112 protein-coding genes, 1 tRNA gene, 1 other RNA gene and 1 riboswitch (2 of these 115 only partly in view) are annotated in these 114913 nt (G+C 48.4%); of the genes, 78 read left to right on the top strand and 36 right to left on the bottom strand.

What is annotated here, in order from left to right:
• On the bottom strand, positions 1-621 hold the 5' portion of the coding sequence (locus BQ7367_RS05260; protein ID WP_072524507.1) for a DUF1015 domain-containing protein. It extends 615 nt beyond the left edge of the window; only the first 621 of its 1236 coding nucleotides appear in the window; its start codon is at positions 619-621; the stop codon falls past the left edge of the window.
• Positions 622-783: 162 nt separating this feature from the next.
• On the opposite strand from BQ7367_RS05260, the gene BQ7367_RS05265 reads away from it, so the two are divergent.
• The 4 genes from BQ7367_RS05265 to BQ7367_RS05280 all read left to right on the top strand — a co-directional run bounded on the left by BQ7367_RS05265 (position 784) and on the right by BQ7367_RS05280 (position 4058).
• The gene (locus BQ7367_RS05265) at positions 784-1347 is read left to right on the top strand and encodes an FHA domain-containing protein (RefSeq protein WP_072524508.1); all 564 of its coding nucleotides are present in this window, start codon (positions 784-786) and stop codon (positions 1345-1347) included.
• A gap of 142 nt (positions 1348-1489) precedes the next feature.
• Positions 1490-1921 carry a hypothetical protein gene (locus tag BQ7367_RS05270; RefSeq protein WP_072524509.1) on the top strand — a complete coding sequence of 144 codons (432 nt, stop codon included), beginning with the start codon at positions 1490-1492 and terminating at the stop codon, positions 1919-1921.
• A 104-nt stretch (positions 1922-2025) separates the two neighbouring features.
• On the top strand, positions 2026-2559 hold the full coding sequence (locus tag BQ7367_RS05275; protein ID WP_072524510.1) for a shikimate kinase: 534 nt from the start codon (positions 2026-2028) through the stop codon (positions 2557-2559).
• Between the two features lie 206 nt (positions 2560-2765).
• Positions 2766-4058 (top strand): UDP-N-acetylglucosamine 1-carboxyvinyltransferase, encoded by a 1293-nt coding sequence (locus tag BQ7367_RS05280; RefSeq protein ID WP_072524511.1) that lies wholly within the window; start codon positions 2766-2768, stop codon positions 4056-4058.
• 96 nt (positions 4059-4154) lie between these two features.
• On the opposite strand, the gene BQ7367_RS05285 is transcribed toward BQ7367_RS05280, so the two are convergent.
• Both BQ7367_RS05285 and uraA read right to left on the bottom strand, forming a co-directional pair.
• Positions 4155-4958, bottom strand: a complete 804-nt coding sequence (locus BQ7367_RS05285; RefSeq protein WP_083588881.1) for a C39 family peptidase — start codon at positions 4956-4958, stop codon at positions 4155-4157.
• Between the two features lie 120 nt (positions 4959-5078).
• Positions 5079-6338 (bottom strand): uracil permease, encoded by a 1260-nt coding sequence (gene uraA / locus BQ7367_RS05290; protein WP_072526086.1) that lies wholly within the window; start codon positions 6336-6338, stop codon positions 5079-5081.
• Between the two features lie 294 nt (positions 6339-6632).
• Here uraA and BQ7367_RS05295 point away from each other — a divergent pair, with 294 nt between their 5' ends.
• The 9 genes from BQ7367_RS05295 to BQ7367_RS05335 all read left to right on the top strand — a co-directional run bounded on the left by BQ7367_RS05295 (position 6633) and on the right by BQ7367_RS05335 (position 16761).
• Entirely contained in the window at positions 6633-7895 is a 1263-nt protein-coding gene (locus BQ7367_RS05295) for an IS110 family RNA-guided transposase (protein ID WP_072524512.1), read from the top strand.
• Between the two features lie 341 nt (positions 7896-8236).
• Positions 8237-8334: riboswitch (SAM riboswitch) on the top strand.
• Between the two features lie 214 nt (positions 8335-8548).
• Positions 8549-9742: a methionine adenosyltransferase gene (gene metK / locus BQ7367_RS05300; protein ID WP_072524513.1), complete on the top strand. Its 1194-nt coding sequence runs from the start codon at positions 8549-8551 to the stop codon at positions 9740-9742.
• A 102-nt stretch (positions 9743-9844) separates the two neighbouring features.
• Entirely contained in the window at positions 9845-10900 is a 1056-nt protein-coding gene (locus tag BQ7367_RS05305; RefSeq protein WP_072524514.1) for a sensor histidine kinase, read from the top strand.
• A complete protein-coding gene (locus BQ7367_RS05310) occupies positions 10893-11585 on the top strand; it encodes a response regulator transcription factor (protein WP_072524515.1) in 693 nt (230 codons plus the stop codon). The genes BQ7367_RS05305 and BQ7367_RS05310 overlap by 8 nt, the downstream gene beginning before the upstream one ends.
• A gap of 265 nt (positions 11586-11850) precedes the next feature.
• Positions 11851-13239 (top strand): TrkH family potassium uptake protein, encoded by a 1389-nt coding sequence (locus BQ7367_RS05315; protein ID WP_072526087.1) that lies wholly within the window; start codon positions 11851-11853, stop codon positions 13237-13239.
• Positions 13240-13272: 33 nt separating this feature from the next.
• The gene (locus BQ7367_RS05320; protein ID WP_442855355.1) at positions 13273-13932 is read left to right on the top strand and encodes a potassium channel family protein; all 660 of its coding nucleotides are present in this window, start codon (positions 13273-13275) and stop codon (positions 13930-13932) included.
• Positions 13933-14116: 184 nt separating this feature from the next.
• Positions 14117-14959, top strand: a complete 843-nt coding sequence (rlmB, locus tag BQ7367_RS05325; protein WP_072524516.1) for a 23S rRNA (guanosine(2251)-2'-O)-methyltransferase RlmB — start codon at positions 14117-14119, stop codon at positions 14957-14959.
• A 195-nt stretch (positions 14960-15154) separates the two neighbouring features.
• A complete protein-coding gene (argF, locus tag BQ7367_RS05330) occupies positions 15155-16147 on the top strand; it encodes an ornithine carbamoyltransferase (RefSeq protein WP_072524517.1) in 993 nt (330 codons plus the stop codon).
• Positions 16148-16206: 59 nt separating this feature from the next.
• Positions 16207-16761: a TetR/AcrR family transcriptional regulator C-terminal domain-containing protein gene (locus tag BQ7367_RS05335; RefSeq protein ID WP_072524518.1), complete on the top strand. Its 555-nt coding sequence runs from the start codon at positions 16207-16209 to the stop codon at positions 16759-16761.
• 54 nt (positions 16762-16815) lie between these two features.
• On the opposite strand, the gene BQ7367_RS05340 is transcribed toward BQ7367_RS05335, so the two are convergent.
• Complete coding sequence (locus BQ7367_RS05340; RefSeq protein WP_072524519.1) at positions 16816-17673, bottom strand: glycosyltransferase family 8 protein; 858 nt, start codon at positions 17671-17673, stop codon at positions 16816-16818.
• A 39-nt stretch (positions 17674-17712) separates the two neighbouring features.
• Complete coding sequence (locus tag BQ7367_RS05345) at positions 17713-18303, bottom strand: HdeD family acid-resistance protein (protein WP_072524520.1); 591 nt, start codon at positions 18301-18303, stop codon at positions 17713-17715.
• Between the two features lie 222 nt (positions 18304-18525).
• Here BQ7367_RS05345 and BQ7367_RS05350 point away from each other — a divergent pair, with 222 nt between their 5' ends.
• The 3 genes from BQ7367_RS05350 (at position 18526) to BQ7367_RS05360 (ending at position 22215) form a co-directional block, all read left to right on the top strand.
• Positions 18526-18987, top strand: coding sequence for a hypothetical protein (locus tag BQ7367_RS05350; RefSeq protein WP_072524521.1), 462 nt, complete (start codon positions 18526-18528; stop codon positions 18985-18987).
• Positions 18987-20807, top strand: coding sequence for an ATP-dependent zinc metalloprotease FtsH (ftsH, locus tag BQ7367_RS05355; protein ID WP_072524522.1), 1821 nt, complete (start codon positions 18987-18989; stop codon positions 20805-20807). The genes BQ7367_RS05350 and ftsH overlap by 1 nt, the downstream gene beginning before the upstream one ends.
• Before the next feature lie 64 nt (positions 20808-20871).
• Positions 20872-22215, top strand: a complete 1344-nt coding sequence (locus tag BQ7367_RS05360; RefSeq protein ID WP_072524523.1) for a radical SAM/SPASM domain-containing protein — start codon at positions 20872-20874, stop codon at positions 22213-22215.
• Positions 22216-22264: 49 nt separating this feature from the next.
• Here BQ7367_RS05360 and BQ7367_RS05365 read toward each other — a convergent pair whose 3' ends face one another.
• Positions 22265-23131 (bottom strand): LysR family transcriptional regulator, encoded by an 867-nt coding sequence (locus tag BQ7367_RS05365; RefSeq protein ID WP_072524524.1) that lies wholly within the window; start codon positions 23129-23131, stop codon positions 22265-22267.
• Positions 23132-23397: 266 nt separating this feature from the next.
• On the opposite strand from BQ7367_RS05365, the gene BQ7367_RS05370 reads away from it, so the two are divergent.
• From BQ7367_RS05370 to BQ7367_RS05390, 5 genes are all read left to right on the top strand, one after another.
• Positions 23398-23844, top strand: a complete 447-nt coding sequence (locus tag BQ7367_RS05370) for a MarR family winged helix-turn-helix transcriptional regulator (RefSeq protein ID WP_072524525.1) — start codon at positions 23398-23400, stop codon at positions 23842-23844.
• On the top strand, positions 23841-25580 hold the full coding sequence (locus BQ7367_RS05375; RefSeq protein ID WP_072524526.1) for an ABC transporter ATP-binding protein: 1740 nt from the start codon (positions 23841-23843) through the stop codon (positions 25578-25580). Before BQ7367_RS05370 ends, BQ7367_RS05375 begins: the two co-directional genes overlap by 4 nt.
• A gap of 23 nt (positions 25581-25603) precedes the next feature.
• Positions 25604-27478, top strand: a complete 1875-nt coding sequence (locus tag BQ7367_RS05380) for an ABC transporter ATP-binding protein (protein ID WP_083588962.1) — start codon at positions 25604-25606, stop codon at positions 27476-27478.
• Between the two features lie 170 nt (positions 27479-27648).
• Entirely contained in the window at positions 27649-28647 is a 999-nt protein-coding gene (locus tag BQ7367_RS05385; RefSeq protein WP_442855356.1) for a biotin--[acetyl-CoA-carboxylase] ligase, read from the top strand.
• A gap of 107 nt (positions 28648-28754) precedes the next feature.
• Positions 28755-29084: a DUF6145 family protein gene (locus BQ7367_RS05390; RefSeq protein ID WP_072524528.1), complete on the top strand. Its 330-nt coding sequence runs from the start codon at positions 28755-28757 to the stop codon at positions 29082-29084.
• A gap of 10 nt (positions 29085-29094) precedes the next feature.
• Here the strand turns inward: BQ7367_RS05390 and BQ7367_RS05395 are convergent, their stop codons facing one another.
• From BQ7367_RS05395 to BQ7367_RS05460, 14 genes are all read right to left on the bottom strand, one after another.
• Positions 29095-30213: a toxic anion resistance protein gene (locus tag BQ7367_RS05395; RefSeq protein WP_072524529.1), complete on the bottom strand. Its 1119-nt coding sequence runs from the start codon at positions 30211-30213 to the stop codon at positions 29095-29097.
• 35 nt (positions 30214-30248) lie between these two features.
• Positions 30249-31310, bottom strand: a complete 1062-nt coding sequence (locus BQ7367_RS05400) for a substrate-binding domain-containing protein (protein ID WP_072524530.1) — start codon at positions 31308-31310, stop codon at positions 30249-30251.
• Positions 31307-31978: a 5-bromo-4-chloroindolyl phosphate hydrolysis family protein gene (locus tag BQ7367_RS05405; RefSeq protein ID WP_072524531.1), complete on the bottom strand. Its 672-nt coding sequence runs from the start codon at positions 31976-31978 to the stop codon at positions 31307-31309. Before BQ7367_RS05405 ends, BQ7367_RS05400 begins: the two co-directional genes overlap by 4 nt.
• A gap of 35 nt (positions 31979-32013) precedes the next feature.
• On the bottom strand, positions 32014-33627 hold the full coding sequence (locus tag BQ7367_RS05410; RefSeq protein WP_072524532.1) for a substrate-binding and VWA domain-containing protein: 1614 nt from the start codon (positions 33625-33627) through the stop codon (positions 32014-32016).
• 211 nt (positions 33628-33838) lie between these two features.
• Positions 33839-34462 carry a V-type ATP synthase subunit D gene (locus tag BQ7367_RS05415; protein ID WP_072524533.1) on the bottom strand — a complete coding sequence of 208 codons (624 nt, stop codon included), beginning with the start codon at positions 34460-34462 and terminating at the stop codon, positions 33839-33841.
• Between the two features lie 11 nt (positions 34463-34473).
• Complete coding sequence (locus BQ7367_RS05420; RefSeq protein WP_072524534.1) at positions 34474-34857, bottom strand: VOC family protein; 384 nt, start codon at positions 34855-34857, stop codon at positions 34474-34476.
• Complete coding sequence (locus tag BQ7367_RS05425; RefSeq protein ID WP_072524535.1) at positions 34854-36239, bottom strand: V-type ATP synthase subunit B; 1386 nt, start codon at positions 36237-36239, stop codon at positions 34854-34856. The genes BQ7367_RS05420 and BQ7367_RS05425 overlap by 4 nt, the downstream gene beginning before the upstream one ends.
• Positions 36240-36254: 15 nt before the next feature.
• Positions 36255-38021: a V-type ATP synthase subunit A gene (locus BQ7367_RS05430; RefSeq protein ID WP_072524536.1), complete on the bottom strand. Its 1767-nt coding sequence runs from the start codon at positions 38019-38021 to the stop codon at positions 36255-36257.
• Positions 38014-38601, bottom strand: a complete 588-nt coding sequence (locus BQ7367_RS05435) for a V-type ATP synthase subunit E (RefSeq protein WP_072524537.1) — start codon at positions 38599-38601, stop codon at positions 38014-38016. The genes BQ7367_RS05430 and BQ7367_RS05435 overlap by 8 nt, the downstream gene beginning before the upstream one ends.
• A 28-nt stretch (positions 38602-38629) precedes the next feature.
• A complete protein-coding gene (locus BQ7367_RS05440; protein WP_072524538.1) occupies positions 38630-38938 on the bottom strand; it encodes a V-type ATP synthase subunit F in 309 nt (102 codons plus the stop codon).
• A 272-nt stretch (positions 38939-39210) separates the two neighbouring features.
• Entirely contained in the window at positions 39211-39645 is a 435-nt protein-coding gene (locus tag BQ7367_RS05445) for an ATP synthase subunit C (protein ID WP_072524539.1), read from the bottom strand.
• Positions 39646-39691: 46 nt separating this feature from the next.
• On the bottom strand, positions 39692-41638 hold the full coding sequence (locus BQ7367_RS05450) for a V-type ATP synthase subunit I (RefSeq protein ID WP_072524540.1): 1947 nt from the start codon (positions 41636-41638) through the stop codon (positions 39692-39694).
• Positions 41635-42681, bottom strand: a complete 1047-nt coding sequence (locus BQ7367_RS05455; RefSeq protein ID WP_072524541.1) for a V0D/AC39 family V-type ATPase subunit — start codon at positions 42679-42681, stop codon at positions 41635-41637. The genes BQ7367_RS05450 and BQ7367_RS05455 overlap by 4 nt, the downstream gene beginning before the upstream one ends.
• Positions 42682-42684: 3 nt before the next feature.
• Positions 42685-42996 carry a hypothetical protein gene (locus BQ7367_RS05460; RefSeq protein ID WP_072524542.1) on the bottom strand — a complete coding sequence of 104 codons (312 nt, stop codon included), beginning with the start codon at positions 42994-42996 and terminating at the stop codon, positions 42685-42687.
• A gap of 232 nt (positions 42997-43228) precedes the next feature.
• On the opposite strand from BQ7367_RS05460, the gene trmB reads away from it, so the two are divergent.
• From trmB to BQ7367_RS05475, 4 genes are all read left to right on the top strand, one after another.
• On the top strand, positions 43229-43879 hold the full coding sequence (gene trmB, locus BQ7367_RS05465; protein ID WP_072524543.1) for a tRNA (guanosine(46)-N7)-methyltransferase TrmB: 651 nt from the start codon (positions 43229-43231) through the stop codon (positions 43877-43879).
• A 107-nt stretch (positions 43880-43986) separates the two neighbouring features.
• Entirely contained in the window at positions 43987-44160 is a 174-nt protein-coding gene (locus BQ7367_RS14435) for a hypothetical protein (RefSeq protein WP_159431627.1), read from the top strand.
• Positions 44157-44462 (top strand): thioredoxin family protein, encoded by a 306-nt coding sequence (locus BQ7367_RS05470; protein WP_072524544.1) that lies wholly within the window; start codon positions 44157-44159, stop codon positions 44460-44462. The genes BQ7367_RS14435 and BQ7367_RS05470 overlap by 4 nt, the downstream gene beginning before the upstream one ends.
• A 146-nt stretch (positions 44463-44608) precedes the next feature.
• Positions 44609-44681, top strand: a tRNA-Lys gene (locus BQ7367_RS05475).
• Between the two features lie 149 nt (positions 44682-44830).
• Here BQ7367_RS05475 and BQ7367_RS05480 read toward each other — a convergent pair.
• On the bottom strand, positions 44831-45424 hold the full coding sequence (locus tag BQ7367_RS05480) for a TetR/AcrR family transcriptional regulator (protein ID WP_072524545.1): 594 nt from the start codon (positions 45422-45424) through the stop codon (positions 44831-44833).
• A gap of 184 nt (positions 45425-45608) precedes the next feature.
• Between BQ7367_RS05480 and BQ7367_RS05485 the strand changes: the two genes are divergently transcribed.
• The 3 genes from BQ7367_RS05485 to BQ7367_RS05495 all read left to right on the top strand — a co-directional run bounded on the left by BQ7367_RS05485 (position 45609) and on the right by BQ7367_RS05495 (position 50271).
• A complete protein-coding gene (locus tag BQ7367_RS05485) occupies positions 45609-48005 on the top strand; it encodes a YhgE/Pip domain-containing protein (protein WP_072524546.1) in 2397 nt (798 codons plus the stop codon).
• 246 nt (positions 48006-48251) lie between these two features.
• Positions 48252-48986 (top strand): response regulator transcription factor, encoded by a 735-nt coding sequence (locus BQ7367_RS05490; RefSeq protein WP_072526090.1) that lies wholly within the window; start codon positions 48252-48254, stop codon positions 48984-48986.
• Positions 48958-50271, top strand: a complete 1314-nt coding sequence (locus BQ7367_RS05495; protein WP_072524547.1) for a sensor histidine kinase — start codon at positions 48958-48960, stop codon at positions 50269-50271. Before BQ7367_RS05490 ends, BQ7367_RS05495 begins: the two co-directional genes overlap by 29 nt.
• On the opposite strand, the gene BQ7367_RS05500 is transcribed toward BQ7367_RS05495, so the two are convergent.
• Entirely contained in the window at positions 50210-51610 is a 1401-nt protein-coding gene (locus BQ7367_RS05500; protein ID WP_442855396.1) for an MATE family efflux transporter, read from the bottom strand. The two genes, BQ7367_RS05495 and BQ7367_RS05500, sit on opposite strands and share 62 nt — an antisense overlap.
• 135 nt (positions 51611-51745) lie before the next feature.
• Here BQ7367_RS05500 and BQ7367_RS05505 point away from each other — a divergent pair, with 135 nt between their 5' ends.
• Positions 51746-53368, top strand: a complete 1623-nt coding sequence (locus BQ7367_RS05505) for a MutS-related protein (protein WP_159431628.1) — start codon at positions 51746-51748, stop codon at positions 53366-53368.
• A gap of 62 nt (positions 53369-53430) precedes the next feature.
• Positions 53431-54708 carry an amidohydrolase gene (locus tag BQ7367_RS05510; protein WP_083588965.1) on the top strand — a complete coding sequence of 426 codons (1278 nt, stop codon included), beginning with the start codon at positions 53431-53433 and terminating at the stop codon, positions 54706-54708.
• Here BQ7367_RS05510 and yaaA read toward each other — a convergent pair.
• Positions 54674-55474, bottom strand: a complete 801-nt coding sequence (yaaA, locus tag BQ7367_RS05515) for a peroxide stress protein YaaA (RefSeq protein ID WP_072524551.1) — start codon at positions 55472-55474, stop codon at positions 54674-54676. The genes BQ7367_RS05510 and yaaA overlap by 35 nt on opposite strands.
• 170 nt (positions 55475-55644) lie before the next feature.
• Here yaaA and BQ7367_RS05520 point away from each other — a divergent pair, with 170 nt between their 5' ends.
• Positions 55645-56256, top strand: coding sequence for a Maf family protein (locus BQ7367_RS05520; protein WP_072524552.1), 612 nt, complete (start codon positions 55645-55647; stop codon positions 56254-56256).
• A gap of 12 nt (positions 56257-56268) precedes the next feature.
• Here the strand turns inward: BQ7367_RS05520 and BQ7367_RS05525 are convergent, their stop codons facing one another.
• Positions 56269-56832, bottom strand: coding sequence for a M48 family metallopeptidase (locus BQ7367_RS05525; RefSeq protein WP_072524553.1), 564 nt, complete (start codon positions 56830-56832; stop codon positions 56269-56271).
• Positions 56833-56961: 129 nt separating this feature from the next.
• On the opposite strand from BQ7367_RS05525, the gene BQ7367_RS05530 reads away from it, so the two are divergent.
• From BQ7367_RS05530 to BQ7367_RS05540, 3 genes are all read left to right on the top strand, one after another.
• Positions 56962-57231 carry a type II toxin-antitoxin system Phd/YefM family antitoxin gene (locus tag BQ7367_RS05530; RefSeq protein WP_072524554.1) on the top strand — a complete coding sequence of 90 codons (270 nt, stop codon included), beginning with the start codon at positions 56962-56964 and terminating at the stop codon, positions 57229-57231.
• A complete protein-coding gene (locus BQ7367_RS05535) occupies positions 57218-57520 on the top strand; it encodes a type II toxin-antitoxin system RelE/ParE family toxin (protein ID WP_072524555.1) in 303 nt (100 codons plus the stop codon). Before BQ7367_RS05530 ends, BQ7367_RS05535 begins: the two co-directional genes overlap by 14 nt.
• Before the next feature lie 125 nt (positions 57521-57645).
• Positions 57646-58542 (top strand): DUF2238 domain-containing protein, encoded by an 897-nt coding sequence (locus BQ7367_RS05540; RefSeq protein ID WP_235837616.1) that lies wholly within the window; start codon positions 57646-57648, stop codon positions 58540-58542.
• On the opposite strand, the gene BQ7367_RS05545 is transcribed toward BQ7367_RS05540, so the two are convergent.
• Complete coding sequence (locus tag BQ7367_RS05545; RefSeq protein WP_235837558.1) at positions 58495-59226, bottom strand: YwaF family protein; 732 nt, start codon at positions 59224-59226, stop codon at positions 58495-58497. The genes BQ7367_RS05540 and BQ7367_RS05545 overlap by 48 nt on opposite strands.
• Positions 59227-59555: 329 nt before the next feature.
• On the opposite strand from BQ7367_RS05545, the gene BQ7367_RS05550 reads away from it, so the two are divergent.
• The 5 genes from BQ7367_RS05550 to BQ7367_RS05570 all read left to right on the top strand — a co-directional run bounded on the left by BQ7367_RS05550 (position 59556) and on the right by BQ7367_RS05570 (position 64907).
• A complete protein-coding gene (locus BQ7367_RS05550; RefSeq protein WP_072524557.1) occupies positions 59556-61175 on the top strand; it encodes a bifunctional diguanylate cyclase/phosphodiesterase in 1620 nt (539 codons plus the stop codon).
• Positions 61176-61178: 3 nt separating this feature from the next.
• Positions 61179-61805: a 4'-phosphopantetheinyl transferase family protein gene (locus BQ7367_RS05555; RefSeq protein ID WP_072524558.1), complete on the top strand. Its 627-nt coding sequence runs from the start codon at positions 61179-61181 to the stop codon at positions 61803-61805.
• A gap of 299 nt (positions 61806-62104) precedes the next feature.
• A complete protein-coding gene (locus BQ7367_RS15005) occupies positions 62105-62599 on the top strand; it encodes a M15 family metallopeptidase (protein ID WP_442855397.1) in 495 nt (164 codons plus the stop codon).
• Positions 62600-62648: 49 nt separating this feature from the next.
• Entirely contained in the window at positions 62649-63416 is a 768-nt protein-coding gene (locus BQ7367_RS05565) for a hypothetical protein (protein ID WP_072524560.1), read from the top strand.
• Between the two features lie 60 nt (positions 63417-63476).
• Positions 63477-64907 (top strand): deoxyguanosinetriphosphate triphosphohydrolase, encoded by a 1431-nt coding sequence (locus BQ7367_RS05570; RefSeq protein ID WP_072524561.1) that lies wholly within the window; start codon positions 63477-63479, stop codon positions 64905-64907.
• Between the two features lie 3 nt (positions 64908-64910).
• Here the strand turns inward: BQ7367_RS05570 and BQ7367_RS05575 are convergent, their stop codons facing one another.
• Entirely contained in the window at positions 64911-65765 is an 855-nt protein-coding gene (locus tag BQ7367_RS05575; RefSeq protein ID WP_072524562.1) for a DUF6128 domain-containing protein, read from the bottom strand.
• An 87-nt stretch (positions 65766-65852) separates the two neighbouring features.
• Here BQ7367_RS05575 and tadA point away from each other — a divergent pair, with 87 nt between their 5' ends.
• Positions 65853-66326 (top strand): tRNA adenosine(34) deaminase TadA, encoded by a 474-nt coding sequence (gene tadA / locus BQ7367_RS05580; protein ID WP_083588885.1) that lies wholly within the window; start codon positions 65853-65855, stop codon positions 66324-66326.
• A gap of 69 nt (positions 66327-66395) precedes the next feature.
• On the opposite strand, the gene ffs is transcribed toward tadA, so the two are convergent.
• Positions 66396-66657: signal recognition particle sRNA large type (gene ffs / locus BQ7367_RS05585), an RNA gene on the bottom strand.
• A gap of 132 nt (positions 66658-66789) precedes the next feature.
• On the opposite strand from ffs, the gene BQ7367_RS05590 reads away from it, so the two are divergent.
• The 6 genes from BQ7367_RS05590 (at position 66790) to BQ7367_RS05615 (ending at position 73567) form a co-directional block, all read left to right on the top strand.
• Complete coding sequence (locus BQ7367_RS05590; protein ID WP_072526092.1) at positions 66790-68634, top strand: B12-binding domain-containing radical SAM protein; 1845 nt, start codon at positions 66790-66792, stop codon at positions 68632-68634.
• A 131-nt stretch (positions 68635-68765) separates the two neighbouring features.
• Positions 68766-70286, top strand: coding sequence for a VanW family protein (locus tag BQ7367_RS05595; RefSeq protein ID WP_072524564.1), 1521 nt, complete (start codon positions 68766-68768; stop codon positions 70284-70286).
• Positions 70287-70298: 12 nt separating this feature from the next.
• Positions 70299-71354 carry an AIR synthase-related protein gene (locus BQ7367_RS05600; protein WP_083588886.1) on the top strand — a complete coding sequence of 352 codons (1056 nt, stop codon included), beginning with the start codon at positions 70299-70301 and terminating at the stop codon, positions 71352-71354.
• Between the two features lie 38 nt (positions 71355-71392).
• Positions 71393-71896, top strand: a complete 504-nt coding sequence (locus BQ7367_RS05605) for an Lrp/AsnC family transcriptional regulator (protein WP_072524565.1) — start codon at positions 71393-71395, stop codon at positions 71894-71896.
• Positions 71896-73071 carry an aminotransferase class I/II-fold pyridoxal phosphate-dependent enzyme gene (locus tag BQ7367_RS05610; RefSeq protein WP_072524566.1) on the top strand — a complete coding sequence of 392 codons (1176 nt, stop codon included), beginning with the start codon at positions 71896-71898 and terminating at the stop codon, positions 73069-73071. Before BQ7367_RS05605 ends, BQ7367_RS05610 begins: the two co-directional genes overlap by 1 nt.
• Complete coding sequence (locus BQ7367_RS05615) at positions 73064-73567, top strand: tRNA (cytidine(34)-2'-O)-methyltransferase (protein WP_072524567.1); 504 nt, start codon at positions 73064-73066, stop codon at positions 73565-73567. The genes BQ7367_RS05610 and BQ7367_RS05615 overlap by 8 nt, the downstream gene beginning before the upstream one ends.
• Positions 73568-73639: 72 nt before the next feature.
• Here the strand turns inward: BQ7367_RS05615 and BQ7367_RS05620 are convergent, their stop codons facing one another.
• Positions 73640-74536, bottom strand: a complete 897-nt coding sequence (locus tag BQ7367_RS05620) for a LysR family transcriptional regulator (protein WP_072524568.1) — start codon at positions 74534-74536, stop codon at positions 73640-73642.
• Between the two features lie 212 nt (positions 74537-74748).
• Between BQ7367_RS05620 and BQ7367_RS05625 the strand changes: the two genes are divergently transcribed.
• The 15 genes from BQ7367_RS05625 (at position 74749) to BQ7367_RS05695 (ending at position 89558) form a co-directional block, all read left to right on the top strand.
• Complete coding sequence (locus tag BQ7367_RS05625; protein WP_072524569.1) at positions 74749-75819, top strand: C45 family autoproteolytic acyltransferase/hydrolase; 1071 nt, start codon at positions 74749-74751, stop codon at positions 75817-75819.
• A 29-nt stretch (positions 75820-75848) separates the two neighbouring features.
• On the top strand, positions 75849-77027 hold the full coding sequence (locus BQ7367_RS05630) for a GntP family permease (RefSeq protein ID WP_072524570.1): 1179 nt from the start codon (positions 75849-75851) through the stop codon (positions 77025-77027).
• Between the two features lie 65 nt (positions 77028-77092).
• Positions 77093-77992 (top strand): L(+)-tartrate dehydratase subunit alpha, encoded by a 900-nt coding sequence (gene ttdA / locus BQ7367_RS05635; protein WP_072524571.1) that lies wholly within the window; start codon positions 77093-77095, stop codon positions 77990-77992.
• On the top strand, positions 77992-78618 hold the full coding sequence (gene ttdB, locus BQ7367_RS05640) for a L(+)-tartrate dehydratase subunit beta (RefSeq protein ID WP_072524572.1): 627 nt from the start codon (positions 77992-77994) through the stop codon (positions 78616-78618). The genes ttdA and ttdB overlap by 1 nt, the downstream gene beginning before the upstream one ends.
• A 324-nt stretch (positions 78619-78942) precedes the next feature.
• On the top strand, positions 78943-79251 hold the full coding sequence (locus BQ7367_RS05645; RefSeq protein ID WP_072526094.1) for a hypothetical protein: 309 nt from the start codon (positions 78943-78945) through the stop codon (positions 79249-79251).
• Positions 79252-79300: 49 nt separating this feature from the next.
• A complete protein-coding gene (locus BQ7367_RS05650; RefSeq protein WP_072524573.1) occupies positions 79301-81322 on the top strand; it encodes a V-type ATP synthase subunit I in 2022 nt (673 codons plus the stop codon).
• Entirely contained in the window at positions 81319-81804 is a 486-nt protein-coding gene (locus tag BQ7367_RS05655) for a V-type ATP synthase subunit K (RefSeq protein WP_072524574.1), read from the top strand. Before BQ7367_RS05650 ends, BQ7367_RS05655 begins: the two co-directional genes overlap by 4 nt.
• A gap of 55 nt (positions 81805-81859) precedes the next feature.
• A complete protein-coding gene (locus BQ7367_RS05660) occupies positions 81860-82453 on the top strand; it encodes a V-type ATP synthase subunit E (protein ID WP_072524575.1) in 594 nt (197 codons plus the stop codon).
• A 24-nt stretch (positions 82454-82477) separates the two neighbouring features.
• The gene (locus BQ7367_RS05665) at positions 82478-83449 is read left to right on the top strand and encodes a V0D/AC39 family V-type ATPase subunit (RefSeq protein ID WP_072524576.1); all 972 of its coding nucleotides are present in this window, start codon (positions 82478-82480) and stop codon (positions 83447-83449) included.
• Positions 83442-83768, top strand: a complete 327-nt coding sequence (locus BQ7367_RS05670) for a V-type ATP synthase subunit F (protein WP_072524577.1) — start codon at positions 83442-83444, stop codon at positions 83766-83768. Before BQ7367_RS05665 ends, BQ7367_RS05670 begins: the two co-directional genes overlap by 8 nt.
• Positions 83765-85531, top strand: a complete 1767-nt coding sequence (locus BQ7367_RS05675; protein ID WP_072524578.1) for a V-type ATP synthase subunit A — start codon at positions 83765-83767, stop codon at positions 85529-85531. Before BQ7367_RS05670 ends, BQ7367_RS05675 begins: the two co-directional genes overlap by 4 nt.
• Complete coding sequence (locus BQ7367_RS05680) at positions 85532-86914, top strand: V-type ATP synthase subunit B (RefSeq protein ID WP_072524579.1); 1383 nt, start codon at positions 85532-85534, stop codon at positions 86912-86914. It begins immediately after the preceding gene.
• Positions 86915-87030: 116 nt separating this feature from the next.
• Positions 87031-87693 (top strand): V-type ATP synthase subunit D, encoded by a 663-nt coding sequence (locus BQ7367_RS05685; RefSeq protein ID WP_072524580.1) that lies wholly within the window; start codon positions 87031-87033, stop codon positions 87691-87693.
• Positions 87694-87723: 30 nt separating this feature from the next.
• Entirely contained in the window at positions 87724-88374 is a 651-nt protein-coding gene (gene deoC, locus BQ7367_RS05690) for a deoxyribose-phosphate aldolase (RefSeq protein ID WP_072524581.1), read from the top strand.
• On the top strand, positions 88371-89558 hold the full coding sequence (locus tag BQ7367_RS05695; protein ID WP_072524582.1) for a phosphopentomutase: 1188 nt from the start codon (positions 88371-88373) through the stop codon (positions 89556-89558). The genes deoC and BQ7367_RS05695 overlap by 4 nt, the downstream gene beginning before the upstream one ends.
• Positions 89559-89648: 90 nt before the next feature.
• Here the strand turns inward: BQ7367_RS05695 and hxlB are convergent, their stop codons facing one another.
• The 6 genes from hxlB to BQ7367_RS05725 form a co-directional block, all read right to left on the bottom strand.
• Positions 89649-90212, bottom strand: a complete 564-nt coding sequence (gene hxlB, locus BQ7367_RS05700; RefSeq protein WP_072524583.1) for a 6-phospho-3-hexuloisomerase — start codon at positions 90210-90212, stop codon at positions 89649-89651.
• An 89-nt stretch (positions 90213-90301) separates the two neighbouring features.
• Entirely contained in the window at positions 90302-90943 is a 642-nt protein-coding gene (gene hxlA, locus BQ7367_RS05705) for a 3-hexulose-6-phosphate synthase (RefSeq protein ID WP_072524584.1), read from the bottom strand.
• Entirely contained in the window at positions 90940-91758 is an 819-nt protein-coding gene (locus tag BQ7367_RS05710; protein WP_072524585.1) for a glucose-6-phosphate isomerase family protein, read from the bottom strand. The genes hxlA and BQ7367_RS05710 overlap by 4 nt, the downstream gene beginning before the upstream one ends.
• Positions 91759-91762: 4 nt before the next feature.
• Positions 91763-92743, bottom strand: coding sequence for an ROK family protein (locus BQ7367_RS05715; RefSeq protein WP_072524586.1), 981 nt, complete (start codon positions 92741-92743; stop codon positions 91763-91765).
• Positions 92744-92757: 14 nt separating this feature from the next.
• On the bottom strand, positions 92758-93894 hold the full coding sequence (locus BQ7367_RS05720; protein ID WP_072524587.1) for a Gfo/Idh/MocA family protein: 1137 nt from the start codon (positions 93892-93894) through the stop codon (positions 92758-92760).
• 36 nt (positions 93895-93930) lie between these two features.
• A complete protein-coding gene (locus tag BQ7367_RS05725) occupies positions 93931-94806 on the bottom strand; it encodes a TIM barrel protein (RefSeq protein WP_072524588.1) in 876 nt (291 codons plus the stop codon).
• 241 nt (positions 94807-95047) lie between these two features.
• Between BQ7367_RS05725 and BQ7367_RS05730 the strand changes: the two genes are divergently transcribed.
• From BQ7367_RS05730 to BQ7367_RS05745, 4 genes are all read left to right on the top strand, one after another.
• Positions 95048-95833, top strand: coding sequence for a DeoR/GlpR family DNA-binding transcription regulator (locus BQ7367_RS05730; protein ID WP_072524589.1), 786 nt, complete (start codon positions 95048-95050; stop codon positions 95831-95833).
• Between the two features lie 211 nt (positions 95834-96044).
• A complete protein-coding gene (locus BQ7367_RS05735) occupies positions 96045-97208 on the top strand; it encodes a sugar ABC transporter substrate-binding protein (RefSeq protein WP_072524590.1) in 1164 nt (387 codons plus the stop codon).
• An 80-nt stretch (positions 97209-97288) separates the two neighbouring features.
• Entirely contained in the window at positions 97289-98776 is a 1488-nt protein-coding gene (locus BQ7367_RS05740) for a sugar ABC transporter ATP-binding protein (RefSeq protein WP_072524591.1), read from the top strand.
• Between the two features lie 15 nt (positions 98777-98791).
• Positions 98792-99898 (top strand): ABC transporter permease, encoded by a 1107-nt coding sequence (locus BQ7367_RS05745; RefSeq protein ID WP_072524592.1) that lies wholly within the window; start codon positions 98792-98794, stop codon positions 99896-99898.
• A gap of 431 nt (positions 99899-100329) precedes the next feature.
• Here the strand turns inward: BQ7367_RS05745 and BQ7367_RS05750 are convergent, their stop codons facing one another.
• A complete protein-coding gene (locus BQ7367_RS05750) occupies positions 100330-102057 on the bottom strand; it encodes an IS1634 family transposase (RefSeq protein WP_072524485.1) in 1728 nt (575 codons plus the stop codon).
• A 281-nt stretch (positions 102058-102338) separates the two neighbouring features.
• Here BQ7367_RS05750 and BQ7367_RS05755 point away from each other — a divergent pair, with 281 nt between their 5' ends.
• The 12 genes from BQ7367_RS05755 to rpsR all read left to right on the top strand — a co-directional run bounded on the left by BQ7367_RS05755 (position 102339) and on the right by rpsR (position 111710).
• Complete coding sequence (locus tag BQ7367_RS05755) at positions 102339-102929, top strand: PD-(D/E)XK nuclease family transposase (protein WP_072524593.1); 591 nt, start codon at positions 102339-102341, stop codon at positions 102927-102929.
• Positions 102926-104071, top strand: coding sequence for an AI-2E family transporter (locus tag BQ7367_RS05760; RefSeq protein WP_072524594.1), 1146 nt, complete (start codon positions 102926-102928; stop codon positions 104069-104071). Before BQ7367_RS05755 ends, BQ7367_RS05760 begins: the two co-directional genes overlap by 4 nt.
• Positions 104072-104258: 187 nt before the next feature.
• The gene (locus tag BQ7367_RS05765) at positions 104259-105596 is read left to right on the top strand and encodes a sedoheptulokinase (RefSeq protein ID WP_072524595.1); all 1338 of its coding nucleotides are present in this window, start codon (positions 104259-104261) and stop codon (positions 105594-105596) included.
• Positions 105593-106462, top strand: coding sequence for a Cof-type HAD-IIB family hydrolase (locus BQ7367_RS05770; protein ID WP_072524596.1), 870 nt, complete (start codon positions 105593-105595; stop codon positions 106460-106462). The genes BQ7367_RS05765 and BQ7367_RS05770 overlap by 4 nt, the downstream gene beginning before the upstream one ends.
• 130 nt (positions 106463-106592) lie before the next feature.
• The gene (locus tag BQ7367_RS05775) at positions 106593-108008 is read left to right on the top strand and encodes a MurT ligase domain-containing protein (protein WP_072526095.1); all 1416 of its coding nucleotides are present in this window, start codon (positions 106593-106595) and stop codon (positions 108006-108008) included.
• The gene (locus BQ7367_RS05780; RefSeq protein ID WP_072526096.1) at positions 108008-108766 is read left to right on the top strand and encodes a type 1 glutamine amidotransferase; all 759 of its coding nucleotides are present in this window, start codon (positions 108008-108010) and stop codon (positions 108764-108766) included. Before BQ7367_RS05775 ends, BQ7367_RS05780 begins: the two co-directional genes overlap by 1 nt.
• A gap of 75 nt (positions 108767-108841) precedes the next feature.
• On the top strand, positions 108842-109477 hold the full coding sequence (locus BQ7367_RS05785) for a lactate utilization protein (protein WP_072524597.1): 636 nt from the start codon (positions 108842-108844) through the stop codon (positions 109475-109477).
• A gap of 48 nt (positions 109478-109525) precedes the next feature.
• A complete protein-coding gene (gene srtB, locus BQ7367_RS05790) occupies positions 109526-110317 on the top strand; it encodes a class B sortase (protein WP_072524598.1) in 792 nt (263 codons plus the stop codon).
• A 35-nt stretch (positions 110318-110352) separates the two neighbouring features.
• Entirely contained in the window at positions 110353-110541 is a 189-nt protein-coding gene (locus BQ7367_RS05795; protein WP_072524599.1) for a DUF951 domain-containing protein, read from the top strand.
• A gap of 126 nt (positions 110542-110667) precedes the next feature.
• Positions 110668-110955 (top strand): 30S ribosomal protein S6, encoded by a 288-nt coding sequence (rpsF, locus tag BQ7367_RS05800; RefSeq protein ID WP_072524600.1) that lies wholly within the window; start codon positions 110668-110670, stop codon positions 110953-110955.
• Positions 110956-110971: 16 nt separating this feature from the next.
• Positions 110972-111412, top strand: coding sequence for a single-stranded DNA-binding protein (locus BQ7367_RS05805; protein ID WP_072524601.1), 441 nt, complete (start codon positions 110972-110974; stop codon positions 111410-111412).
• 31 nt (positions 111413-111443) lie between these two features.
• Positions 111444-111710, top strand: a complete 267-nt coding sequence (gene rpsR, locus BQ7367_RS05810; RefSeq protein WP_015527519.1) for a 30S ribosomal protein S18 — start codon at positions 111444-111446, stop codon at positions 111708-111710.
• A 141-nt stretch (positions 111711-111851) separates the two neighbouring features.
• Here rpsR and BQ7367_RS05815 read toward each other — a convergent pair whose 3' ends face one another.
• On the bottom strand, positions 111852-114074 hold the full coding sequence (locus BQ7367_RS05815) for a CAP domain-containing protein (protein ID WP_072524602.1): 2223 nt from the start codon (positions 114072-114074) through the stop codon (positions 111852-111854).
• 261 nt (positions 114075-114335) lie between these two features.
• On the opposite strand from BQ7367_RS05815, the gene BQ7367_RS05820 reads away from it, so the two are divergent.
• Positions 114336-114913: the beginning of an FAD-dependent oxidoreductase gene (locus BQ7367_RS05820; protein WP_072526097.1), read on the top strand. The gene runs 2005 nt beyond the window's last position; the window shows 578 of its 2583 coding nt (coding positions 1-578); its start codon is at positions 114336-114338; its stop codon lies off the right edge, out of view.

Consider the following 114913-nt stretch of genomic DNA (forward strand, 5'->3'; position numbering starts at 1 on the left):
GATGTAGAGATGAGGGATATTCTTGAAAAGTTGAGAAATATTATCAATTGTTTCGGCAACATCGATACGCCACACCTGATGACGGATCTGGTCCTCACTTACAAAATCATAGAGGGGCGCGCTGTTTTTTGCCGCATCTGTGATATGCCGGACAGTTTCGTCAGGACGGTAAGAAAGGAAGATAGGGCCGGTCTGGGCGCTGCAGGCATCTACATGGCGGATCCGGTCCTCTTCTTTTGCGGCAAGAGTATTTTCATGTTTGAGGATGATCCCGTTCAGATAGTCATCAACAGAAGCGCAGCATACGAGACCGGTCTGTGTCCTTCCTTCCATAGTAAGCGCATATACATAGAAGCAGGGAGTCTCATCCTGGACGAAAGATCCTTCCTTTATCATCTGGTCCAGTGTCCTTCGGGCCGTCTGGTAGACTTCAGGGGCATACATGTCTGTTCCTTCGGGAAGCTGTGTCTCGGCTCTGTCAATTTTCAGAAATGACAGTGGATTTTTCTGTACTACGGATCTTGCTTCAACGCTGTCATATACGTCATAAGGGAGAGCGGCTATAGATGAAGCCAGGCCGCAGGCCGGGCGGATCGCTCGGAAAGGATGGATAGTACTCATGGAAACCTCCTTTTTATCATGGTTGCTGTATGGTAGTACTTAGGACATTCTAACACAGATAACTGTGATTTTCTACCGCGCGGTTCGACAAAAACCTGCATTTCTACTTGCCCGAAGCAAAAAAGTATAGTAGTATTAAAATTCAGAGGAGTGATGATCATTATGTGGTACTGGATTCTGATATTCGTGCTCGCTATTGGCTGTATTGCCATGTTGGGAGTATCGTTTGCCAGTATAAAAAGAGATAAAGAGGCCGCGGCAAGGTACCAGACCCGGAGGAACGAAAGCCACAGGTATGATGACGATGATGATGACGAGTATGAAAGATCGGGCAGAAGGCGCAGGGAAGCTTTGTCCGGGAGAAAGTCATCGGAGGAACGGCCTGACGGCAGTGACAGAAGGCGATGGAAGATTATTCTTGAAGACATTGACAGCTGGGACAAATACAGCTTTACTTTTTATGATACAGTGGGCATTGGCAGGGGAAAAGACGGGAGTATGTATGAAAAGTTCCTCTCACTTCCCAAGGATGGAAGAATTTCCAAGATGCATTGTGTGATTATCCACAGAGGGGATAAACTGTATCTGAAAGATGAGGGATCCAGAAACGGAACTTATCTGAACGGTCAGCGCATCGACAGACCGGAGATGTTGCAGAGGGACGATATAATCGGGGTCGGCGAGACCCGGCTGGAGGTACAGCGGGTACTGAGGGAGACTCTGTAACAGTAGATAAACAGTTAAATAAGGAATTTTGAAAGAGGGCCGTCTCCCCGCAGAATATTTCTGACCGGGGGACGGCCCTTTCGCACTCATCCGCAGAAACAGCATATATTATAGATATAATGTGTGTCTTGGAGTGGTGAGCATGAACGAAAAAATGCCTTACTATATGGCCTATCCGATGCCGTTTTCCTATGAGGATGAAAGGACGGAGCGGATGGATCTTGAATATCTGAGGAGTATGTATCCGGATCTTCCTAAACGGATCCTTCCATATGTAGAGGAAGAATGTGATCGGATGGAGTATGAGAACAGTATGATTTATGATCAGTATCCGGATAAACTTCAGCTGAAGCTGATGTGCGGCCGGGTGTGTGATAATGTAAGGAAACACGAGAGGATGCTGGCAGATGAGCTGGAAGAGGTAAACGCAAGTGAGCGAGATCGGAATACTTCCGTGGGGAAAAGAGGGATGGAAAGATCAGGGACATTGAGGGATCTTATCGAGGTGATGCTCTTCCAGGAGCTCTACAGGCGCAGATGTAACCATCGGAGGAGATGCAGGAGATTTTATTAAAGAGAATTTTACTAAATGAGAAATTCGTGGTATACTTACGTCCGGAAAGGAGCTGTTTTTAGCGTGGACCCTTTCCGGAATATATAAAACACAGAGAGAAAAATATGAAGAAAAATCTTATTTTTATCGGGATGCCGGCAGTGGGGAAGAGTACGGTTGGCATTGTAGTGGCAAAACGCCTGAGAATGGGGTTTATAGATACGGATCTGCTGATACAGGATCAGGAAAAAAAACTTCTCAGAGAGATCATAGAGGATGTCGGGCAGGACGGATTTCTCAAAATCGAGAATCAGGTAAATGCCTCTGTCGAGGCGGAAAATTCTGTCATCTCACCGGGCGGGAGCGTGGTTTACTGCAGAGAGGCAATGGAACATTATAAAAAAATCGGAACCATTGTATATTTAAAGGTATCTTATCAGACAATAAAAAGGCGGATACGTAATCCGAAAAAGAGAGGTGTTGTACTCAGAGAGGGGCAGACTCTGCGGGACCTTTATTATGAGCGTGTTCCGTATTTCGAAAAATATGCGGATATTACGGTCTGCGGGGATGGATGCCGTATAGAGGAAACGATAAAAAATGTAATTAAAGCGGTGAGAAAATATGTAAAAAGTGACAGAAAGGGGAAAAAACCTTGACAATATGCATGGGTTCCACCTAAAATGTTGCTTTGGCCGGGTCCGTTTCCACAGAGGTGGAACAGGACAAAAAAGAATTCAAAAAATACAGACATTGTGATATAATGGACACGGCATACTGGGAATAGAATACTGGAAGATATGTGATTAGGCAGCAGATAGTATAGAGTACAAATACGATAATAGAATTTAAGTCGAGGTGCGAAATGGAGCAATATATCATTAAAGGCGGGAATCCGCTCGTTGGAGAGGTAGAGATTGGAGGCGCCAAAAATGCAGCTCTTGCAATCCTGGCGGCAGCGATCATGACGGATGAGACTGTCCTGATTGAGAATATGCCCGATGTCAATGATGTCAATGTTATGCTGGAAGCCATTGCCGGGATCGGAGCCACAGTGCAGCGTGTGGACCGGCATACAGTGAAGATCAATGGAAGCGCGATCAGTGCTTTGAATATAGAATATGACTATATAAAAAAAATAAGAGCGTCTTATTATCTTTTGGGTGCCCTCCTGGGGAAATACAAACGTGCGGAAGTGGCACTGCCCGGGGGATGCAATATTGGCAGCAGGCCGATCGATCAGCACCTGAAAGGATTCCGCGCCCTGGGAGCGGATGTAGACATTGAGCACGGAAAGATTGTCGCGGAGGCTGAAAGGCTGAAAGGGACCCATCTGTATTTCGATGTGGTCACGGTAGGAGCCACCATTAATGTCATGATGGCGGCGGCTATGTCAGAAGGCCTTACCATTATGGAGAATGTGGCGAAAGAGCCCCATGTAGTGGACGTGGCCAACTTTCTGAACAGTATGGGAGCAAATATCAGAGGCGCGGGAACAGACGTGATCAAGATCAGAGGGGTGCGTTCTCTTCATAAGACGGAGTATTCCATTATTCCGGATCAGATCGAAGCAGGAACGTTTATGTTCGCGGCGGCAGTGACAAAGGGAGATGTCACAGTGTTGAATGTGATCCCGAAGCATCTTGACGCCACGATTTCCAAACTGGTAGATATCGGGTGCGAGGTGGAGGAATTTGACGACGCCGTCCGGGTTGTGGCAAAAGGGCGCCTTAAGAGCACCCAGGTTAAAACGCTGCCTTATCCGGGTTATCCGACGGATATGCAGCCACAGATCGGCGTGGCGCTCGCGCTTGCGAATGGTACCAGCACGATTACGGAAAGCATATTTGAAAATCGTTTTAAATATCTGGGTGAACTGGCCCGGATGGGAGCTCAGGTCAAGGTAGAAGGCAATTCCGCCACGATAGAAGGGGTTGAGAAATTTTCGGCCGCCAGAGTGAGCGCGCCGGACCTCAGGGCGGGAGCTGCCCTGTGTATCGCGGGGCTTGCCGCGGAAGGGATCACGATCGTAGATGATATTGTTTATATTCAGAGGGGATATGAACGGTTTGAGGAAAAACTCAGAAGTCTCGGCGGTATGATCGAGAAGGTGTCAAGTGAGAAAGATATTCAGAAATTCAGGCTTAAAGTTGGATAAAGAGCGGATTCAGGCCAGAACCGGAAAGCGGTTCCGGCCTTTTTTAGACCCTGTCGGGAGGAAAGATGTAAGACTCTTTTCCTGACAATGAGCGGACTACATTGCAGTAAAGATCCACAGATTATCAATCTGGTATTCCAGGGTATTGTAATCCCACAGTCTATTGCTTCGTACGCGGCTGTTGGGATCATTTACTCGGATCTTGCCGTTTTCTACCTGAGTCAGTACGATAAAATGGCCTGTGGTCGTAAAATCTCCCGGCCGCATACTGCATATGATCGGATGGCCATTTTCCAGAGCGGAGAAGATGTCATTTTCATTCAAGGATGCTTCTTCCCCATAAATGCCGAAGTGCGTTGCGCCTTCTGTCATCAGAGACCAGCTGGTTCCGGAATCACCGGCATAATATCCGGCTCCTGCCGCAAACTGAGCTACTTTATACGGAGTGATGGAAGGATCTCCGGTCAGCCCTGCCGCGACCATTGCGAGCGCGGTGGGACCACAGCCGTTCACGGCGATCATATTATCTCCGTATATTGCATATCCCCAGCGTTCATCCCACTGGAGAAGAAGGGGAATTTCTCCCTGGATGACATCTCCCACTGTTTCGGCAGGCGGGATATCTTTCTTTTCCGGATAATCCAGGATGAAATCCACTGTTTCACTGTTGTTCTCCAACAGCTCCAGAAGTTCCTTCGGATACTGGTTCTTATTTGTCATCACCTCCCGGACCTTTCCGTTTGTCAGAGCCGCCATGGCGAGACTCTCTTTACCGCTGATCTTATCTTTTGCCCACAGGACCGCCAGGATCATGGGAATGATCAGAGCGATACAGAGCATTCCTTTTACAATGGCCCGGCGTTTTTTTCGTCTTTTATAATATATTGTTTTTTTCACCATGAGGAGATTATAGCCAATATTTCCGATAAATATTTGGAAAGGATTCTTAATTTTTATTGGCAGAATTTTTAAGAAATATTAAGCGCCGGCATCTGACGGCGCTTAATTTGTGATATGATTTTATTCTTCTCTGTCATTGGTCAGACGGAGTTTGTCAAAGATATAGAACATCAATCCCATCAGCATGCCGACCACACAGGCCAGCACCATTCCCGAGAGCTGGATGCTTCCGAACTGTACGGTGATCCCGGACAGCCCGACGACGAAGATGACGGAAGTCATTGCCATGTTTCTGGACTTATTATAGTCTACCTGGGATTCTACCAGAATACGAATACCGGATGTCCCGATCATTCCATACAGCAAAAAGGAGATACCGCCAATGACCGGTCCGGGGATTGTATTGATGAGTGTCGTCATCTTTCCGATAAAGGAACAGATGATAGACAGGACCGCTGCGCCTCCGATGACATACACGCTGTAGACTTTCGTCATTGCCATGACGCCGATATTTTCTCCGTAGGTGGTTGTCGGAACGGAGCCGATCAGTCCGGAGAGCATGCTGGAGAAGTTATCAGCGAAGAGAGAGCGGTGAAGCCCCGGATCTTTCAGAAGATCTCTTCCCACGATCTTGCTGGTGACGATCTGATGTCCGATATGCTCCGATGTAATAACGAGAAGCACGGGGATGATGATCACGATCGCCTCCCATTTGAATTTCGGTATGGAAAAGTTCGGGATTGAAAAGAAAGATGCCGCGGCCACTTCTGAGAAATCCACGATTCCACATGCCAGGGCCGCTATGTATCCGGCAATAATGGCGATCAGGATCGGAATAACTGACAGAAATCCGCGGAATACGACGGAACCGATTACTGCCGTCAGAAGCGTGACAAGGAATACGATCACATTTTTTACATCGATCACTTCATCCAGCAGTCCTGCGTTGGATGCTGCTGTTCCTGCAAGCTCCAGACCGATCAGGGCAACTACAGGCCCCATCGCGGCGGGCGGAAGAACTACGTCGATCCAGTCGGACCCGAATTTGTATATGATAAGTGCCAGTATGCAGCCGAGGAAACCGACTACAACGAAGCCGCCCAGCGCATATTCATATCCCCATTCTGAAATTACGATTCCTGCCGGTGCCAGAAACGCGAAGCTGGATCCAAGATATGCGGGCGCGCGTCCTTTTGTGATCAGGATGAAGAGCAGAGTGCCGACCCCGTTCATGAACAGTACGACCGCCGGATTAATGCCGAATACAAACGGCACAAGCACCGAGGCGCCGAACATTGCGAACATATGCTGGATGCTCAAGGGTACCAGCAGTTTAAATGGTACTTTCTCTTCTACCTGGATGATTCTTTTGTTTTCCATGTAAATCTCCATTCCGCCGCCTTTCAGTTGGCGGCACAAATAGTAATGAAAGTTTCGACTTCCTCTGTCTTTTGCTTTATATTGAAAGCGAGAAGCTATACTACAAAGCACGGGAGGAGGAGTCGTAAAAACTCCCTCGTTTTAGACAGCATGTAAATCAGTGTAAGTTCCACCTTGCAAGCACAAATAAGTGGCTCTGTTAGACCGTACACTAAGAATTGTTTTAACTCTTGTTAAATGTGTGGTGGTTCAGTCAATGGCTTCTCTCTATTTTTCAGAAAGGAGCTTTTGTCTATGAAAGTTGTTTATCAAACCTGCTGTGGCGTCGATGTCCACAAATCTTTTCTCGTTGCCACCATCATCAAAACTACTTCCGGAGTTCAGCCTTCTTATCAGAAGAAACGCTTCTCCACCTTCAACAACTCCATTCTTGAGTTTAAAAAGTGGCTGTTGGATAATTCCTGCCGTGATGTCTGTATGGAATCTACCGGTAAATATTGGATTCCTGTGTTTAACCTTCTGGAAGACGAATTAAACGTCACTATCGCCAACCCCAAATGGGTCAAAGCTGTCAAAGGGAACAAGGATGATACCAAGGATTCCAAATGGATTGGGGATCTGTTCAGACTGGGGCTTGTGCCGGGAAGTTACATACCGTGTAAACCCATCCGTATTCTCAGAGAGTTTACGAGATACCGGTATAAACTGACTTCCTGCAGGAGCAGTGAGAAAAATCGGTTTCAGAATGCGCTTACCGTCTGTAATGTCGCATTAGATTCGGTTGTTTCCGATATTTTCGGGAAATCAGCCACCTCTGTGATTGATTACCTTCTCGAACAGTCCGACAATTCCATCAACCACGAAGAAATATCCTCCAGACTGCTTCGTTCGCTTAAGAAGAAGTCCGAGAGTGTCATTGAGTCCATCGAAGGTTATCAGATGACTGACGCCCAAAAATATCGCATGCGCCTCGTCCACGCACACATGGATTATATCACATCCACGATTTCAGATATAGACTCTATGATTGATTCGTTGGTTGAACCTTATGAAAATGCTGTCCAGTTACTGTGTACCCTCCCCGGAGTAGACCGCAGCAGCGCGATCACGATTATCTCTGAGATTGGTACGGATATGACACAGTTTTCAAACTCCAAACGTTTATGCTGCTGGGCTGGCCTGACTCCCGGTAATCATGAGTCAGCCGGTAAGAAGAAATCTGTCCGGATTACACGTGCCGGCGTCTACCTTAAACCTGCATTGGTACAAGTTGCCCATGCAGCCGTGAAATCCAACAAATCTCCTTATTACAAAGCCAAATATGAACACATCATGAAACGTCGGGGTAAGAAGCGTGCCATTATTGCGGTCGCCCGGATGATCCTCACGGCTATCTACCATATGCTGTCTACAGGAGAAGCCTGGAATCCAACCGACCTTTACCAGATTGATATGCCTGAGCCTCTGAAAAACAAACAGAAGGAAAAGGCTGTCAAACAGGCTATGAAACTTTTAATTGCTGAGGGACTTATAAAAGAGTCGCAGCTTGTTTCTTAGCGTATTTCAACAAAATCAACCCTGTTTCAAATGGCTATTTTTCAATAGCTTGTTTCAGTGCGCCATTTTTCGGCTGTTCTCTACTTTCTTTCACACTAGTCCTCCTGTTCTCTCATTCTCTACAGTTTGTCATCAGTAGCTGCACCTTTTACATTCTATCACACTATCCGGATAAAAGGAACGGGAAACTGTCTTTTCAGACCGTGATATTTTTGCGGGAATGAGCCGAACTTTTAAAAAAATTACGCGCATTCCTGAAAAAAGTCTAAAGTGTATTGACATTTGCCGGAACAGAGGGTAAAGTCATTTACTGGAACAATACAATAAAACAGACAGACTTTCTCTTATTCAGAGCAGTGGAGATACAAAGGATCTGTGAAGCTGCGGCAACCCCTTGTAAGGAAGGTGCCAACCTGAGCGAGTGATCGAACAATAAGAGGATTGTTACGACAGATTAACAGTCCGCTTGTGCGGGCTGTTTTTTGTACTGGCGACGAGACAAAGTCCGGGCCTGCCCGAGGCCTTGGCGACCGCTTACAATCCCGGAATGTGTCTTTTGGCACTTCCGGTGATTATCAATAAGGCTGACAGAGCGATCCGGGAGAGAAAGTTATTCCGGGAGAAAATGTCCCGGGTGAAAGAAAGGAGATACTATGGCAGAAGAAAAGATTTTATTTACATCGGAATCAGTTACAGAGGGACATCCGGACAAGATGTGCGACCAGATATCTGACGCAATACTGGACGCTTTAATGGAGCAGGATCCCATGAGCAGAGTGGCCTGCGAGACATGCTGTACGACCGGGATGGTAATGGTTATGGGAGAGATCACGACAAACGCATATGTGGATATTCCGAAGATCGTGCGGGATACGGTGCGGGAGATCGGGTATACAAGGGGGAAATACGGATTTGACGCAGATACCTGCGGCGTGATTACTACCATCGATGAACAGTCCGCGGACATTGCGCTGGGAGTTGATCAGTCGCTGGAGGCAAAAGAACACAGGTCGGAAGAAGATGCTATTGAGTCCATCGGCGCCGGAGACCAGGGGATGATGTTTGGGTATGCTTCTGACGAGACGGAGGAGTACATGCCTTATCCCATCGCTATGGCTCATAAGCTGGCCCGCCGGCTGGCTGAGGTAAGAAAAGACGGGACACTGCCTTATCTTAGGCCGGACGGGAAGACGCAGGTAACAGTGGAGTATGACGAAGACGGGACACCGAAACGGCTGGACGCAGTGGTGCTTTCTACCCAGCATGATCCGGATGTAACTCAGGAGCAGATCCATGAAGATATCCGGAAATATGTGTTTGACCAGATCCTTCCGAAGGATATGGTGGATGCAGATACAAAATTCTTTATCAATCCCACCGGACGCTTTGTGATCGGAGGACCCCATGGCGACAGCGGTCTGACCGGACGAAAGATCATTGTAGACACATACGGCGGCATGGCACGCCACGGCGGCGGTGCCTTTTCCGGGAAGGACTGCACGAAGGTGGACCGGTCGGCTGCTTACGCAGCCCGTTATGCCGCGAAAAATATCGTGGCAGCAGGCCTGGCAAAACGCTGCGAGATCCAGCTTGCCTATGCGATCGGCGTGGCAGAGCCGACTTCTGTGTCCGTTGATACATTCGGGACAGGAAAACTTCCGGATACAAAACTGGTAGAGATCGTACGGGAGAATTTCGATCTGAGGCCGGCGGGCATCATCCGCATGCTGGATCTGCGCAGGCCCATCTATAAACAGACTGCGGCATACGGACACTTTGGACGCCATGACTTGGATCTGCCGTGGGAGCGGCTGGATAAGGTTGACGAATTGAAAAAATATTTGTAAAATATTCAGAAAATGGTGCCAAAAGGGGACAGGCACTTTTTAAAAAGTGCCTGTCCCCTTTTTACAGAATTTACAGAATAGTCTAACGAAAGGGAGCCGCATATGAAGCTGAGGACGAAACTGATTATTGTATTTATGGCAGTTATGATCCTGCCAACGATTTTTATGAACGTGGCGGTAAATACATTTGCTTCACGGGAAGTAGGAGAGATACAGCAGCTTTATATGATTCTTGTCTTTATTACGACAGGACTCCTGATCTACTGGATCTATCGTTCTGTTTCGGTACCTCTGGCTAAGCTGCGGAAAGCGGCGATCAATATAAAAGAGGGAAATCTGGAATTTGAGATCCGGCAGGAGTCAGATGATGAGATCGGACAGCTCTGCCAGGATTTTGAAGAGATGCGTCTGCGCCTGAAAGCCAATGCGGAGGAAAAGGTGGAGTTTGACAGGGAGAACAAGGAACTGATCAGCAATATCTCCCATGATCTGAAGACTCCTATCACTGCCATCAAGGGATATGTGGAAGGGATCATGGATGGTGTGGCAGATACGCCGGAAAAGATGGACAGATATATCAAGACAATATATAATAAAGCTAATGAGATGGACCTTCTGATCAACGAACTGACACTGTATTCCAAGATCGACACGAACAGGATCCCTTATAATTTCACCACGATCTCCGCCAGAGATTATTTTGAGGACTGTGCGGAGGATCTGCACATGGAGCTGGAGGCAAAAGGAGCATCGTTTTCCTACCGCAACGATATGGCGGAGGACTGTAAGGTGATCGTGGATCCGGAGCAGCTGCGGAGGGTCATCAATAATATCGTATCCAATTCCCTGAAATATATGGACAAGCCAAAGGGAAGGATCACGATGGAAGTGAAGGATGTGGGAGACTTCATCCAGGTCGAGCTGGGTGACAACGGGAAAGGGATCGCGGCCCGGGACCTGCCGTATATTTTTGACAGGTTCTACCGTACAGATGCCTCCAGAAACTCGTCCAAGGGCGGGAGCGGCATTGGTCTTTCGATCGTAAAGAAGATCGTGGAGGAGCACGGAGGAAATATCTGGGCCACCAGTGAAGAGGGCGCTGGTACGACAATGTATTTTGTAATAAGAAAATATCAGGAGGTACCGATTGATGAGTAAGCGTATTTTGATCGTGGAAGACGAAGAGAGCATTGCTGATCTGGAGAAAGACTATCTGGAACTGAGCAACTTCGAGGTGGAGGTGGCCAATGATGGAGAGATCGGGCTGCAGAAAGGACTTGGGGAAGATTTTGATCTGATCATCCTGGATCTTATGCTTCCGGGCGTAGATGGGTTTGAGATCTGCCGCCAGATCAGGGACAAGAAAAATACTCCGATCATTATGGTGTCAGCGAAAAAGGATGATATTGACAAGATCAGGGGTCTGGGTCTGGGCGCTGATGATTATATGACGAAACCTTTCAGCCCCAGTGAGCTGGTTGCCCGTGTAAAAGCTCATCTTGCCCGCTATGACCGTCTGATCGGCAGCAATGTGGAGGAGAATCAGGTGATCGAGATCCGGGGCCTGAAGATTGACACCACCGCGCGGCGTGTCTGGGTCGGCGGAGAGGAGCGTTCCTTTACTACAAAGGAGTTTGACCTGCTGACATTTCTGGCCAGTCATCCGAATCATGTATATACGAAGGAGGAACTGTTCCGGGAGATCTGGGATATGGAATCTATCGGGGATATCGCCACGGTAACGGTGCATATCAAGAAGATCCGTGAGAAGATCGAGTATGATACGTCCCATCCGCAGTACATTGAGACGATCTGGGGCGTAGGATACCGGTTTAAAGTATAAACAGATATAGATACAGAGCGGAACCTCGCTGCAGATCCGGGTGTAGCCGGCATCGCGGCGGGGTTTTTATTCTATAAATATTCAGGAAGACAGCTTTGTTGGCTGCATGAACCGATGTAAGGAATTTTATAAAATCTTTAGCTCTTTCTTTACATATCCTTCCCTTGTCAAGCTATATACGTCGTGCTATATTAGATGGGAAATGACTCCCGTGCCGGTATACGGATCAGGCAGCGGGAAGGGAATAAGGGAGATAGAAGTACATATGGACGAACAGAAAAAAAGTGCAAGGCGTGTGCGTCTGAATACGATGCAGCTCATTGCACTTGGATTTTTTGGAGTGATTTTTCTGGGAGGAGTGCTGTTATGGCTTCCATTCAGCAATCAGCAGCCGATCGAGTTCATCGACGCGCTTTTCACATCTGTGACCAGCGTATGTGTGACCGGGCTTGTGACGATTGTTCCGGCAGAACAGTTTACGCTGATCGGAAAAGTCATTCTGATGTTGCTGATCCAGATCGGAGGACTGGGGATCATTGCCTGCATGTCCGCTTTTTTTCTGATCCTTGGCAAAAGGATTTCTATGAAGAGAAGAATCACGATTCAGCAGGCATATGGGCTGGATACACTTTCCGGTCTGGTAAAATTTATTATACGAATCTTGAAAGGAACATTTCTTGTGGAGGGGATCGGCGCGGCCCTGTTTGCGTTTAAATTTGTTCCGGAATTCGGGTTTATAAAAGGGATTGGCTACGGCATATTTCATTCGATATCGGCCTTCTGTAACGCCGGGATTGATATTATAGGAAGCACCAGTTTTCAGCAATATGCCGGATCGCCGTTAATTAATTTTACGACTATGTTTTTGATTGTTATGGGAGGTCTGGGTTTTCCGGTCTGGCATGACATTGCCGTCAATGTGAGAAAGGGTGTAAAGGGACACAAGCGGCCGTTGAAATGGCTGTTTACGCGTCTGAAGCTGCAGAGCAAGATTGTGATCATGATGACAGCAGGACTTATTATTTTTGGGACGCTGTGCTTTTTCCTGATCGAGTTTGACAATCCGGCTACAATGAAGGATATGAATGTTTTTGAAAAACTGATGGCTTCCATGTTCCAGTCTGTTACTACGAGAACAGCCGGATATGCTACTATCCCACAGTCCGGTTTGGAGGAGAGCTCCAAGCTGATCGGATGTATCCTCATGTTTGTGGGCGGATCCCCGGCGGGAACGGCCGGCGGTATAAAAACGACTACAGCGGCCATGCTCCTGCTGACAGTGATCTGCGTGCTGAAAAGCCGCAGAGATACGGAGTGTTTCGAAAGAAAAATTGATAACGACATTGTAAAATCAGGTATCACGATCGCGCTGATCACATTTCTGGCACTCTTTACGGGAATCGCGGCTTTGACCCTGTTTGAGCCAAATGTAGATTTTCTGGATCTTATGTATGAGGCCGCGTCCGCCATGGGCACAGTAGGACTTTCAGCTGACCTGACGCCTCATCTTTGCAGAGGAAGCCATATCGTGCTCATGCTATTGATGTATATAGGCCGTATCGGCCCTCTGACCATGGCACTGGTGTTTGCGGGAAAGAGTGACAAGAGCAAGCAGTTCAGGGAACTGCCGGAAGAAAATGTAATGCTCGGCTAAAAGAAAAAGAAGGAAATATTGGAGGAAAAATCAATGATGGAAAAACAATACGCAGTTCTGGGGCTTGGAAGTTTCGGTTACAGCGTTGCTCTGACACTGGAAAATATGGGATGTGATGTGCTGGTTATGGACGCGTCCTATGAGAAGATACAGGATATTTCTGATAAGGTATCCTATGCAATGAAAGCGGATATCGCGGATCCGGATGCCCTGCAGGCTCTGGGCGGGCGGAATCTGGATGGTGTTGTGATCGCTGTGTCTGAGAGCCTTGAGGCCAGCATTATGGCGACAATGATCTGCAAAGAGATGGGAATTCCGCTGGTACTCGCGAAGGCGAAAGATAAGCTGCAGGGAGCTATCCTGGAAAGAGTCGGCGCGGACCGGATCGTGTATCCTGAGATCGAGATGGGAAGCCGAGTGGCAAAAAGTCTGGTAGCGCGGGAGTTCATGGACTGGATCTCTCTGTCGAATGACTACAGTATGGTGGAGATTGCCGTACCGGACAAGTGGATCGGAAAGAGTCTGACGGAATTAAGCGTCCGCGAACGTCTTGGAATCAACGTAGTGGGGATTATCGTGAACGGAAAGATCGATGTGACGCTGGATCCTCAGAAACCTCTTCCGCAGGGCGGTATCCTGATCGTTATCGGGGCTAATGATATTTTGGAAAAATTTGATTCTGCAAAAAAATAATCCGAAAATGAGGCTTATGCCCCGGATGACAGGAGAGGATATTCTTGTCATCCGGGGCTTATTTATGCGAAAGAATCTTTCGCTCTGTGAGCAGAAAGCGGATTTACATTGAAAGAAAAGTGGAAATATTGTAACATAAAGCATACAGGAACAAGAGAAGTTATAGTCACAGGAGGCCGGAAACATGATCACGAGTACATCGAATCCACAGGTGAAAGAGCTGTCAAGGCTGATGAAGAAAAGACGGGCCCGTGATGAGGCAGGAGTATTTCTTGTGGAAGGTCCGCGGATGATCGGTGAGCTTATAGCGGACGATCACTGGCGGAGTCAGATCTTAAAGATCTGCATGTCTGAGAGTTTTGCGTCCGGGCATGAGGAAAAAGCCACTGCCCTGGTACAGCGGGGCAACCGGTATCAATCAGAAATTTTTTCTGACGCTGCCTTTGTCCGTATATCAGATACCAGGACGCCTCAGGGAATCCTGGCAGTCGTGAAGCGCCGGTCGTATGACATAGAGACAGTGATAAACGGAATGTACGGGGAAAAACCGCAAGCCGAAAGGCAGCCCCATATTCTGGTGCTGGATAATCTTCAGGATCCGGGGAATCTGGGAACGGTCTTCCGGACGGCAGAAGCGGCCGGAGCCACAGGGATCATACTGAGCAGTGACTGTGTGGATATTTACAATCCCAAGGTAGTACGGTCCACCATGGGCGCAGTATTTCGGATGCCTTTTCTGTATGTGGATGATCTGCCTGGAACCATCGGCGAATTAAAGAAGGCGGGCATTAGGATATATGCCGCTCATCTGGAAGGGATAAACGCCTATGACAGGGAAGATTACAGGGAAGGATGTGCCTTTCTTATTGGAAATGAGGGAAATGGCCTTAGAAACGAAATAGCAGAATGCGCGGATTGCCGGATCCGGATCCCGATGGAGGGAAAGGCGGAGTCTCTGAACGCGGCAGTGGCAGCATCAGTGCTGATGTTTGAGGTGAGCCGGCAGAGGAGAGAACATACAGGATAAGTTCGGTTTCATGTGGATGTACTGATCCGCGGCAGATTGAAATAAGTGCAAAAATATGCATTTATATTGAATTTTTATACATAAATGTAGTATACTAACCTTTGATCCGTACAAATTCGGATTTGAGACGAAATATCGACGCAGTCAATATTTAAGAGATTTTACAAACATATTGTAGTAGAAAGGACAAGGATCATGGATTTAAAAGGAAGAAATTTTCTGACGCTGAAAGATTTTACGCCGGAGGAGATCACCTATCTTCTGGATCTGTCGGCTGAAGTCAAAGAAAAGAAGAAAAAGGGAATCCCTGTGGATCATTACCGGGGAAAGAATGTAGCTCTGCTTTTTGAAAAGGACAGTACCCGTACACGCTGCTCTTTCGAGGTGGCGGCCCATGACATGGGTATGGGAACTACATACCTGGGTCCTACAGGATCCCAGATGGGAAAGAAGGAGAGCATCGAGGATACTGCGAGAGTTCTGGGCAGGATGTACGATGGTATTGAATACCGGGGATTTGGTCAGGAGATCGTGGAGGAACTGGCAAAATACGCAGGTGTTCCGGTGTGGAACGGACTGACCAATGAATATCACCCCACACAGATGCTGGCGGATATGCTGACGATTCGGGAGAACTTCGGAAAGCTGAAAGGACTGAAACTGGTATATATGGGAGACGCCAGGTACAACATGGGAAATTCTCTGATGATCGCGTGCGCGAAGCTGGGGCTTCATTTTGTGGCGTGTACGACAGAGGAGTATTTTCCCAATGAGCAGCTGGTAGAAGAGTGCCGTGCCTATGCCCGGGAGTCAGGCGCTACGATCACACTGACTTCTGACGTGAAAGCAGGGACAAAGGACGCGGATGTGATCTATACGGATGTGTGGGTATCTATGGGAGAACCGGACGACGTGTGGGAGAAAAGGATCCGGGAACTGTCCCCGTATAAAGTGACCAGGGCTGTGATGGAGAATGCAGGCGAAAATGCCATTTTCCTCCATTGTCTGCCTGCGTTCCACGATCTGAAGACAAAGATCGGCAAAGAAATGGGAGACAGGTTCGGCATCCGGGATATGGAAGTGACAGATGAGGTGTTCGAATCAGAACAGTCGAAAGTATTTGACGAGGCGGAGAACCGGATGCATACGATCAAGGCAGTGATGATGGCTACCCTGGGAGTGGAGTAAGAACAGTCAGTTCTGCCGGATGAAATACTGATCCGGATAAATGGTCAAGAGGAGTACCTATGAGAGAAGACATGAAAAAACAGATCGCGGATACATTTTCCGGTCTGCTGGAAAAAGAAAATATTGACAAGATCACGGTGACTCGTCTGATCGAGGAATGCCACATCTCCCGCCAGACATTTTACTATCATTTCCATGATATCATGGATGTACTGCAGTGGTCTTTTACCCAGGCAGCTCAGGAGATGGCAGCACACAGTCTGGAGATGGAGGATAGAAAGGACGTGCTCCGTCTTTTTATCACTTTTATAGAGCAGCATCGGAAAAAGCTGGAACGATTGCTGTATTCGAAAAACTGGGTCCAGATCGAACAGATTCTTGTAGATGCTCTGACTGTCTATTTAAGACAGATGATCCGTGGCGAGGCATCGGATATTATGGTCAACTATGACGATATGGAAGTGCTGCTCCGGTTTTTTGCCTGCGGGCTTTCCGGAGTCCTTCTTCAGTATGGGAGGGAAAGCCATGTCAATGAGGAGAAGCTGATCCGACAGCTTGAGAAGATCATTACAGGAGAAATGTTTCCGGGAAAACGGAAAGAGGATTCTGACTGACCGGTAAATAAGAAAATCCGGGAGCGGGGGATTTCCCCCGCTCCCGGTATATTTTTAACAGATGTCAGCGAGGAGTCTGTCCGTCAGTGCCATGTAATGTTTATAAAGGATGCCGAACCTGTGGATATATCCTTTCTGCCATGGTTTGGATTTCCCGCAGAAATGGAGAATGGCTGTATGCTTCATAACATGGTCCATATCATAGATCCCGCCGCTGCGGAGAAGATAATTGTTGTAGTTCCGGGCATCATAATTCCAGGCCGCATCCTCGATCTCCAGTGTCCGATGTCCATACAGCGCATTTAAAATATCCTGGTCGGGAAGAAAAAGTTCTTTTCCATGCTCCATTGTGTATTTGAAAATATCCCGGGCATGCACTTCTGATCTGGCCCTGTCCAGATCGATCAAAAGAACTCCGGAATTTAAATAATTACAGTTTGTCCCCAGCCGAAGTTGATTGATATTGTTGGCGAATTCTGTTTTCCCGGTATGGGAAGCGGCAGCGAAGAGATTTCCGGCCAGATCCAATTCCCAGAGGGGACGCAGTGGATTGATAACCAGAATATCCGGGTCCAGATATAAGATCCGGCGCAGACTTTCCGGCAGGAACTGTGCCGCCAGCAGGCGGTAATACATTTCATGAGGATACTGTTCACTGGACGGAGCGTCTTCAAATACGGAACCATCAATTAGAACAGGATGGAACCGGAAACCCAGCAGGTCGCACTGACGATTGACCAGGCGAAGGGCATCTTCCGGTATTCTGCTGTGCAAGAGCCAGATATCCAGGGTTTCCTCCGGCTGATTGATACGGATCGAGGTGAGCAGTACCTTAAGCCGGGGAAGGTAGTTCTGATCGAGAGTGGCCAGAATCTGTATTGGATCTTTGTCATGTTTATCCTGCTGATACATCAGAGGTTCTCCTTTTTCTATAGATGACGGGATGTTCGGTCACAGACTGATCTTATGCATGCCGGCAGCCTCCACGAACAGCGCGATCCCCGAGATGATCAGGTAAGCGGCCAGTATATAGTTCAGCGTCAAAGCCGAAGCAAATGGCAGCAGGAGGAAGACGACCGCCAGAATAATATTGAGGATCCCGCTGAAGGTCAGAGAACCTGTGTGGGGGATGCGGTAATACTTCAGCCGTGAGGCAAAAGAAATCTTTTGGGCGCCGGTTATGATGAGAAGGAAAGACAGCATGAAAGTAATGATCTGGACAGTCAGCGTTACCGGCATGATCAGAAGCATGATACCGATCAGAATATTCAGGACACCGTTAATGATCAGCATACTGTCTTTAAAATAATAGGTCATGGAGGCATAGGAAACAAAATGATAGATTCCTATGGTGATCACAGCCGCTGCTGACAGGTACTGGATCACCGAGAAAATCCTGATGGGAAATACAGCAGTCAGGATTCCGGCGGCGATTAGAATTACGGCAATGATAAAATAAGCTGTCCGGATCCGTTTCCTTCCGCTATTCCATCTGTCTATGAGTTCCTGTACATAATCAAAATCTGAATCAAACCATCTCATAAGTCATTTCTCCTTTCGTACATTCAATATAGCCGATGAAAATTCTTTTCACCACTTATAATTTTCCCTTCCTGTCTTTACAAAATCCCATATTTGTCAGTTTTCTTTACAAAATCCCGTTTTTGTAAGTACAGATCTTTAAAATTGAGAGTCGTAATCATTTTCTTCTTTTGCTATATAAAAGGTGTAAGGCAAACAATACAGAAGGGAGGGCGACTTACTATGAATATGGATGACAGTATATTTGCGGTAAAACTGTATGAGATGGAAGAACAGTATGGAAAGCTGCAGTGCAGGATCTGGATCTGTGAGCGGGAAAGTAAAGACGCGATCAGAAGAGAACTGGAAAAGGCAGAACAAGAATATAAGGAAAATACGCTGCTTCTGGAGAAGAAAATCAGGTCCTGCCGGTCCCGGGCTGTGGAAAAGCTTGCGCGGGCCCAGCTTGAATACAGGAGAAAGACCCGGGGATTGTTAAGACAGATCCCGGAGGATGTCCATTCAGACGACAATAGTCGTGATGAGGACCAAAGTGAGGCAGAGCTTCTATATGCGGAGTATGCCATGGATTTCGCGACGCTTACCATGCAGCAGGCGCTGATATCCGCGCTGACGGCCCTTTCCGTACAAAAAGATCCGGGGAATATAAAAACAGAAAAAGGGGAGAAAAAGGAGGATATGTAATGCAGGAAGAAAAAAAGCCAAGAAGACCACTGATTTTTTATTATGTGATCGTTCTCCTGATCCTTCTTCTCTTTAACCTGCTGTTTGTGCCGTATGTGGCTGAACGTCAGATCAGGGAAGTAGGGTATGAAACATTTATGGGAATGATCGAGAAGAAAGATATCGGAAAGGTTCAGATCGATCGGCAGGACAATGAGATCGTATTTACGGATAAAGACGAGACAGCGATCTACAAGACCGGCATGGTGGAGGATTCAGATCTGACGCAGCGCCTTTACGAATCGGGGGCACAGTTTTCCGGCCAGATCATAGAGCAGACATCTCCGTTTCTGACCATTATCCTGTCCTGGATCCTGCCAATTGTAGTTTTCATCGCGATTGGACACTATATGTCAAAGAGACTGACCAACAAAGCAAACGGAGGGCCCAATTCCATGATCTTCGGAATGGGGAAGAGCAGCGCGAAAGTCTATGTGAAATCTTCCGAAGGGATCCGTTTTTCCGATGTGGCGGGAGAGGACGAGGCCAAGGAAAATTTGTCAGAGATTGTGGAGTATCTTCACAATCCGGCGAAATACAGGGAGATCGGAGCCTCCATGCCAAAGGGTATCCTTCTCGTGGGACCTCCCGGGACCGGGAAGACGATGCTGGCAAAGGCAGTGGCAGGAGAATCAAATGTACCTTTCTTTTCCATGTCAGGATCTGAGTTTGTAGAAATGTTCGTCGGCATGGGTGCTTCAAAGGTGCGGGATCTGTTCCGGCAGGCCAAAGAGAAAGCGCCCTGTATCGTATTTATTGATGAGATAGACGCCATCGGACAAAAACGTGACGGACGCGCGGGAGGGAATGACGAAAGAGAGCAGACCCTGAACCAGCTGCTCACAGAGATGGACGGTTTTGAGACGAACAACGGGGTTATTATCCTGGCGGCCACAAACCGTCCGGAGTCCCTGGATCCGGCACTGACAAGACCGGGAAGATTTGACCGGAGAGTTCCGGTAGAGCTGCCGGACCTGAAAGGACGGGAAGAGATCCTGAAGGTTCACGCGAAGAAAGTGAAACTGGATCAGTCTGTTGATTTTAATAAGATCGCGCGGATGGCGTCCGGCGCTTCCGGAGCGGAGCTTTCCAATATTGTAAATGAGGCGGCGCTGCGGGCTGTCAGAGAAAACCGCCGGTATGTGACACAGTCAGATCTGGAGGAGAGTATAGAAGTAGTCATCGCCGGGTATCAAAAGAAGAACGCGATCCTGACGGACCAGGAGAAAAAAGTGGTGTCCTATCATGAGATCGGGCATGCGCTGGTAGCCGCGAAGCAGACCAATTCCGCTCCGGTCCAGAAGATTACTATCGTACCCCGTACCTCCGGCGCGCTGGGATATACCATGCAGGTGGAGGAAGGAAATCATTACCTGATGAGCCAGGAAGAACTGGAGAATAAGATTGCCACACTGACTGGCGGAAGAGCTGCGGAAGAGCTTGTCTTTCACTCCGCTTCCACAGGAGCGTCCAATGATATTGAACAGGCCACAAAACTGGCCCGGGCAATGATCACCCGGTATGGTATGAGTGAGGACTTTGATATGGTGGCCATGGAGACCGTCAATAACCAGTATCTGGGAGGCGACACCTCTCTGAGCTGCTCCGCACAGACACAGGCGGAAATCGACCGGCAGGTGGTAGAACTGGTAAAGAGGCAGCATGAAAAAGCAGCGAAGATCCTTGCCGATAACAGGGAAAAGCTGGATCAACTGGCAGATTACCTGTATGAAAGGGAGACCATTACCGGAGAAGAATTTATGGACATCTTAAATTCATAATTTGGATGCGGAATGAACCCGCAGAACAAATCATAAAGATACAAAAGAAAAGGTGGAGACAGAAATGGGAAAATCAATAAAAGAGACGATGCAGGAATTTACAGTCAATCAGGCGCTGAAATATCTGGAGGGTAATCCGGAAGAGAATATTCCAAAGCTGATGGCGTGGGTGGACCGTCTGATGCCGAAAGACTGGTACACCAGTCAGAGAAACGCGATCCGCAGATCCATAGAAGAGAAAAACAACTGGTATCAGCTGATCTTACGGCTCTATGAGCTGGATCCGGGAGTGCGCAGGGCGTTTTTCCAGAATTTCATTACCAATGCAAGCCTGAAAGGCAGCGCCACACAGGATGAGTGTTCAGAAAAATATAATTGTAATATTCCATGGGCGATCCTGCTGGATCCGACGACAGCCTGTAATTTAAACTGTACCGGATGCTGGGCGGCGGAGTATGGACATCAGTTTAATCTGAGTCTGGAAGATATTGATTCTATCATCCGGCAGGGAAAAGAACTCGGAACTTATATGTACATCTACACCGGGGGAGAACCAACCGTACGGTGGAAAGATCTTATGAAGATATGTGAGATGCATCCGGACTGTGAATTCCTGGCATTTACAAATGGGACAATGATTAATGATGCATCCTGCCAGGATATGCTCCGGGTGAAGAACTTTGTACCGGCGATCAGCCTGGAAGGTTTTGAAGAGGCAAATGACGGACGCAGAGGCGGCGGTGTATACCAAAAGGTACGTCACGCGATGGAACTGATGAAGAAAAACAGACTGCCTTTCGGAATCTCCGTATGCTACACGAGTCAGAATTTTGAGGATGTCAGCAGCGAGAAATTCTACGATATGATGATAGAAAGCGGAGCCCTGTTCGTGTGGTACTTCCACTATATGCCGGTTGGACACGGTGCGGTAACCGGGCTGCTTCCGACACCGGAACAGAGAGTGGAAATGTATCACAGGATCCGGAATTTCCGGCAGACAAAACCAATTTTCGGAATGGATTTTCAGAACGATGGAGAATATGTAGGCGGCTGTATCGCGGGAGGCAGGAGATATCTGCATATTAACGCGAAAGGGGATGTAGAGCCATGTGTATTTATCCATTATTCGAATGTAAATATTCATGACTGTTCCCTGCTGGACGCGCTGAGAAGCCCGATCTTCCAGGCTTATCATGATAATCAGCCGTTTAATGAGAACCATCTGCGGCCCTGTCCTATGCTGGAAAATCCGGAACGGCTGAGGCAGCTGGTAAAGGAGACCGGCGCTGTTAATACAGATTATCAGGAACCGGAAAATGTAGACGATCTGTGTGACAGGTGTGAACCATACGCAGAGAACTGGAAGCCGGAAGCAGATAAACTGTGGAACGAAAGTCACCCTCGGTAAAAACGCGGGCAGGTATTTTTCCCAGACGATAATAGAGAAGGCAGATCACTCAGGAGATAATCTCACGGCACAGGCTCAGAAATCGTTTCTGCACGGGATGATCGTTATCGTATCGGTGATAGACGCCGAACACGGCGCCGGGGAGATCTGTGACAGGGATATAACAAAGACCGGGCTCCCGCGCGGGAGCAACGTCCGGATACAGGGTATAGCCGACATTGGCTTTTGCCAGAGTCAGAGCGCTCTCAATGTTTTCAGTAAAGTAGCACTGCTCTGCGGGAAGCCGGGTCAGGATGACATTCTGAGCGGTAAAAACAGCGCCGGAGATCTGCCGCGGGGGACAGGCGATCAGATTGCCGGAAAGCTGTTTTTTCGTAAGGGTCCTATATTGCGCCATCGGATGTTCCGGAGCGCAGATACAGGCGACAGGAGCGCAGGACAGCTCCGTGAAAGAAAGGGCAGAATATTTCTGCTCTTCTTTTATGCCAAAAGAGGCATGGATCTGCTTATTTTCAATGAGATTTAAAAGGGAAGGAAAGGGCATCAGGCGCACGGAAGGACGCAGCAGAGGAAATTCCCGGGTCAGTTTTTGCAGGATCGGGGGAAGGAGATTGATTTCCATCCGGTTATGGCAGCCGATTTCAAAGGGCAGGAATCCTTCCCGCCGGCAGAGCCGTTCTTTCGCAGAGACGGCAGTCTTTAAGATCAGTTCTGCGTCGGGGAGAAAGCGGATGCCTTCCGGGGTAAGAGACACCGTTTTGCTGGTACGGTTAAAAAGTCTGACATCCAGCTCCTCTTCCAGGGACTGGATCTGGTGGCTCACGGCGGGCTGCGTGATCCTGAGTACTTCTGATGCCCGTGAAAAATTCAGATATTCTGCAACGGTAATAAAACATTCCAGCTGTATGGTATTCATCTTAGGCCTCCTTTGGACGCTGCGGATCTCTTTCCCGAAATACATGGGAAACGGGATTTTTGATGTATTAAAAAAATAATAAATTGTTATCAATAAAAATATTTTATAGATTATAACATTTTTGAATTTCACATTCAAGAGGATGTGAGCTAATATATCATATGTGGAAATTGTAAGGACACGAACAGTTCGCATGCGAACAATTCCGGATAAGATCAGAACGGATCAATTTATTTCATACAGAGAGACAGGAGGTGTGACAGACTATGAAAATTGATTTTCAGGATGAACGTTTGATCATGCTCTTGAAAAAGATCAATATCGAACTGGAAACGCGGCAGGAGCGGACTCTGACAAATCAGGAAATAAGCGGAACGCAGGTCTATTTTGCCGTCTATCTGCTCCGGCACCATCCCCGGGGAACTTATATTACAGAATTGTCGCGGGAAACGGGAATTTCAAAAGCCACACTGTCCGTTCTGGTAAAGAAGCTCAGAGAAAAGGGATATCTCTATTTTCAGCAGCATCCCGGCGATATACGGCGAAAAAGAGTAATGCCTGCCGGGAAACTGAAGAAAGAAGGAAATACATTCCTGAAAAAGGTAAAAGAAATGGAGGAAGAAATATGCAGCGTACTTGACAGCAGGGAAAAAGAACAGCTGTATGTTCTGGAACAGAAGATTCTACAACAACTTGAGGAGGTAACAGTATGAAAACAGTTTTGGCACAGCTGAAGCAATATAAAAAAGATACATTCCTCACTATGGGGTTTACGACCCTGGAAGTGATCATGGAGGTCCTGCTTCCTTTTATAACCGCGCTTATCATTGACAACGGGCTGGAGCAGTCCGACATGTCGGCGATCCTGCGGTATGGGATCCTGATGGTTGTCATGGCGGCAGTCAGTCTGTTTTCCGGCGCTATGGCGGGAAAATCCGCGGCCGGCGCGTCATCAGGTTTTGCCTGTAATCTGCGGGAGGCAATGTATATTAAGATCCAGGATTTTTCATTTTCCAATATCGATAAATTCAGCACAGCGGGTCTTGTGACAAGGATGACGACCGATGTCACTAACGTACAGAACGCGTTCCAGATGGTGATCCGCATTGCGGTGAGGGCTCCGCTGATGCTGGTATTCAGTATGATCATGTGTTTTGTGATCAACCGGAACTTAAGCTTTGTATTTCTCGCGGCGCTGTGTTTCCTGGCAGTTGTACTCTTTGTGATCATGAGAAAAGCGGCAGCTACTTTCCAGAAGGTCTTTGACCAGTATGACGACCTGAACGCTGACGTACAGGAAAATGTCTCGGCTATCCGTGTGGTAAAGGCATATGTGAGAGAGGATCATGAGAATAAGAAATTCGATAAAGCGGCGGGGATGCTCTACAACCTGTCTGTGAAGGCTGAAGGACTCCTTGCGCTGAACAATCCGGTTATGATGCTGGTCGTATACGGATGTATTACTGCGGTATCATGGTTCGGAGCGAGGTTTATCGTGGCAGGGGCGATGACCACCGGTGAGATCACATCCCTGTTCAGTTATATTATGGCAGTTATGATGTCATTGATGATGCTTTCCATGATTTTTGTCATGGGGACCATGAGTATCGCGAATATCCGCCGTATTTCAGAAGTGCTGAATGAAGAGCCGGATCTTCAAGATCCGAAGAATCCGGTCACTGAGGTGGCGGATGGCAGCATTGATTTTGGACATGTAAGCTTTGCGTATAAACACGGGAGCGGTGAGGATACGCTGGAGGACATCGATCTGCATATCAGATCCGGCGAGACTATCGGTATCATAGGAGGCACCGGATCGGGGAAGTCCAGTCTGGTCAACCTGATCAGCCGTCTCTATGACGCCACGGAGGGAACGGTAAAAGTCGGGGGACGGGATGTGCGGGAATACGATATGGAGGTGCTGAGAAACGAGGTGTCTGTCGTGCTCCAGAAGAATGTGCTCTTCTCCGGCACGATCCTTGACAATCTCCGCTGGGGGAATGAGAATGCTTCGGTGGAAGAGTGTGAGAGGGCATGCGAGGCAGCCTGCGCGGATGAATTTATCGAGCGCCTTCCGGACGGCTACGACACCTGGATCGAGCGGGGCGGCACCAACGTATCCGGCGGACAGAAACAGAGACTCTGTATCGCGAGAGCTCTTCTTAAGAAACCGAAGGTACTGATCCTGGATGATTCCACAAGCGCGGTAGATACAGCGACAGACGCGAAGATACGAAACGCGTTCAGGACCTATATCCCGGGGACAACGAAGATCATCATAGCCCAGAGAGTATCCAGCGTTCAGGACGCAGACCGGATCCTTGTTCTGGAAGACGGCAGGATCAACGGATTTGATACTCACGAACATCTGCTTGAGACAAATGAGATCTACCGTGATATCTATGAATCCCAGACTCAGGGCGGCGGAGATTTCGACCAGGCATGCTGAGGACAGAAAGGAGAGTGCTGAAAATGAAAGAAAAAAAGAAAATATCATCCCTGTATATCCTGAAACGGCTTCTGGCATATATGGTGAAGAACTATAAATTTTCCTTCTTTATCGTGGTAGTCTGTATCATTGTCGGCGCCTTTGCCACCATGCAGGGGATGCTGTTTGTACAGTCGCTGGTAGATGATTACATCATGCCTCTGGTCAATTCGGAAAATCCGGATTTCGGACCACTGGCACATGCTCTGGCGGGAATCATTGTATTCTACGTGATCGGGATCATCGCGGCATATTCATACAACAGGATCATGGTAAATGTAAGCCAGGGGACGATGAGAAAGTTCCGTAATGAGCTGTTTGCCAACATGGAATCCCTGCCGATCCGGTATTTTGACACCCATGCCCATGGTGATATCATGTCGGTATATACCAATGATGTGGATACGCTCAGACAGCTCTTCGGACAGAGTATCCCTCAGATCATCAATGCCGCCGCGACACTGATCGCGACGTTCATATCCATGATCGTTCTGAATATTCCTCTCACTGTTGTCACGCTCGTCATGGCCCTGGCAATGTTAAAAGTGACCTCTGTATTTACCGGACTTTCTGGCAAATATTTTCAGAAACAGCAGAAAGATCTGGGAAATGTGGACGGCTATATTGAAGAAATGATGGACGGGCAAAAAGTGGTGAAAGTATTCTGCCATGAAGAACAGGCGATCGATGATTTTAAAAGACTGAATGACCGGTTAAGAGACAGCGCGGATAAGGCGAACCGTTACGCCAACCTGCTGATGCCCATCAATGCCAACATCGGAAACTTAAGCTATGTGATCTGCGCGGTCGTGGGCGCTCTGCTGGCGCTTTCGGGCAGCGCGGGGACAACGGTCGGGACGGTGATCGCGTTTGTGGGCCTGAATAAGAATTTTAACCAGCCGATCACCCAGATCAGCCAGCAACTGAATTTTGTAGTTATGGCAGCTGCCGGCGCTCAGAGAGTATTTTCCCTTCTGGATGAGAAACCCGAAGAAGACCACGGCTATGTGGAACTGGTCAACGCCAGGGAAAATCCGGACGGAACGCTCTGCGAGTCACCGGCCCGCACCGGCATCTGGGCGTGGAAACACCCGCATAAAGCCGAAGGGACTGTCACCTACCATCGAATGGAGGGCGGCATTGTCTTTGACGGTGTGGACTTCGGCTATGATGAAGACAAAATGGTGCTCCATGATATCAAAATGTTCGCGAAGCCGGGGGAGAAGATCGCTCTCGTGGGATCGACCGGAGCCGGAAAGACGACGATTACCAATCTGATCAATCGGTTTTATGATATTCAGGACGGAAAGATCCGTTATGACGGCATTAATATTAATAAGATCCGAAAGCCGGATCTGCGCCGCTCTCTCGGAATGGTGCTTCAGGATACTCACCTTTTTACGGGAACGGTCATGGATAATATCCGGTACGGTAAACTGGACGCCACGGATGAGGAATGTATCTTGGCGGCAAAGCTTGCCAACGCGGACAGTTTCATCCGGAGGCTTCCGGACGGATATCAGACCGTTCTCACCGGTGATGGCAGCAACCTGAGCCAGGGGCAGAGGCAGCTGCTGGCCATCGCCAGAGCCGCGGTGGCCGATCCGCCGGTGCTGATCCTGGATGAGGCCACGTCCTCTATCGATACGAGGACAGAGGGGCTGGTCCAGGCCGGAATGGATGCTCTGATGAAAGGAAGGACTACATTTGTCATTGCCCACAGACTGTCTACCATTAAGAATTCGGACTGTATTATGGTCATGGAGCAGGGCCGGATCATCGAGAGAGGAAACCACGATGAACTGATTGCGGCGAAAGGGAAGTATTATCAGCTGTATACCGGGAATTTCGCGGCTTAAATATGATCGATGACACGGACGGTTTCATACAGGGCATATCCAGAAGCCGGACAGACCGTTTCCAGATCCGTAATGATTCAGGCTGTACCAGGAGAAAGATATCGTGTATAATAGAAAGGCCAGAGAGGTGGAAACCAGGCGGGAAATAACAGGTCACGGGGAGAAACAACATGCAGTTGAAAGCAGAAATATTGAAAATGCTCCGGGAGACGGACAGTTATGTGTCCGGACAGCAGATCAGCGGGAAATTCGGAGTTTCCCGGACCGCTGTGTGGAAGGTTATACGGCAGCTTGAGGAGCAGGGCTACCGGGTGGAGGCTGTGAGGAACAGGGGATATCATATTGTGGACAGCCCGGACGTGATGACAAAAGAAGAGCTGGACAGTCTGATGAAGACAGGCTGGGCAGGGAAGAATATCGTATATTATGAAGAGACAGATTCCACCAATCTTCGGATCCGGCAGCTGGGGGATGAAGGCGCGCCTCACGGTACGCTGGCGGTGGCGGATTTGCAGATTGCGGGGAGAGGAAGAAGAGGAAGAGCCTGGGATTCCCCGGCCGGTTCCAGTATCTACATGTCCATCCTGCTGCGCCCCGATATTCCTCCGGACAGAGCTCCCATGCTCACGCTTGTCATGGCGCTGAGCGTGGCGGAAGGGATCAGAAAGTGCGTTGAGCCGGGAAGCGGATGCGGCGTGCAGATCAAGTGGCCCAATGACATCATCATAAACGGAAAAAAGCTGGCGGGGATCCTTACAGAAATGAGCGCGCAGATCGACTACATCGATTATGTGACTGTAGGAGTGGGGATCAACGTCAATCTGACAAAATTCCCGGAAGAGATCGGGAAAACAGCCACATCTCTGCGTATAGAGTGCGGACATACCGTAAAGCGCTCGCCGCTGATCGTAGCTGTCATGGAACGGCTGGAAGAGAATTATGAGATCTTTCTGAAGACGCAGGACCTTTCCGGCCTGTTGGAAAGGTATATGTCGTTCCTGGTCAATAAGGACCGGGATGTGCTCATTTTGGGCGCGAAAGAGCAGTATCGGGCACATGCTCTCGGGATCAATCCGATGGGAGAACTGATCGTACGCCGGGAGGATGGGATGGAAGAAACGGTGTATGCCGGAGAGGTCTCCGTCCGGGGCGTATACGGATATGTATAATATGTAAATTGTCAGAAAATAGCGGAAAAAGGGGCCTGACCCCTTTTAAAAGGGGTCAGGCCCCTTTTTCCGCTATTTTCAGAATATTTGGACAGAAGGGAGAAAATATGGACAACGAACTGGTATTGTGTGCGGCGAGCGCCTATGAGCAGAAGTTTTATTTTAATCCGGAGTTTGACTCCCTGCCGGAGGAGATCAAAGAGGAACTCCGGGTCATGTGTGTATTGTATACGGCGGACGTGGGCGGGATCCTGATGCTTACATTCAGTGAAGACGGGAATCTGGAACTGAAGGTGGATCACGCCGAAGATGATTTTTCTTTCGATGAGATCGGAAGCGTGCTGAAGATCAAGGAACTGCAGCAGACGAAGAGGGAACTGTTCGAGTCGCTGGAGCTGTTCTTTAAGGTGTTTTATCTGGGAGAGAGCGCAGAATAAAGGCACTGCGCTATGTGAGCAGTGCCTGGCGAATCTCTCCTTCTATTTTTATGAGTTCCTGTTCAGCGGCCATACGTTTATCATGGCCTTCCTTCTGGATCCGGACCGCTTCGTTCATTGTGGAGATCAGATTTTCATTCGCGCGTTTCAGTGTCTCGATATCTACGATGCCACGCTCGGATTCCTTTGCAACATCAAGTGTGTTCTGCTTGAGGATCTCTGAATTTTTCAGCAGAAGCGCATTGGTTGTGTCCGCCACATCCCGCTGAAGTTTCAGGGCTTCCTGCTGCCGGTAGAGGCCTAGGGCCATGACCATCTGACTTTTCCAGAGGGGGATGGTCTCCTGGATCGCGGTCTGGATCTTGTCAGCCAGAAGTTTATCGTTGTTCTGGATGAGACGGATCTGAGGCGCGGTCTGGAGGGAGATAGTCTTGCTGGTCTTTAAGTCATGGACCTTTTTTTCAAACTGTGTGACAGTTTCCTCAAAGTCCCGTACTACCTGGGCATGCATGGGGTCTCCGCTTTTCTGTGCCTCGGCCCGGAGGGAGGGGATGGTCTTTTCTCGAAGTTCTGCGATCTTTTCTTCGCCGGCGGTAATATAGATCTGCAGCTGCTTAAAATAGTTCAGATTTTTCTCATAGAGAGAATCGAACATGCCGATATCCTTGAGCATTTCCATACGGGCTTCTTCCAGCTTTCCCTCAATGCGGTCTACCTGCACTTCCAGTTTTTCATACTGGGCGAGGAACCGTTTTACCTTTGCGCCTGCTTTCTGTAAAAATCCCAGGAATCCGGATTCTTTTCCGAAAGAATCAAAATCAAGGTCTTCTACGTTTGTGACAAGATCCTGCATCAGATCGCCGATATATCCGGTATCTTTTGAACGGATATTGCTCAGGATATTTGCAGAGAACTCTGCGATATTCTGTTTCGCGCCGGCTCCGTACTGCATGAGCATCTGGGAATCCCTGACATCGATCTGGGCCTTGATCTCATCGGCCTGCCGGCGTTCTTCCGGCGACAGGGTACTGATCTGTGTATTGAGCTGTTCTGCCGTGACAGCTGTGGTCTCCGGCGCTGTACGCGCCGGAGAAGACTGAATGAGATCGTCGAGTGTGATTTCTGGCATAGTGTGCCTCCTTTTCTGCTTTCCGGGAAAGCGTTTTATTGTAATTCTTCAATAATGACTTTCATTACGTCATAGGACGGAACCTGTGTTACCTGGGAGACAGTCTCTGCGACGCCTTCGGCCTTCAGCTGTTCATTTTCGGATACCGCGGTATAATTTCCTGTGCGGAATCCGTGCTTTTCCCATGCAAGCTTCTGGACTTCTTCATCCAGCAGGGCGTCAAGCAGCAGCTGCCCGTCTTCATCCAGGGCAATGAATACATGGGCAGACCACACAGTGGGCGCAGGGTACAGCATTACGATGTCGTCTTTTATATTTTCGTATTCGTCCGGATAGAGGGCAGCGTATTCGATGAGCTGACTCTCATATCCTGCAATGAGCGGTTTGGCGCCGATTCCCATGCGCAGGAACTGACTGAACAGATCAGAAGAGGAGGTCTCCATGTATCCGAGTTTTCCGAAAATCTCCTGCAGTTCGGGCAGGATTTCCGGGAGAGCTTCCTCTGTCAGGGTATTTCCGTCATTCAGCACATTGGCAAGGAGCGCGGCAAACATGTTCCCGGAATTTGACTTTGCCGGATCTGTTGTGTCTACCGAGATATTTCCGTATAATTCAGGGAGTCCGATATCCGCCCATTTTGTGTCCGCCTGGATAAGTTCCACCAGCTTCGGCATGTCAAGGAAATAAGAATTTCCGGAGACTGTGATAAGTCCCTGGCTGTCCAGCGCGTCCAGTACAGCTCTGTGCGTGTAGAGTACAATGGGAGTATTCAGGACAATCTCACTCTGGACCGGAGAACCGTGAAGATCCTCATAATATTCTCCGGCAATGCTGCTGGAAGGAAACAGATAGTCAATATCGGTCATATCTGCTGTCATCATATCAAGCGATCCGGCCCGCGCGTAATCTGCGCGTACTCCATATTTTTTCTCAAAGACAGCCTGTACTTCGGCATCCTCCAGGAGTTCAATCTTTTCGCCGCCTACATATCCGTCCACGGAAATGATCTCCGGAGCGTTTCCCTTCAGAAAATAAACGGCTCCGATCGCTGCCATAACTACGACCAGAAGCATAAGTCCTATGATCTTTTTCTTCATTGCTGTGTTTCCTGCCCTTTCTTCTCCGATGATTCTTTTGCCGGTTCTTGATATCCTTCTGATTTCAGCGTCTGTTTCAGAAGATTCAGATCAGCCTCCATATCCATCAGCTCGTTCTGCATAAGTTTTTCAAACTGAAGATCAAAAGCGGATTTCAGTGTGGCGATGCTCTCTCTGGTATTCCTGAGGACTTTTTCAGTTTCCCGCGTAGACAGCCCGGTTTTTTTGAGTTCAACATAATGTTCAAGAACATTGGCCGCTGTTTCCTGGTAATAGTCGATATAGCGGCGGGCGGCCGGGATCTTTTCCGGATTGTCTGTAAGATATTTTAAAATACCTGATGCAGTTTCCATAAGATTACGGCATTCGTCCAGGAGCGGCTGTTCTCGGATCTGTTGGACAGCCTTTTGCATCCGGGCATAATCAGAACCAGCCTCTGTAAGACGTTCATTGAGAAATTCTCCGTTGGCCAGAGATTCCACTTCGACTTTTCCTATCCGGGCCACGGGGCGCAGGATAAGGCTGAAGGCGATATAAGCGGCGGCTGCCGGCACCATGCACAGAATCAGGTTCCAGTGCAGGAAGAGCAGCAGTATGAGGAAGAGCGCGAGCGCCAGCAGAAAAGAGAGTACGAGGCTTACGAGTTCTTTCCATTTATCAGGTTTCATAAATAACAGGATCCTTTCTGTTTCTTATTCTTTGATCAATTATATCCTTTTACGCTGCGGAACGCGTCGGTCAGATCCTTTGTCCCGTCAAAAACACGGGCATTGGTCTGCTTTGCAAGTTTCTCCAGCTGAGAAGGATCCGCGTCTCCGAATGTAATAGAAAATACAGGAATCTCATTTCCATAGGAGGAAAGTGTATCCTCGAATACAGACTCATTGTGGATTGACTGACCGTCCGTCATCAGGATCACAGCCGGCGTGTACTGGCTCAGATCATATTCTGCCGCCAGCTGATAGGCCATGGACGCGGCGGTATAGATGTCAGTGCCTCCGTCCGGTTCCTGGGCCGCAATCTGGTCATAAAGATCCTGAAGCGCCGCGTCGCTGTCATCAGATGCCCGGAGTATGTTGATGATTCCATCGTCAAACAGGATGGCGATGTTGACTTCCCCCTCATTTGCCTGGAGAAAATTTTTCCGGGCGTTGTCCTGGATGAGGATTTGGGCCATCGCTTCTTTGAGCTGCTGGGATCCAGCGCCTGCCATGCTGCCGGAAAAATCCAGACAGTAAACATTTAGGGAAGGTTTCTTGAAATCTGTCTGATAGACGTTCAGCGCTTCCATAAGCACATCGGAGTCTGGCATCTGGATAGGAGATAGGATCCGTTTCGTATCGATTCCCCAGTCACTGTTGAATACAGCCCGGTTCTCATCGGAGACGCCGTTGACTGAGAGACGGCGCCCGGTGGCCTCGATCGCTTTCTGGCTCTCATCAGACATCAGTTGTTCCTGGAACGCGAGAAACCCTTTTTCTTTCGCGTCATCGTCATGATCAACGTATCCCAGAGGAGAGTCCGCGATGGAAAGCCCGTCGTAGGGATAGACCACATAGAGAGGTTCTTTTCCTTCTGATGTCAGCTGTTCGTTGGCGTCGATAATGAGACATTCATAATTTACCATAGCATCGTAGCTGCCGCTCAGAAACAGGTCTTTCAGCCAGTCTGAGCTGCCGGAGCTTCTGTCAACTCCGCTTAAAAGCGTACGGATCTCTGTTCTCAATTCCGGATTCTGGAGATCCTCGGATGTCATTCCGTCCTGTTTGCCGAGGAGGGCATAAAGGAATCCAATATAGGCGCTGGCTCCGGAGTTGGACTGAGTGGCGCTGGTCATGCAGAATGTCATTTTCCCTTCTGTGATGGCTGAGAGGATATCATTTACAGAGACGTCTGTTCCCACAAAACCAAGCTCTTCGGCAAGACTTTGGCGGATGCCGAACACCACCGGAGTGAGAGAGACAGACTTGCTGTGTTTTACAAGATGGTGCTCATCTCCAAGAGAGAGCCACATGCTGCTTGCAGGCCATATGGCGTCGTAGTCTTCCGCGCCGGCCTGCAGTTCCCTCATAATGTCAACAGAGCCCTTATAATCCATTTCTACCCGTATGCCCGCTCTGTCCGCGCAGTCTGTGATGATCTCCTCCAGCTCTTGGTTCTCCGAACCGGAAAGGACACGGAGTGTGGTCCCGTTTCCACCGGAAGTAAAACCGGAGGATGAACCGGGGGAGTTCCCCCCGCCTGGCAGAAGAGAGCATCCGGAGATAGTGAGTACAACGCATAAGGCGAGCAGAAATGCAGTCAGTTTTTTCTCCATGATCGTTTCTCCTTTGTCCTGTTCGTGCCGGAGAAGCCGGCACCATATGGTTATTTCTTATATTGTCCCGCATTTTGCAGGATCCTTCTATCTGTGCTCTGTAAAAACTGTGAAAAATCTGCGTGAAAAGAAGTAGAAAAGAAAGAACAAGGACCAGACATGCCCGGATACCGGGCATATCTGATCCTTGTTCTTAACATGGCCTGAAAGGCTATCCTTTTTTCTGTTTCATTCTCTTAATGACCTTCAGCCTTGTAAATTCTTCTCTGTCTTTCTCTTCCAGCGCGTTGGTGATGGTATAGACAAGGGAAGAATACATGGGGATCGTGATATTCTGGAGCGCGTTCGCGCGTTTCTGGGTTTTTTTGATATTGCTGGCCAGACGGTAAGCGGCGTTTTCCACCATGGAAAGCTTTACCGTCAGGTCTTTCACCTTCCGGAATGCCTCACGGGCCTTGTCAATGGACTCATGAGTGGTACTGAAGGAATAGGTCGGCTTTCCTGCGTCAGGGACATATTTGACATGAGGGATCTCTGTTCCCATGATGCTCCGGGTCTGTATTGTGATCGAATTTTCAATGGGAACTGTGTAGGCCAGCAGTTCCACATTGCTGATGCCGTTCTCGATGTTGGCGCGCTGCAGGCACTGATAGGCGTAAGTAAACGTCGTATCGATCTCTTCCTGGATGCTGCGGGCTTCATCGATCAGGTCCATCAGTTCCCGGATGAGGATATTCCGTTTCTTATCCATCAGGTCATAGCCCTGTTTTGCCAGCGCCAGCGAGTTTTTCGCCAGCATCAGGTTTCCTTTTGTCGGAAAGGTACGCGGATCCATGAAATGCCTCCTTATACAGTGATCTCGATCAGATTGCCCTCGATGCCGGCGACGCAGCTTTCATAATAACCGTCGCCGGTCGTCCGGGGGCCGCTGATGGTTTCATATCCATCCTCCTGCAGCCGGGCAGTCAGTGCATCTACATTGTCTTTGCTGCCCACGCTGAAGGCGATATGGATATAACCGGTCCTGGCAGGGGTTTTAATGCTGTCGTCCATCTGTGGACGGGACATGATCTCCAGCCGGGAACCGTCGGAAAAAGTCAGAAAATAGGAACGAAATTCAGTTGTCTTGTTGTGATAACCGTCATTAGAAGACGCCTCAAAGTATTTGACAAAAAATTCTTTCGCGGCTTCAAGGTCATTTACATACATGGCAATATGTTCTATCTTCATTCCGTTTCCTCCGGTTTATAATATTTATCAAGTATCCTGGTATCCACTCTGTCAAGCTCTTCTCTGGGCAGTTTTCCGAGCAGTTCCCAGCCAAGATCCAGAGTTTCTTCCATACTTCGGTTGTCATTGATCCCCTGACCGATATAGCGCTCTTCAAATGCTTTTCCGAATTCCAGATATTTCTTGTCGATCGGAGAGAGTTCGTCCTCTCCGATAACAGAGGCAAGATTTCTGGCGTCTCCCACCTTGGCATAGGCGGAGAAAAGCTGGTTGGCCAGGTCCTGATGGTCCTCCCTGGTGTATCCGGCGCCGATGCCGTCCTTCATCAGACGGGACAGAGACGGAAGGATATTGATGGGAGGATAGATGGACTGTCCGTGCAGCGGACGGTCAAGGACGATCTGCCCTTCTGTGATATACCCGGTCAGGTCCGGGATAGGATGCGTAATATCGTCATTGGGCATGGTGAGGATCGGCAGCTGTGTCACGGAACCTTCCACGCCCTGCACGATGCCCGCGCGCTCATAGATTGTCGCCAGTTCACTGTACAGATAACCCGGGTAACCTTTTCGGCTGGGAATCTCCCCTTTGGAAGAAGAGACTTCACGCATGGCCTCCGCGAAGGAGGTCATGTCCGTCAGGATGACAAGGATATGCATATTCTGTTCAAAAGCCAGATACTCCGCCACGGTGAGAGCTACCTTGGGAGTGATCAGACGCTCTACGACCGGATCGTTCGCCAGGTTCAGGAACATGGCCACGTGATCCGCAACACCGCTGTCCTCAAACGTATGACGGAAAAAGTCTGCCACGTCATGCTTGACGCCCATGGCGGCAAAGACGATCGCAAATTTTTCATCGGAATCGCCGCCGAGAGACGCCTGTTTTACGATCTGAGCGGCAAGCTGGTCGTGGGGAAGCCCGTTACCGGAAAAAATAGGCAGCTTCTGCCCGCGGATCAGAGTCGTCAGGCCGTCGATCGCCGAGATCCCGGTGTGGATATAGTTTCGGGGATATTCACGGCGCACCGGATTCAGGGGAAGACCGTTCACGTCCCGCTTCAGTGTGGAAACAATGGGGCCCAGGTCGTCGATGGGCTGCCCGATGCCGTTGAAGGTACGGCCCAGCATATCCGGAGAAAGCGCGATCTCCATAGGATGGCCGGTAAGTTTCGTGTGTGTATTTTTCAGGGACATATTTTCTGACCCTTCAAACACCTGAATGACAGCTTTGTCTTCGTAGATCTCTACAATACGTCCGATCCTGCGTTCTTTGCCGTTCACGACAAATTCCACGATCTCATCATAGAAAGCGTCCTCCACGCCTTCAAGAGCGATCAGAGGGCCGTTGATGCTGCTTAAGCCTAAATATTCAATTGACATGATATATGGACCTCCTTACGCGTTTTTCTCCAGCACTCTCTGATAGAATGCGTCGATATCCCGGTGATACTGGGCGAACATTTCCAGCCGGTCATTGGGCACATCGTATTTGATGGAAATGACACGGTCAAAAATATTTTCCGCTTTCAGTACGGACATCGGATGTCCCATTGTGACAAGGGTGCGGGCCTGCTTATAGAGATACAGGATCGTATCCATCATGAGATACTGTTTTTCCAGAGAAACACAGGTGTCCTCTTTGTGGAACGCGTTCTGCTGCAAAAACCCGAGACGGATGACACGGGCGATCTCCAGTATAAGCTTCTGATCATCAGGAAGCACATCGCTTCCGATCAGCTTTACGATCTCCAGAAGGCTGCTTTCCTGGTTCAAAAGGGCCATCAGCCGGTTCCGGTAATCTACGAATTTAGGAGAGACATTGTCCTGGTACCAGGGGCTTAGATCCGACAGATATTCACTGTAGCTGGTCAGCCAGTGGATGGCAGGGAAATGTCTGGAGTAGGCCAGGCTCTTGTCCAGTCCCCAGAAACAGCGCACGAAACGTTTTGTATTCTGCGTTACCGGTTCGGAGAAATCTCCTCCCTGGGGAGAGACAGCGCCGATGATCGTCACGGAACCATCGGTTCCGTTTAAATTGTGCATCATACCGGCTCTCTCATAGAACGCGGACAGACGGGATGCCAGATAGGCCGGGAAACCTTCCTCGGCGGGCATCTCCTCCAGACGGCCGGAAAGCTCACGCAGAGCTTCCGCCCAGCGGGAAGTGGAGTCTGCCATGATCGCCACATCATAGCCCATGTCCCGGTAATATTCCGCCAGAGTAAGACCGGTATAGATGCTGGCCTCACGGGCGGCAACGGGCATGTTGGAAGTGTTGGCGATCAGAGTGGTGCGGTCCATAAGAGGATTGCCCGTGCGGGGATCGGTCAGTTCACCGAATTCCTCCAGTACCTGGGTCATCTCATTTCCACGCTCTCCGCATCCGATATAGATGATGATATCCGCGTCCGCCCATTTGGCGATCTGATGCTGTGTCATCGTTTTTCCCGTACCGAATCCGCCGGGGATAGCCGCTGTTCCGCCTTTGGCGATAGGGAACATGGTGTCAATGATACGCTGCCCTGTGATCAGCGGAACCGACGCGGAAAAACGGTGATGAGTGGGACGCGGCACACGGATGGGCCAGCGCTGTGTCATGGTCAGTTCTTTTCTGGAACCGTCAGACAGTTCCAGTGTAACGAGTGTCTCATCGATCGTATATTCACCGTCGGGTACGATATCGGTGACCGTTCCTTCCACATCGGGGGGAACCATGCATTTGTGGACAATGGCGTGGGTTTCCGGCACTTCTGCTATAATATCGCCGCCGTGGAGATACTGTCCTTTTTCTACTGTAATATGGGTCTGCCATTTTTTCTGTCTGTCGAGGAAATCTACGCTGACACCCCGGGTGATAAACGCGCCTGCCGAATCCGCGATGCGTTCCAGCGGACGCTCGATCCCGTCGAAAATATTATTGAGGATCCCGGGAGCCAGTGTGACGGACACCGGGCTGCCGCTGGCAGTGACCTCCTCACCGGGACGAAGCCCGGATGTCTCCTCATACACCTGGATCGTCGTCAGATCTTTGTCAAGGGCGATCACTTCGCCTACAAGCTGCTGCTTTCCGACATAGACCATCTCGGACATGCTAAAGCCGGTATTGCCTTTTAAGTAGATGACAGGCCCGTTGATTCCATAAATTTTTCCGGTTTTAAGCAATGCCGTCACCTCCTAAAAATAAAAATTTGTCATATTCATTGCGAAGCTGCGTCTTAAATGAGTTGTCGATCAGGATGTTGCGGGCGCGGATGACCGCACGTACCCCGCCCAGAAAATCTTCTGCGCTGATAGTAAGATGCACGCCTGTCGCGTCTTCCAGATCAGATCGTTTCTGTTCGTCTGACGGATTGATGTAGATGATGACAGGGTCCTTTTCTGCAAAGCGCTCTGCCTGCCGGATGCATTTTACAAGAAAATCATCATAGGCCTCTGTCTTCATATAATCTTTGATCAGGCTGACAGCTTCCTCAAAAACTTTATCTTTCAGTTCCTGCTGGACTTTCCCCAGCCGGCGCTTGGTCTCAAGCTGAGCTTTGGCCGCCGCCTGGTTGTACATCAGTCTGGCGTTGGTCGTCTCTGCTTTGACGCGGGTCTCTGCCTGCCGCAGCGCCTCGGCTTTATGATCTTCAAACACTTTTTCAAGCGCGTCTCTGTGGGAATCTATGATCGCGTTTCCTTCCGCGCGGGCCTGTTCCATGGATGTGGCCTGCAGATGGCTGATTTTTTCTTCAAGAGTCAAGAGGGATCCCTCCTTTTCGTCTATATTGTTATAATTTCAGTCCGATCGCTTCCGTGATATAGGACGTGATAAAATCTTTTTTTCTTCCGGTGCCGTGACGGTCCGGTATCTCGACAAGAAGAGGCATCTTCCGTTCGAGGCGGAAAGTATCTATGATATCGGGGAACTCCCGGCCGAATTTCTCCGTCAGGAGCACGATGCCCACGGTTTTGTCTGTAAGCACATGTTCCAGAGCCGCGCGCAGTTCTTCCCGTTCATGGACCACGATCCCGTCAACACCGGCCAGGCGCATGCCTGTGTAGGTGTCTACATTGTCACTGATAAGATACATCTTCATGTTGCCTGCCTCCTGGTCTGTCTGTTTGATACTGAGATCCGGCGTCCGCCCTATGCCGGGGATTCTCCTGTCAGCCTTCCACAAGCCAGCTTGAGAAGTCCGCCAGGAAAACTTCCGGTGTACGGGGAAAACCGCCGTGCCATTCATCATCCGCCTGCGGCAGATGATTCATGTAAGGGCGTCCACCCTATGCCGGGGATTCTCCTGTCCGCCTTCCACAAGCCAGCTTGAGAAGTCCGCCAGGAGAATCCCCGGCGCACGGCGGGCTGGTGTCACAGGTTTCCGAGGATCATGAATGAGATGATGAGTCCGTAGAGGCAGACACCTTCGGCCAGACCTACGAAGATCAGAGATTTACCAAGTACACTGGAATCCTCGCTGATCGCTCCGAGAGCGGCGCTGGCAGCGCTTGCGACGGCGATACCTCCGCCGATACAGGAAAGTCCGGTGACCAGAGCGGCCGCGATGTATCCCAGTCCGGTAGCGAATCCGGCGTCAGAAGCAGCTGCCTCGGCCGCCTGCACATCCGGGCCGGCCAGAAGCATGATGGAGGCGATGGCAAATGCGCCAAAGAAGAAGAACGCGTTTGTCCCGATGGCCCGTTTATAGCGTTTTTTGCTCTTTTCTCCGAGCAGATAGTAGCCAAACGGAATGATAATGCTTACGATCAAAGCGACAATTAAAATAATTTTGGTTGCTAAAGTCATGGTAAAATCCTCCTGATTCTCTAATTTGTTTGTCTGTGGTCTGATTTTATTTTTTATTTTTTTTGACAGTTTTCTTTGTATATGGATCGAATGCATGGCCGCTGCCCTTATAGAAGCGGCTGAACATTTCGTAATATTCCAGACGCAGCACCTGGATGCCCACGATCAGTCCTTCAAATCCGCAGACGAACAGGTTGCCGAAGATAACGCCGATCCAGTTGGGATGGCCGCTTTCCGCTCCCGCAAGCTGCAGGACCACTTCCATGATCGCCGCGTGGCTGACCGCGAAAGCGCCGATACGGATGAAAGAGATCGTGTTGGAAAAATAACTCAGAAGCGTCTCAAACATCTCGAAAAATCCCTGTACGACAAACATGCCCTTGCCGGTTTCCATCTTGTCTGCCCGGTGCTGGATCGCTCTTGTAAGAGGTTCTCTGAAGAAGATCAGCAGCAGCGGGATGCCGAACATCACGGCCAGTACGATGCCGCCCGGAAGCGGATTGCCTGTCATGAAGAGGACGATCACGGCTACAACCGCGGCATAAAATACAAGTCCGGCGACTCCGTTGGGATCGAACCATACATTTTCAATATCCTTGCTTCTTATTCCGTTGATAATGTGCAGCACCATGGCTACCATGATCAGGAACATCCCAAAGGCCACCGCGACAATAAACACGGTATTCAGCTTTCCGAGGAAAGGAAGCGTGGTCATGTGGTCGATGGGTCTCATCCAGAGAGCGGGCAGCACATCTTCAAAACCGAAGATGCTTCCGAACAGGAAACCGAAGATCGTGGAAAATACGCCTGCTGTCGCAATGATCCCCGCCAGGGGAGCCCGTTTAAAATGATAGATAAGGGCGCCGCCGATGAGAAGGAGAAGGCCTTGCCCCACATCTCCGAACATGACGCCGAAAATGAAAGAATAGGTCAGTCCCACAAATACGGTAGGGTCCATCTCGTTATGCGCGGGAAGTCCGTACATCTGGACAAACATTTCAAAAGGTTTGAAAAGTTTGGGATTTTCCAGTTTGGTAGGAGGCTCTCCGAAGTAGGCGTCATGATCGTCTTCCACTACGACGAACACCTTGTCATCGTCCTTGACCTCTTCTACAAACTTCTCTACATCGTCTTCAGCCATCCAGCCGCAGAGGATGTAATAGTCTTCTTTATTATCCTCCATGCGGGCCGCGAGCTTTCGGACATCAAAATTATTGGACAGCTCTTCCAGCCGGTTCCTGGCAGCCACAAGCTGAGGCGCCCGGTCAGCCAGCATTTCTCCGGCCTGTCTGTCAAGGTCTTCATTTTCTAGATTCACGCGGGCGATCTCATTCTCCAGAGACTGATACGCGTGAGCCGGAGTCCCCTCGAACTCATCCTTAAGATCGATCCGCTCAAAGTGAAGAGAACGGAAGACCGCGTCTACCTTCTGAGCCTCGGCAGGAGACACAAAATAAGCTCCATAAACGAAACTTTCATCACGTTCTCCTTCCACAAAGATAGCCTTCAGATCATCCATAAGATATTTCTGCATCTTATGATAGAACTCAACCGCGATACGGCCAAACCGGTATGTGATGTAGTGGTACGACAGTACCTTGTGGATGTCGCAGTCAAGAGGGCGGAAGGGGGCGATCGTCTGCTGTTTCGCCCGAAGCTCTTCTATCCTTTTCTTTAGTTTTTCTTTCTTCTCCTGAAGATCCTGGTAATCTTCATTGGCCTTTCGCACGACCTCGAACATATCGTCAAGGCCCAGTGTTGTATCCGGTGTTACATCCTCCGCGTTGGGAAGATATCCGACGAACTGTGCCGCCTTGCTCAGAGCATCCTTGTAAGGGTTCAGTTCCACGAAAGGTCTTAAGTTATCCACAGTCTTCAGCTCAGACAGCGCGGATTCGAGCTGGATCTCATAGCGCGAGAGATACAGGTCGGTCACGCGGTCAATGTCCGTCCTCGGACCGGATATATTGATGAATTTCATTTTAACGATCATCGGGTTTTACCTCCAACGTATGCCAGCGTCTCGCCTGGATTTAATCTGTAGCGTACACATTCCATGGCGGTCGTCAGCTTTTTGATTTCCTCTTCCTTTGAAAAAAGATAAGTATTGATCACGGCGATGGAGTATGGATTGCGCCGGCGGTCAATCGTATAAAGATGCTGCAGGCATTCCGTGTACATCTGCTCAATGGTCAGATGCTGCCGGAAATTGTAATGGCGGGCGTAGGAAGTTCTTTCCACCACTGCCTCGAATTCTTCCAGCCCCGGAGCCTCCACCATCTCTTTGATCATGTCAGTTGAGATCTTGTAGTGGATCGGTATGAGCAGCAGATAAATATCGGCAGGCTTCATATTATAATATTTTTTGGCCCGGTAGATCCACTGCAGATTCAGCAGATCGATCTTGGAGCCCCGCTCCCGGATAAAGATTTCCAGATCATCTTTTTTCAGGACTTTTTTCTGTTCCTTCCAGGTAGAAGTGAAAAAGTAGAGATCCAGCGCCAGATTATAGTCATAAAGCGTGACATCCTGAGCATCTTTCAGCTTCTTTAGAGGAGCATAATATTCCGTCCCTTTTAAATTCTCCACCAGCTCATCCGTTGTCCGTGAAGTAATGAGCTTCTCGATGGATATCTGAGAGTACCGGTCAAAGAAAGCACGTTTATAGTTGAGGTCAAAAGGCTGCTTGTACCGGTTGATCACGATACGCAGGCAGTAGTTGATCAGATCGATCTCATAATTCTTAAGGATAAGCTTCATGAGCCGCCTCTGTTTTTGCCCGCTGAATCGATAGATTTTTGTATAATCATGATATAGAGACTGGGTCAGGAGTTTCTCCACATTGCCTCTGTGAATCTGATCATCTTCAAGTGTACTGAGGATACCGGCATAAGCGGTATTTTTCTTGAGATAATCTACAATGTCAGGAACGCTTCCCAGCCCCGCGATCTCCGTGAACTGTTCCGGCCTGAGGAGTTTGGCCTCCATGGCCCGGATCTTGGTCACGATGCCGCTGTATTCCAGTAAGTTTCCCATAGGTTACACCTCGGTGATTCTTTTTAATATCTCATGGGCATATTCAGTATGTTTTTCTTCGTATTCCTTCTGAAGCGCAAGAATGGTTTCCTCGCTGGCGTCATTCTGATTGCCCAGAATGCCGGAAGTCTTTTTCTCAAGCTCGTCCCGGATGGTGCTCAAACGGGCCTGGGTTTCCTTCTCAAGGTTTTCATCAAATTGTCTTCGCTTTTCATCATATTCTTTTTCCAGAGTCTTCTTCTGATCCTCGGCATGCTGCACTATGGCTGACGCAGCTTCCTCGATCTCAGTCAGTCTGTTAACGATTGAGTCCATCATTAGCCTCCTGTCTTCAGGTAAATATCAATAAGCTTATCATACACCTTTTCATGGAAAATGCAAGGAAAGAAATTGCATATATTTTTTTGAATTTTACGTACAATTTTGGAAATTTTGACCGGACTGAAAACTCATGTTATTATAGAAATGTGTACAATAATATTCGCGGCTGTTCGGGTAAAATATAATTAAATGCGGGTATCAGCTGACGGATAGAAAGGGAGGGCTTATGAGATTAAGAAATATACCCAGGGCAGAAGGCGTACTCCGGGAACATCCCGTGGTGATAAAGCGGCCTGAGGATCAGCGGGGATGCTGGCAGCAGGTCTTTGGAAACAGAAATCCGATTTATATCGAGATCGGGACAGGGAAAGGGCGTTTTATCCTGAATATGGCAGAGAGATATCCTGACATTAATTTTATCGGGATTGAACGGTATTCCAGCGTGCTTCTCAGGGCAGTAGAAAAATATGACACAGAAGAATTCAACAGACTGAAGAACGTCAGGTTTGTCTGTATGGACGCAAGAAATATCGAAGATGTATTCGCAGAGGAAGAAATCGGACGTATCTATCTGAATTTTTCTGATCCGTGGCCCAAGGCAAGACACGCAAAACGTCGTCTTACATCTTCCGAATTTCTGGAACGGTATGAGAAGGTTCTGGAGCCCGGCGGGGAGATCGAGTTTAAGACAGACAACACGGCGCTCTTTAATTTTTCCATCGAGCAGATCAAGGAGACCGGATGGACTTTGACCGGATTTACTTATGACCTTCATCATAATGAAGAAATGGCCAAAGACAATGTTATGACAGAATATGAAGAAAAATTTTCCCGAAACGGGAATCCGATCAATAAGCTGACGGCTATGAGAAAGTAGACAGATCCGCTTCTGCACAGTTACAGACCGCGGCGCATATAATAATCTATAATAATGAGTGGCAGACGAAAAAGAGAGTCGTCTGTGCAGGCAGGTGTATTATAGATATGAAGAAAAAGTGCTGGAAGACATGTGTAAGAGAGATGTTTTACTGCAGGCCGGGGCTGAACAGGCACCTGCTCTGTATACGGGATTCTATGGCAGAGGTATGCAGGATCCTGAATGCCGGGGCATGTCACGGCAATGACAAGAAGGACCAAAAAGGCAGGTGTCAGCCGTGATAAAGGAGATCAGACCAGAAGAGTTCAGAGGGGAAATAGAAAAATCTCTATTGCCCGCGCTTGTGGAATTTTATGCCGGGTGGTGCCCCAAATGTGCCATGATGGAAGACGTAGTGGCGCAGTTCGCGGCGGAGAATGCCGGGGCGGTCAGAGTATACCGGATCGACGCGGATCAGTCTGAAGAGCTGATGGAAAGCTATGGATTGAACAGAGTTCCTACATTTTTATCTTTTCGAGGGGGAAAGGTCAAAGGAGCCGTGACCGGAGTCGTGACGAAAAAAGTACTGGAAGGGCTGTTTTGAGTATTTTTTGGAAAGAAACAAAGAACAGGATCAAAAATGTGGTTAAAAATGAGCAAGAAAATATTAAAAAAGTCTTGCATTTTGCGGCGGGGTCATATATAATAGCTTTTGCGTTATCTGTTAGGCAGATGGCAGAAAGAGGAAAAGCGCGATTAGCTCAGCTGGCAGAGCACCTGACTCTTAATCAGGGTGTCCAGGGTTCGAACCCCTGATCGCGCACTTAGAAATCGCTGTTTTTGCGGACATTGCGAGCCGCGGGGACGGCGGTTTTTTTGCGTGAAGCAATGAGCAGCGCGGAGCGCGGAATCGAAGTGCGCGCTGCGAATGGAAGCAGAGAAAGAGCGCAGAGAAGATTTTCCCCGTAAATATCAGGAATGTCTTACGGAAAAGTCTGGATAGAACCCCCTCAGTGCGTTCATGATGAGCTTAAATGTAAGTTCGGCCATATGCTGGGGACTTACGGAAGATCCATCTGACAGCCAGGCCTTGACCAGGCCGATACAGCCGGAGAGACAGAAGGCGTAGTAGTATGTCAGATCATCCATTTTCTCCGGAAATGTTTCTTTCAGGGCGTTCAGGCTGTGCTCGGAGAGGATATTCTCAATCCGGTGCAGAAAAGAGATATCACCGTTGGGACCCAGGAGAGCGGCGCAGATATCCCGGTTTTCCGCGAGGATGGAAAAAATATCCTCGATGAACGGAAAGCTGTCTTCGTTGAACGGACTTACCGGATGGGTATGGATCAGATCTTCGATGTCTCCGGTCAGTTCGTTTTCAATCTTTTCCATCATGTCATAGATATCCGCATAGTGCAGATAGAAAGTGGAACGGTTGATGTCCACTTTTTCTACGAGTTCTTTGACCGTGATCTCTTTTAAACTCTTTTCTTTCAGAAGTTCGGCCAGTCCCTGACGGAGCTGGGCTCTTGTCTTGCGAACCCGCCGGTCCATATTTTTTGACATGAAACATTCCCTCCTTTAAAAATAATAGACACCACATTGTCTGATTATCCATTAACAGACAGAGCAGTGTTAGATTAATGGTTGTATCTTTTTTATGATTTTACTATAATTTAGGATGCTTAAAAAATCAACACGATATCTATTAATAGAATTAATGTTGCAAAAAGAAAGGGGACAGTAGACAATGCTGAGACAGGAATGGCACAGGCTGTTCAAAAATAAGATTTTACTGATTGTTACAGTAGCGGTCATCGCGATCCCGACAATCTATACCACACTTTTCCTTGGATCCATGTGGGATCCATACGGGAATATCGATAAACTTCCGGTGGCGGTCATCAACCATGACGTGCCGGTCACCTATGAAGATCAGAAGCTGGACATTGGCGGAACGTTGATGGAGGAACTGAAAAAGAACGATTCTCTGGACTTTCAGTTTCCGTCAGAGACGGAGGCGCGGAAGGGCCTTGAGGACGGCACGTACTATATGGTTATCACCATACCGGAGGACTTTTCGGCCCATGCCTCAACGCTGACAGACGCGCATCCGGAGAAGATGACGCTGGCTTATGAAACGAATCCGGGAACGAACTACATTGCGTCCAAGATGAGCGAGACGGCGATGAAAGAACTGGAGAGCTCGGTACGGGAAGAGGTTACAAAAACGTATACAGAAGTTCTGTTCGGCAGGCTTGCGGAATTGGGTGACGGAATGCAGGAAGCGGCGGATGGTTCGGGTGAACTGAAAACCGGAACGGATCAGCTGGCCGACGGAAATCAGACGATTACCGACAATCTGCAGGCCCTTTCAGACAGTGCCTTAGTATTTGTGGACGGAAGCCGGGAGCTGGAAGTGGGGATTGGCCGGTATACAGACGGAGCCAGTGCGGTTGCAGCAGGGGCAGAAGAGCTGCAAAGCGGTGCAAATGCACTGGACAGTGGTGTAAATGGTGCGCAGAAAGGAGGTGCTGATCTGGCAGCTGGCGCGGTGGATGTAGATGATAACATGACTATGCTCAATGCCGGACTGTCCGAACTGAATGCGGAGGCGGCGGCCCTTCCCGATGCGGCGGATGCGCTGAATGACGGCGCGGCTTCATTAGGTGACAGCGCGCAGCAGCTCTCGGACGGGATTGCATCTCTGTCTGAAGGGGCGGCCGGCCTGAAGACCGGTGCTGATGCGCTTAGTTCCGGCCTGCAGTCTGCTGCTTCCAGTTCCCAGTCGCTGCGCGACGGGGCGGCCGGGATCAGTCAGGCGCTTTCGGCACTCGCCGGAGAGGAAGGCGTGCCGGAGGAAGTGCGGGCACAGATCGCGGCAGTTCAGCAGCAGGCGGACACATTTTCTGCAAGTGTTTCCGCCTACACATATGGTGTCGATGAAGCGGCGGACGGGAGCGCGCAGATTGCAGCGGAGATCCCGGATCTTCAGAACGGCATTTCCGCGGTACAGAGTGGTGCAGATTCCCTTAAGAACGGGATAGGGCGGCTTCAGACCGGCACTTCCGCATTGGCGGAACAGGCGCCGGCGCTGGCGGGTGGAATTTCCAATGCTGCATCAGGGGCGGATCAGCTTCAGAAGCAGGGAACATCGGCGCTCCGGAAAGGAGCTGCGGATCTGGACAGCGGTCTGGGAGAGCTGGCACAGGGAAGCGCGAAGCTGAAAGATGGAACGGATACGCTTGTCTCCGGAACCGGGCAGCTTACCTCGAACAGCAAATCGTTGACGGAAGGCGCGGCGAAACTAACAGATGGAGCCGGCCAGATCAGCAGCGGTGCGGGACAACTCGCTGACGGCAGCGGAGAACTAGGCGATGGGATCAGGCAGGTTTCGGAAGGCGCGGAGACGCTGTCAAAGGAACTGGGAAGCGGAGCGGAGCAGATCCTGGAGACGAACACATCGGATCAGGCGGCGGATATGTTTGCCGCACCGATAGATGCGGAAGAGACACAGATTACGGAGGTGGCCGACAACGGCCATGCTATGGCGCCGTATATGATGTCCGTAGGCTTGTGGGTCGGCTGTATCGCGTTCAGTCTGATGTATCCGCTGACCAGTTATGCCGGGCAGATGAAATCCGGTTTCCGCTGGTGGATCAGCAAGGCGTCCGTGCTCTATCTGACGGCAGTGCTCCAGGCAGTAGTTATGATCGGCGCACTGCATATATTCGATGGTTTTATACCTGTGGAAATGGGAAAGACAGTCCTGACAGCGTGCGCGGCGTCCCTTGCATTCATGTCGGTGATGTACTTCTTCACCAGCCTGCTGGGGCGCGTTGGAAGCTTCCTGATGCTGATCTTCATGGTGATCCAGCTGGCAGGTTCCGTGGGGACATACCCTTATGAACTGTCAGGATCATTTGTGCCGTATCTTCACGGCTGGGTACCGTTTACCTATACGGTGAAAGCGTTCCGCAGCGCCATAAGCGGCGGGGGAAGTATCCGGGGCTGCCTCATTTTCCTGCTGATCCTGTTCCTCGTATTTACAGGACTTACGATCCTGGAGTTCACTGTGCGGGCACGGAAAATGCAGGAAGGGAAGAACACCTGGATGGTATGGCTGGAAGAGCACGGACTGGCATAATGGATGAAATGTCTCTTAATCAGGGTGTCCAGGGTTCGAACCCCTGATCGCGCACTTGAAATCGCTGTTTTTGGAGACGATGGAGCTCCGGGGACGGCGGTTTTTTTGTCTGCTAAGAATTTTTTAAGATTTGTATCGAGATTTTTTTAATCGTGGGCTATTATATTATGCAGTGTGGACCACACAGGAAGCCATGGCAGAAAGACACTGCCTGCGGAAATACGCGGCAGATCAGAGGAGGAAGATATGGGAGCAGAGAGAGGAGCCAAGACGGAATCAGAAGGTACGATCCTTGTAGTAGATGACAATAAGGAGATCGTCTATTCAATCAGCGAACTTTTAAAATATGAAGGTTATAAAGTAGTGCAGGCCTATGACGGAATGCAGGCTCTGGATGCGCTGGAGAGGGAGAGGATCGATCTGATCCTTCTGGATGTAATGATGCCGCGTCTGAACGGATTGTCAGCACTTATGAAACTTCGAGAAAATTATCGAATTCCGGTGATCATCCTTTCCGCGAAGACAGAGGAGAGCGACAAGGTATCCGGTCTTGTACTGGGAGCGGATGACTATGTGGAGAAACCGTATAACCCCGCGGAGCTTATAGCCCGGGTGAAAGCCCATCTGCGGAGATACCGGGCATGGGGCGGGGAAGCTCCGAGGGCAGAGGCAGATCAGATTGTAAACGGCGGCCTGGTGCTGGATAAGAAACAGCGCGTTGTCATAGTGGAAGGCGAGGAAGTGCGTCTGACAGCTACTGAATATAAGATATTGGAGCTTCTCATGGAACATCCGGGACAGGTGTTTCCCGCGGAACAGATTTATGAGAATGTATGGCAGGAGTCGGCGGACTATACGGTAGAAAATACAGTGATGGTGCATATCCGCCATATTCGCGAGAAGATCGAGATCGATACAAAAAAACCCAGATATGTAAAGGTGGTGTGGGGCATTGGCTATAAAATGGAAAAATACAGTTAAAAAACTTCCGATGATCGTAAAAAAGGAGTGGAAGATCATCAGCGGAGGAGCGGCGATTATTGCAGGACTTGTGTTTTTGTGGAATATAGTGGCGGACCGGACTTATCATCCGACAGAGGAGGCAATCTTTTTTGGTATCCTGGGGAATCTTTTTCTGGGAACAGGAATTGTACTTATTCTCAGGCGAATACTGGATATCAGATATGCAGAGTGGAATCCGGCAGATGAGGCGGGGTATGAAGCATGGCGCAGTGACGGCAGGATGTTTTCCCGCAGGCTCTCGGCCGCGGGGATCATCGCCGCGGCCGGGGCGGCATGGTATCTGTTCTATCTGATGGGCGGGGGAGTGTGGAATGGCGGCGGCTGGCACTGGAATTACGCTTCCGGATATATTCTGATCTTTACGGCATTGATCCAGTATATTCTCTGCCGGGCAGTCATCAGCAGATTCCGAGACGGACAGCTGGATCAGATCATGCAGTCCATGGCCCGGATCAACCAGAAACGCCTGGAAGAAGCTCTGGAGATCGAGAAAAAAAGCCTGGAAAAAGTATCAAGGAGTGATCAGCTGAGGATTGATCTGATCACGAATGTCTCTCATGATCTGAAGACACCGCTGACGTCCATGGTAGGATATCTGGAATTGATGAAAAAAGAGGATCTTGGCGGAGCGGCCCGCGATTATGTGGATGTGATATCTGACCGGGCAGAGAAATTAAAGGAAATGATCAACAGTCTGTTCAATCTGGCAAAGGCAAGCAGCGGAAACGTCGAACTTCATCCGGAAAGATTTGAAGTGAACCGGCTGATTGAACAGATACTGGCTGATATGGATGACCAGATCCGGGAGAGCGATCTTGAGTTCATTACCCGGTTTACGGAAGAGGACACAGAACTGGTGTCAGATAACAGTTATTTCTACAGGATCTGCCAGAATCTGATCGAGAACGCGCTGAAATATTCCGCCAAAGGGACCCGGGTGTTCATTAAGACCTATATAAAAAAGAAGAACGACAAAACTCCCGGGATAAGCAGACTGTGCGTTGAGATCACCAATACGGCCGGCTATCCCATGGATTTTACAAAAGAAGATATTGTGGAACGTTTTGCCAGAGGAGATAAGGCAAGGTCAAGTGAAGGAAACGGACTGGGACTGGCCATTGTGAGTACGTACGCAAAAGCTCTGGGCGGGGAGTTCGACATCCGGATCGACTGTGATCAGTTCAAGGCGTGTCTGGAATTTGCTCTGCCTGAAGAATCTTCATTTTCTTCATCTCCCTCATGATCAGGATCACTGTCACCGCGAACGCGATACTGTCTGCCGCGGGCCCCGCGAAAAGGATCCCGTCCAGACCGAAGAACAGCGGCAGGATCAATACCAGAGGGATCAGGAAGATTACCTGTCTGGTCATGGAGAGGACCAGTCCCTTGACCGGTTTTCCGATGGCGGCAAAGAAATTCGATGAGAGAAGCTGCACTCCGTTGATGATCACCATGAAAAGGAAGATCCGCATAAAACGTATGGAAAACTCGAAATATGCCGGTTCTCCCGTTCCGAACAGGGCGATGATATAATATGGAAAGAACTGGAACAAAATGAACCCTGCTGCTGATATGACCAGATTGGCCGAAACTGCCAGACGGTAAGTCTTCCTCACTCTGTCGTACTGCCGGGCGCCGTAGTTGAAGCCGATGATCGGCTGCGCGCCCTGCGAGATCCCGATGATGAAAGCCAGCAGGATGGCATTTGTTTTCATGACGATCCCACAGGCGGCCAGCGGGATCTCTTTTCCATATTCAGACAAGGCTCCATAATAAGTAAGGGAATTATTGAGTACGATCTGGACAAAGGTGATGGCGACTTGATTCAGACTGTTGCTCATTCCCAGAGACGCTGTCTGAGCACATTCTTTGAGCTGAAGGTAAAAGTCCGTCTTTTTCAGGCGGATGTTTTTGAATTTTTTAATGTACAGTACGGCGAAAATAAATGAGAAAAACTGACCGATGATGGTTGCCCAGGCCGCTCCGGCAACTCCAAGATGGAAGACAAAAATAAACAGGGGGTCCAGGATCGTATTGATCACAGCCCCGATCAGCATGCAGGTCATGGAATACCTGGGGCTTCCGTCTGCCCGGGCCAGGTTGCTCATACCGTTTGTGACGATAAGAAAAGGCATGCCGAGCGCGACGATACGTGAGTAGGTTACGGCATAGGGCATGACCTGCTCCGTAGCGCCGAAGGCAGTGAGCAGAGGAACCATGAAAATTTCTACCAGGACAGCATAGAGGATGCCGGATACCGCCATCATACTGATGCCGGTCCCGACTACTTTTTCGGCTTTCCCGGTTTCACCGGCGCCCAGGTAAAGGGAAAATCTGGACGCGCTTCCAATGCCGATCAAAAGGGCAATGGCGAGACAGACCGTTGTCAGAGGATAGGCTACATTGGTAGCGGCATTGCCCAGATATCCTACGCCCTGTCCGATAAAGATCTGATCCACGATATTGTAGAGGGAACTGACCAGCATGGCGATGATACTGGGAATGGCAAATCCTTTCAGAAGAGAGGGGATGCTCTTGTACCCCAGTGGATTCTGCGCGGTTTCTGTCTGCTGCAACTCGATCACTTCTTTCCAAATAAAATAAAGATATTGCGTTACTGACAAATATTATAAAACAAAATATGGACGGTTGACAAATTTTTTATTATATATTATTGTATTAATTAAATAATACAAAAGTGTGAGGCGATGGATCAAATGCTGGAAGGAGCGCTGGTAATCCTGGGGATTTTCCTGTTCATAGGTATCACAAGTCTGATTTCCCACAGGAGTATGAAACGCAGAAGAAAAATTTTTATCCATGAGAAATTCGGAAAAGCTCCCACACCGGGGGAATGGAATGAAAATGTCAGGACGTACTATGATGTAGTGGGCGGCGGAAGCGCAGACGATATTACATGGAACGATCTGTCCATGAATGAAGTGTTTCAGAGGATCGACGGGTGCGATACATCTGTAGGACAGGAAGTCCTTTACTGGAAAATGCGCAGGAATCAGATGTCTTTTGAAGAACGGCAGCTTTTTGAGCGGCGTGTGCGGACGTTCGGACAGAACGAGAAAGAACGGGAATCTCTGGAATATCTTCTGTGCGATATCGGAAAAAGTATGTCCTCCTATTATATCCCTTCCTATATGGACGCAGTGGAAGAATATATGTTGAAGAATCCGTGGATCTACAGAGTCCTTCAGGTCCTTCTGGGCCTTTCTTTTCTCTGTTTTCTGTTTCTGCGGGATGACAGGGCAGGACTTGCTTTTCTCGGAGTCTGCGCGGTGAATCTGGCTGTTTATATTATAATCAAAATGAAATATGAGGTGGAACTGTCCATGCTTGGAACGGTGATCAGTCTTTTGAGAAACGCCAGACAGATTGCCAGGAGAAAGGAAATACAGGCACTGTTCCCCAATCTGAAAAAAGCGCTGGCCGGGCTTGGTGATGTGCTCAGGGGAGACCATGTTCTCCGCATCCTGAGAGCTCCCGGTGAGTCCGGGGATATCTATGGAGTGATCGCGGACTATGTGCTGGGGGTCACTCTGTGGCAGATCACCACATATAACAAAGTGATGAACCGGCTGCGCAGAAACTCAGAGAGATATCTGGAAGTCTACCGGGAGATCGGGGAGCTGGATGTGGCGGTCAATACGGCATCTTTCCGAAAGAGTCTGCCATGGTACTGTGTCCCGGAATACACAGAAGAGAAAAAGCTTTACATGGAGGAATTGTATCATCCTCTTATCGATCATCCGGTAGCCAACAGTCTGGAGCTTGAAAAAAGCTGTCTGATCACCGGGTCAAATGCTTCGGGGAAATCTACCTTTATCAAGGCGGTGGCGGTAAACGCGGTCCTTGCCCAGTCTCTGAATACCTGCGCGGCAAAAAGATTTGTACTTCCCTCCTGCGAAGTCATTACTTCTATGGCTGTAAAGGATGATCTTATGGCGGGAGAGAGTTATTTTATCCGTGAGATCCGATATCTCAAGAGGATACTGGACAGCCTGAATGAGGAGCAGATGATTCTCTGCTCTATCGATGAGATCCTCAGGGGGACAAATACAGGAGAGAGGATCCGGGCGTCGAGAGCGATCCTGGATTATCTGGCAGATAAGAACTGTATCGCTCTGGTGGCAACTCATGACAAGGAATTGACAGAACTTCTAAGCGGTACTTATGTCAACTATCATTTCAGTGAGGAAATCGGAGAGAATGATATTCATTTCAGCTATGAACTCATAGAAGGTCCGGCCACCTCACAGAATGCCGTGAAACTTCTGGAGTTCGCGGGATTCCCGGAGGAGATCATCGCAGAATCCCAGAAAATATGATAAAATGAAGACCAGATTACAAGGGAAGTGAGTATAAAGTGAGAGAAGAGATTGAAAAGAAAATGAAAGACACTGCGGATGATATCTTCCGGCATCCGGAATTGTCTCTTGAAGAAAAGCAGTCTTCCCGGAAACTGGCAGAATTCCTTGAAAGCGAAGATTTTTCCGTCCAGTGGGGAACCGCGGGATTTGAGACGGCATTTACGGCGCAGTGGGGAAAAGGAAAGCCGGTCATCGGGTTTCTGGCAGAGTACGACGCTCTTCCCGGGCTGGGGCAGGCCTGTGTTCCAAAACAGCAGCCAGACGGGAAAGCCGGTCACGGCTGCGGCCACAATCTTCTGGGAGCAGCGTGCGCAGGCGCGGCCTGTGAACTGAAAGACAGGATGAGCCATGAAAGGCTGCAGGGAACGATACGGGTCTACGGCTGTCCGGCGGAGGAGATCGTTGTGGGCAAGATCCGGATGAACGAACAGGGTGTCTTTGACGACCTGTCTGTGGCTGTGACCTGGCATCCCTTTGACCGGAATCGGGTCAGTTATGATATCTGGCAGGCCCAGGATATTAAAAATTACAGGTTTTACGGGACGGCCGCCCATGCTTCAAAGCATCCGGAGATGGGGCGCAGCGCCCTGGATGCCGCGGAGCTGATGAATGTGGGAGTGAATTATCTCCGGGAACATGTGTCAGATGATGTGAGGATGCATTATACTTATACAAATACAGACGGACCGGCAAATATTGTTCCGCCTTTCGCCGCCACCAGTTACTTTATCCGGTCCAACAAGTGGGAGAGGACACAGGATGCATCCCGGCGGGTGGATGACTGCGCCCGGGGAGCGGCCCTTATGACCGGAACAAAAGTGGAGATCGAGCGGGTGACATGCAACCGGGAGATGAAGGTGAACCGGACGCTGGCAGAGATTTTCTATGAGGAAATGAAGAAAATTCCTGTGCCGGACTATACAGAAGAGGAGCTTCGATTTGCCGCTGAGATCTCAGAGGCGGCGGGTCTGGATAATGCGGCCGGAACCGGAAAGAATAGAGCCGGGAAGGACAGATATTTTGGCGGACTGGAACCCCTGGAAGATGAGCCGGTACCGCTGTCGATCGGGACGGATGTGTCGGACGTAAGCCATACGGTTCCTACGGTGATGCTGAGCGCGGCGTGTATGTGCAAGGGAACGCCCCTTCATCACTGGGCAGCCACCGCCCAGGCCGGAATGAGCATCGGACAAAAGGGGATGTTCTATGCCGCGGAATGTATGGCCGCCGGAGCTTACCGGCTGGTGACGGAACCAGGATCCCTTACAAAGGCATGGTCCGAGATGCAGTCTCAATAAACACATATTCTTCAGGCCGGGACAATTCCGGCCTGAATGTATATCCAAGTTCGTGAAATTCTTTCATATCTTCCACCCGTTCTATCTGCTGCTCTGCCATCCAGCGGACCATTTCGCCCCGGGCGATTTTGGCCTTGGTCCCTTTCATTTTTACTTTGCCATTCAGGAATTCTCCAAAGATACATGTGACACAGGGGACAGAAGAAGCTTCTGTTGATCTTAAACGTTGATCTTGCGCCAGATAAGGGAGGACTGCCCGGCTGTATTCTCCGGAGGCAAGATTGACAAGTTCAGTCATACCTTCTGTCATGAGCTGTCTGTACAGGCGATCACCCCAGAAATCGTACAGATCATTGCCCCGGGAAGTTTTCAGTTTTGCCTGCATTTCCAGCCGGTAGGGGATCACCCTGTCCGTGGGGGATAAAATGCCGTAAAAACCGGAAAGGATCCGGAGGTGCCTGCATACATAGTCCCACTGGGTGTCTGTAAACACCGAAGGCGCCATGTGCTGATACTGGATCCCTTCATAGGAAAGAAGAGCCGGAGATTCCGCCCTGTCAGGGGAAAATTCATGGAGACGTTCATAGTTCTGGAGAGCGAGCCTGTCACTGCATCCCCAGAGAGATTTCAGGGAAGAAAGCTCCATATCCTGCAATCTGTTGTACAGCTCTCTGGCATGGTCCAGCAGCACAGGCGTGGTCAGCGTACACGGGCAATCTGGAGTGAGATTCATCTTTTTGGCCGGTGAGATTATGATCTTCAGCATATCGGAATCCTTTCTGGAAATGATAGTATATCTGATTATATCACAGAACTAAGCAAGGACAAATGTAAGAGCAAATAAATTGTACAGGGATTCTTTTTCTGGTAAAATCGTGAAGAGGGAATATATTAAGAATACAGTTTATCAATACAGAACGATATAAGGAGAATATGATGAAAAAGATTATTTTAGGGTCGGCCTCGCCCCGAAGAAAGGAGATCCTTGCCCAGATCGGAGCGGAATTTACAGTCCGGGTCAGCGGAAAAGAAGAAGTATATCGCAGCAGCAGACCCGAGGATATTGTAAGGGAACTGGCGCTGATGAAAGCGGAAAATGTGGCATCCGATCTGTCAGAGGAACTTTCCGAGATGAAACATACCGTGATAAAAGATACTGTGATACTTGGTGCGGATACAGTGGTAGTGCTGGACGACCGGATACTGGGGAAACCTGGAGATAAAGCGGAGGCTTTTGAGATGCTTACCCGCCTTCAGGGAAGGACCCATGAGGTCTGTACCGGCGTGGCAGCTCTGGATTTTGACAGCACAGGAAGAAAACGAGTCACAGATCATGCGGTGGTGACGAAGGTTTTTGTCCATACAATGACAGAGAAAGAGATCCGGGACTATATCGCCACGGGAGAGCCAATGGATAAGGCGGGCGCCTATGGGATCCAGGGCCGGTTCGCGCCGTACATCGACCGGATCGAGGGCGATTATTATAATGTGGTGGGACTTCCAGCCTCTTATGTTTATCAGATGCTGAAAGGCCTGGGAGCGATTTAAAAGGATGGGAATTCAAACTTTGTTCCAGAGTGTCCCGCCATTGTCTCTCAGCCACTGGCGGGACGCCCGGTAATCCGGGAGAACAGACTCAACGATGGCGTAAAAGGCACTGGAATGGTTCATTTCCCTGCGGTGCGCCAGTTCATGGACGACCACATAGTCCAGCACATGCTCCGGAGCGAAGATGAGCCGCCAGTTGAAATTCAGATTTCCCTTCCCGCTGCAGCTTCCCCAACGGGTTTTTTGTTCCCGGATGGTGATCCGGCCGTAGGAGACCTGCAGGATCCGGGCATAATATTTCACTTTGCAGGTGAAAATATCCCGGGCAGTCTGCAGATATCTGGAACGGTCTTCTTCTGATAGAAGAGGCCGCTCCGGACCAGAGGATTTTCTTTGTTGTTCCGCCAGCTGGAGATGCTTTTGTATCCAGCCTTCTTTCTGCCGGACGAAATCATCCAGGCGGGAGCGGGGATATCCGTAAGAAGCGCGTACCCGCACCTTCCCGTCGGGAGTCACCTGGATAGCCACAGTGCGGCGGCCGCTGTATATGACTTCATATTGGAAAGGACATTTCATAAAATCACCTCGGTCGAGCTGATATCAGTGTAACAGAAAATAGCAGTGAAAGAAAGGTATGATAATCCATTGCACTGTCAGACATAATTATGCTATAATCATGTCAAAAGAAGAAAGGGGCCGGATACTATGCCAGTTATTATGCCAATCAAAGACCTTCGCAATACAAGCGAAATATCTGAATTGGCTCATAAAATTCAGGAACCGATTTTTATAACCAAAAACGGATATAGTGATTTAGTTGTTATGAGTAGTGAATTATACGATAAATTTGCCAAAATCAACCGTATTGATCAGGCGATCTATGAATCCGAAAGAGAAATGGAACAAGGTGGAGTTTCTATTGATCTCGATGAAGCATTTGAGAAATTAAATAGAAAATATTATGGACAGATATAAAGTTAAATTAAATCCACGGGCCTTTCGGGAAATGGATGATATTTTTGCGTATATTGCATTAGAAAAATTATCGCCGGAAAATGCGAAAGGACAGACAGACCGAATTTGGGCAGCGCTAAAGACATTAGACACTTTCCCTCAATCACATCAAGAACGGACCGAAGGACGCTATGCCGGAAAAGGGTACCGTCAATTACTTATAGATAATTATATTGCCATCTTCAGAATTGATGAGCCAAGTAAAACAGTCCATGTTGTGACCGTACAGTATCAGGGGCGGAATATATAAGAAAGGGCCAGACCATGACAACAGATCCGAAGAACAATCAGGAAAAGAATTATCAGGGGAAGAGGGTCGGAGAAAAGAGCGGGCGGTGGAAGGAATGGTTCCGAAATCTTGGAACTGCCCTGCACATGGAACTGCGTGAACATAGGAGTTCCTTTATCGTATACTTTACTCTGCGGCTCTTGGTTATCGCCATGCTGGTACTGCAGCTTTTGAACAGAAATTATGAGAATGCGTTCCTGTGTATCCTGACACTGCTTTTGCTGGTGATCCCCAGCCTTCTGCAGATCACGTTTAAAGTAGAACTGCCGACAACGCTGGAGATCATTATCCTTGTCTTTATCTTTGCGGCGGAGATCCTGGGGGAGATCAGCGAGTTTTATCTGGTATTTCCATTCTGGGATACTGTGCTGCATACAATTAACGGATTTCTGGCGGCGGCTATCGGATTCTCACTGGTGGATCTGCTGAACCGGGACAAGAGGACAGTTTTCAATCTGTCCCCGCTTTTCGCTGCCATCGTGGCATTCTGCTTCTCTATGACGATCGGCGTTGTGTGGGAGTTCTTTGAGTTTGGGATGGACCAGATCGTAGGCTATGATATGCAGAAAGATACTATCATTCATACGATCCGCTCGGTAACGTTGGATCCGGCGGGGCGCAATGTTCCCTATGTCATTGATAATATAACCAATGTTGCTGTAAACGGGCAGGAACTCGGACTTGGCGGCTATCTGGATATCGGGCTTCTGGATACGATGCAGGATCTGATCGTTAACTTTATCGGAGCTGCGGTATTCTCTGTGATCGGATTTTTCTACGTCAAGAACAGGGGAAAAGGATGGCTGGCAGGGCGTTTTATTCCCAGGAGGAAGGCAAAAGACAGAGATTTCCTGAAGATCGCGATGGAAGAGCAGGAGAGAGCAGCAAAAGACAGTCTGACAGAAGTTCCTTTAGGTGAAAAAGAGTCAGATGAGTCAGCGGCAGGACAAGAGCCGGTAAAGCATCCGCCATATCAGATATAGAAGGAAGGCTCCGAAGATACAGGCGGCAATATACAGAAAGATGGAGGCCGTGTTTCCGATAAAGGGTAACAGATCCCGGAAAACAATCTGCTGCATTTTATAATCCGGATTAATATAAAACATGTTGATCGTGCCGAAACGGTCCAGTGACAGGTTGAGTATTTCCGCGATGAGGCAGCAGGCCAGATAAATCAACGTGCTGTGCAGGAAAGGACTGAAGGGGAACGCACGGGTCAGGACACGGGAAAAGATGAACTTATCCCGGGAGCCTGCAGAAAGCCCGCGGCAGTATACAATGCCTGCGCTGATCCCGATCAGGATGAGCAGAATGTGCCACGTGTATGAGTGGATCGTTAATGACTCAAGAGGATATTGAAGGCCGCTTGTATCCGCGAATACCGCGATGCCTCCCATGAGGCCATAGCACATGAGGAAGGCAAGAAGCGCCTGACGTGCGAGCTCCCGTCTGATCCATGGATACGCCAGGAGCAGATACATGGGAATACTGCACAGCTGGAAAGGCAGATACCACCAGTTGTATGTCCCGTGTCCCAGCATGAAAGTCAGGGTAAGCTGTTTCCAGATCTCACTGATGAGCATGGCGACACCGCACAGAAAGAAAAGCCTGTCTGAAAAATGTGAAAAAGATTTTCGTATCCGTGAATATTCTGCGTTCGTTTTCAAATCCTCCTTCGTATTGGTTAATATTTTCGTTTTTTATAAACGCTAAGTATATAATAATATAATAACACGTATAAAAAACAAAGTCATATCAGTGGTATTATATGTATTTCCTTACAGGAATACTATTTTTTTGTGAAAAAACTGTGAACGGGGCCGTGTACCTTTTAAAAGGTACACGGCCCCAATTCGATTAGAGAAATTTATTTTGTGACAGAGATAGTATTTCATTTCATCTTGCATTTCAAGGGCAGGTATAATACAATATTTGTAGCTGTCTTTTTACTAAAAAGGCAGAATTTTTACAATCTAAGCACAGGGGAGAAGAATACATGAGTGAAAATTACAGACCTCGTTCACTGGTAGAAATTATGAACGATGTGCTGAGTACTGTTCGTGATTACTACGATTCAGAATATGTATATTATATTGAAAAAGAGCAGGGTGATATTGATACTATTTATGAATGGTGCGCGGAGAACGTAGAATGGCAGCGTGACAGACTTAAGATGCTTCCAGAAGAACAGCAGCCGAAATGGATGAAAGAAGAGATTACAGATACAACATCGGACACTTATAGTGTTTTTACTCAGCTTGATGAAGATACGACAGCGATTCTGGCGGTCTGCGGCGTGCACAGAGGCGGATGTACTCTGGATCTGATGCGTGCGCTTCTTCCATATATTCCTCAGGCGATTGCCCTTCAGAAGCTTCAGAAACAGCAGGAGTATCTCAGTTATCACGATGATCTGACCGGACTGTTGAACCGGAACAGTCTTGTAGATTATTTTTCCAGCGTAAAGGCAGAGGATCTGAAGTCACTGGGAGCGCTCTCTGTTGATATCAACGGTCTGAAGAATTTTAACAAAGAATTTGGACGGGAATACGGCGATGAGGTCGTGATCCGGGTTGGGGAAGTGCTGGCCGAGTATTTCCACAGCGGATCAGTGTACCGGCTTACAGGAGATGAGTATCTTGTCCTTGTGGAAAATACTTCTTATGAAGATTTTACAAAACAGATTTATGCCGTTCACACCAAGCTGGATAATATCAGTCTGGGTCTTGCCTCTATGGGATATGCCTGGGAAAAAGTCAGCATTGAAGTGGACAAGCTGGTCAACAATGCGGAAGTGATGATGCGGGAGGAGAAGAAGAAATATTACAAGAACCTGAAAAAGGGACACCACGAACCGATCATCAAACAGGATCTTCTGGAGGATATTGAAAACGGGAACTTTATTGTCTGCCTGGTGCCCAAGTTTGATATCAGTACAGACTCAGTGGCGGGAGCGGAGGCAGTGGTCCGTTATCACCACAAAGATCTTGGAATTGTTGATCCGGGGAAATATATCAACCTTCTGGAGGAGACGAAACTTTCTCATTATCTGGATCTGTATGTATTTGAAGAAGTGTGCAAGACACTGCACCGATGGGAGATGGAGGATCTTCCGCTGATCCCGGTATCCGTGAATTTCGCGGGGGCCACGCTGCGACAGGAAAGCATAGCGGACAGGATGCTCCGACTGATCGAGAAGTATCATGTACGGTGTGAGTACCTGGAAGTAGAGGTATCTGAATCTTCAAATGATATGAATCAGGAAATGCTGGCAGAGACCAGCAGCAAGATCCGTAAGGGAAATGTAAGAGTGATCCTGGATCATTTCGGGGCAAAAGATTCCAGCTTTTCTATCCTGTCACTGATGGAGTTTGACGGACTGAAACTGGACAAAAGCCTTATTACAAATATTGTAGGAAATACGCGCAGCCAGATCGTGGCCCGCGCGGTGATCGATATATGCAGACAGCTGGGAGCAACTGTTCAGGCAGCCGGGGTTGAGACCCAGGATCAGCTGAATGTCCTGCGGGAACTGGGATGCGATTACGCGCAGGGAGCGCTGTTTAACAAACCGATCACAGTTGACACTTTTGAAGTCAGATATCTGAAAGGATAGAAGATGGTCAGGACCTGGATCGCGGATATAGAGCCGCTTTATGAGAAAGAATGTTTTGAACGGTATTATCGGGCTCTTCCGGAGTTCCGCAGAAAAAAGGCGGATGCTCTGCAGAATCTGCAGATGAAGGCCCAGAGTGTGGGTGTGTGGAGTCTGTGGGAAAAGATCCGGAGAGAATATAAACTTTCGGAAGACTGTGCGTTCAATTTTTCTCATTCGGGTTCCTATGTCATGTGCGCTGTTGAGCTGACCGGACGAAGAGTGAGGGTCGGATGTGATATGGAAAAAATCGGCCCGCTGAAAATGAAAGTTGCCGGCCGTTTTTTCTGTCGGGAAGAATACGAAATGATTCTGGGAAAAGATACAGAAGAGGAACGTTCAGAGCTTTTTTACCGGTACTGGGTCCTCAAGGAAAGCTTCATGAAGGCCACAGGAAAGGGAATGGCGCTTCCGGTCAATTCTTTCTGTATCCGTTTAGGGGAACCTCCTGTACTGGTCAGACAGCCGGAGGAGTTTCCCGAGGATTATCATTATACGGAATATAAAAGTGAAGGACTTCCATATAAAATGGCAGTGTGTTCAACAGCTACAGACATTGACGCAAAACTGCATATGGAGTTGATTTTATGAAAAAAATAAAAGTTACTAAAAAAATGAAGATCATGTTCCTGCTGGGCGCGGTGATCGGAGCCATAGCGGGAATCTTATTTACGATACTGATTGCAAACGGCATCATATCCGACCACAAGGAAGTGTTTTCTTCGGATATAGCGGCCTTGACAGAAGAAAATGAAGAATATAAGCTGCAGATCAGCAAAAATGAGGCGGCGCATAACAATACCGAGGTCCTTGCCGGGGACACGGACGGCTGGTCACTGGTCCTGGTGAATGAAGAGCATCCGCTGGACACATCCTATGTGCCGGAGGAAATGGTGGAAGTGGAACCCGAACGCTCGGTAGACGTAAGGATCATGGATGATCTGCAGGCGATGCTGGATGACGCCAAAGCTCAGGGCCTGAGTATGTATGTGGCCTCTGCCTACCGTTCCTATGATGATCAGTGCAGGGTGTTTAACACTACGATGACTGAATGGATCAATCAGGGGTATACTCCTCTGGACGCCTACGCGGAGACAAAGAAATCTGTAGCCGTACCAGGTTCCAGCGAACATGCGACGGGGCTGGCGGTGGACATTATCGCGTCCGCGTATGAGGCTCTGGATGACCGTCAGGGAGATACACCGGAGCAGCAGTGGCTTATGGAACATTGCTGGGAATACGGGTTTATACTCAGATATCCGCCGGAGAAGGCGGAGATAACCGGCATTATATTTGAACCGTGGCATTACCGGTATGTGGGGAAGACAGCGGCGAAGGAGATCAAAGAGCAGAATATTACACTGGAAGAATATCTGGACCAATAGAAAATTACAGCAGAGAGATGCGTCAGATGGATACAGAAGGAGGAAGATCATGGAAGATTTAACATTTGGAGAACAGGTCAAGATCATTCTGGGTCGGAAGGGAATGACCATCAAACGTCTCGCTGAGCTGATCGAGGCGGAGACAGGGAAAAAAATGTCAAGACAGAATCTTACGCAGAGGCTCGGAAGAGATAATTTTCAGGAACAGGATATGCGTATGATCGCCGAAATTTTGGGATGCCCTTTTCAGCTGAGTATTTTGTCCGGAGAAACCCAGGTTCCGGTAAGGAGTGTGGCAGCTCCGGAAAACAACGCTCCGGAACAGACCGATGCCAAAGAGAACGATACCAGTGAGCGGGCACGGGATGAGGAACAAAAAATACAGCCGGAAGAGCGGGATATGACGATCGGAGAACTTTATGAGATTCACCGGGAACTGTCTGAACTGGAAGAAAATGTGAAGGCCGGAGAACCGGTGGAAGAGATAAAGAGGGAACTGGACAGGCCAAAGAACGAATCCGGCGCGCAGACAGAAGAGGCGGCGGCTGAACCGGAAGAGAAGAACCGTTTTGAGCCGGTAATTTCCCATGATGATACAGAGGAAGATACAGAGATTGGAGAAGTGAATCCATATACCGGGCGGGAATATCAGTCTAACAGTGTGCGCATGCATCCGAGCAGGATCGGCTATGTGCAGGTATATGACCGCCGGATCCACAAGTGGACAGATATGACAGAATGGGCGTTTCTCGGCCTGCAGGAACGGAAGAAAGCGCTGCTTGGAAAAGCGTACGAGCCGCCGATCTACCTGGACTGACCGGCAGGAACACAGCGGGATTCCGGGAGAGGAAGGGGTATATAGAGGAGATGGTCATATATGGAATGGAAGACACTGTTGTCCGCGGACAGAGAGCGGGGAAATTCAAATCGGCAGAAATCGACAGATTTAAGAAGTGAGTTCGAGAAAGATTATCACAGGATCATAGGAAGCGCCTCTTTTCGGAGACTTCAGGATAAGACCCAGGTATTCCCCCTGGACAAGAGCGATTTTATCCGCACAAGGCTGACGCATTCTCTTGAAGTTTCATCCCTGGGGAAATCCCTGGGGCAGAATATCGGTGAAAATATATTAAAATATCGGAGAAATTCAGGATTTACCCCGCAGATGAAGGAGGATATCTCTCATATCCTTGAATGTGCGGGGCTCATTCATGATATCGGAAATCCGCCTTTCGGACATTTCGGGGAGACTGCCATACGGGAATGGTTTCAGCGCCGGCTGCCGGAACTTACCTTTTGTGGGAAAAAGGTGGAGGATATGTTGAGCGGGCAGATGAAGCAGGATCTTTATCATTTTGAGGGAAACGCTCAGGCTCTGCGCCTTGTGACAAAGCTGCATTATCTGGTGGATGAGCACGGTATGAATCTGACCTATGCCCTGCTCAACACAATCGTGAAATACCCGGTGCCATCCACAGGCATCGATCCGGAAAGCGGGAATATCAAAGATAAAAAGATGGGGTACTATCTGGCAGATGAGAAGATCTTCCAGAGAGTGACACAGGCGACAGGAGCAGGAAATAACCGGCATCCCCTGACCTATATTCTGGAAGCTGCGGACGATCTTGCTTATAAGACAGCGGATATAGAGGACGCCTTTGTAAAAGGCTTTATTACTTACTACATTCTGGAAAAAGAGCTGGCTCCTCTGGAGGCAGAACTGCGTCAAAGCGAGAAAGAAGGAAGGATGGATTACTGGTTTAAGCCCCTGGAGAAGCTTCATCAGCTATACGAGCGTGGAAAAGCCAAAAATATCAGTAATCCCGAGTCATACGCAGTGAAAAACTGGATTGTGAGTGCACAGGGATTTCTGATCAGCTGTGCTACATTCGGATTTACGTCAAATTATGACAGGATCATGGCAGGTACGTTTCAGCATGATCTTTTCCATGGCACATTCGGCGAGAAACTGATGGATCTGCTGGGAGATATGGCATACCGTTATGTTTTTTCTTCTATGGCGATCTACAAGATGGAAGTGTCAGAGTCAGCTATTCTGGACTATCTGATGGAGAAACTTGTCCAGGCAGTGTTGTACTATGACACAGATATAAAGCAGAATACCATTGACACCCGTGTGGTGTCCTTCATATCTGATAACTATAAAAACGCTTATAAACTGCAGGCAAAAGGAAAGAAGGAAGAGGAGAAGCTATATCTCCGCCTCCTCCTTGTGACGGACTATGTGTGCGGCATGACCGACAGCTACGCAAAAAGGCTTTATCAGGAAATGAACGGGATCGTTTAGTATCTATTTTGAGCAGGGCCCCACGCAGCGGCACCAGTGCCCGAAGTCCGGGTTGTCACAGCGCTCTTCTTCTTCCAGTCCGATGCAGTCTGTGTAGGAACGGGTGAAGCGAGGAAAGCCAAAGAGGTCCGCGGCCCGTGCCTCGTGCTGGTCATAGATACCCGGGACCCCGAGCCACAGCCGTCCGTTCTCTTCAATGAGGATGAGATGGCTGTAATTGTGATAACCGTGCAGCAGGAAACTGTTGTTGGCCAGAGGCCAGAAGCGCCGGGAAAGAAGAGAGATATCTTCCCGACGGATCTTTCGGGCAGAGGGTGTTGAGTGTTTGTCAGAAGAATGCTCCTGTGCTTTGGGAGTTTCTTCGGTTTCCGGTTCCCCGGGATCGTTCTGGACAGATTCCGTGTCTGCCGTGATTTCACTGGAGGTTGCTTCCCCGGATACGGAGGAATCCGGGATATTCTGTTTGTCTTCCGGTGAGCGCAGTCTGTTGATATCAACGTCAAAAAAGACTGTAGAAGCCATCCAGAACAGTGGAGTGCTGTTTCCGGGAAGCCGGATAAGAAATCCGTCGATCTGGGCCAGTGTACGGGATTCCGGGAAACGGGCCTCCGGTATGGGAAGCCGCGCGGAGATGTTACGGCCAAAACAGTTCAGTTCCGCGATCTGAGTCCCCACGAGATCTTTGTTGTCACAATAAAATGCATACAGTTCCATGGACGCGCCATTCCCAGAGGGGATGCCCCGGGCGTGGATCTGAAGGATGCAGGAGCGGTAATGTCTGGAAATTTTGATAAATCCCACATTTCTCCTGCGTCTGTTATTTTCATATTCGTACAGATAAAAAGTACCTGGATTCATAGATATCGACTACCTCTGGTCTTGTCTTGCTTCAGTCTAGTGTATTCGGGAAAAGAGGGAAAAAGAACAAAAACAATGGAGGGGACTATGACGGATACAGATGAAAAATATATGAGGGAAGCTCTGCGGCAGGCAAAAAAGGCCTATGCTCTGGAAGAGACGCCCATCGGATGTGTGATCGTTCATGACGGAAAGGTCATCGGAAGAGGATATAACCGAAGGAATACTGAGAAGAGCCCGCTGGCTCACGCGGAGATAGCGGCCATCCGGAAAGCCAGCAGGAAGATCGGCGACTGGCGCCTGGAAGAATGCACCATGTATGTGACCCTGGAGCCCTGTCAGATGTGCGCCGGGGCGATCGTACAGTCCCGGATCCCGAGAGTGGTCATCGGATGTATGAACCCCAAGGCCGGGTGCGCGGGTTCGGTGCTGAATATCCTTCAGGTAAAAGAATTCAATCATCAGGCTGAAATAGAGTCAGGAGTACTTGGGGAAGAGTGCAGTGAACTGATGAAACAGTTTTTCAGAGAACTGAGGGATAAAAAAAAGAAACAGATTTGAGATTACTGTTCTTGCAGATCTATTGCGGAGAGGTATCGTAAATATACGGTGCCTCTTATTTTTCTTTTTACGTGCATTGCGCTTCGAACGCGGCCAACAGACGTTACCCCGGCAGTTAACTCAGCCCAGGCACCCTCACGGCACCCGGAAGGTCCTGCTTAGTGCTGCTCCGTTCCCGGCCTGACACGGTTCACAGGTTCCCGTCGCGTGAGACCCGGACATCAACGTCACTTACCGGGGGCAGCCCTGCCGGCTTTTGCCCTCTGCGCAATATCACCCCTGCTATAGCGGATTGCAGGTACAAGGTACCGCTAACACCCCGGCTGCACGTGTCTTAATTTACCATGGTTACCGGTGAAATGTCAACGGATGCGAGGGAAAGAAATTGCAGAAGGATATATTTAGTGTTAAAATAGGAGAGAATTTCAGATTTCGGAGAGAAAGACAGAAACGGAGCGTACAGATGAAAGTTCTTCTGGCAGCGGTGAATGCCAAGTATATTCATTCCAATCTGGCTGTGTACAGCCTGAGAGCTTACGCGCACAGATACAGGAAAGAAATCCGCATTGCGGAGTATACTATTAATCAGCAGGTCGATGAGATCCTGAAGGACATTTACAAGTGTCGTCCGGATGTGATCTGTTTTTCCTGTTATCTGTGGAATATCACCTGTGTGGAACAGCTTCTTGAAGAGGTGCCGAAGATCCTGCCGGATACGGAGATCTGGGTGGGAGGACCGGAGGTATCCTACGACGCGCAACAGGTATTGAGCAGGAATCCCGGTGTGTCCGGCGTCATGCGGGGGGAAGGAGAAGAAACCTTCCTGGAACTGATGGATGTCTGGCACCAAAAGATCTGTCGGCAGGACTTGGAAACGGAAGATCTGTACGCGGTTGTCCGGGGGATTACATACTGGGGGAAAGGCAGGGAGATTAAGGAGAATCTTGGCCGTCCGGCCATGGATCTTAGCAGGATCCCGTTTCCGTACAAAGACCTTGCGGATGACACCGGAGATGATGACAGTCCTTTTTCTGCGGAGGAGTCAGTCCCTTTTAGAAACCGTATCATCTACTATGAATCCAGCAGAGGATGTCCTTTTTCCTGCAGCTACTGTCTCTCTTCTGTGGATAAATGTCTGCGGTTCCGGGACATCCGCCTTGTGAAAAAGGAACTGCAGTTTTTTATCGACCATGAAGTGCCCCAGGTGAAATTTGTGGACCGGACCTTCAATTGCCGGCACGATCATGCGATGGCGGTGTGGGAGTATATCAAGGAACATGACAGAGGGATTACCAATTTTCACTTTGAAGTGGCAGCGGACCTTCTCAACGATGAGGAGATCGAATTGATCCGTTCCATGCGCCCGGGGCTGATCCAGCTGGAGATTGGCGTACAGTCGGCGAATGAGCAGACAATCCGGGAGATCTGCAGGAAGATGGATCTGGAGAAAGTAAGGGCTGTCGTGGGGAAGATCCGAAAACAGGGAAATATCCACCAGCATCTGGATCTGATTGCCGGTCTGCCCTATGAGGATTATGACAGTTTTGGCAGGTCCTTTGACACTGTGTATGCTATGCGGCCGGAACAGTTACAGCTGGGCTTTTTGAAGGTGCTGAAAGGTTCACAGATGTATGAGAAGGCCGGGGAATACGGGCTGCTTTATCAGACCAGGCCGCCCTACGAGGTTTTGTCTACGAAGTGGCTCTCTTACGCGGATGTTATCCGGCTGAAAGCCGTAGAGGAGATGGTCGAGGTTTATTATAACAGCGGACAGTTCCGGAATACGATGGAATATCTGGAACAGGATTTTCCATCGGCTTTTGCCATGTATGAGGCTCTGGCGGCATATTATGAGGAAAAAGGATTTTTCCGTGCAAGCCATTCCCGGATCGCCCGGTATGAAATACTGGACTGTTTTATAACAGACAGGGTTATGGGAGACGCCGGGCAGCCGGAAGACGTACAGATGCCTGTGGCGGAAAAGAGGCGGACTTTCCGCGAAAGGTTGACACTGGACCTGTATCTGAGGGATAATGTGAGAAACCGTCCCGCCTTTCTTGGGGCAGAAAGTGTAAGTTCAGATGAAGCTGCCGCCTTTTACAGAGAGGAAGATAGGGCGCGGAGGTATGTTAGAGATTATGAGGGATATGACCGAAGACAGATCCGCAGGATGACCCATCTTGAACGGATCGGCGGATTGCTGGTACTGTTTGATTACCGCCATCGGGATCCTCTGACGGGAAATGCCAGAGTGTACAGGATAGATGATTTGACGGAGGTAAATTCACAGAAAGGAAATGTGCGATGAATTTTTATGATAAACGGGTAAGGCGCATCATATCTATTATCATCATAGTGATTGTCGCGGCCATGGTTCTGACAATGGTCATACCTTATGTTTTATAGACAGGCCGGAATGGCCCACGGAGCTGATGAGATATGAAGAAAGCCGGGAAAAGAGCAGAAAGAAAACTGAAAAAAAGAGTCAGCAGGAAGACACTGGCGCTCATAGGCGGACTGGTGTTCTGTGCTCTTGCTGCCATCATAGCCGTAAATGTGATGTTCCGCGTCACCATCAACAAATATGACCCGGATATTATTATCAACGGCGTGTGGATCGGTGATACGGATGTGTCCGGAATGACGCGGCAGGAGGCTGTTGAAGCAGTAACGCGTGATACAGCGGGCTGCGCTCAGGAGACGGTCACAGCAAAACTGGACAGCGAACGAAAGGCGGAACTGACGTTATCTGAGCTGGGAATGGCTCCGAAAGATCTGGAGAAGCTTGTGGACAGCGCCGCAGATTACGGGAAAAAGGGAAATCCGGCGGCTTGTTATAAAATATTGAAGAATGCCGAGGAGAACAAGAATAAAAAAGTATTTTCCGTTGAATATGAGGTCACGGAAGATTCGGCTGGAAGCGTACTGGCGGAAAAGCTGACCGGGCTTCTCAGTCAGCCTTCTGACGCCAGGCTCACACAAGGTGAGGGTGGGACCAAGCTGATAGCGGATGTGCCCGGAGAGGCTCTTAATATTAAAAAAACAGTAGAGAATATCAACGCCCGGATCGGGGAAGGCTGGGATAAGAAGGCCTTTGACGTAGAAGCGGCGGTCACGGAAATCCAGGCGGATATCACCAGGGAAGATCTGGCTGATATTACAGATGTACTGGGTACGTTTACTACATATTATGGAAGCAGTGACGGGGGACGCACGATGAATGTGGAATCCGGCGCGGGACATATCAATGGAACACTGATGCAGCCGGGCGAGGAGGTGTCAGCGGACGATCTGATGGCGCCGTACACAGAGGAAAACGGGTATGCCATGGCGGCCTCCTATGAAAATAATGAGGTTGTGCAGTCTATGGGAGGAGGCATCTGCCAGGTGTCCACAACACTGTACAATGCCCTTCTGCTGGCGGAACTGGAGATTACGGAACGGTATGAACATTCCATGCTGGTTTCTTATGTGGAACCGTCAATGGATGCCGCGATCGCGGACGATGTGAAAGATTTAAAATTCCGCAACAATCTGCAGGATCCTGTCTATATTGAGGCAGTGCTCCAGGACGGGAACGTTACATTTAATATTTACGGAAAAGAAACTCGTCCCGGGGAGCGGACCGTCGAATATGTCAGTGAGACTCTGGAGACAACAGAATCGGATGAGACCAGATATGTGGCTACAGAGGATGCCATCGGCACAATGTACACTCAGAATGAGGGGCAGTCCGGGTTGACGGCACAGTTGTGGAAGATCGTATACGAAAATGGTACAGAGGTGAGCCGGGAAGCGGTCAACTACAGTACTTATCTGGCGTCAGGCAAAACCATAGCGGTGGGAACCTTTTCGGATAATGAAGAGGATTCCGCAAAGATTAATGCGGCAATTGAGACACAGGACGAGAAGCAGATCAATGCCGCTATCCAGGAGATCACAGGCGGAAAGGAAGAATAAAAGAAACCGGAAATGAGTATGAAATACGGAAGGATCGGCCAGACCGCATGGAACCGGTCGATCAGGAAACAACTGCATACAATAAGGGATGAAGTAATATTATCCCCCTCTCCTCAGAATGCTTGCGGCGGAATCCGGTATATGGCACCGGAAACAGACCACGGATCGTCTGAGGAAGAAACAGAAGAAACGGTTTTCCTGTGGGCGGATGTCCGTGTATCGGGAAACTCCCCGAATATCGGATATTATGCAATTCTTCAGGCAGCGGGAGAACTGGCTGCTCAGGGGATCTGTATGACCGGTGTTTCTGTGCGCGTCCTGCTTCCGCCCGGATCTGAGGAAGAGGATCTGAAAGAGCTGGCGGCGGGAATCGAGGAAGCCTGCCGGCGCATGGAGATCCAGGTATCTTCAATCCAGGGAGAAGTTACTTCTGCCGTAACGATCTGCACGGTGTTTGTATCCGGCGCAGGAGCCGGGGAAAAGAAGGCCCTGCCCGCTGCCTGTCCTTTGGATGGAGGAGAAATCCTGCTCTGCGGATATGTGGGACTGGAGGGGACGCTGCGGATATTGGATGAGGCAGAGGACGAGCTGGAGACGCGTTTTGTACCGTCTTTTCTTGCTCAGACCAAAGAGCTGCGCAGGGAACTGGTAATCCCGGATCAGCTTTTGCGGGCAACAGATGCGCGAGGAAGAATCCGGGCCATCCGGCAGATCGGAAGCGGAGGGATTCTGGCTGCGCTTTGGGATCTGGCAGAGGAGCTGGACACAGGATTCGAGGCAGATCTGTCCGCCATGGCGCTGCGGCAGGAGACGGTTGAGATCTGCGAGTTCTACAGACTGAATCCGTATCAGATGACTTCGGCCGGGAGTTTTCTGATTGTTACAGAGCATGGGGACGCGGTCCTGGATGTGCTGGAGAAGGCAGGCGCGCGAGCCGGAAGGCTTGGGGTCATAAAAGCGCACAGAGCGCGGGTGATCTCAAGCGGAGAAGAAATCAGATATCTGGACAGGCCTGCCCCGGATGAACTGGAAGTTTGGATGTCCGGACGGCAGTTTGGCAGAAAGTGACAGAGAAAATAAATATCAGATGTTCAGGAGGAAATGAAATGAACGACAAAAAAGAAGCTTTGAGAATTGAGATCTTAAAATACATTGAGAAACACAGCAGGGTGGATCTGGGAGAACTGGCGGTGCTCCTTGGCGTGGAGGAGACAGATGTAGCCAATGAGATGGCAGAAATGGAAAAAGAGAAGATCATCTGCGGGTACCATACTCTGATCGACTGGGATAAGGCCGGTGTAGAGATGGTAACGGCTCTGATCGAAGTGAGGGTCACACCGCAGAGAGACCGCGGGTTTGACCGTATCGCGGAGCGCCTGTACAATTATCCGGAGGTCTATGCGGTCTATCTGATCTCAGGAAGCTACGATCTGCTGGTTACACTGGAGGGCAAGACGCTCAAAGAAGTTTCCCGCTTTGTGTCCGAGAAACTCTCTCCTATCGACGGAGTCCTGAGTACGGCCACCCACTTTATTCTTAAAAAATATAAAGACCACGGCACCGTTATGGTACCAAGGAAAGAGTCGGAAAGGATCGCGGTGACACTGTAATGAGAAATCCATTATCGAAAAAAATCATTGATATACAGCCGTCAGGAATCCGCAAATTCTTCGATGTGGCAAATGAAATGGAAGACGCTATTTCTCTGGGCGTGGGAGAACCTGATTTTGATACCCCCTGGCGGATCCGGGAGGAAGGAATATTTTCGCTGGAGAAGGGAAAAACATTTTATACATCCAATGCGGGACTGAAAGAGCTGAGAAAAGAGATCAGCAAATATCTGGAGCGCAAGATCCATGTTTCTTATGATCCGGTAAAGGAAACCCTTGTGACAGTGGGAGGAAGTGAAGCCATTGATATAGGGCTGCGTTGTATGCTGGATCCGGGGGATGAAGTGCTGATCCCCCAGCCCAGTTATGTATCCTATCTGCCGTGTACGGTCATGGCGGATGGAGTTCCGGTAGTGGTTCCGCTTAAATATGAGAATCAGTTCAAGCTGACGAAGGAAGATCTTGAAAAATATACAACCGAAAAGACAAAGGTGCTGATCATGCCTTTCCCCAACAACCCCACAGGTTCTATCATGACGAAGGAGGACCTGGAATCGGTGGCCAGGTTTATTGTCGAGCATGATCTGTATGTCCTGTCAGATGAGATCTATTCTGAGCTGACCTATCAGACAGAACATGTATCCATTGCGAGCCTGCCCGGAATGCGGGAGAGGACTCTCGTGATCAATGGATTCTCCAAAGGATTCGCCATGACCGGATGGAGGCTTGGCTACTGCTGCGGTCCGGAAATAATCATCGAGCAGATGACCAAACTGCATCAGTTTGCCATCATGTGCGCGCCCACGAACAGTCAGTACGCGGCAGTGGAGGGCTTAAGAAATTGTGAGGATGAAGTAGAAGAGATGCGGAAGTCCTATAATCAGAGACGAAGATTTCTCATGCATGAGTTCGCCAGGATGGGGCTGGAGTGTTTTGAACCGTTCGGCGCGTTTTATGTATTCCCCAGTATCAAGGAGTTTGGTATGACATCGGAGGAATTCGCTACAAGACTTCTGGAGGAGGAGAAAGTGGCGGTGGTTCCGGGAACCGCGTTCGGTGAGTGCGGAGAAGGATTCTTGAGGATTTCCTATGCGTATTCACTGGAAGATCTGAAAGAGGCGCTGGGCCGTGTGGAAAATTTTATCCGGCGTCTGAGGGAAAAGGCCCATGCTTAACATTGTACTTCTTGAGCCGGAAATCCCGGCCAATACAGGAAACATCGGAAGGACCTGTGTGGCTACAGGCACAAGGCTCCATCTGATTGAACCGCTTGGTTTCAGCCTTTCAGAAAAGGCACTTAAGAGAGCGGGGATGGATTACTGGAAAGATCTGGATGTGAAGACTTATATCGATTATCAGGATTTTCTGGAAAAGAATCCGGGAGCCAGGATTTATATGGCGACCACCAAGGCGCGAAAAAATTATACAGAAGTTTCTTATGGATCGGACTGTTACATTATGTTCGGCAAGGAGAGCGCCGGTATTCCGGAAGAAATTCTTGTGAAAGATCCGGAAAATTGTATAAGGATCCCTATGATCGGCGGCATCCGATCACTGAACCTGGGAAATTCTGTAGCCATTGTACTGTATGAAGCACTGCGGCAGAACGGATTTGCGGGGATGCAGATACAGGGAGAACTGCACAGGCTAAGCTGGGAAGATGAAAGATAAATGTAGAAAACAGACCGGGAGGAAATTTTTTACGGTAGAAATGCCGTATGAAATTTCCTCCCGGTCTGTTTTTTAGAGGTATGGCTGCATCCATTTTGAAGCGGCATATTTGGGCGTAAAAGATAAAAATTTCTCAACACTGTTATTTAAATATTTTCCCTTTTTCCATATCAGGCCAATATCCTGCTCTATACAGGGAGAAATCGGGATCCCTACCAGATCCGGGTGTTGCGCAAGAACAGTAGAATACAAGATCGCGCCGCCCAGATGGCCAAGTATAAAGTTTTTAATCGTATAAAGCTGACTGGAATGCATGAGAATATTGGGTTTGGTGCCCAGTTTGTCGAAAAAGGAGAGAAGGGTCTGGTTTTGAACAGAATCCGTATTATATAGGATAAGTGGTTCCCGGCTCAGCTGTTCGATGGAAATTTCTTTTTTACATGCCAGAGGATGATCTCGGGATATACAGAATACAAGTCGATCCGTCAGGAGACGGAAGGAATTCATATTGGCAGAGTCCGGGAAATGCATATTAACAAGGGCCAGATCCAGTTCTTCATCCTGGATTAAAGAGGCTGCCCGGATGGAACCATACTCAAAAAGCTCGATGGGAATCGTCGGATATTTCTCCCGGAAGGCAAGAAGCATGTCCGGGAAAAAGATAATGCTGAGCAGCGGAGGAATCCCGATCCGTAATGGTGCGATCTCCATGCCCAGATCATGAAATTCCTGGGAAGTCTGATCAATCTGTCGGAGCAGTTCACTGGCTTTTCTGTAAAATACTTCCCCTTCTTTCGTAAGCGTAAGATGGTTTTTAGACCGTGTGAAAAGATTTACAGAAAATTCTTTCTCCAGTTCCCGTATAGCGCTGGATATAGCAGGCTGTGTAACATAAAGTTTCTGGGCCGCCTGCGTGATGCTGTGGTACCGGCTGACTGCGCAGAAATATTCCAACTGTGTGATCTTCATGATGTCCTCCTTGATGTGAGCAAGTTCCAGTATGTAAGAAGTATAGCATATTTTATCTGAGAAAATGAGCAAATATATAGACAGACTATAAAATTTTTTTATAAAGGCATCATTTTTACTGAATTTACAGATAAGACAGAGCGATTTTATAATTAGCTCAGCAAAATAAATTGACCCGGCCGGTCAGAATTTTATTGGAACAGGAGGGTTTTATGATCAAAACATGTGTGACAGAAGTTTTCCTGAAAGGAAACAGTTATGAACGCGGAGTGAGTTATGGGGAGCAGGCCGCGGACGCCATTAAACGATGTATTGACCATTATGCAGAGTACATTAAAAAGAGCACGGGAATGGACTGGGAGACAGCATGCGAAGGTGCGAAGATCTTTGAAGAGTCGATCCGGAATTTCCGGCCGGAATATATCGACGAGATGAAAGGCATCGCCCAGGGGGCAGGGGTTCCCTATGAAGAGATCCTGGCGATCAACTGCAGAAGTGAGCTTTATGCCATGAAAGGAGGGCTTCAGCAGGAATGCACAGCGTTTGCGATTATGCCATCCGCCAGCAGGAACGGCCATGTCCTGGCAGGGCAGAACTGGGATAATTGTTACGGCCAGAGAGACTGCATGGTGGTCGTGCATATTTATCAGGAGGACAAGCCGGATATAATCCTTTTTACAGAAGCAGGTTTCATTGGCGGAAAAGGGATGAACAGCAACGGACTTTCGTTGACTTTAAATGCTCTGGAGACAAATTTTAACAGCAAGGGAGTGCCGCTTCATATCAAGATGCGGGCCGCGCTGGATTCTTGCCATATAGCAAAGGCATATGAAAGCGTTGCCAAACCATTGTCAACTGTAGGAGCAAATCTTATCATTACCAGCGGGGATGGAGTAGCTTTAAGCGCAGAGCTGACGCCGGATGGAGTAGACGCCGTCCTGCCGGATCAGGGAGTGATCGCGCACACGAATCATCTGTTAAGTCCCATGCTGCAGCAGAAATCCCCGGACAACTGGAGATCCTGGGGAACCACGTTTGTCAGGCTTTGCCGGCTGAGAGAACTTTTGTACGGGCATCATGACATTGACAAAGAATATATGTTCCATGTGATGCGTGACCACGGAGGTTATCCGTATTCAATCTGTTACCATCCGGAAGAGAAAGAGCCATCCATTGAGACTATGGCGGGCAACTACAGCCTGGTGATGGATACGACAGAAAAGACGGCATATTTCTGCGCAGGGCAGCCCTGTGAGGGAGAGTTTAAAGAGTATCGTATTTAAAGGACAGAGTACAAAGGAGGGAATACATTATGTATGCAGTATTTATCGTAGTATTCAGTGTGGCGCTGCTGTCATTCCTTATCATGAAATGCAGGGTGCATGCATTTTTTTCTCTGGTCATTACGGCAGTTGTAGTCGGGGTTTTATCCGGGATGCCTCTGGCTGACTCTATTAGCCTGATGACAGAAAAGCTGGGCAGCAGTATCAGCAGTATTGCGGTTGTGATCGGTCTGGCAGTTGTTTCGGGACAGCTGATGGATGAATCAGGAGCGGCGGAGAAGATTGCCCGATCTATCCTGAAATTGACAGGAAACAACAAGGCTCCGCTTGCCATGGTGGGAACCGGATATGTACTATCCATCCCTCTGTTTTCAGACACAGCCTATTATCTGATGATCCCGATTGCGCGGGCACTGTCCCTTTCCAGCGGTGGAAGCTTCGTGGCAATGATCGTCGCCATGGGATGCGGAGCGCTGGCCACTCATTGTTTTGTGCCGCCTACCCCGGGGCCTCTTGCTATGGCAGAAACGTTGGGGATCGATCTTGGACTTACAATGCTGGTTGGTATGGTAGTGGCCGCTTTCGCGGCAATAGCAGGCGGATGGATCTGGGGACAGTTTATTTCAAAAAGAGTTGAGATCCCCAAGGAGCGATATGCGGCCGGAGAAGCGGACCAAGGTGCCCAGAGAGAACTTCCGAACTTGGGGGTATCACTGCTCCCGATCGTGGTGCCTGTTGTCCTGGTCGCGGGGAATACACTGACGAACGCTTTCCTGCCGGGAACAGCCGTGGCAGCATTCTTTGGCACATTCGGCGGCGTTCTGGTAGAATGTGGGATCGGAAGCGCAATAACCGGACTGTTCCACAGCACTGGTATTTCTCCGATCATCTTCGCGTATATCCTGGCAGTGATCTTTAAGACAAGTCAGGGATCCAGTGCGACATCGATGATCACAGTATCGGCCATGCTGGCGCCTCTTCTTCCGGAAATGGGACTTACTTTCCATCCGGTATATATCCTCACCGCGATCGCTGCCGGTTCCATGACCTTCTCGTGGATGAATGACAGTGGATTCTGGGTGATCACAAAGCTGTGCAACATGACAGAAAAAGAATCTCTGTCCACAGTCTCCATGGGAAGCCTGATCATGAGCGTAGTAGGACTTATTGTTACACTGATCATGTCGGTGATCCTTCCTATGGCATGATAATATTTGGTCGTGCAGAGTAAAACATAACAATGAACGAAACATATAAGGAGATAGTTTTAAAGATGAACAGAGAGCAGCAGACAGAGCAGCTGACCAGATATATGGCGGATTTTGTGTCCTATATCTCAAAGGTTCTGCCGGATGACATCGCAGAAAAGCTGGATGAGCTGGCACAGGAGGAGGATGGGGTGCTTCCCCGGATCATATATGATACGATGAAAAAGAATCAGGACCTGGCCAGACAGCTGGACCGCCCCAGCTGTCAGGACACAGGCGTACTGCAGTTCTGGGTAAAGTGCGGAACTTGTTTCCCGCTGATCGGAGAACTGGAGGCGCTCCTGAAAGAGGCTGTGGTGCGGGCCACAGCCGAAGCGCCCCTGCGCCACAACAGTGTAGAGACATTCGATGAATACAATACCGGAAAGAATGTGGGGAAGGGAACGCCTACGGTGTTCTGGGATATTGTTCCCGACAGCGATAAGTGTGAGATCTATGTCTACATGGCCGGGGGAGGATGCAGCCTGCCGGGCAGGGCCATGGTGCTGATGCCGGGAGAAGGGTATGAAGGGGTCGTACAATTTGTAATGGACGTAATGACTTCTTATGGCCTGAACGCATGCCCGCCGCTGCTGGTAGGAGTGGGAGTGGCCACCTCCGTGGAAACTGCGGCTCTGCTTTCAAAGAAAGCACTGATGCGGCCGCTGGGCAGTCATAATGAAAATGAACGCGCGGCGCTGATGGAACATCTGCTGGAGGAAGGGATCAACCAGATCGGCCTGGGCCCCCAGGGAGTCGGCGGAAGAAAATCTGTCCTGGGCGTCCATATCGAAAATACGGCAAGGCATCCCTCCGTCATAGGAGTGGCGGTCAATGTGGGATGCTGGTCACACAGGCGAGGACATATAATTTTCGACAGAGATCTGAATTACACGATTACGACGCATTCGGGGGTGAGGCTATAATGGTGGAGATAAAGGATGGGAAAAAGATTTTGACAACACCGATATCAGCGGAAGATCTGGAAGATATCCACATCGGTGAGATCATTTATTTAAACGGCAGCATGACCACCTGCCGGGATGTGGCCCACAGAAGAGTGGTAGAGGAAGGACGCAAACTTCCGGTAGATATCAGAAACGCCGCCATCTACCATGCAGGCCCCATTATACGTTCATCGGGAGACGGAAAATACGAAATGGTGTCTGTAGGGGCTACCACCAGTATGCGCATGGAGAAGTTTGAGAAAGAATTTGTGGAGCAGACGGGAGTGCGTCTTATCATCGGAAAAGGTGGAATGGGGCCGAATACAGAGTACGCCTGCAGAAACTACAAGGCGCTGCATTGTGTGTTCCCGGCAGGAAACGCTGTAGTTGCTGCCGTTGAGGTAGAAAAGATTGAAGATGCCCAATGGCTGGATCTGGGAATGCCGGAAACACTCTGGCATTGCCGGGTAAAAGAGTTCGGCCCGCTGATCGTATCTATAGACACAGAAGGAAGAAATCTTTTTGAGGAGAACAAAGCGCTCTTCAACCGGAGAAAAGAGGAAGCGCTGAGGCGGATCTGCAGTCAGGTGGGATTTATAAAGTAATATACCGGATCATACAATAATAGTTGTAGATATCTAAGATTAATTATGGAAGAGCAGAAGTCAAAGCTCCTTTACAGGGAACTTTGACTTCTTTTTTCACAATATTATAACTGACTAAGGATTTATTAGTATATATAATGTATATTTGTAAAAACAACTAATAAATATTTTGAATAATTGCTATAGCTGGTATATAATGGCTCTAGGTGTATGTGAGAAATAGACAAAAAACACTCTGTTCAGGAGGAACCGTCTGCATGAAGCGGGGCGGATTGGAAAAACTAAGGAAATAATAAGACAGGACAGGAAAGGTGGTGGATGGATATGGTCGAAGAGACAATCCGGACGATCCGGGAGACAGAAAAGCAGGCTGATGTGATCGTAGCAGAGGCGGAAGAAAAAGGCAGAGAGATTATAGAAAATGCCAAAGCGGAAGCACTGGCCAAATCAGAGGAGATCATCCGGAAAGCCAGGGAGAAAGCCCGTGAGACGCAAGAACGGGCAGAGCAGGCTGGACATGGGGAAGAAGAGAGAGCCTCAGAGGCCACAGAAAAAGAGATTCAGGCCTTGAAAGCGCTGGCCGCGGAGAAGGAAGAAAAGGCGGTTAGTCTTGTGATCTCCATGCTGGCTTAAAGAAGCAAAGATATCACATAAAACTGACAGTAAAGGAGGGATTAGTTAAATGGCGGTACTTAAGATGCAGAGGATCAGCATCTGTGCCTTAAAGAAAGACCGAAAAGCAATCCTGGAGAAGCTGCAGAGACTGGGTGTTCTGGAAATCAGGCATGTCATCGATGAGGACGATGATTTCAGAAAGATGGACACTTCGGGACAGAGAACGGAATATGAAAAGGCTGCCGCGTCTTTGGACCAGGCCATCTTGCTTCTGGACAAATATGCACCGGAAAACAAGTCTATGTTTGCTGCTCTGGAGGGAAAGAAGCTGATCGGTCCGGATACGGAGCAAAAGGTACAGGAAAAGAGCGGAGAACTTCTGCAGACCGCGGAGGAGATCTACAGCCTGGATCATGAACGCTCAGAACAGCTGGGAATGATCACGAAATTTAAGAACAGTATTGAGACACTTACACCCTGGCTTTCTCTTGATGTATCGATGAAGGCGGCGGAAACGCAGAGGACAGTATTATTTCTGGGAACGATGCCCTCGGGGACGACATTGGAATCTGCATATGAAATATTGGCAGAAAAGGCTCCGAACACAGAAAGCGCGGACATTCATATTATCTCCTCAGAGCAGAGTATGGTCTATCTTGCGGTGATCTGCCTGAAAGAAGAGTCATCTGCGGTGGAGGATGCTTTAAGATCTGCGGGATTTGCGCGGCCGTCTCAGTCCTGGGACAGAACTCCGGCTAAGGAAAAGGAAGAGCTGGAACAGCAGATGGTCCTCTGCGAGGATAAAATCAGGGAGATCGAGCAAAGGCTTCAGGAACTCTCGGCGCAGAGAGAGGATCTCAAAATCGCGGCGGATTATTTTCGTGTCCGGGCGGAGAAATATGCGGTCCTGGGACAGATCCCCCAGTCAAACCGCACGTTTGTGATCAGCGGATATATTCCGCAGCGCGAGGCGGATCATGTGGCAAAGGATCTCTCCGGGAAATATGACTGTACAGTCGATGTGGAGGATCTGAAGGAGGGGGAAGAGGCTCCGGTCATTTTAAAGAACAATCCCTTTTCCGCCAATATGGAAGGAGTCGTGGAATCTTACGGCCTTCCCCATAAAGGAGAGATCGATCCGACAACGATTATGTCGTTCTTTTATGTATTCTTTTTCGGAATGATGTTGTCTGACGCGGCATATGGCGCGATCGTGGCAATCGTCTGCGGAGTGCTTGTTCATAAGTTCCCGCGGATGTCAACGGGAATGCGGAAATCACTGCGGCTGTTTTTTTACTGCGGTCTTTCCACGCTGGTATGGGGAATTCTGTTTGGCGGATATTTTGGGAATGTTGTGGATATCGTATCAGAGAAGTTTTTTGGGAAAATGGTGACGGTACCTGCGCTTTGGTTCATTCCTCTCAATGACCCGATGAAGCTTCTGGTGTTCTCGCTCCTCTTCGGTGTGATCCACTTGTTCGTGGGGCTGGGAATCAAAGGGTACCTGTGTCTGAAAGACGGTCAGGTCCTGGATTTTTTCTGTGACGTGGTACTCTGGTATATGCTGGTCACAGGACTGATCCTGATGCTTCTTCCCAGCGATGTTTTCGCGTCCATCGCACAGACAAATATCGTATTTCCTGAATGGCTGAATATGACGGCGAAGATCCTGGCCGCCGCGGGTGCCATCGGGATCGTGCTCATGTCCGGGCGGGGAAGAAAGAACCCGGTGCTGCGGCTGGCCCTGGGAGCATATGATCTGTACAATATCACAGGCTGGCTCAGCGATGTGCTTTCCTATTCCCGACTGTTGGCTCTGGGGCTTGCCACAGGAGTTATCGCTTCCGTTATCAATCAGATGGGAAGCATGGTGCCAAGCAATGTGATCGGAGTGATCATTTTTGCCGTGATTTTCGTGGTCGGCCATGCGCTGAATCTGGCTATTAACCTATTGGGAGCGTATGTGCATACAAACCGTCTGCAGTTTGTAGAGTTTTTTGGAAAGTTTTATGAGGGGGGCGGACAGCCGTTTAACCCTTTCAAAGAAAATACAAAATATACAGATGTTAAGGAGGAAACTATATCATGAATATTGCAGAAAATCTGGGAATCGTTTTTGCGTTGTTGGGAGCGGCTTCGGCTGTACTGTTTGCGGGAATCGGATCTGCGATCGGAGTCGGTATCGCCGGTCAGGCGGCATCCGGTGTTGTCACTGAGGATCCGAGTAAATTTGCGAAAGTGCTGGTTATCCAGCTTCTTCCGGGTACACAGGGCCTGTACGGACTGCTGGTAGGTTTTATCACATTGTCCAAGATAGGAATCCTTGGCGGTGAAGTGGCAGATATCTCTGTGATTACCGGGCTTCTCATTCTGGCGGCATGCCTGCCCATTGCCGTGGTAGGACTTCTTTCCGCTATCTCACAGGGAAAGACGGCAGTAGCCGCTATCGGTATTGTGGCAAAGAAACCGGATCAGTTTGGTAAAGCCATGCTGTTTCCCGCCATGGTCGAGACATACGCAATCCTTGCTCTTCTTGTTTCATTCCTGGCAGTAAACGGAATTCCGGTATAGGAAATAGCACGCAGGTTATAAGAGACAGAATCCGATATAAAAGGAGAAGAAGGCAATGAGTGGACTGGATAAAATGAGATCCCGGATCCTTGAAGAAGCGGACCACTCTGCACAGGAGATCATCGCGAAGGCAGAAGCGGACGGCGCGGAAACGGTCAGGGCAGCTGTGGAACAGGCACAGGAAGAAGCTGCCAGGATCGAGGAAAAGGCAGAAAAGGATGCCGCTGACTATGGAAAACGCGTGGCGTCTTCCACGGATATGCACAGAAAGCAGGCATACCTGGCCGCGAAGCAGGAAGTGATCAGCGGTGTGCTTGAGAAAGCATATGCTGCTGTGATGGATCTGGAAGTGAAAGAGTATTTTGGCATGCTTGAGAAACTGCTTGAGAAATATACGCTCCCAGAATCGGGAGAGATCCGTTTCTCAAAGAAGGATCTTGGGCGGATGCCTGAAGGATTTACCGGAAGAATAAAAACAATCGCCGCAGAGAAAGGCGGAAGCCTGACACTCTCGGACAAAGCGGAGGACATCGACGGAGGTTTCCTTCTTGTTTACGGCGGTATTGAAGAAAACTGTACGATAAAGGCAGTGTTTGACTCGAAGAGAGAAGAACTGTCAGACCAGGTGAACAGGCTGTTGTTCCAGTGATCATGACCGCAAGGAGGGTTGAACTTGAGTAATACAAAATATACGTACGCGGTCGCGCGGATCCGTGCGCTGGAAGTCTCTCTGTTTTCTGACGCGGTCATTGAGCAGCTGCTGGCATGCAGGACAGCCGAACAGGCACTGCAGTTTGTCCGGGAGAAAGGCTGGGGTGACGTGTCGGCAGACGGGGATATGGACGCAGTTCTGAAGTGCGAGGAAGAAAAGGCGTGGCAGGTCATCCGTGAAGTGGCACCGGATATGCATGTATTTGATGTGTTGTCTTATCCCAAGCTGTACCATAACTTAAAGGCAGCGGTCAAAGAGGTCTGTACACAGATGCAGACTCCGGGCATTTTCTATGACGACTGTGACATTCCAGGCAGTGAAATGCTGCAGATCATTGAAAATAAAGAATTTTCAAAGCTGCCGGACGGCATGAGACAGGTGGCGGAAGAGGCCCTTGAGACAATGCTCCACACAGGAGACGGACAGCTGTGTGACATCATGATAGATAAGGCTGCTTTGGAGGCGATATATAAGGCAGGGAAAGCCTCCGGGGAAACTGTTATCGAGAATTATGCGGATACTACAGTGGCGATCGCGGATATCAAGATTGCGGTGCGCTCCCAGAAAACGGGAAAGAGTGCGGATTTTATGCGCAGGGCCATGGCCGGGTGCCGCAGCGTGGATATTGAGCGCCTGATCGGCGCCGCCCTTTCAGGTCCGGATGGAATTGCCGGATATCTGGAGGGAACTTCTTACGCAGGCGGCGCGGATGCATTGAGAGAGTCTCCGTCCGCGTTTGAACGCTGGTGTGACGACCGCATGACAGAGACACTGAAAGCACAGAAGTATGATAATTTTTCCGTGGGGCCGTTGCTGGGGTATCTGCTGGCACGGGAAAATGAGATTAAGACAGTTCGGATCATTCTGACCGGGAAGCAGAACGGTTTTCCGGATGACGCGATCCGGGAAAGGATAAGGGAGATGTATGTATAAGATTGCGGTGATCGGCGACTACGACAGTATCTACGGATTCGCCACATTGGGACTTGGCATCTTCCCTGTGAAGGATCGGGAGGAGACGCGGGATACACTCAGGCGCCTGGCGGAAAGTGATTATGGGATCATCTATATTACTGAAAAAGCGGCGGCTGAACTTGGAAGCGGACTCGAGGAGTACCGGGAAAGGACGCTTCCGGCTATTATACAGATCCCGGGCGTGTCCGGCAATACAGGAGCCGGTGTAGAAGGCGTGAAGAAGACCGTGGAGCAGGCGGTCGGGTCAGATATTCTGTTTGGAGGAGTAAACGAATGAGCACAGGAGTTATCAAGAAAGTCGCAGGCCCCCTCGTGATCGCGGAGGGAATGCGGGATGCAAATATGTATGACGTGGTCCGTGTGTCTAAACAGCGGTTGATCGGTGAGATCATCGAGATGCACGGAGATCAGGCGTCGATCCAGGTATATGAAGAGACTTCGGGGCTTGGACCGGGAGAGCCGGTGGAATCCATGGACGTGCCTCTGTCTGTGGAACTGGGCCCTGGACTGATTGCCAGTATTTACGACGGGATTCAGAGACCGCTGGACGACATTATGAAAATTTCAGGAAACAATTTAAAGCGCGGGGTGGAAGTTCCGTCTTTGAAACGGGATCTGAAATGGGAGTTTGTCCCTACAGTGAAGACAGGCGATCAGGTGGAAGAAGGGGACGTGATCGGTACAGTTCAGGAGACCGTGCTCGTTCAGCAGAAGATCATGGTTCCCTATGGAGTGAAAGGCACCATTAAGGAGATCAAAGCCGGAGAATTTACGGTAGAAGAAACGATAGCGGTAGTGGAGACGGAGAAAGGCGACAAAGAGCTGACTCTTATGCAGAGATGGCCGGTACGCCGGGGACGTCCCTATAAGAAGAAACTCCCTCCGGAGATGCCCCTTGTTACAGGACAGAGAGTCATCGATACATTTTTCCCCATCGCGAAAGGCGGTGTAGCGGCAGTGCCCGGGCCATTCGGAAGTGGGAAGACGGTGATCCAGCATCAGCTGGCAAAGTGGGCGGAAGCGGATATCGTAGTTTATATCGGATGCGGCGAGCGTGGGAATGAGATGACCGACGTGCTCAACGAGTTCCCGGAACTGAAGGATCCAAAGACAGGACAGCCGCTGATGCAGAGGACCGTTCTGATCGCCAATACTTCAGACATGCCGGTGGCCGCCCGTGAGGCGTCCATCTACACCGGAATCACGATCGCGGAATATTTCCGGGACATGGGATATTCCGTGGCGCTGATGGCAGATTCTACATCCAGATGGGCGGAGGCGCTCCGGGAGATGTCCGGGCGTCTGGAAGAAATGCCGGGAGAGGAAGGATATCCGGCATATCTGGGAAGCCGTCTGGCACAGTTTTACGAGCGCGCGGGACATGTGATCTCCCTGGGAAAAGAAGGACGCGAGGGAGCATTGTCCGTGATCGGAGCCGTGTCTCCTCCGGGCGGAGATACGTCGGAGCCCGTTTCGCAGGCCACGCTGCGTATCGTAAAGGTGTTCTGGGGCCTGGATTCGGCCCTTGCCTACAAGAGACATTTCCCGGCGATCAACTGGCTGAACAGTTACTCGCTGTATCTGGATGATATGGAGAAATGGTTTAACGCAAATGTAGCGGAGGACTGGATGGAAGGCCGGCAGAAGATGATGACTCTGCTCCAGGAAGAGGCAGAGCTGGAGGAGATCGTGAAGATGGTCGGAATGGATGCGCTTTCACCGGGCGACCGGCTGAAGATGGAAGCGGCGCGGTCTATCCGTGAAGATTTCCTGCATCAGAACTCCTTCCATGAGATCGATACGTATACGTCGCTGAAGAAGCAGCATATGATCATGCTCCTTGTCAATGCATTCTATGACAGGGCATCGGAGGCGTTATCCCAGGGCGCGTCTCTCCAGAAGCTGATCTCCATGCCGGTGAGAGAGCAGATCGGACGTTTTAAATATGTGCATGAGGACGCGCTGGATGAGGAATATAAGAAAGTAGATGAGGAACTGAGCGCGCAGATCGCCAGTGCATTTGTAAAGGAGGAACGGTAAATGCCTAAAGAGTACAGAACCATACAGGAAGTAGCCGGGCCGCTGATGCTGGTGCGCGGCGTGGAAGGCGTGACATATGATGAGCTGGGAGAGATCGAGCTGGCAGGCGGAGAGACAAGACGCTGCAAGGTGCTGGAGGTTGACGGAAGCGATGTGCTCGTACAGCTTTTTGAGAGTTCCACCGGCATCAATCTGTCCAACAGTAAGGTGCGTTTCCTTGGAAGGAGCATGGAGCTGGGGGTATCGGAAGATATGCTGGGGCGTGTCTTTGACGGCCTGGGACGTCCCATCGATGACGGTCCGGAGATCCTTCCGGACGCCCGCATGGATATCAACGGACTTCCCATGAACCCGGCGGCCAGAAGCTACCCGGAGGAGTTCATTCAGACAGGAGTGTCGGCGATTGACGGACTGAATACCCTGGTCCGCGGGCAGAAGCTTCCGATCTTCTCCGCGTCGGGACTTCCCCACGCACAGCTTGCCGCACAGATCGCGAGACAGGCGAAAGTGCTGGGAACAGACGAGAATTTTGCCGTTGTATTTGCGGCGATGGGTATCACCTTTGAAGAGTCCAACTTCTTTATCGAGAGTTTTCGAGAGACAGGCGCTCTGGACCGTACGGTGCTGTTTGTCAATCTTGCCAACGACCCGGCCATCGAGCGTATCGCCACGCCGAAGATGGCGCTGACTGCCGCGGAATACCTTGCGTTTGAAAAGGATATGCACGTTCTGGTCATCCTGACAGATATCACCAACTACGCGGACGCGCTCCGTGAAGTGTCCGCGGCCCGCAAGGAAGTGCCGGGACGCCGCGGATATCCCGGATATATGTACACAGACCTGGCTTCGATCTATGAGAGAGCCGGCCGTCAGAACGGGAAGAAGGGAAGTATCACCATGATCCCGATCCTGACCATGCCCGAGGATGACAAGACCCATCCGATCCCGGACCTGACCGGATATATCACCGAGGGACAGATCATATTGAGCCGTGAGCTTTACCGGAAAGGTGTGACACCACCTATCGATGTCCTTCCTTCTCTGTCCCGTCTGAAAGACAAAGGGATCGGAGAAGGCAAGACCCGCGCGGATCATTCCAACACCATGAATCAGCTTTTCGCCGCGTATGCCCGCGGCAAAGACGCAAAAGAACTCATGGTCATCCTGGGAGAGGCGGCGCTGACGGAAATCGACCTCATGTACGCAAAATTTGCAGACGCGTTTGAACAGGAATACGTATCCCAGGGATACAATACCGACCGCAGCATTGAAGAAACACTGGATATCGGCTGGAAACTGCTGCGTATGCTGCCAAGGAATGAATTAAAACGTATCGATGACAAATTCCTGGATCAGTACTACGGGACTGACCCCGAAGAGTAAGCGCAGCGGGTCTGCAAAATATTCTGAAAATATCGTAAAAAGGGGACAGGCCCCTTTTAAAAAGTGCCTGTCCCTTTTTAAGAGAATATTCAGACAATTATGAAGGAGGTGGCGTTTTGGCGGCAAAGCAGGTGAATCCGACCCGGATGGAACTGACCCGATTGAAAAAGAAGCGGATTACAGCAATCCGGGGCCACAAGCTTTTAAAAGATAAACGAGATGAACTGATGCGTCAGTATCTGGATCTTGTGCGTGAGAATATGGAAGTCCGCAAAAGAGTGGAAGCCGGTATTAAATCTGCAAATCGGAATTTTGTCATCGCAAAAGCGGGAATGTCGGAGGCGGCGCTTAATACAGCGCTCATGGCCCCCAAACAGGAAGTAAGCCTGGAAGCGGGGGAAAAGAATGTTATGAGTGTGGATATCCCGACATTTGAGTATAAGACTCGGACAGCGGATGAGAACGATATCTATTCTTATGGATTTGCGTTTACATCCAGTGATCTGGACGGCGCGGTGAAGTCACTGGCAGACGTGCTGCCGGATATGATCCATCTGGCTGAGACAGAGAAGGCATGCCAGCTCATGGCGGCAGAGATAGAGAAAACGAGAAGGCGGGTGAACGCGCTGGAGCACGTCATTATTCCGGAGACAGAAGAGAGCATAAAATATATTACGATGAAACTGGATGAAAATGAAAGGAGTACGCAGATCCGTCTGATGAAGGTAAAGGATATGATGCTGGAGGATGCGCATCATTACAGCGAAAAGCATGCGTGATCTGAAAGAAGCTTTGAGGAGGAACTGGATATGGATGCGCAGGAAGTGCTGAAAATAGTAGATCATACGGCGCTTAAAGCGATTACAACCTGGAAGGAGATAGAGAATCTGTGTGAAGAAGCGGTCCGATATAAGACCGCTTCTGTGTGTATCCCGCCCTCATATGTAAAACGGGTATCCGAAAAATACGGCAGAGATCTGGTCATCTGTACGGTGATTGGGTTTCCTTTGGGATACAGTACAAAGGAGACAAAGATCTTTGAGGCGGAAGACGCAGTCAGAAACGGAGCTTCGGAAATCGATATGGTTGTAAATCTTGGCGATGTAAAGGACAAGAGATATGACAGGATTACTGAAGAGATAAGAGAAATAAAACAGGCTATCGGAACACATATTCTGAAAGTGATCATAGAGACCTGCTATCTGACTGTAGAGGAGAAGGTGGAATTGTGCAGATGTGTTACCGATGCCGGTGCGGATTTTATTAAAACTTCCACGGGGTTCGGTACTGCCGGTGCCCAGTTGTCAGATATTGAGCTTTTTAGAAGCCATGTCGGATCCAATGTGCGGATCAAGGCGGCTGGTGGAATACGGACAAAAGAAGATCTGGAGGCGTTCTGCCAGGCAGGGACAGACCGGATCGGAGCGTCGGGAGCAGTGAAGGCGGTGGGGTGCCTGTGAGAAGATTTAAGCGTATTTTTGTCATTGTGATAGACTCTCTTGGTATTGGCGCAATGCCGGATGCGAAGGAGTATGGAGATGAAGGCGCGGATACACTGGGGCATATCGATGCGGTGGCAGAGCAACTGAGGCTGCCTGAGCTGGAAAAACTTGGCCTTGGAAACTTGTGTACACTAAGACATTTGCATCCCGTCTTTCATCCGCTTGGATATTTTGCAAAACTGAATGAGACCAGTGTCGGAAAAGATACGATGACCGGACACTGGGAGATGATGGGACTGCGTACGACAAAACCGCTCCGGACATTCACAGATACAGGATTCCCCGAAGAACTTATTGCCGAACTGGAGAAAAGAACAGGACACTTGGTCGTGGGAAACAAAGCAGCCAGCGGAACAGCAATTCTGGATGAACTCGGAGAACATCAGATCGCAACGGGAGATATGATTGTTTATACTTCAGCTGATTCCGTTCTGCAGATTGCGGGTAATGAAGAGACATTCGGCCTGGAAGAGCTGTACAGATGCTGCAGGATTGCCAGGGAGATTACCATGAAAGATGAATGGAAGGTAGGGCGGGTCATTGCCAGGCCATACATCGGAAGGAAAAAAGGGCAGTTCGTCCGGACAGCAAACCGGCATGATTATGCGGTCAGTCCATCAGGCACAACAGCTCTGGACGTGTTAAAAGAGGCCGGATATGATGTGATCGGTATTGGAAAGATATCTGACATCTTTAATGGACAGGGGATTACCGAGAAATATACATCAAAGAGCAGCGTACACGGGATGGAACAGACGATTCGTCTGGCAGAAAGAAAGTTCTGCGGGCTTGCATATATTAACCTTGTTGACTTTGATGCTCTCTGGGGCCATCGGAGAGATCCGGAGGGTTATGGAGCTGAACTGGAGAGATTTGATAAGAAACTGGGAGAGCTGTTGCCCCTGATCCGTGAAAATGATTTGCTGATGATCACGGCAGACCATGGAAATGATCCTACTTTTCACGGGACGGATCATACAAGAGAGCAGGTCCCTCTTCTTATTTATTCGCCGGGGCTGGAGGGAGGAAAAATACCGGACCAGTCTTCTTTTGGAGTAACAGGATGCACTGTGCTTGAGAATTTTGCACTGCATCTTGTCCCGGGGATGATAGGGAAACCTTTAAATCATCTGATAAAATAGAGACAAATTAAAAATACCTGCAGAGATTATGTAAACTCTGCAGGTATTTTCGTTATAGATGTTTTGCGGGATTACGAATACATTTAAATTTTATTCCAGATTTGCATGGCGGCTCATCAATTGTTCATTTGTTTCCGAAATAGACATAGAGTCTGTTAATCTTATAATGAGCGCATCACAAATGAGCAAGACACTCTGCTCAAAAGTATTGCCGCCAGGCTGGACAGAGCTTCTTGTGTTATCACTGTTCTTTGTTGTTGCAGCAGGGACTTCAATAATATAGTCTGCCAGCTGGCCAATAGGAGAATCTGGAACTGTTGTTAACAGTGCCAGAGATGCCCCGAACTTTTTGCATTTTTGGGCCATAGCTACAAGAGAAGATGTAGATCCGCTGCCGGAGGCGATGATAAGAAGATCTCCCGGCTGTATGGCAGGCGTGATCGTCTCTCCCACGACATAAGACTTCAGGCCGATATGCATAAGGCGCATAGCGAATCCACGGATCATCAAAAGGGATCTTCCGGCTCCTGCGACGAATATACGATCTGCGTTTAAAATCTGCTTTTGAAGTCCATCCAGTTCTGACGGATGCAGCTCTGAGAACGTATGCTGCAGTTCCTGCGTGATCTCTGACAGTATTTCCTGTGTAGTCATAAAGGTTTCCCTCCTTTCTCTATAAACGGTCTTTGCTTGTCGGGAAAACAATTTACGATACCATTCATTGTTATTATATTTTTATACGATTACGGTTTCTCTGATTGAGCCATTGCATGTTTCATAAGAATCACGGCTTCGCGGATGTCAGGCGCATTGTACAGGGCACCTCCCGCAATAATTATCTCAGGGTTAAGGTGGCAGTAATCTGAAATAGTCTGCAGATTGACTCCCCCTGCAACTGCCGCGTGTTTTGCGGGAATGGCAGAGACCAGCTCTTTTAGATCTCCCAGTGGTGTTTTTCCGTTTTTCTGCATATCGACTCCGGTATGTACACCGATGAGATCGACTCCGAGCGATAAAAGTTCCGGTGCGCGGGCTGCAATATCAGAGACGCAGATTAGATCCGCCAGGACTTTCCGCCCATACTTATGTGCCGTATTTACTACTTCTGTTATTGTGGCGTTATCTGAAAGTGCCAGAACGGTGACGATATCCGCGCCGTTTTTACAGATGTCCTCACATTCCAGAGCGCCTCCGTCAACGATTTTACTGTCTGCCAGAACGGTGAGTTCCGGATATTTTTCTTTTAAGGCTCGAACAGGGACCATTCCTTCCTTCATGATCACGGGAGTCCCCACCTCGTAAATGTCGATGATATCATGGATCTGTCCGGCAATCTCAAGCACTCTGTCAGTATCCGCCACATCAACTGCTATCTGTAAATTCATGCTTTGCCTCCTTCGGGTTTTGTCATTTCTTCCATTTCGGCGATATATTTTTCGGGATGGAGAAGAAAATCATATTTTTCAGGATTCTTCACGAAATTTTGGTAACAGGGAGTCCCAAATTCAATTCCCAGCTTTTTATTTTCCCTGGGGCGTACAATTTCAGCTGCAGGAAGATTATCGTAACGGGAATTCTGCCTTAAACAAAACTGACCGTCATTTTTTGTTACATAAACTGCCAGGCCGCCTTTTTTTTGTATTGGTTCATAAAACAGGGGGCAAGATACCACAGCTATATTGGAGAACATAGAGATTCCCTCTGTAGGATTAATGGAACAATGTCCGTAAAACGGAGGGATAATGACAGACTCTCCTTCCTTAGCGTGTACAATGCGGATTTCGTCGATTACATGAGATTTGTCAGACTGAAAATCCAGACATTTTTGAAGTACAAAAATGATTTCACCACAGATGACCTCATATACTTCAGGATAGGGACAGGATCCATTTTCGACAAAGCCGTGATAATGACCTGAGGTTTTTTTAAACTCATTATTTACCGTACCGGGTTCAATCGCAGTAATGTCATAACGAAAATCATATTTTGCGAACAGGCTGGCATGTTCCGGAAAAACAATATCTCTATATGCGGTATAGAATAATTCATCCGTAGTTATATCGTTTGCATTCATTAAAAGTCCGGTCATCTGAGATGTATATTTTTTCGTACTGCCAGCGCAGGTGAGCTCGTCGGTAAACTGCAGTTCCCTTGTATCTTTGTCAAAATAGATTGGAAGCCCCGAATATATTATTTTCATATTCTCACCTACTTTCCTTTTGCTTTATAAGACCGATTTTCTGAGCCGCAAGTATGCAGGCACCCAGCGAACCGGCATCACTCCCAAGCTGTCCGGTCACAATCTCACAGTGCTGGACAGGATGCATCAGTTTTTCCTCAACAAGATCACGGACCGGGCGGAGGATCCGGTCACCGGCAGCAGAAACGCCTCCGCTAAGAATGATCATATCCGGATTTAACAGATTGATCAGATTCATAAGACCGATGCTTAGTTTTTCATTAAAAATCCGGAGGGCATTTTGGCTTGCTGGGTCACCGCTGTCACTACCTTTACAGATCATTGGACCGTCGATGGCAAAAATGTCGCCCTTGGCATATTGCATAAGAATACAGTCGGGGTATTCCAGGACAGCTCTTCTCGCATAACGCATTAGAGCCGTTGCACTGCAGCAGCTTTCAAAGCAGCCTCTCCTGCCACATGCACAGAGATCTCCTTCAGGATCAATTGTCATATGTCCTGTTTCTGCCGCCACGCCGTCACGGCCCCGCAATAATCTGCCGTCTGAGACAATCCCACATCCCAGACCTGTGCCCAGAGTGAGCAGGATCACATTTTGCTTTCCCTTTCCGGCTCCAAGATAGCATTCGCCCAGTGCATTGACAGCACCATCGTTTTCAGCTATGACAGGAACCCCAAAAGCATGGGAAAACGGAGTTATTACATCTATATTTCGCCAACGGAGAAATTTGACCTCGTAGGCCAATCCTTTCCTGCTGTCTGTCAGCCCGGGAATTCCGATTCCAATCCCTAAAAGGGAGAGCGGAGTAAGTGCATTTTCTTGTAGAAGAGACTGTAGTCCGTTTATCATAGCCTGAAATACTGTTTCCGGTGATCCGCGAAAAGGAGTAGGAATGCTTTTTTTATATACGGTGCCCATGTGTTCATTCATCAGGGCAAATTTGATATTTGTTCCTCCCAGATCTATTCCAGCCAGATATTTCACTTTGTAATCCTCCGTTAAAGTTTTACCCACGCTTTTTTTCTTGCACTTTCAAGAATCTTGTCACAAAGAAGTATTTCATGACGTCCTGTTTTAAAATCTGCATAAGGCGGATTGTCTGAGGGATTCCCGATACCCGCGTACATTGCCCGGAAACTGTTTTTAAAAGCGTCGGGAAATCCTTCTCCGTGTCCGCCCGGATATCCTGCATTGATCTGGACAGATTCACTGAGCATGCCGGGATCTTTCTCAAAGGTGCAGTTATAATCGCCTCTTTGGCCCAGCCAGATTTCATTGCAGGTGTCGCAGCACCAGGTAGCTGACTGCTTTATTCCCGCAATATTTATTTTGAGTTCCGCTTTGCGGCCCGGGATGATCTGGCTGAATACGGCACACCCGAGAATATTATTGTCAAGGCGGAACATAAGATTCGCGTGATCTTCTGTGGTGACGGAGATGTTTTCATATTCTTCAGAAAGCTGGCCGTTTCCTCCAAAAGTATCTGCGGCTTTTTTCGGCTTTTTTCTGGTTTCGTGTAAGATTAGAAAATCTGCGCAGACATCTGTTACTTTTGCTCCGGTAATATTTTCAATTAGATCAAGCCAGTGTGTTCCTATATCAGAGACTGCTCTGGTACTGCCTGATTCGGAAGACTCTACACGCCAGTTATAATCTGTGTCATAGAGCAGCCAGTCCTGAGCAAATTCTCCGTATACCGCATGGATCTTTCCGAATTCTCCGTTTTGTACCATCTCTTTTAACTGAGCGGTCATGGGATACCAGCGGTTATGATAGTTCACTCCGTTCATAAGACCTTTTTCTTTCGCTTTGGCGATCATGCGATCTGCTTCTTCCAGGGTGCAGCACATTGGCTTTTCGCAGATGACATTGATATTGTGATCCATTGCGTACAGGGCAATTTCGCAGTGCGTAAAATTGGGAGTGCAGATATGTACTACATCCAGGGACTCTTTTTCGATCATATCTTTATAATTAGAATATCCCCTCGGGACTCCAAGTGAGTTAGCCTTTTCGCTGGCTCCTGCAGAATCTGCCAGAGCTACAACTTCAACGTTCGGAAGCCTTCTGAGCGCTTCGATATGGGCGGCTCCGATAAAACCAACTCCAACGATCCCGGCTCTGTATTTTTTCATAAAAACATACTCCTTTCCTAAATGATGTTTAAAAGATTATGATTGGGAGGCGAGAGTTTCCATACGCCTATAGGCCTCCGCAATCTCGCTGACAACTTCTTCAGGCGACATTTTTGCAAATCGTTCATAAGTAGGCTTTATGGGTTCGCAGAGCACTGGGCCGTCATATCCATAATCACGGAACAGTTTCCAGGGAGTGACAGAATCGATGACCCCGGTAGTCATAGGCATTGCCCGGGTCAGATCTTTTTGTTCAAACATCTTCCTGCCGGCAATTCCGTCATTAATATGGAAACAGACCATACGGTCGTTATGGACTGCTGCGTACATCAGATCCTCGCGTCTGGCGCCCATACAGGACCAGTGGAATGTGTCAAAGAGAAAGCCGATTTCATTGCTGATGGAATCAGCAAGAGAGAGAACACCAGCGATCGTTCTCATAAAAGGATTGCGAAAACTGCAGAACAGATCCCAGGGCCCGAGAAATTCCAGACCATAATGGATACCATAGGCAGACAAGATGTTGTATACTTGGGTAATCCGGTTTATGTGCCATTCAAAATTTTCCTGGAACTCACGGACATTACTGCCTGGGAAAATATGATTATAAGCCAGGGTCACTCCCATTTTTTCTGCATTTTTTGCCCAGATCTGTAATTTAGCCAGTCCCTCCCGGAACATTTCGTCTGTCGTATTCTCCCAGTAAGAGTCCATTGGCATGGGGAGAAGTCCCCATTTCAGTCCCAGATCATCCAGGAGCTTTCGGGCTTCTGTAGCAGCATTTTCATCTTCCAGAAGTTCTTCTGTCGGAGCAATACCGCCGATACCATATTTTTTGACCAATGGAGCGAGCTCTTTTATGGTTCCCGGAACCTGATAAAAAACCGGGCCAGCATCAAATAGTGTGTACATTAGAATACCTCCTTGTTTGAATATTTGCATATGAAGTGGTGAAAGTTATTGAAACAATAATAAAAAATATTGAAATACTAGTTATTATTATATTTACAATGATTTATGCGAAATGTCAATAGAAAAACAGAATTAAGATATGTGATTTATAAAAATAATTATTAAATTGACAAAAAGTTCTTTTGCAAGAAAAATTTTTATGATATGATAGGACACAAGTATATAAGGAGGAATGGGCGTAATGGAGCAAAGTAAAGTAGAGAAAAGACATAATGAGATATTAAAGATGCTCAACAGCAACGACTCTGTAACAGTCGCGGAGTTCTGTGAAAATCTGAAATGCAGCGAGTCCACTATCCGGAATGACCTCGCATTTTTGGAAAAAAACGGGCAGTTGCTGAGGACTTTTGGAGGAGCTGTCAAGACGGGGATTACTCCGTATAATCTTCTGGATGTGAAATTGCGCAAATCGATATACTTGCAGGAAAAGACGGAGATTGCGAGATGCGTAGTTGAAAAACTGATCGCTCCTCACATGACAGTGATACTGGATGCCGGAACTACCTGTCAGGAGATTGCAGTAGAAATGGCAAGACAACGAATACCGGGAACAGTCATTACAAATTCCTTTTACGCGGCAGCCGCATTAGTACAGGCAGCGGATACAATCGATCTTTATATGTTCGGAGGTCTGTTTGATTCCTCGCGGGGGAGGTTTTATGATGTTTATCTGCCCAATGCTTTTGATCATATGAGGGCGGATCTATATCTGATGGGTGTTGACGGGATCAATGCAGATTCGGGAGTTTCGATCACAGGAGTGGATGAGATACAGACAAAAAGGCAGTTTATGGGGATTTCCCAGAAAACAGTGGCTGTGGCGGATCACTCGAAAATGGGGCGTAATTCGCTGCGCCTCCTGGCATCTTTTGACGAGCTTGACGCAGTTGTGGTCGATAAAAAGACTCCCGCTGCGGATGTGAGCAGGCTTCTTGAAAAAGGAGTGAAAGTTCTCGGCGCGGAGTGAGGACTTTTATTATTGGTAAGAAAACGATGATTGGGTAAGGGCAGAAAGCAAAGAAATGCTTCTGCTCTTATTTTTTGTGAAAAATGATGCAATATAAAATAATTATTATTGACATTTTATCATATATGTGTAAAATGAAATTAAAAGTTATTGAAACAACATAAAAAATGTTGTTTTAGCAATTATTGGAAGCGAAAAAGGAGGATGTAAGATGAAAAAAAGAAAAATTGCGGTATTGTTGTGTTCATGCCTGCTGGCCGGACTTCTTGCAGGCTGTTCTGGAGGAAATAGTGAGACGGAAGATACTGGCTCAGATAGCGGCAGCCAGGGCGGAACGATTTATGTAATGACCCCTGCGCCTGATCACGGATTTACTGGCCAGGTCGGTTCATATGCTGAAGAAATGGTAGATGAGATCAAAGCAGAAGGAAAATATAATGCGTATCTGTATACGGCAAGTGACGGTTCTACCCAGAATGACCAGGTGGATGAGATCATCGCGAACGGAGATGCGGCTGGTGTGGTATTTTTTGCACAGGATGATTCTGCCGCGGCCGGAGAAGAGGCGCTGACAGCAGAAGGAATTCCGTGGCTGTCTTTTGACCGTATTATCGAGAGTACTCAGGACGATTCGATTCTGGCGTATTCAGGGAATAACTGGTATGTGGGGGCAGCGTGCGCTTATTGGTGTGTGGCAAACGGGATGACACCGGACAGCACACTGGTACAGTTCACAGGGGATACTTCTTCTGCCTGCCAGTATCGTACAGAAGGCTTCCAGAACTTCCTTCTGGGAGAACAGGACTATTATGATTCTGAAAACGATGTTACATATTCGATAACAGATGTTGCGGATGCGGCATGGACACAGGAAGAGGTGGACGCCCTGTTTGGCGGAAACGCATATTTTGAATATGAGTGTGCATGGTCCAATGACAATGCGAAGCAATACATTGAATCGGACCTGTCTTCGTGGATCGAAAGCGCACAGGCAAGCGGCAGCATGTATGTCTTTTCCATGGATGATGAGATGACCATGGCATTTCTCGAGATCCTGAATGATAATACATTTAGTGATGATATAAAGCAGTCACTTGCGGATCTGAATGTATATGCGACAGCTGTTGGCGGAATGGAAGAACTGTATACAGTCTTAAGAGGAGAGGATGAGGCGCTGAGTCCGATTGCTGATGAGTATTTTGATGGATTGATGTCAGCCGACTTCAATCCGAATATGATTAATTCAGCTATTCAGTATATGGTAGATTACCTTGATGGAAACTGGGAGTTCCAAAATGGCGATACGGCATATGAGGATACATTTATTGTTGATTCCAGCAATGCATCCGAGTATGAAGGATTCCTTGGCCGTTAAATACAAGACTGAAGAAATAAGCGCCCTGAATGGTTGTCCCTTTGGGGCGCTTTTCAAAACCGGAAAAGGAGAACATCTATATGGACCTATTAGAAATGAAAAATATTTCAAAATCGTTTTATACGACACAGGTTCTCTTTGATGTGGATTTTTCAGTGAAAGAGGGAGAGGTCCATGCGCTTCTGGGAGAGAACGGAGCGGGAAAGTCTACGCTTATGAACATTCTGGGCGGTGTACTTTCACTGGATCTGGGCGAAATAAAATTTAACGGAGAACGTGTCATCAGCCCTACGATCAAAACAATGGAAAAGCTGGGAATCGCTTTTGTGCATCAGGAGTTAAACGTGATCAATGATCTGCGCGTTTATGAAAATATTTTTCTTGGAAAAGAAAAAACAGCAAAACTGGGAAAGCTCAAGAAAAAGGAGATGATAGAGGAAAGCGCGAAGCTGTTTGAAATGCTGGGGCTGGAAATGGATCCGGCGGCAGTTGTGGAAGAACTGAAAACATCTGAAAAACAACTGCTGGAAATATGCAAGGCGTTATATTTTAACGCAAAACTTCTGATACTGGACGAACCGACTACGGCATTAAGCACAGAGGAGATAAAACACTTGTTTGCTATAATAAACAGGTTAAAGGAACAGGGGAAATCCTTTATTTTTATTTCTCATAAAATGCCGGAGATTTTTGAGATAGCCGACCGCTATACGGTGCTCCGTAACGGAAAAGTAACAGCTGCCGGAAAAATTTCCGAAACATCTCCGGAAGAAGTAACAAAATACATGGTGGGTGTATCGGCGGATGCAGGTGATACATATATAAAAAGAGAGCTGAGAGATGAGATCCTGCAGTTAAAAAATCTTTCCGGACCTGGATTTGACAATCTGTCTTTTACAGTAAGGAAAGGTGAGATCCTTGCGCTTACCGGGCTGGCAGGCTGCGGAGCCAGCGAAGTTCTGGAGTGCATTTTCGGAGCAGTGCCGATTTACAGCGGTATGCTGACAATCCAGGGAAAGAAGGAGAAAAGAGCAGGGATCAAGAACCGGATGAAGAGAGGAGTGGCCATGCTCCCTTCAAACCGGAAGGAAAATTCTGTGATCCCTGATATGACGATTCTGGAGAATTTTTACTGCGCAGAGCATATTTTATCCAACTTTATGCAGCATATATTTAAAAAACGCGAACAGAAAAAATTTTCACAGATGAAAGATGTACTGAATATAAAGGCGGAATCATCCGGCTATTCTATTAATGCTCTTTCTGGCGGGAATCAGCAGAAAGTCTTTATTGCCAGGTGGCTGAATACAAACGCGGATATCCTGCTTTTTGATAATCCGACTCAGGGAGTTGATGTGGGGGCCAAGGAAGAAATTTATAAATTGATCCTGAAGTTTGCGGAAGAAGGAAAGACGATCCTGGTAAATACGCTGGAAATACCGGAAATTAAAAAAATCGCAGATCGTTGTCTGGTTCTCTATGAAGGGCGCCTTATCGGCGAATTTACACATGAAGAGATCGACGAGCACAGGCTCATGCAGTACGCGACGAATGCGATCAATGTATAGAGGAGCAGACAGATTATGAAAGAGAACAATGTAAAAGCAGGCAAAAAGGGTGGACGGTATATAAAAAATTTTATATATGAATATAGTTTTATTCTTGTCCTTCTGGTAATTTTGGTGATCTATTCTCTTGTAGTCAGCAACAGAGGATATACTTTTAACTGGAATCATATCGCCGCGATACTCAGCAGTACGACCGGAGCTGTGGTGGGTATAATAGCCCTTGGCATGGCATTTATCATTATAACGGGACAGATTGACCTTTCCGTTGGCTCTATGCTTGTACTGGTAGGAAGTTTTTCGGTGATCGTTTACAATATAACAGAGAGCATTCTTTTAACAGTCCTTTTCGCTGTTGCTGCAGGAGCATTATGCGGATTTATCAATGGCGCTCTTGTAGGATGGGGAAAGATGCCGCCGTTTATCGTTACCCTGGGGACAATGTTGATCTATCGCTCGATCGCAGAATACTGTGTGACGATTATAAATATTGATTATACAGGAAGTTCCTATAAATATCAGCTTTTGGACACTGCAGCCGGATATGATGTGCTTCGTACGATCGGTTCGGGAAGGATCTCCATTGGAGGTATTACGATTCCGTATATCACGCTTGTATTTCTGGTGTTGGTCGCGATTATGGTCTATATTAGTTCCTATACAAAATATGGAAAACGAGTCTATGCAATTGGAAGCAATGAAAAAGCATCACGTCTGACCGGGATCAATGTAGACTGGATCAAGATATCGGTTTTTGTCATCTGTGGTATTCTGACTGGTATCGCGTCCTTGATCCAGGCATGGAAAAATACGTCGATAACGCCGGCTTCTTCCGGGACAAGTTATGAAATGTATGCGATTGCAGCAGTTGTGCTTGGCGGAGTATCCATGTCCGGAGGCAAGGGAAAAGTGATCGGTATACTGTTCGGCGCACTATCTTATGCCACAATTGACCGTATTATTTCTGCCAGCGGTCTGGATATTTATATCCAGGGGACATTCCAGGGCATTGTCCTCATCTTGGTAGTTTTGGTCCAGACTCTTGCGCCTGTGATCAGCGGTAAGATTAAAACGATGAAACAGAGCAGAAAGAATGAAAAGTTGATTCAGAACATGGAAGAATAGGTCAAGAGAAAAGCTTCCATCCAGTAAAAACAATGTTTTATTATAATCGGTTCTGGGTTTTTCGAGGAGAAAGATCCAGGACCATTTTCGTTTCTGATATTTTGGAAATATGTGGTTGCCTTTCCGTTCTAGCCGTGTTATCCTAAGTCTACACAAACTAAGGCATGTTTTCTGTCATGCCGGATAAATCTATTAACTATGCCGCATGGCGGCAGAGAGTCTCATTTTCGGTGCCTGAGTTCCAGGCGTTGACCCGGCGATGAAACAGATGAAACACAGGATCACAGAGAAAACAGGTTACGCCTTTACACAGCATAAAGATATGTTAAAATCCCATTTTTGACAGTTGAAAAGAAAAAATGAGTGCCACAATCCTTGAAAATACTGGGGTTGTGGCACTTTTTGCTCTATACTTGAAATATAGTAATGTTTTATCTTCGCTTACTTTTTTTCTGGATCTCTTTCATTTTGCGTTTTGTTATAAATTGATAGTCTGTACGGAAGCCACATACATCATGAAGGTCATCCGTGATCCTTTGACGTTCATATACCGGCATAAAACCTTGTTCTTCTATATCGGCAAACTTCATGCTGCGCAGTACGTGCAGCAGCTGCTCTGTAGTACAGGGATTTTTTAATGTCTTTTTCAGCATCCGGAAATGCAGCAAAGCTAAAAAGCAGATGAGGAAATGGGCTTTTATCCGATCTTCACGGCTTACATAAACAGGCCTTGCGTCAAAGTCTGTTTTCATGGTCCGAAAGCAGTCTTCAATCTGCCATCTGCCTTCACTGACTTTCAGGATGTCTGCTACATCATCATCTAACAGGTCGGTACAGACGGCATAAAGCCCGTCATACTTTTCTTCTTCTGCGATCTTCTCGGGATCAAGATAGTAATGGATTTCCGCTTTTTCTCCTTCTTTTGTTGTTGCGATCTTATTTACGAACCTTGCAGGATCGTTGGGATTTTTTCGCTGCCTTTTCAAAGAGCCGCTGGCAACCATTTTTTCAGCACGGCTGACCTGCTCGGCACGGACAGCCTTCTGGTATGCGGCATATTTGGGGGAATAGGTTATGATCAGACGCTGATGGAGTTTCTTTGTAGTGTACGGTTCATCTTTATAAAAAAGGCCTTGTTTATCATCATCAGAAAGCTTCGTGATATCAACAGGGGAATCATCTGACAGACGTTTAAATCCTTTGGTGTCCAGGGCCCATTCCCGATCCTCTGCCGGAAGTTTTTTGATAGACTGTGTCACAATAAATGCACGCTGTCCAAGATGGTTGAAGGCTCGATTATCTTCAGAAGCCAGTCCGGCATCGCTGCAATAGATAAATTTCTGACAGCCGAACTGCTGAAGGATCTTTGTTTCCAGGGGCTTTAAGGACTTCTGCTCATTCTGATTGCCTGGGAAAAGAGAAAAAGCTAATGGAAGCCCATCTCCATCGGTAAACAGTCCCATCTGAATGATAGGATTGGGTCTGTGTTCTTTGCTCTTTCCATACTTTTTATCACCGTCTTCCTGCTCGGTTTCGAAATAGTAGTTTGTACAATCATAATAAAGCACTTTATCGTTTCTGTTCCCCATGAAAAAACTGTTCTTGTAAACTTCGGCCTGAATAAAATCGCTTTCTTTTGCGAGAACAGAAAGCGCGCGGTAGACATCATGAAGTTCATAAGTTGGTGCCTCCAGGAATTGCTGTGCAGCCTTGAAAGAAGAAGTTTTGCTGGAAGGCTCCAGGACTCTGGTATAGATCAGATCCGAGAGAATCGCATTCAGGTCATATTTAAATTTGTAACGATATCTGATCTTTCGGCAGATGGAATCCATCTTCAGACCATAATAAACAGACTGGAGGAAGAGATAACCGCCGGTAAAAAGTTTTTTTCTGTTATAGTCCATGAGCCTGTTAGAATGGAAAGGGATCGTAACAACTGCATCTTCCGTTTCTTTTTTATATTTTTCTGTTTCGATTCTTGCCTGTTCTTTTGCCCACGCCATGACGCCATCCCGGTCGGTGCCAAGACGTTCCGATAATTCGGCCAGGGTACCCAGTTTTTTAATTGTGGTAGAAGTGCTCTTACCCTGGGCATTTGTATAGGATTTTGTAATGTAAAAGGATTCGGAATTTTTTGATTTAGATGTAGTAACACGCATTGAAATCACCTCTATAATAATTATATCATATATCACTATATATTACTAGATAGTAAAACAAAAAATTTGACAAAAAAAGTACAGGCTCTATGCGGCCTGTAAGCACTTTTTTAATTATGCAACTGTCAAACTCCCGACCCGGCGATGAAACAGATGAAACACAGGATCACAGAGAAAACAGGTTACGCCTTTACACAGCATAAAGATATGTTAAAATAGAGATGTACATAGACGGCCTTTCCTGCAGGATCCTTTGTTTCCAGGAGGAAAGGAGAGAATCTATGGTACAGACAAACGACAATTTCATAATGCTTCCTACGGTGGATTTCTGCTTTAAAGAACTGATGCAGAATGAAAAGGTAAGAAAAGGATTTATTGCGGCTCTGCTGGAATTGCACATATTAGAGCTTGGAAAGCTTCCGGAGAAAGTGAGAAATGAAGAAGGGGTCATTCGGTGGATGCGCTTTTTTAACGGAAAGACCAGAGAGGATTTCAAAGAGATGGCGAAAACAGATAAATATATTGAAGAAGCATATAGTGAGTTGGAGAAGCTGAGCGCAGATGAGCAGAAACGACTGGAATATGAAGCCAGGGAAAAAGCTGTCAGAGATTATAATACTCTAATGGACAGCGCTGTGAAAGAGGGGCTCAGGCAGGGGGTGCAGCAAGGGCTTCAACAAGGGATTCAACAAGGGATCCAACAAGGAGTTCAACAGGGAATCCAGAGGGGGCGTCTAAGTGAAAGACAGGCTCTCATCAGACAAATGCTGGAAAATGGTATGAAGGCGGAGGACATTGTAAGATTTACAGGTATTACTCCGGAAGAGATTAAGACAGCGGAAAACTGTGGCATCAAACAGGAGGAACTATGAATTTAGACAGAGATAATATGCGGAAACTGAAGGAACTGATCCTGTTTACGATCGTGATCCTGATCGCTCTTTGGAACTACAGGATCCTTTTTGAATGGCTTGGATTTGCGGTGGGCATCATCACACCGTTTCTTCTTGGCGGAGGAATTGCGTTTATAGTGAATATACCCATGAGCTTTCTGGAGGAGAAGATTTTTGGTAATAAGTATCTGAAGGACAAAAAGTTCGCGCAGCGGATTGCCCGGCCTGTAAGTCTGGTTCTGACGATTTTTATCGTGATCGGTATTGTAGTGTTGGTAATGTTTGTCGTGATTCCGGAACTGACAAGGACGGTCCTTTCCCTTGGTAAAACGATCCAGGCATTTATCCCCCAGGCGCAGAGGTTTATAGAAGAACTGTTTACGGACAACAGCGAGATGAGAGCCTGGCTTGACAATCTGAATCTCGATGTGGGCAGATTAATGGACAGTGTAATGGCCTTCTTCCAGAACGGGGCAGGAAATGTTCTCAATTCGACGGTTTCCGCTATCGGATCTATTGTAAGCGGAGTGGCGACTTTTGTGATCGCATTTGTGTTCGCCTGCTATGTACTGCTCCAGAAAGAGAAGCTGGGGGTACAGGTGCAGAAAGTCATGCGGGCGTTTCTCCAGGAGAAAAGAGTAGACTGGTGTTTTGAAGTATTCGGACTGGCTTCCAAAGCTTTTTCCAGTTTTTTTACAGGGCAGTGTGTAGAGGCGCTTATCCTGGGAACTATGTTTTTTATTGTCATGAATATCCTGAACATGCCATATGCGCTTTTAGTAAGTGTGCTTATAGCATTTACGGCACTGATCCCTATTTTCGGGGCGTTTATCGGATGTTTTGTGGGCGCGTTTTTGATCTTGATGGTGGCTCCTCTGAAGGCTCTTATATTCGTCATTGTATTTCTGGTCCTCCAGCAGATCGAGGGAAACCTGATCTATCCGAAAGTGGTGGGGAGTTCTGTAGGTCTTCCCTCTATCTGGGTTCTGGCGGCAGTGACGATCGGAGGGAATCTGATGGGTGTTGTGGGAATGCTCATATTTATTCCAATTACATCTGTTGTGTACACTCTGTTCCGGGCAAGTGTATATAAGAGGCTGAGGAAAAAGCGTAATTCATAACGAAGTCATTCCCTCGGATGTCAGTGTGGCGTCTGTGTTTTGCCTTTTCTGATCAAGGCATCTGTGACACAGACGCTCTTTATATGTTATAATATTTTTAATCTGGGAAATTTCTTCCATTGCGAAGGCTGAATGTTCCGGTAAATACGGGCAGACAGCCGTTCTGTAAAAAGAAAGGATTTAGAATGTGAAAACATTGGGGATAGATATTGGCACTACCACGATCAGTATCATTTTATCAGATACCGATGACCGGCACTGCAGTAAGGCGTTGACAGTCCAGAATAAAAGCCGGATCAGGACACAGTACAGATGGGAAAAGGTTCAGGATGTGACAGGGATCATTGACTGTGCGGTTGAGGCTGCAGATGGGTATCTTAGGCGGTTCCCGGATATCAAGGCGATCGGGCTGACAGGGCAGATGCACGGGATTCTCTATCTCAACAGGGAAGGGAAATGCATCAGCCCATTGTATACGTGGCAGGATGGAAGAGGAAATATTCCCCGCCGGGATGGAAGGACGATGGTGGAGGCAGTTTATGAGAAATGTGGACTATATGTCCCGTCTGGATACGGGCTACTTACACATTTATTTAATATAGAAAATGGGATCGCTCCAGATCAGGCGGTATCGGTCTGTACGATCATGGATTACCTGGGTATGGTGCTGACCGGGAGAAGGACGCCTGTGGTTCATGTCACCAATGCGGCGGGCCTTGGTTTTTTTGATACGAGGAAGAAAAAATTCCTGACAGAATTACTGGAACAGCTAAAGTTAGATCCGGCGATTCTTCCGGAAGTGACAGAAGAGCCATATATACTGGGTGAGCACAGAGGAATTCCCGTTATGGCTGCCCTAGGGGATAACCAGGCCAGTTTTCTCGGAGCCGCGGGAGAGGCACCGAATACCTATCTCGTCAATATAGGAACCGGAGGACAGATTTCTGTGATTTCTGACAGGTATTATGAGATTGAAGGGATTGAGACAAGACCATTTGTGGGAGGGAAGTATTTGCTGGCCGGGTCATCGCTTTGTGGGGGAAGAGCATATGCGGTTCTGGAGAATTTTTTCCGGTCATATGTAAAGGCGGCAGGGTATGGAAATATTTCTCAGTATGAGATCATGGAAAAACTGGCCCGGGAGGCATATGGTGAGCACAGCGGGTTGGAGATAGTGACGACATTTAACGGAACCAGGTCAAAGCCGGAACTAAGAGGAAGTATTGCCGGTATCAGTGAGGATAATTTTACTCCGGGTGGTGTGATTTGCGGAGTTCTTAAGGGGATTGTACGGGAACTTTATGATATGTATATAGAGATACGCAGCTATACGGAGATCGGGATGGACCGCCTGGCTGCGTCAGGAAATGCTGTCCGGAAGAACAAAGTCCTTCAGAAGATTATTAAGGAAATGTTCCTTGCAGACCCTGTTCTTCCGGAAACGCTGGAAGAGGCAGCATATGGAGCTGCGGTATATGCGGGGAATATTTTGAAAAATACAGAACTAGAGGGAAGAACCGTATGATTAAAGTGATTGCAAGTGATATGGACGGGACGCTCCTGGGAGAGGACCACAGGATTGCGCCGGAAACGCTGGAGGCGGTAAAAGACGCGTGTGATGCGGGAATCCGTTTTATCATAACAACAGGGAGAGAATTTAAAGGTGCGATGCAGCAGCTGGAAGGGACAGGAATCGTGTGTGATTACATCGTGAGCAGTGGAGCGGAAGTCCGCAATCCCCGGAAGGAGATCGTGGCGTTACACCCCATGAACAGGGAGCTGTGCAGGCGGGTTTACGGGGAAATAAAGGAGTATCCTATTTCGGCAGTATTCTGTACAAGTGGCTGCAACTACTTTGTAGGAACACCGGAAGAGGGAGAGGAAAGCCTGATCCGTCAGATCCAGCTCTTTCATATGAATATGTGTCGTGACGAAGTGACAAAAACGGATCTCTACCGGGAAATGAAGGAACGCTCTGATGTGATCCCAAGCCTGGAAGAACTGGAAAAGACGGAAGTTCCAGTGTATAAGATTTTTCTGTTTACCGGAGATCTGGAAATGCTGGATCAGATCAGGCGAAGCCAGGAAAAGAATCCGGATATCGCGGTCTCTTCTTCTTTTATGACAAATCTGGAGATTACAGATATAAAAGCTCAGAAGGGACCTGTCCTGAAAGAGTATATCGAGTCTCTCGGATATACCATGGACGAGGTGATGGCTATCGGAGACAGCTTAAATGACCTGTCCATGCTTTCTATGGACTTTGGCGCTACAGTGGCAATGGGGAATGCGGACTGGAAGATAAAACGGGCGGCAAAATATGTAACGCGCTCGAACACAGAACAGGGGGTTGCCTGGGCGATACAGGAACTTTTGAAACGGCAGAATTAGCGGTTGCCGCCCTTGTTTTATGAAGGGATTTTCAGTATAATACCTCTGAATGTAACAGACAGTGAATGAAACGGGCATCGAAGCTGATTGGAATGATGCCGGGATACCAGAGATTGAGATGGATGAAACGATGAGATTAAGAAGTAAATTTGCTGTGAAGTGTGCAAAAGCCACGAGCAGCCTGATCAAAAAACTAAATAGAGGGAGCGGGGTTACACTGCCGGGTTATGTGGCCCGTCTGATCGATCCCAATATTCTGCGGGAGATGGCTTCCCAGGTGAGAGAAAAGACGATCGTTACAATGGGAACTAACGGAAAGACGACGACCAATGCCATCCTGAGCAGAGCTCTGGAGAGCGAAGGAAAGAAAGTCATTATCAACCGCACCGGGGCAAACATGTTAAACGGGATTATTTCGGCGTTTGTTCTGGAGACAGATAAGAAAGGAAATCTGGACGCGGACTACGCCTGCATCGAGGTGGATGAGATCGCTTCCGTGGGTGTTCTGCCCAAGCTTCTGCCGGACTGTGCCCTGCTGACCAATATATCAAGGGACCAGCTGGACCGTTTCGGGGAAGTGGACATTACGTACAATAAGCTGATGAACGCTGTAAAAAGTGTACCGGAGACAACGCTGGTTATCAACTGTGATGATATCCTGTCCTATTCTCTTGCGGAAAACAGCGGGAATCCATATGTGACCTATGGAATCAGCGAACAGATCTTTGACGATAGATCCCGTTCCGAGATCAGAGAAAGTATTTTTTGCCGAAAGTGCGGGAAAAAGCTGGAGTATGAATTCTTCCATTATGGACAGCTGGGAATCTATCACTGCCCGAACTGTGGATGGAAACGGCCGGATCCGGATTATACGGCGGAACATATTCAGTTTTCGGACGAATTTTATTCTTTTGATATAAACGAGCTGCATCTGGATCCCGCCGTACGTACTCCGTACAATATCTACAACACGCTGGCTGCTTACACTGCCCTCAGGACACTGGGCGCGGGATTTGCCGGTTTTAAACAGATGATCGAAGCGTTTGATTATGGAAATAACAGGGAAAGCATCTTTCAGATCGAAGGTGCCCGCGTTCAGCTTCATTTGGCAAAAAATCCGATCGGGTTCCAGCAGAAGGTATCTCTTGTGCTCAAAGATCCAAAGCCGAAGGATATCATTATACAGATCAATGACACCTATCAGGACGGAGAAGATATCTCCTGGCTGTGGGATGTGGATTTTCAGTATCTGGCTGACAGTAATGCCGGCAGAATCATTACGGCGGGAACACGCCGGCACGACATGGGGCTGCGCCTGAAATATGAAGATATTCCCTGTGACTCTACGACAGATATGAAAACAGCGGTTTTGGACTGCGCCAGGAATGGGACAAAGAATCTTTATGTAATTGTAAATTATTCCGGTCTGTACTGCACGAACCATCTGTTGTCAGAGCTGGAGAAAAGCGAAAATGTAGACGGATCGGGGAACGGTGGACAGGTTGAAACGAATACAAGAGGAATGGAAGGAGGTACGGAAGAATGATGAAACTGACGATCGGACATCTGTACCCGGACCTTTTGAACCTGTACGGCGACCGGGGAAATATTCAGTGTTTTCGTAAACGCCTTGAGTGGCGTGGTATTGAGGCGGATGTGGTTCCGTTTCTCTCAGGGGATAAGATCGATTTTACAAAACTGGATATCGTGCTCCTGGGAGGGGGATCCGACCGGGAGCAGGAACTGGTCTGCGGTTTTTTGAAGGATATACGGGAAGATTTCAAGACTTATGTAGAAGAGGGCGGTGTCGTCCTGGCAGTATGCGGCGGCTATCAGCTTCTCGGGAAATATTACAGGACGGACAAGAAGACGATCGAGGGCCTTTCCATCCTGGACATTACCACCGAGTGGCAGCCTGAGCGTCTTATCCGGAATATCGTACTCAACAGCCCGCTGTTTGAACAGCCGGTAGTAGGATTTGAAAATCATGGAGGAAGGACTTATATCGGGGATCATACACCGTTTGGAAAAGTGTTTTACGGGCTTGGAAATACGGGGAAGTCAGGATATGAGGGTGTTGTGTACAAAAATGTGATCGCCACATATCTGCATGGGCCTCTGCTTCCCAAGAACCCTCAAGTGTGCGATTATCTCCTGGAGAAAGCTCTGAAGAAAAAATATGGGCCGGAAGCGGAGCTTGCACCCCTGGAAGATGAGCTGGAGCGCAAGGCGAATCAATATATCGTGAGCAGATACAGCGACAAAAAATATATTCTGAAAGAAACCATCAAACGATACACTTAAAAATATGCTATACTGTTCTCAGAATAAAATAGTATCAGCAATCAGTTGTAAGTTTAAGAAAGTGAGGTCGATCAGATGGATGTCAGGCAGAAGAGAAATAAAGCATTGGGAGAGCGTGTGGTAAAGGCGTTGGAGTCCAGGAATATGGAGGCGTACTATGCGTCTACAAAGGAAGAAGCAGTGAAGAAGGCACTGGAGCTGATCCCGAAAGGAAGCAGTATCAATATGGGAGGATCTAAATCCGTCCAGGAGGTAGGGTTTCGGGACGCGATCTGTTCTGGCGACTATGATTTTTGTGACAGAGACAAAGCTTCCAGCCGGGAAGAAAAGGATGAGATGGCACTGAAAGCGTTTACCAGCGACTGGTATCTGGGCAGTGTCAATGCCATGAGCGAGGACGGCGTGTTCATAAATGTAGACGGGAATGCCAACCGTGTGGCAGCGTATGCGTTCGGTCCGAAAAATGTCCTCCTGATCGTGGGGATGAACAAGATCGTGAAGACAGAGGAAGACGCCATGCACAGGGCCAGGAATGAGGCGGCGCCAATCAACACTCAGAGATTCGGCATCGATACTCCCTGTGTGAAAAACGGCAGCTGTTTTGACTGCAAGAGTCCGGATTGTATCTGCTGTCAGATTATGATTACAAGGTTCAGCAGAATACCGAAACGGTTCAAGATTATCCTTGTGGATGAGAATCTGGGATTTTAAAGTGATCCGTTTCAAGAATAATAAGTAATTTTAGAAAGGACAGCCGGGATGGGCAGAAATAGAAAAAGAAATCCTCGGAATAAAAAAGAAAGACAGAGAAGACGGACAGCGTTCAATATCCTTTCCGGGACCGTGCTGATCGCTGCGGTCTGTGTATTCGTCTTTTCTCTTTATCAGCTTGTTATTATACTGGTGCCCTACTATACAGGAGAAAAGGAATATGATGAAATCAGGGATATCGCGCTTACGGCGGATGAGGACGGGAGCGGATTCAGTGTGGATTTTGACGCTCTGATGAAAGAAAACAGGGATACTGTGGCCTGGATACGATTTGATGAGCCTTCTGTTATAAATTATCCGGTTGTACAGGGAGAGGATAATGAGGAATATCTGACAAGAACCTTTTCCGCTAATGACAATAAACTGGGAGCAATTTTTATGGATGAGCGCAATACCCCGGATTTTTCTGACCGAAATACATTTATTTACGGACATCATCTTAATACAGGCGGGGAAATGTTTTCACAGCTTTTTGAGTATGAAGACGAATCTTTCTGTAAAGAGCACCCGGATTTCTATATCTATACGCCGGACGGTAAGGTAAGGACCTATACCGTATTTTCGGTGGGCGTGGTCAAAGATGACGCCGACAATTACGATCTTGAATTTAATTCTGACGAGGAATTTGAGCAGTATATCCAGCTCTGCAGAGAGTCTTCCAATTATCAGGTGGATGTGGAGGTGAATGCTCAGTCCCAGATCGTGAGCCTGTCTACCTGTACAAATGTAAGGGATGATGAACGCTTTCTCGTGCAGGGAGTGCTGACGGCGACGGATTAAACAGCGGACACGGGGAAAAGAAAGGAACAGAACATATGGCGGACAGATTTGATGTGGGAGATATTATCAGAATGAAGAAGCCTCATCCCTGCGGGAGCCAGGAGTGGGAGGTGCTGCGTACCGGAGCTGATTTCCGTCTCAAATGTATGGGATGCGGACATCAGATCATGGTCCCCCGCAGGCTGGTGGAAAAAAATACAAGGAAGATCACAAAAAAAGCTTGAAAGAATGGACTTCTTATGGTAAGATGAATAACCGTGACATACTGTCGGATCAAATCCGGTCAGTACCATAATTCCTTGCTCCCGGAGTGAAGCCGGGGGCCAGAGACCATAAGGAGGTGCAAGAACATGAATAAGTATGAATTAGCTGTTGTTGTGAGCGCAAAACTCGAAGACGAAGCGAGAGCGGACGTGATCGAGAAAGTGAAAGCTCTGATCACACGTTTCGGCGGCAATGTGACTGACGTAGACGAGTGGGGCAAGAGAAGATTCGCTTATGAGATCCAGAAGATGACAGAAGGATATTACTACTTCGTACACTTCGAGGCTGAGCCTACAGTTCCGGGAGAAGTGGAACAGCGTATCCGCATCATGGACAACGTGCTCAGGTATTTATGCGTGAAGCAGGAAGCATAAGCGGAAAGAGGTATATATGAATAAGGTAGTTTTAGTAGGACGGTTGACAAGAGATCCTGAAGTCAGATATTCACAGGGAGAGAACGCGACAGCGGTAGCGAGATATACACTTGCCGTAGACCGCAGGTTCAAGAGAGACGGAGAGCCTACGGCGGATTTCATACCGTGCGTCGTCTTCGGTCGTTCCGGAGAATTCGCGGAGAAATATTTCCGCCAGGGAATGCGTGTCTCCATATCCGGACGTATCCAGACAGGAAGCTACACAAACAAGGACGGCGTGAAAGTATACACGACGGAAGTGATTGTGGAGGAGCAGGAATTCGCGGAGAGCCGGGCAGAGAGTGAAGCCAACAGAGCATCATCCTACCAGCAGCCGGCACCGGCACCCAGTGCGCCGGCAGGCGACGGATTTATGAATATCCCTGATGGCATTGATGAGGAGCTGCCGTTCAACTGACCTTCATTGTAGATGAAAGGAGATAACCATCATGGCTTACGAAAAGGGAAGCAGACCAGAGGGCGGTTTTAAAAGGAGAGGCCCGGCGCGCAGAAGAAAGAAAGTGTGCGTATTCTGCGGAAAAGAAAATAACGAGATCGATTACAAGGACGTTGCGAAATTAAAGAAATATGTCTCTGAAAGAGGCAAGATCCTTCCCAGAAGGATCACTGGAAACTGCGCGAAGCACCAGAGAGCGCTTACAGTAGCGATCAAAAGAGCAAGACATATTTCTCTGATGCCGTACGTTCAGGACTGATAGATCCACAAGATAAGGAATATGATAAAAAGAGCCGCCCGGGCAGGAATAAATGCCCGGGCGGCTCTTTTCGCAGGGAAGGAGATGATGCAGTGTTGCGAGACTCTGTCGGTTCCCCTTTCCCTGGATTTTTATACAGAATCAATCAAGAGCAAATAACTGTACATAATATGTATAGGTCATTCCATTTATGGTCTGTGTAAACGCACCGATTCCCACAGTAGTTGAATAAGTGTTCAGCATGTTGGCATTATGTCCCGGCGAGTTTATCCAGCCGTACATCGCAAGATCGGGTGAAAAGACAAAGCCGCCATATCCGTATCCGGATGCGATGTTCTCTGCGTTTGAATACGGATATACAGAAAAGCAGGACTGCCCGTTGGGACGATCGTGAGAGTACAGGTATGCCAGCTCACAGGCACGGATATTGGCTGCGGCCTGAAGATGTGAGTTAGCCTGTTTAAGGGGAGCAAGCCCGTTCTGTATCCGGTATTGATTCAGCATATTGAAAATCTGCTGTGAAGCTGAGGTGTTAATCTGACCGACTACTGTCGTCGTGTTTCCTCCGGGCAGCTCGATTGTGTAGGAGGCGACCCCGGAAGGAGGAGTGGTCTGTCTGCCGTCGGAACCATAATATTCTCCATTGTACCAGGTTGACGCCAGCATCCTGCCGCTGCTATTGAATGCATATTTGTAGCCGCCGATGGTCATTGTACAGTCGGACACCAGATGGCCGTTGCTGTCATAATAATACCAGTCAGAACCTTTTTGCCTCCAGCCGGTCAGCATTTTGCCGCTGCTGGAGAAATAATACCAGTAGCCGTCGATTTTCAGTCCGATATTTACAGCCAGCCGGCCGTCTGACTGATAATAATATTTTCCTCCATCTTTTGTTCTCCACCAGTCTGTCATCAAACTTCCGGTACTGTCAAAATAATACCAGTAGCTGCCGATCTTGACTCCCTCTTCGATCGCGCGGCTGCCGTCTTCGGTATAATAATATGTGCCGGAGGATGTGTTGTCCCATCCTTTGTATGCGGCGCCGCTGCTCAGGAACTTATAATGTTCACCGTTGATATCCAGCTCGATATTTTTTACCAGCCAGCCGTTTTCATCATAATAAAATCTGTCGGTTCCTTTTTGGCGGAATTCGTTCTGCAGCCGTCTACCGCTTGATGTCAGATAATACCATTTATTATCGATTTTTATGCCCAATCCTGACAGGAGATGTCCCTGCTCATCATAGTAATAGTAACCGCCTTCTTTTTCCCGCCAGCCAGTGAGCATCTGACCGTCGCTTTCAAAGTAATACCAGTAGCCGTTGATCTTCAGGCCTTCTTCGGCCGCGCGGCTGCCGTCCTCGGTATAATAGTATGTGCCGGAGGATGTGTTGTCCCATCCTTTGTATGCGGCGCCGCTGCTCAGGAACTTATAATGTTCACCGTTGATATCCAGCTCGATATTTTTTACCAGCCAGCCGTTTTCATCATAATAAAATCTGTCGGTTCCTTTTTGGCGGAATTCGTTCTGCAGCCGTCTACCGCTTGATGTCAGATAATACCATTTATTATCGATTTTTATGCCCAATCCTGACAGAAGATGTCCTTGCTCATCATAGTAATAGTAACCACCTTCTTTTTCCCGCCAGCCAGTGAGCATCTGACCGTCACTTTCAAAGTAATACCAGTAGCCGTTGATCTTCAGGCCTTCTCCGGCCGCGCGGCTGCCGTCCTCGGTATAATAGTATGTGCCGGAGGATGTATTGTCCCAGCCTTTGTAAGCTGCACCGCTGCTCAGGAATTTGTAGTGCTTTCCGTTGATATCTAATTCAGTATTGGCTACAAGCCAGCCATTTTCATCATAATAGAATCTGTCCGTGCCCTTCTGGCGGAACCAGTTGCGCATCGAGACGCCATCCTCATTAAAATAGTACCATTTGTCCTCGATTTTGTATCCCCGGTTGACGATCTCGGTACCATTGATGTAATAGTGCATACCATCGCTTTCTTCAACCCATCCATCCAGTGCCCTGTTTGCCTGGATAGTCTCGGTCGGCGCTGTTGATGCCTGCCTGTCCGTATCGGAAACCTCTTCCTGCAGGTCCGCATTTTTTGGGCTTTCAGAAGTGCTGCCGGATTCTTCTTGTGTGCTGCTATCTCCGGAAAAGTGGTCTTCTCCCACCGGAGTTTCCCCGGCAGTTATATCGCTTTCATTTTCCGGTACAACATTTTCTTTCAAGTTTTCGCCGCTGGCTGTGTCCTGCGGCATGTTCCCCGCTGATTCGACAGCGAATGCATATCCCGGATTTGTTATGAAAACACATCCGGCGCATATACATCCTAAGATGAGCCTCTTTTTTTTCATAAACCTTACCTCCTTGTGTAATAGAATCATGTGATACGGGAAAAAGTTTATATCCTCGTTTCAAATATAACAAAAGTTTTTGTCAATTACAATCATTCCTCAGTAACATGCAGTAAATATCTGAATTTGGCAGAGTGAGAATAAAAGAATTGTTGCTATATCTATTCAAAGAGGTATACTTATAAACAGGAGTACATTTACCATGAAACGGATGCGCACAGGATGAGGGAAGATATCCTGCCGCGGGAAGGAAGGACGATTATGAAGGTGCTGATTATCGGAGGAGTTGCCGCCGGGACGAAAGCAGCGGCAAAATTAAAGAGAGAGGACAGGAGCCTTGAGGTGACCGTGATCACAAAGGATAAGGACATCTCCTACGCAGGATGTGGGCTTCCATACTATGTAGGAGGGCTGATTGAAAGCAGGGATGAACTGATCGTAAATACTCCGCAGAAATATTCCGGACTGACAGGAGTACAGGTGCTGACCGGAAAAGAGGCTGTGGCGCTGGATGCGGGAAAAAACGAAGTGACAGTCAGGGATGCAGACACAGGGGATATAGAAGCCTGTTCCTATGACAGACTGGTGATCGCGACAGGAGCGTCTCCGGCCAAGCTGCCGGTCAAAGGCACTGATCTGCAGGGAGTATTTACGATGCGTACACCCGATGACGCAGAAGGTATTCGCAGATACATAGAAGAAAATCAAGTCAGAAGAGCGGTAGTGATCGGAGCAGGATTTATTGGCCTGGAGGCTGCCGACAACCTGAAAGAACAGGGTATCGGTGTAACGGTGATCGATTTCGCATCCCAGATACTTCCCAATATCCTTGATCCAGA

Source organism: Clostridium sp. Marseille-P3244 (genome assembly GCF_900120155.1).
GTDB lineage: Bacteria > Bacillota > Clostridia > Lachnospirales > Lachnospiraceae > Mediterraneibacter.

What these genes read in the sequence shown, in the direction of transcription:
- BQ7367_RS05265 (WP_072524508.1), top strand. Translation starts at nt 784, where the DNA reads ATGTGGTACTGGATTCTGATATTCGTGCTCGCTATTGGCTGTATTGCC.
- BQ7367_RS05270 (WP_072524509.1), top strand. Translation starts at nt 1,490, where the DNA reads ATGAACGAAAAAATGCCTTACTATATGGCCTATCCGATGCCGTTTTCC.
- BQ7367_RS05275 (WP_072524510.1), top strand. Translation starts at nt 2,026, where the DNA reads ATGAAGAAAAATCTTATTTTTATCGGGATGCCGGCAGTGGGGAAGAGT.
- BQ7367_RS05280 (WP_072524511.1), top strand. Translation starts at nt 2,766, where the DNA reads ATGGAGCAATATATCATTAAAGGCGGGAATCCGCTCGTTGGAGAGGTA.
- BQ7367_RS05285 (WP_083588881.1), bottom strand. Translation starts at nt 4,958, where the DNA reads ATGGTGAAAAAAACAATATATTATAAAAGACGAAAAAAACGCCGGGCC.
- uraA (WP_072526086.1), bottom strand. Translation starts at nt 6,338, where the DNA reads ATGGAAAACAAAAGAATCATCCAGGTAGAAGAGAAAGTACCATTTAAA.
- BQ7367_RS05295 (WP_072524512.1), top strand. Translation starts at nt 6,633, where the DNA reads ATGAAAGTTGTTTATCAAACCTGCTGTGGCGTCGATGTCCACAAATCT.
- metK (WP_072524513.1), top strand. Translation starts at nt 8,549, where the DNA reads ATGGCAGAAGAAAAGATTTTATTTACATCGGAATCAGTTACAGAGGGA.
- BQ7367_RS05305 (WP_072524514.1), top strand. Translation starts at nt 9,845, where the DNA reads ATGAAGCTGAGGACGAAACTGATTATTGTATTTATGGCAGTTATGATC.
- BQ7367_RS05310 (WP_072524515.1), top strand. Translation starts at nt 10,893, where the DNA reads ATGAGTAAGCGTATTTTGATCGTGGAAGACGAAGAGAGCATTGCTGAT.
- BQ7367_RS05315 (WP_072526087.1), top strand. Translation starts at nt 11,851, where the DNA reads ATGGACGAACAGAAAAAAAGTGCAAGGCGTGTGCGTCTGAATACGATG.
- BQ7367_RS05320 (WP_442855355.1), top strand. Translation starts at nt 13,273, where the DNA reads ATGATGGAAAAACAATACGCAGTTCTGGGGCTTGGAAGTTTCGGTTAC.
- rlmB (WP_072524516.1), top strand. Translation starts at nt 14,117, where the DNA reads ATGATCACGAGTACATCGAATCCACAGGTGAAAGAGCTGTCAAGGCTG.
- argF (WP_072524517.1), top strand. Translation starts at nt 15,155, where the DNA reads ATGGATTTAAAAGGAAGAAATTTTCTGACGCTGAAAGATTTTACGCCG.
- BQ7367_RS05335 (WP_072524518.1), top strand. Translation starts at nt 16,207, where the DNA reads ATGAGAGAAGACATGAAAAAACAGATCGCGGATACATTTTCCGGTCTG.
- BQ7367_RS05340 (WP_072524519.1), bottom strand. Translation starts at nt 17,673, where the DNA reads ATGTATCAGCAGGATAAACATGACAAAGATCCAATACAGATTCTGGCC.
- BQ7367_RS05345 (WP_072524520.1), bottom strand. Translation starts at nt 18,303, where the DNA reads ATGAGATGGTTTGATTCAGATTTTGATTATGTACAGGAACTCATAGAC.
- BQ7367_RS05350 (WP_072524521.1), top strand. Translation starts at nt 18,526, where the DNA reads ATGAATATGGATGACAGTATATTTGCGGTAAAACTGTATGAGATGGAA.
- ftsH (WP_072524522.1), top strand. Translation starts at nt 18,987, where the DNA reads ATGCAGGAAGAAAAAAAGCCAAGAAGACCACTGATTTTTTATTATGTG.
- BQ7367_RS05360 (WP_072524523.1), top strand. Translation starts at nt 20,872, where the DNA reads ATGGGAAAATCAATAAAAGAGACGATGCAGGAATTTACAGTCAATCAG.
- BQ7367_RS05365 (WP_072524524.1), bottom strand. Translation starts at nt 23,131, where the DNA reads ATGAATACCATACAGCTGGAATGTTTTATTACCGTTGCAGAATATCTG.
- BQ7367_RS05370 (WP_072524525.1), top strand. Translation starts at nt 23,398, where the DNA reads ATGAAAATTGATTTTCAGGATGAACGTTTGATCATGCTCTTGAAAAAG.
- BQ7367_RS05375 (WP_072524526.1), top strand. Translation starts at nt 23,841, where the DNA reads ATGAAAACAGTTTTGGCACAGCTGAAGCAATATAAAAAAGATACATTC.
- BQ7367_RS05380 (WP_083588962.1), top strand. Translation starts at nt 25,604, where the DNA reads ATGAAAGAAAAAAAGAAAATATCATCCCTGTATATCCTGAAACGGCTT.
- BQ7367_RS05385 (WP_442855356.1), top strand. Translation starts at nt 27,649, where the DNA reads ATGCAGTTGAAAGCAGAAATATTGAAAATGCTCCGGGAGACGGACAGT.
- BQ7367_RS05390 (WP_072524528.1), top strand. Translation starts at nt 28,755, where the DNA reads ATGGACAACGAACTGGTATTGTGTGCGGCGAGCGCCTATGAGCAGAAG.
- BQ7367_RS05395 (WP_072524529.1), bottom strand. Translation starts at nt 30,213, where the DNA reads ATGCCAGAAATCACACTCGACGATCTCATTCAGTCTTCTCCGGCGCGT.
- BQ7367_RS05400 (WP_072524530.1), bottom strand. Translation starts at nt 31,310, where the DNA reads ATGAAGAAAAAGATCATAGGACTTATGCTTCTGGTCGTAGTTATGGCA.
- BQ7367_RS05405 (WP_072524531.1), bottom strand. Translation starts at nt 31,978, where the DNA reads ATGAAACCTGATAAATGGAAAGAACTCGTAAGCCTCGTACTCTCTTTT.
- BQ7367_RS05410 (WP_072524532.1), bottom strand. Translation starts at nt 33,627, where the DNA reads ATGGAGAAAAAACTGACTGCATTTCTGCTCGCCTTATGCGTTGTACTC.
- BQ7367_RS05415 (WP_072524533.1), bottom strand. Translation starts at nt 34,462, where the DNA reads ATGGATCCGCGTACCTTTCCGACAAAAGGAAACCTGATGCTGGCGAAA.
- BQ7367_RS05420 (WP_072524534.1), bottom strand. Translation starts at nt 34,857, where the DNA reads ATGAAGATAGAACATATTGCCATGTATGTAAATGACCTTGAAGCCGCG.
- BQ7367_RS05425 (WP_072524535.1), bottom strand. Translation starts at nt 36,239, where the DNA reads ATGTCAATTGAATATTTAGGCTTAAGCAGCATCAACGGCCCTCTGATC.
- BQ7367_RS05440 (WP_072524538.1), bottom strand. Translation starts at nt 38,938, where the DNA reads ATGAAGATGTATCTTATCAGTGACAATGTAGACACCTACACAGGCATG.
- BQ7367_RS05445 (WP_072524539.1), bottom strand. Translation starts at nt 39,645, where the DNA reads ATGACTTTAGCAACCAAAATTATTTTAATTGTCGCTTTGATCGTAAGC.
- BQ7367_RS05450 (WP_072524540.1), bottom strand. Translation starts at nt 41,638, where the DNA reads ATGATCGTTAAAATGAAATTCATCAATATATCCGGTCCGAGGACGGAC.
- BQ7367_RS05455 (WP_072524541.1), bottom strand. Translation starts at nt 42,681, where the DNA reads ATGGGAAACTTACTGGAATACAGCGGCATCGTGACCAAGATCCGGGCC.
- BQ7367_RS05460 (WP_072524542.1), bottom strand. Translation starts at nt 42,996, where the DNA reads ATGGACTCAATCGTTAACAGACTGACTGAGATCGAGGAAGCTGCGTCA.
- trmB (WP_072524543.1), top strand. Translation starts at nt 43,229, where the DNA reads ATGAGATTAAGAAATATACCCAGGGCAGAAGGCGTACTCCGGGAACAT.
- BQ7367_RS14435 (WP_159431627.1), top strand. Translation starts at nt 43,987, where the DNA reads ATGAAGAAAAAGTGCTGGAAGACATGTGTAAGAGAGATGTTTTACTGC.
- BQ7367_RS05480 (WP_072524545.1), bottom strand. Translation starts at nt 45,424, where the DNA reads ATGTCAAAAAATATGGACCGGCGGGTTCGCAAGACAAGAGCCCAGCTC.
- BQ7367_RS05485 (WP_072524546.1), top strand. Translation starts at nt 45,609, where the DNA reads ATGCTGAGACAGGAATGGCACAGGCTGTTCAAAAATAAGATTTTACTG.
- BQ7367_RS05490 (WP_072526090.1), top strand. Translation starts at nt 48,252, where the DNA reads ATGGGAGCAGAGAGAGGAGCCAAGACGGAATCAGAAGGTACGATCCTT.
- BQ7367_RS05505 (WP_159431628.1), top strand. Translation starts at nt 51,746, where the DNA reads ATGCTGGAAGGAGCGCTGGTAATCCTGGGGATTTTCCTGTTCATAGGT.
- BQ7367_RS05510 (WP_083588965.1), top strand. Translation starts at nt 53,431, where the DNA reads ATGAAAGACACTGCGGATGATATCTTCCGGCATCCGGAATTGTCTCTT.
- yaaA (WP_072524551.1), bottom strand. Translation starts at nt 55,474, where the DNA reads ATGCTGAAGATCATAATCTCACCGGCCAAAAAGATGAATCTCACTCCA.
- BQ7367_RS05520 (WP_072524552.1), top strand. Translation starts at nt 55,645, where the DNA reads ATGAAAAAGATTATTTTAGGGTCGGCCTCGCCCCGAAGAAAGGAGATC.
- BQ7367_RS05525 (WP_072524553.1), bottom strand. Translation starts at nt 56,832, where the DNA reads ATGAAATGTCCTTTCCAATATGAAGTCATATACAGCGGCCGCCGCACT.
- BQ7367_RS05530 (WP_072524554.1), top strand. Translation starts at nt 56,962, where the DNA reads ATGCCAGTTATTATGCCAATCAAAGACCTTCGCAATACAAGCGAAATA.
- BQ7367_RS05535 (WP_072524555.1), top strand. Translation starts at nt 57,218, where the DNA reads ATGGACAGATATAAAGTTAAATTAAATCCACGGGCCTTTCGGGAAATG.
- BQ7367_RS05540 (WP_235837616.1), top strand. Translation starts at nt 57,646, where the DNA reads ATGGAACTGCGTGAACATAGGAGTTCCTTTATCGTATACTTTACTCTG.
- BQ7367_RS05550 (WP_072524557.1), top strand. Translation starts at nt 59,556, where the DNA reads ATGAGTGAAAATTACAGACCTCGTTCACTGGTAGAAATTATGAACGAT.
- BQ7367_RS05555 (WP_072524558.1), top strand. Translation starts at nt 61,179, where the DNA reads ATGGTCAGGACCTGGATCGCGGATATAGAGCCGCTTTATGAGAAAGAA.
- BQ7367_RS15005 (WP_442855397.1), top strand. Translation starts at nt 62,105, where the DNA reads ATGGTGGAAGTGGAACCCGAACGCTCGGTAGACGTAAGGATCATGGAT.
- BQ7367_RS05565 (WP_072524560.1), top strand. Translation starts at nt 62,649, where the DNA reads ATGGAAGATTTAACATTTGGAGAACAGGTCAAGATCATTCTGGGTCGG.
- BQ7367_RS05570 (WP_072524561.1), top strand. Translation starts at nt 63,477, where the DNA reads ATGGAATGGAAGACACTGTTGTCCGCGGACAGAGAGCGGGGAAATTCA.
- BQ7367_RS05575 (WP_072524562.1), bottom strand. Translation starts at nt 65,765, where the DNA reads ATGAATCCAGGTACTTTTTATCTGTACGAATATGAAAATAACAGACGC.
- tadA (WP_083588885.1), top strand. Translation starts at nt 65,853, where the DNA reads ATGACGGATACAGATGAAAAATATATGAGGGAAGCTCTGCGGCAGGCA.
- BQ7367_RS05590 (WP_072526092.1), top strand. Translation starts at nt 66,790, where the DNA reads ATGAAAGTTCTTCTGGCAGCGGTGAATGCCAAGTATATTCATTCCAAT.
- BQ7367_RS05595 (WP_072524564.1), top strand. Translation starts at nt 68,766, where the DNA reads ATGAAGAAAGCCGGGAAAAGAGCAGAAAGAAAACTGAAAAAAAGAGTC.
- BQ7367_RS05600 (WP_083588886.1), top strand. Translation starts at nt 70,299, where the DNA reads ATGAGTATGAAATACGGAAGGATCGGCCAGACCGCATGGAACCGGTCG.
- BQ7367_RS05605 (WP_072524565.1), top strand. Translation starts at nt 71,393, where the DNA reads ATGAACGACAAAAAAGAAGCTTTGAGAATTGAGATCTTAAAATACATT.
- BQ7367_RS05610 (WP_072524566.1), top strand. Translation starts at nt 71,896, where the DNA reads ATGAGAAATCCATTATCGAAAAAAATCATTGATATACAGCCGTCAGGA.
- BQ7367_RS05615 (WP_072524567.1), top strand. Translation starts at nt 73,064, where the DNA reads ATGCTTAACATTGTACTTCTTGAGCCGGAAATCCCGGCCAATACAGGA.
- BQ7367_RS05620 (WP_072524568.1), bottom strand. Translation starts at nt 74,536, where the DNA reads ATGAAGATCACACAGTTGGAATATTTCTGCGCAGTCAGCCGGTACCAC.
- BQ7367_RS05625 (WP_072524569.1), top strand. Translation starts at nt 74,749, where the DNA reads ATGATCAAAACATGTGTGACAGAAGTTTTCCTGAAAGGAAACAGTTAT.
- BQ7367_RS05630 (WP_072524570.1), top strand. Translation starts at nt 75,849, where the DNA reads ATGTATGCAGTATTTATCGTAGTATTCAGTGTGGCGCTGCTGTCATTC.
- ttdA (WP_072524571.1), top strand. Translation starts at nt 77,093, where the DNA reads ATGAACAGAGAGCAGCAGACAGAGCAGCTGACCAGATATATGGCGGAT.
- ttdB (WP_072524572.1), top strand. Translation starts at nt 77,992, where the DNA reads ATGGTGGAGATAAAGGATGGGAAAAAGATTTTGACAACACCGATATCA.
- BQ7367_RS05645 (WP_072526094.1), top strand. Translation starts at nt 78,943, where the DNA reads ATGGTCGAAGAGACAATCCGGACGATCCGGGAGACAGAAAAGCAGGCT.
- BQ7367_RS05650 (WP_072524573.1), top strand. Translation starts at nt 79,301, where the DNA reads ATGGCGGTACTTAAGATGCAGAGGATCAGCATCTGTGCCTTAAAGAAA.
- BQ7367_RS05655 (WP_072524574.1), top strand. Translation starts at nt 81,319, where the DNA reads ATGAATATTGCAGAAAATCTGGGAATCGTTTTTGCGTTGTTGGGAGCG.
- BQ7367_RS05660 (WP_072524575.1), top strand. Translation starts at nt 81,860, where the DNA reads ATGAGTGGACTGGATAAAATGAGATCCCGGATCCTTGAAGAAGCGGAC.
- BQ7367_RS05670 (WP_072524577.1), top strand. Translation starts at nt 83,442, where the DNA reads ATGTATAAGATTGCGGTGATCGGCGACTACGACAGTATCTACGGATTC.
- BQ7367_RS05675 (WP_072524578.1), top strand. Translation starts at nt 83,765, where the DNA reads ATGAGCACAGGAGTTATCAAGAAAGTCGCAGGCCCCCTCGTGATCGCG.
- BQ7367_RS05680 (WP_072524579.1), top strand. Translation starts at nt 85,532, where the DNA reads ATGCCTAAAGAGTACAGAACCATACAGGAAGTAGCCGGGCCGCTGATG.
- deoC (WP_072524581.1), top strand. Translation starts at nt 87,724, where the DNA reads ATGGATGCGCAGGAAGTGCTGAAAATAGTAGATCATACGGCGCTTAAA.
- hxlB (WP_072524583.1), bottom strand. Translation starts at nt 90,212, where the DNA reads ATGACTACACAGGAAATACTGTCAGAGATCACGCAGGAACTGCAGCAT.
- hxlA (WP_072524584.1), bottom strand. Translation starts at nt 90,943, where the DNA reads ATGAATTTACAGATAGCAGTTGATGTGGCGGATACTGACAGAGTGCTT.
- BQ7367_RS05710 (WP_072524585.1), bottom strand. Translation starts at nt 91,758, where the DNA reads ATGAAAATAATATATTCGGGGCTTCCAATCTATTTTGACAAAGATACA.
- BQ7367_RS05720 (WP_072524587.1), bottom strand. Translation starts at nt 93,894, where the DNA reads ATGAAAAAATACAGAGCCGGGATCGTTGGAGTTGGTTTTATCGGAGCC.
- BQ7367_RS05725 (WP_072524588.1), bottom strand. Translation starts at nt 94,806, where the DNA reads ATGTACACACTATTTGATGCTGGCCCGGTTTTTTATCAGGTTCCGGGA.
- BQ7367_RS05730 (WP_072524589.1), top strand. Translation starts at nt 95,048, where the DNA reads ATGGAGCAAAGTAAAGTAGAGAAAAGACATAATGAGATATTAAAGATG.
- BQ7367_RS05735 (WP_072524590.1), top strand. Translation starts at nt 96,045, where the DNA reads ATGAAAAAAAGAAAAATTGCGGTATTGTTGTGTTCATGCCTGCTGGCC.
- BQ7367_RS05740 (WP_072524591.1), top strand. Translation starts at nt 97,289, where the DNA reads ATGGACCTATTAGAAATGAAAAATATTTCAAAATCGTTTTATACGACA.
- BQ7367_RS05745 (WP_072524592.1), top strand. Translation starts at nt 98,792, where the DNA reads ATGAAAGAGAACAATGTAAAAGCAGGCAAAAAGGGTGGACGGTATATA.
- BQ7367_RS05750 (WP_072524485.1), bottom strand. Translation starts at nt 102,057, where the DNA reads ATGCGTGTTACTACATCTAAATCAAAAAATTCCGAATCCTTTTACATT.
- BQ7367_RS05755 (WP_072524593.1), top strand. Translation starts at nt 102,339, where the DNA reads ATGGTACAGACAAACGACAATTTCATAATGCTTCCTACGGTGGATTTC.
- BQ7367_RS05760 (WP_072524594.1), top strand. Translation starts at nt 102,926, where the DNA reads ATGAATTTAGACAGAGATAATATGCGGAAACTGAAGGAACTGATCCTG.
- BQ7367_RS05770 (WP_072524596.1), top strand. Translation starts at nt 105,593, where the DNA reads ATGATTAAAGTGATTGCAAGTGATATGGACGGGACGCTCCTGGGAGAG.
- BQ7367_RS05775 (WP_072526095.1), top strand. Translation starts at nt 106,593, where the DNA reads ATGAGATTAAGAAGTAAATTTGCTGTGAAGTGTGCAAAAGCCACGAGC.
- BQ7367_RS05780 (WP_072526096.1), top strand. Translation starts at nt 108,008, where the DNA reads ATGAAACTGACGATCGGACATCTGTACCCGGACCTTTTGAACCTGTAC.
- BQ7367_RS05785 (WP_072524597.1), top strand. Translation starts at nt 108,842, where the DNA reads ATGGATGTCAGGCAGAAGAGAAATAAAGCATTGGGAGAGCGTGTGGTA.
- srtB (WP_072524598.1), top strand. Translation starts at nt 109,526, where the DNA reads ATGGGCAGAAATAGAAAAAGAAATCCTCGGAATAAAAAAGAAAGACAG.
- BQ7367_RS05795 (WP_072524599.1), top strand. Translation starts at nt 110,353, where the DNA reads ATGGCGGACAGATTTGATGTGGGAGATATTATCAGAATGAAGAAGCCT.
- rpsF (WP_072524600.1), top strand. Translation starts at nt 110,668, where the DNA reads ATGAATAAGTATGAATTAGCTGTTGTTGTGAGCGCAAAACTCGAAGAC.
- BQ7367_RS05805 (WP_072524601.1), top strand. Translation starts at nt 110,972, where the DNA reads ATGAATAAGGTAGTTTTAGTAGGACGGTTGACAAGAGATCCTGAAGTC.
- rpsR (WP_015527519.1), top strand. Translation starts at nt 111,444, where the DNA reads ATGGCTTACGAAAAGGGAAGCAGACCAGAGGGCGGTTTTAAAAGGAGA.
- BQ7367_RS05815 (WP_072524602.1), bottom strand. Translation starts at nt 114,074, where the DNA reads ATGAAAAAAAAGAGGCTCATCTTAGGATGTATATGCGCCGGATGTGTT.